Origin of the sequence: Thermomicrobium sp. CFH 73360, assembly GCF_023806465.1 — a bacterium.
In the GTDB taxonomy this organism is placed as follows: Bacteria; Chloroflexota; Chloroflexia; order Thermomicrobiales; family Thermomicrobiaceae; genus Thermomicrobium.
Genome location: NZ_JAMSLS010000006.1, coordinates 1 through 115,343, shown reverse-complemented (window position 1 = coordinate 115,343; position 115,343 = coordinate 1). Strand labels below are relative to the sequence as shown.

At 63.0% G+C, this 115,343-nt stretch carries 96 protein-coding genes and 1 riboswitch (1 of these 97 running past the window's edge); of the genes, 51 read left to right on the top strand and 45 right to left on the bottom strand.

Features of this window, described 5'->3' with window-relative positions; translation table 11 throughout:
* Together NET03_RS11075 and NET03_RS11070 are read left to right on the top strand one after the other, a co-directional pair.
* Positions 1 to 1,530, top strand: partial view of a thiamine pyrophosphate-requiring protein gene (locus tag NET03_RS11075; RefSeq protein WP_252128988.1) — the 3' portion only. 240 nt of this gene lie to the left of the window's left edge; 1,530 of the gene's 1,770 nt are visible here — the last part of the coding sequence; its start codon lies off the left edge, out of view; its stop codon occupies positions 1,528 to 1,530.
* 277 nt (positions 1,531 to 1,807) lie between these two features.
* Positions 1,808 to 3,079, top strand: coding sequence for an MFS transporter (locus NET03_RS11070; RefSeq protein WP_252128987.1), 1,272 nt, complete (start codon positions 1,808 to 1,810; stop codon positions 3,077 to 3,079).
* Positions 3,080 to 3,134: 55 nt separating this feature from the next.
* Here NET03_RS11070 and NET03_RS11065 read toward each other — a convergent pair whose 3' ends face one another.
* The gene (locus tag NET03_RS11065) at positions 3,135 to 4,523 is read right to left on the bottom strand and encodes a CUAEP/CCAEP-tail radical SAM (seleno)protein (RefSeq protein WP_286207426.1); all 1,389 of its coding nucleotides are present in this window, start codon (positions 4,521 to 4,523) and stop codon (positions 3,135 to 3,137) included.
* A gap of 309 nt (positions 4,524 to 4,832) precedes the next feature.
* On the opposite strand from NET03_RS11065, the gene NET03_RS11060 reads away from it, so the two are divergent.
* Positions 4,833 to 6,044: a pyridoxal phosphate-dependent aminotransferase gene (locus NET03_RS11060; protein WP_252128985.1), complete on the top strand. Its 1,212-nt coding sequence runs from the start codon at positions 4,833 to 4,835 to the stop codon at positions 6,042 to 6,044.
* Between the two features lie 25 nt (positions 6,045 to 6,069).
* Here NET03_RS11060 and NET03_RS11055 read toward each other — a convergent pair whose 3' ends face one another.
* The 3 genes from NET03_RS11055 to NET03_RS11045 are packed head-to-tail and all read right to left on the bottom strand — an operon-like array spanning position 6,070 to position 9,135.
* Positions 6,070 to 7,221 carry a DUF4388 domain-containing protein gene (locus NET03_RS11055; protein WP_252128984.1) on the bottom strand — a complete coding sequence of 384 codons (1,152 nt, stop codon included), beginning with the start codon at positions 7,219 to 7,221 and terminating at the stop codon, positions 6,070 to 6,072.
* Positions 7,214 to 8,233 carry a GDSL-type esterase/lipase family protein gene (locus tag NET03_RS11050; protein ID WP_252128983.1) on the bottom strand — a complete coding sequence of 340 codons (1,020 nt, stop codon included), beginning with the start codon at positions 8,231 to 8,233 and terminating at the stop codon, positions 7,214 to 7,216. The genes NET03_RS11055 and NET03_RS11050 overlap by 8 nt, the downstream gene beginning before the upstream one ends.
* Entirely contained in the window at positions 8,230 to 9,135 is a 906-nt protein-coding gene (locus NET03_RS11045; RefSeq protein WP_252128982.1) for an NUDIX domain-containing protein, read from the bottom strand. The genes NET03_RS11050 and NET03_RS11045 overlap by 4 nt, the downstream gene beginning before the upstream one ends.
* A gap of 867 nt (positions 9,136 to 10,002) precedes the next feature.
* On the opposite strand from NET03_RS11045, the gene NET03_RS11040 reads away from it, so the two are divergent.
* From NET03_RS11040 to NET03_RS11015, 6 genes are all read left to right on the top strand, one after another.
* Positions 10,003 to 11,535: an undecaprenyl-phosphate glucose phosphotransferase gene (locus NET03_RS11040; protein ID WP_252128981.1), complete on the top strand. Its 1,533-nt coding sequence runs from the start codon at positions 10,003 to 10,005 to the stop codon at positions 11,533 to 11,535.
* 5 nt (positions 11,536 to 11,540) lie between these two features.
* Positions 11,541 to 12,116, top strand: coding sequence for a GNAT family N-acetyltransferase (locus tag NET03_RS11035; protein ID WP_252128980.1), 576 nt, complete (start codon positions 11,541 to 11,543; stop codon positions 12,114 to 12,116).
* A gap of 361 nt (positions 12,117 to 12,477) precedes the next feature.
* Positions 12,478 to 12,660 carry a hypothetical protein gene (locus NET03_RS11030; RefSeq protein WP_252128979.1) on the top strand — a complete coding sequence of 61 codons (183 nt, stop codon included), beginning with the start codon at positions 12,478 to 12,480 and terminating at the stop codon, positions 12,658 to 12,660.
* Between the two features lie 75 nt (positions 12,661 to 12,735).
* Positions 12,736 to 13,872, top strand: a complete 1,137-nt coding sequence (locus tag NET03_RS11025; RefSeq protein WP_252128978.1) for a glycosyltransferase — start codon at positions 12,736 to 12,738, stop codon at positions 13,870 to 13,872.
* Positions 13,863 to 14,573, top strand: coding sequence for a YveK family protein (locus tag NET03_RS11020; RefSeq protein WP_252128977.1), 711 nt, complete (start codon positions 13,863 to 13,865; stop codon positions 14,571 to 14,573). Before NET03_RS11025 ends, NET03_RS11020 begins: the two co-directional genes overlap by 10 nt.
* On the top strand, positions 14,563 to 15,906 hold the full coding sequence (locus NET03_RS11015) for a tyrosine-protein kinase domain-containing protein (RefSeq protein ID WP_252128976.1): 1,344 nt from the start codon (positions 14,563 to 14,565) through the stop codon (positions 15,904 to 15,906). The genes NET03_RS11020 and NET03_RS11015 overlap by 11 nt, the downstream gene beginning before the upstream one ends.
* Positions 15,907 to 16,153: 247 nt before the next feature.
* Here the strand turns inward: NET03_RS11015 and NET03_RS11010 are convergent, their stop codons facing one another.
* From NET03_RS11010 to NET03_RS10975, 8 genes are all read right to left on the bottom strand, one after another.
* Positions 16,154 to 16,873 carry a DUF4388 domain-containing protein gene (locus tag NET03_RS11010; protein ID WP_252128975.1) on the bottom strand — a complete coding sequence of 240 codons (720 nt, stop codon included), beginning with the start codon at positions 16,871 to 16,873 and terminating at the stop codon, positions 16,154 to 16,156.
* Positions 16,857 to 17,291, bottom strand: a complete 435-nt coding sequence (locus NET03_RS11005) for a hypothetical protein (RefSeq protein WP_252128974.1) — start codon at positions 17,289 to 17,291, stop codon at positions 16,857 to 16,859. Before NET03_RS11005 ends, NET03_RS11010 begins: the two co-directional genes overlap by 17 nt.
* Positions 17,292 to 17,353: 62 nt before the next feature.
* On the bottom strand, positions 17,354 to 17,710 hold the full coding sequence (locus NET03_RS11000) for a hypothetical protein (RefSeq protein ID WP_252128973.1): 357 nt from the start codon (positions 17,708 to 17,710) through the stop codon (positions 17,354 to 17,356).
* Between the two features lie 39 nt (positions 17,711 to 17,749).
* Positions 17,750 to 18,013 carry a hypothetical protein gene (locus tag NET03_RS10995; protein WP_252128972.1) on the bottom strand — a complete coding sequence of 88 codons (264 nt, stop codon included), beginning with the start codon at positions 18,011 to 18,013 and terminating at the stop codon, positions 17,750 to 17,752.
* Between the two features lie 939 nt (positions 18,014 to 18,952).
* Positions 18,953 to 19,747, bottom strand: coding sequence for an enoyl-CoA hydratase (locus NET03_RS10990; RefSeq protein ID WP_252128971.1), 795 nt, complete (start codon positions 19,745 to 19,747; stop codon positions 18,953 to 18,955).
* A gap of 41 nt (positions 19,748 to 19,788) precedes the next feature.
* Complete coding sequence (locus tag NET03_RS10985) at positions 19,789 to 21,672, bottom strand: PLP-dependent aspartate aminotransferase family protein (RefSeq protein WP_252128970.1); 1,884 nt, start codon at positions 21,670 to 21,672, stop codon at positions 19,789 to 19,791.
* A 21-nt stretch (positions 21,673 to 21,693) separates the two neighbouring features.
* Positions 21,694 to 23,376, bottom strand: a complete 1,683-nt coding sequence (locus NET03_RS10980; protein WP_252128969.1) for an acyl--CoA ligase family protein — start codon at positions 23,374 to 23,376, stop codon at positions 21,694 to 21,696.
* Between the two features lie 93 nt (positions 23,377 to 23,469).
* Positions 23,470 to 24,819: an MFS transporter gene (locus NET03_RS10975; RefSeq protein WP_252128968.1), complete on the bottom strand. Its 1,350-nt coding sequence runs from the start codon at positions 24,817 to 24,819 to the stop codon at positions 23,470 to 23,472.
* A gap of 563 nt (positions 24,820 to 25,382) precedes the next feature.
* Here NET03_RS10975 and NET03_RS10970 point away from each other — a divergent pair.
* From NET03_RS10970 to NET03_RS10945, 6 genes are all read left to right on the top strand, one after another.
* The gene (locus tag NET03_RS10970; RefSeq protein ID WP_252128967.1) at positions 25,383 to 26,555 is read left to right on the top strand and encodes an aminomethyl transferase family protein; all 1,173 of its coding nucleotides are present in this window, start codon (positions 25,383 to 25,385) and stop codon (positions 26,553 to 26,555) included.
* A 723-nt stretch (positions 26,556 to 27,278) separates the two neighbouring features.
* Positions 27,279 to 27,632, top strand: a complete 354-nt coding sequence (locus NET03_RS10965; RefSeq protein WP_252128966.1) for an ArsR/SmtB family transcription factor — start codon at positions 27,279 to 27,281, stop codon at positions 27,630 to 27,632.
* A 5-nt stretch (positions 27,633 to 27,637) separates the two neighbouring features.
* Positions 27,638 to 27,835 (top strand): FmdB family zinc ribbon protein, encoded by a 198-nt coding sequence (locus tag NET03_RS10960; RefSeq protein WP_252128965.1) that lies wholly within the window; start codon positions 27,638 to 27,640, stop codon positions 27,833 to 27,835.
* Between the two features lie 85 nt (positions 27,836 to 27,920).
* Positions 27,921 to 28,322, top strand: a complete 402-nt coding sequence (locus NET03_RS10955; RefSeq protein ID WP_252128964.1) for a DUF302 domain-containing protein — start codon at positions 27,921 to 27,923, stop codon at positions 28,320 to 28,322.
* A gap of 11 nt (positions 28,323 to 28,333) precedes the next feature.
* A complete protein-coding gene (locus NET03_RS10950; RefSeq protein ID WP_252128963.1) occupies positions 28,334 to 29,728 on the top strand; it encodes an MBL fold metallo-hydrolase in 1,395 nt (464 codons plus the stop codon).
* Positions 29,729 to 29,850: 122 nt separating this feature from the next.
* Complete coding sequence (locus tag NET03_RS10945) at positions 29,851 to 30,189, top strand: rhodanese-like domain-containing protein (RefSeq protein WP_252128962.1); 339 nt, start codon at positions 29,851 to 29,853, stop codon at positions 30,187 to 30,189.
* Between the two features lie 21 nt (positions 30,190 to 30,210).
* Here NET03_RS10945 and NET03_RS10940 read toward each other — a convergent pair whose 3' ends face one another.
* A complete protein-coding gene (locus NET03_RS10940) occupies positions 30,211 to 31,425 on the bottom strand; it encodes an NAD(P)/FAD-dependent oxidoreductase (RefSeq protein ID WP_252128961.1) in 1,215 nt (404 codons plus the stop codon).
* Positions 31,426 to 31,813: 388 nt separating this feature from the next.
* Between NET03_RS10940 and NET03_RS10935 the strand changes: the two genes are divergently transcribed.
* Positions 31,814 to 33,424 carry a DUF2207 family protein gene (locus tag NET03_RS10935; protein WP_252128960.1) on the top strand — a complete coding sequence of 537 codons (1,611 nt, stop codon included), beginning with the start codon at positions 31,814 to 31,816 and terminating at the stop codon, positions 33,422 to 33,424.
* A gap of 217 nt (positions 33,425 to 33,641) precedes the next feature.
* Here NET03_RS10935 and NET03_RS10930 read toward each other — a convergent pair whose 3' ends face one another.
* On the bottom strand, positions 33,642 to 34,241 hold the full coding sequence (locus NET03_RS10930) for a CDGSH iron-sulfur domain-containing protein (RefSeq protein ID WP_252128959.1): 600 nt from the start codon (positions 34,239 to 34,241) through the stop codon (positions 33,642 to 33,644).
* A gap of 699 nt (positions 34,242 to 34,940) precedes the next feature.
* Between NET03_RS10930 and NET03_RS10925 the strand changes: the two genes are divergently transcribed.
* Positions 34,941 to 36,056: an NDMA-dependent alcohol dehydrogenase gene (locus tag NET03_RS10925; protein WP_252128958.1), complete on the top strand. Its 1,116-nt coding sequence runs from the start codon at positions 34,941 to 34,943 to the stop codon at positions 36,054 to 36,056.
* Between the two features lie 228 nt (positions 36,057 to 36,284).
* Here the strand turns inward: NET03_RS10925 and mftF are convergent, their stop codons facing one another.
* From mftF to mftA, 4 genes are all read right to left on the bottom strand, one after another.
* Positions 36,285 to 37,853, bottom strand: a complete 1,569-nt coding sequence (mftF, locus tag NET03_RS10920; protein ID WP_252128957.1) for a mycofactocin biosynthesis glycosyltransferase MftF — start codon at positions 37,851 to 37,853, stop codon at positions 36,285 to 36,287.
* A gap of 91 nt (positions 37,854 to 37,944) precedes the next feature.
* Positions 37,945 to 39,042: a mycofactocin radical SAM maturase gene (mftC, locus tag NET03_RS10915; protein WP_252128956.1), complete on the bottom strand. Its 1,098-nt coding sequence runs from the start codon at positions 39,040 to 39,042 to the stop codon at positions 37,945 to 37,947.
* Positions 39,032 to 39,322 (bottom strand): mycofactocin biosynthesis chaperone MftB, encoded by a 291-nt coding sequence (gene mftB, locus NET03_RS10910; RefSeq protein ID WP_252128955.1) that lies wholly within the window; start codon positions 39,320 to 39,322, stop codon positions 39,032 to 39,034. The genes mftC and mftB overlap by 11 nt, the downstream gene beginning before the upstream one ends.
* Complete coding sequence (mftA, locus tag NET03_RS10905; RefSeq protein ID WP_252128954.1) at positions 39,307 to 39,465, bottom strand: mycofactocin precursor MftA; 159 nt, start codon at positions 39,463 to 39,465, stop codon at positions 39,307 to 39,309. Before mftA ends, mftB begins: the two co-directional genes overlap by 16 nt.
* A gap of 278 nt (positions 39,466 to 39,743) precedes the next feature.
* On the opposite strand from mftA, the gene NET03_RS10900 reads away from it, so the two are divergent.
* From NET03_RS10900 to NET03_RS10890, 3 genes are all read left to right on the top strand, one after another.
* A complete protein-coding gene (locus NET03_RS10900; protein ID WP_252128953.1) occupies positions 39,744 to 40,859 on the top strand; it encodes an NDMA-dependent alcohol dehydrogenase in 1,116 nt (371 codons plus the stop codon).
* Positions 40,860 to 41,368: 509 nt separating this feature from the next.
* Positions 41,369 to 42,598, top strand: coding sequence for a pre-mycofactocin synthase MftD (gene mftD, locus NET03_RS10895; protein WP_252128952.1), 1,230 nt, complete (start codon positions 41,369 to 41,371; stop codon positions 42,596 to 42,598).
* Positions 42,599 to 43,221: 623 nt separating this feature from the next.
* The gene (locus tag NET03_RS10890; RefSeq protein WP_252128951.1) at positions 43,222 to 44,340 is read left to right on the top strand and encodes an NDMA-dependent alcohol dehydrogenase; all 1,119 of its coding nucleotides are present in this window, start codon (positions 43,222 to 43,224) and stop codon (positions 44,338 to 44,340) included.
* Positions 44,341 to 44,808: 468 nt separating this feature from the next.
* Here the strand turns inward: NET03_RS10890 and NET03_RS10885 are convergent, their stop codons facing one another.
* A complete protein-coding gene (locus NET03_RS10885; RefSeq protein ID WP_252128950.1) occupies positions 44,809 to 46,239 on the bottom strand; it encodes an aminomethyl transferase family protein in 1,431 nt (476 codons plus the stop codon).
* A gap of 542 nt (positions 46,240 to 46,781) precedes the next feature.
* Here NET03_RS10885 and NET03_RS10880 point away from each other — a divergent pair.
* The 3 genes from NET03_RS10880 (at position 46,782) to dcd (ending at position 48,890) form a co-directional block, all read left to right on the top strand.
* Positions 46,782 to 46,985, top strand: a complete 204-nt coding sequence (locus NET03_RS10880; RefSeq protein WP_252128949.1) for a hypothetical protein — start codon at positions 46,782 to 46,784, stop codon at positions 46,983 to 46,985.
* Positions 46,982 to 48,286, top strand: a complete 1,305-nt coding sequence (locus tag NET03_RS10875; protein ID WP_252128948.1) for an amidase — start codon at positions 46,982 to 46,984, stop codon at positions 48,284 to 48,286. Before NET03_RS10880 ends, NET03_RS10875 begins: the two co-directional genes overlap by 4 nt.
* 88 nt (positions 48,287 to 48,374) lie before the next feature.
* Entirely contained in the window at positions 48,375 to 48,890 is a 516-nt protein-coding gene (gene dcd / locus NET03_RS10870) for a dCTP deaminase (protein WP_252128947.1), read from the top strand.
* Positions 48,891 to 49,079: 189 nt separating this feature from the next.
* Here dcd and NET03_RS10865 read toward each other — a convergent pair whose 3' ends face one another.
* Positions 49,080 to 50,042 (bottom strand): PfkB family carbohydrate kinase, encoded by a 963-nt coding sequence (locus tag NET03_RS10865; protein ID WP_252128946.1) that lies wholly within the window; start codon positions 50,040 to 50,042, stop codon positions 49,080 to 49,082.
* 11 nt (positions 50,043 to 50,053) lie between these two features.
* Entirely contained in the window at positions 50,054 to 50,722 is a 669-nt protein-coding gene (locus NET03_RS10860) for a haloacid dehalogenase type II (protein WP_252128945.1), read from the bottom strand.
* Positions 50,723 to 51,239: 517 nt separating this feature from the next.
* On the opposite strand from NET03_RS10860, the gene NET03_RS10855 reads away from it, so the two are divergent.
* Positions 51,240 to 52,964, top strand: coding sequence for a PQQ-dependent sugar dehydrogenase family protein (locus NET03_RS10855; RefSeq protein ID WP_252128944.1), 1,725 nt, complete (start codon positions 51,240 to 51,242; stop codon positions 52,962 to 52,964).
* 3 nt (positions 52,965 to 52,967) lie between these two features.
* Here the strand turns inward: NET03_RS10855 and proC are convergent, their stop codons facing one another.
* Together proC and NET03_RS10845 are read right to left on the bottom strand one after the other, a co-directional pair.
* A complete protein-coding gene (gene proC / locus NET03_RS10850; protein WP_252128943.1) occupies positions 52,968 to 53,873 on the bottom strand; it encodes a pyrroline-5-carboxylate reductase in 906 nt (301 codons plus the stop codon).
* Positions 53,870 to 54,670 carry a creatininase family protein gene (locus tag NET03_RS10845; RefSeq protein ID WP_252128942.1) on the bottom strand — a complete coding sequence of 267 codons (801 nt, stop codon included), beginning with the start codon at positions 54,668 to 54,670 and terminating at the stop codon, positions 53,870 to 53,872. Before NET03_RS10845 ends, proC begins: the two co-directional genes overlap by 4 nt.
* 84 nt (positions 54,671 to 54,754) lie before the next feature.
* On the opposite strand from NET03_RS10845, the gene NET03_RS10840 reads away from it, so the two are divergent.
* Complete coding sequence (locus NET03_RS10840) at positions 54,755 to 56,587, top strand: glycoside hydrolase family 15 protein (protein ID WP_252128941.1); 1,833 nt, start codon at positions 54,755 to 54,757, stop codon at positions 56,585 to 56,587.
* 1 nt (position 56,588) lies between these two features.
* On the opposite strand, the gene NET03_RS10835 is transcribed toward NET03_RS10840, so the two are convergent.
* Positions 56,589 to 57,065 carry a hypothetical protein gene (locus NET03_RS10835; RefSeq protein WP_252128940.1) on the bottom strand — a complete coding sequence of 159 codons (477 nt, stop codon included), beginning with the start codon at positions 57,063 to 57,065 and terminating at the stop codon, positions 56,589 to 56,591.
* A gap of 70 nt (positions 57,066 to 57,135) precedes the next feature.
* Here NET03_RS10835 and NET03_RS10830 point away from each other — a divergent pair, with 70 nt between their 5' ends.
* Entirely contained in the window at positions 57,136 to 57,480 is a 345-nt protein-coding gene (locus NET03_RS10830) for a hypothetical protein (RefSeq protein ID WP_252128939.1), read from the top strand.
* A gap of 4 nt (positions 57,481 to 57,484) precedes the next feature.
* Here NET03_RS10830 and NET03_RS10825 read toward each other — a convergent pair whose 3' ends face one another.
* The 3 genes from NET03_RS10825 to NET03_RS10815 all read right to left on the bottom strand — a co-directional run bounded on the left by NET03_RS10825 (position 57,485) and on the right by NET03_RS10815 (position 61,129).
* Complete coding sequence (locus tag NET03_RS10825; RefSeq protein WP_252128938.1) at positions 57,485 to 58,465, bottom strand: glycosyltransferase family 2 protein; 981 nt, start codon at positions 58,463 to 58,465, stop codon at positions 57,485 to 57,487.
* On the bottom strand, positions 58,425 to 60,341 hold the full coding sequence (locus NET03_RS10820) for a TolB-like translocation protein (protein WP_252128937.1): 1,917 nt from the start codon (positions 60,339 to 60,341) through the stop codon (positions 58,425 to 58,427). The genes NET03_RS10825 and NET03_RS10820 overlap by 41 nt, the downstream gene beginning before the upstream one ends.
* Before the next feature lie 329 nt (positions 60,342 to 60,670).
* On the bottom strand, positions 60,671 to 61,129 hold the full coding sequence (locus tag NET03_RS10815; RefSeq protein WP_252128936.1) for a DUF6917 domain-containing protein: 459 nt from the start codon (positions 61,127 to 61,129) through the stop codon (positions 60,671 to 60,673).
* A 792-nt stretch (positions 61,130 to 61,921) separates the two neighbouring features.
* On the opposite strand from NET03_RS10815, the gene NET03_RS10810 reads away from it, so the two are divergent.
* Positions 61,922 to 62,965, top strand: a complete 1,044-nt coding sequence (locus tag NET03_RS10810) for a proline racemase family protein (protein ID WP_252128935.1) — start codon at positions 61,922 to 61,924, stop codon at positions 62,963 to 62,965.
* 163 nt (positions 62,966 to 63,128) lie between these two features.
* Here the strand turns inward: NET03_RS10810 and NET03_RS10805 are convergent, their stop codons facing one another.
* Positions 63,129 to 65,423: a response regulator gene (locus NET03_RS10805; RefSeq protein ID WP_252128934.1), complete on the bottom strand. Its 2,295-nt coding sequence runs from the start codon at positions 65,421 to 65,423 to the stop codon at positions 63,129 to 63,131.
* Between the two features lie 93 nt (positions 65,424 to 65,516).
* On the bottom strand, positions 65,517 to 66,779 hold the full coding sequence (alr, locus tag NET03_RS10800; RefSeq protein ID WP_252128933.1) for an alanine racemase: 1,263 nt from the start codon (positions 66,777 to 66,779) through the stop codon (positions 65,517 to 65,519).
* A gap of 751 nt (positions 66,780 to 67,530) precedes the next feature.
* Between alr and NET03_RS10795 the strand changes: the two genes are divergently transcribed.
* The gene (locus NET03_RS10795) at positions 67,531 to 68,319 is read left to right on the top strand and encodes a FadR/GntR family transcriptional regulator (protein WP_252128932.1); all 789 of its coding nucleotides are present in this window, start codon (positions 67,531 to 67,533) and stop codon (positions 68,317 to 68,319) included.
* A gap of 429 nt (positions 68,320 to 68,748) precedes the next feature.
* Here the strand turns inward: NET03_RS10795 and NET03_RS10790 are convergent, their stop codons facing one another.
* Genes NET03_RS10790 through NET03_RS10780 form a run of 3 tightly spaced genes read right to left on the bottom strand, consistent with a single transcriptional unit; the run spans position 68,749 to position 71,217 of the window.
* Positions 68,749 to 69,228 (bottom strand): DinB family protein, encoded by a 480-nt coding sequence (locus NET03_RS10790; RefSeq protein ID WP_252128931.1) that lies wholly within the window; start codon positions 69,226 to 69,228, stop codon positions 68,749 to 68,751.
* Positions 69,225 to 70,214, bottom strand: coding sequence for a ribosome small subunit-dependent GTPase A (gene rsgA, locus NET03_RS10785; RefSeq protein ID WP_252128930.1), 990 nt, complete (start codon positions 70,212 to 70,214; stop codon positions 69,225 to 69,227). Before rsgA ends, NET03_RS10790 begins: the two co-directional genes overlap by 4 nt.
* A gap of 19 nt (positions 70,215 to 70,233) precedes the next feature.
* The gene (locus tag NET03_RS10780) at positions 70,234 to 71,217 is read right to left on the bottom strand and encodes a COX15/CtaA family protein (protein ID WP_252128929.1); all 984 of its coding nucleotides are present in this window, start codon (positions 71,215 to 71,217) and stop codon (positions 70,234 to 70,236) included.
* Positions 71,218 to 72,052: 835 nt separating this feature from the next.
* Between NET03_RS10780 and merA the strand changes: the two genes are divergently transcribed.
* Complete coding sequence (gene merA, locus NET03_RS10775) at positions 72,053 to 73,705, top strand: mercury(II) reductase (protein ID WP_252128928.1); 1,653 nt, start codon at positions 72,053 to 72,055, stop codon at positions 73,703 to 73,705.
* Positions 73,706 to 73,867: 162 nt separating this feature from the next.
* On the opposite strand, the gene NET03_RS10770 is transcribed toward merA, so the two are convergent.
* Both NET03_RS10770 and NET03_RS10765 read right to left on the bottom strand, forming a co-directional pair.
* Positions 73,868 to 74,644: a hypothetical protein gene (locus tag NET03_RS10770; protein WP_252128927.1), complete on the bottom strand. Its 777-nt coding sequence runs from the start codon at positions 74,642 to 74,644 to the stop codon at positions 73,868 to 73,870.
* Positions 74,645 to 74,902: 258 nt separating this feature from the next.
* Positions 74,903 to 75,118, bottom strand: a complete 216-nt coding sequence (locus tag NET03_RS10765; protein ID WP_252128926.1) for a hypothetical protein — start codon at positions 75,116 to 75,118, stop codon at positions 74,903 to 74,905.
* 866 nt (positions 75,119 to 75,984) lie between these two features.
* On the opposite strand from NET03_RS10765, the gene NET03_RS10760 reads away from it, so the two are divergent.
* Entirely contained in the window at positions 75,985 to 77,655 is a 1,671-nt protein-coding gene (locus tag NET03_RS10760; RefSeq protein WP_252128925.1) for a hypothetical protein, read from the top strand.
* A gap of 769 nt (positions 77,656 to 78,424) precedes the next feature.
* On the opposite strand, the gene NET03_RS10755 is transcribed toward NET03_RS10760, so the two are convergent.
* Positions 78,425 to 79,384 carry a hypothetical protein gene (locus tag NET03_RS10755; protein ID WP_252128924.1) on the bottom strand — a complete coding sequence of 320 codons (960 nt, stop codon included), beginning with the start codon at positions 79,382 to 79,384 and terminating at the stop codon, positions 78,425 to 78,427.
* 341 nt (positions 79,385 to 79,725) lie between these two features.
* Between NET03_RS10755 and NET03_RS10750 the strand changes: the two genes are divergently transcribed.
* Positions 79,726 to 80,487: a DsbA family protein gene (locus NET03_RS10750; protein ID WP_252128923.1), complete on the top strand. Its 762-nt coding sequence runs from the start codon at positions 79,726 to 79,728 to the stop codon at positions 80,485 to 80,487.
* Positions 80,484 to 80,978: a vitamin K epoxide reductase family protein gene (locus NET03_RS10745; protein WP_252128922.1), complete on the top strand. Its 495-nt coding sequence runs from the start codon at positions 80,484 to 80,486 to the stop codon at positions 80,976 to 80,978. The genes NET03_RS10750 and NET03_RS10745 overlap by 4 nt, the downstream gene beginning before the upstream one ends.
* Here NET03_RS10745 and NET03_RS10740 read toward each other — a convergent pair.
* The 5 genes from NET03_RS10740 to NET03_RS10720 form a co-directional block, all read right to left on the bottom strand.
* On the bottom strand, positions 80,954 to 81,640 hold the full coding sequence (locus NET03_RS10740) for a YkoP family protein (RefSeq protein WP_252129013.1): 687 nt from the start codon (positions 81,638 to 81,640) through the stop codon (positions 80,954 to 80,956). The two genes, NET03_RS10745 and NET03_RS10740, sit on opposite strands and share 25 nt — an antisense overlap.
* Entirely contained in the window at positions 81,556 to 82,260 is a 705-nt protein-coding gene (locus NET03_RS10735) for a glycosyltransferase (RefSeq protein WP_252128921.1), read from the bottom strand. Before NET03_RS10735 ends, NET03_RS10740 begins: the two co-directional genes overlap by 85 nt.
* A 13-nt stretch (positions 82,261 to 82,273) precedes the next feature.
* Positions 82,274 to 82,987, bottom strand: coding sequence for a glycosyltransferase family 2 protein (locus NET03_RS10730; protein ID WP_252128920.1), 714 nt, complete (start codon positions 82,985 to 82,987; stop codon positions 82,274 to 82,276).
* Positions 82,962 to 83,699, bottom strand: a complete 738-nt coding sequence (locus tag NET03_RS10725; protein ID WP_252128919.1) for a polysaccharide deacetylase family protein — start codon at positions 83,697 to 83,699, stop codon at positions 82,962 to 82,964. The genes NET03_RS10730 and NET03_RS10725 overlap by 26 nt, the downstream gene beginning before the upstream one ends.
* 944 nt (positions 83,700 to 84,643) lie before the next feature.
* Entirely contained in the window at positions 84,644 to 86,038 is a 1,395-nt protein-coding gene (locus NET03_RS10720; protein WP_353655818.1) for a dipeptidase, read from the bottom strand.
* A 119-nt stretch (positions 86,039 to 86,157) separates the two neighbouring features.
* Here NET03_RS10720 and NET03_RS10715 point away from each other — a divergent pair, with 119 nt between their 5' ends.
* The 11 genes from NET03_RS10715 (at position 86,158) to NET03_RS10665 (ending at position 98,323) form a co-directional block, all read left to right on the top strand.
* On the top strand, positions 86,158 to 87,573 hold the full coding sequence (locus NET03_RS10715; protein WP_252128917.1) for a peptidase domain-containing protein: 1,416 nt from the start codon (positions 86,158 to 86,160) through the stop codon (positions 87,571 to 87,573).
* A 16-nt stretch (positions 87,574 to 87,589) separates the two neighbouring features.
* Positions 87,590 to 88,465: a DsbA family protein gene (locus NET03_RS10710; protein ID WP_252128916.1), complete on the top strand. Its 876-nt coding sequence runs from the start codon at positions 87,590 to 87,592 to the stop codon at positions 88,463 to 88,465.
* On the top strand, positions 88,462 to 88,671 hold the full coding sequence (locus tag NET03_RS10705) for a hypothetical protein (protein WP_252128915.1): 210 nt from the start codon (positions 88,462 to 88,464) through the stop codon (positions 88,669 to 88,671). The genes NET03_RS10710 and NET03_RS10705 overlap by 4 nt, the downstream gene beginning before the upstream one ends.
* Positions 88,668 to 89,849: a type III-B CRISPR module RAMP protein Cmr1 gene (gene cmr1, locus NET03_RS10700; protein WP_252128914.1), complete on the top strand. Its 1,182-nt coding sequence runs from the start codon at positions 88,668 to 88,670 to the stop codon at positions 89,847 to 89,849. The genes NET03_RS10705 and cmr1 overlap by 4 nt, the downstream gene beginning before the upstream one ends.
* Positions 89,842 to 91,653 (top strand): type III-B CRISPR-associated protein Cas10/Cmr2, encoded by a 1,812-nt coding sequence (gene cas10 / locus NET03_RS10695; RefSeq protein WP_252128913.1) that lies wholly within the window; start codon positions 89,842 to 89,844, stop codon positions 91,651 to 91,653. The genes cmr1 and cas10 overlap by 8 nt, the downstream gene beginning before the upstream one ends.
* Positions 91,650 to 92,720 carry a type III-B CRISPR module-associated Cmr3 family protein gene (locus NET03_RS10690; protein ID WP_252128912.1) on the top strand — a complete coding sequence of 357 codons (1,071 nt, stop codon included), beginning with the start codon at positions 91,650 to 91,652 and terminating at the stop codon, positions 92,718 to 92,720. The genes cas10 and NET03_RS10690 overlap by 4 nt, the downstream gene beginning before the upstream one ends.
* Before the next feature lies 1 nt (position 92,721).
* Entirely contained in the window at positions 92,722 to 93,645 is a 924-nt protein-coding gene (cmr4, locus tag NET03_RS10685; protein WP_252128911.1) for a type III-B CRISPR module RAMP protein Cmr4, read from the top strand.
* A 13-nt stretch (positions 93,646 to 93,658) separates the two neighbouring features.
* Positions 93,659 to 94,063 carry a type III-B CRISPR module-associated protein Cmr5 gene (gene cmr5 / locus NET03_RS10680; protein ID WP_252128910.1) on the top strand — a complete coding sequence of 135 codons (405 nt, stop codon included), beginning with the start codon at positions 93,659 to 93,661 and terminating at the stop codon, positions 94,061 to 94,063.
* 4 nt (positions 94,064 to 94,067) lie between these two features.
* Positions 94,068 to 95,012 (top strand): type III-B CRISPR module RAMP protein Cmr6, encoded by a 945-nt coding sequence (gene cmr6 / locus NET03_RS10675; RefSeq protein ID WP_252128909.1) that lies wholly within the window; start codon positions 94,068 to 94,070, stop codon positions 95,010 to 95,012.
* A 3-nt stretch (positions 95,013 to 95,015) separates the two neighbouring features.
* On the top strand, positions 95,016 to 96,350 hold the full coding sequence (locus tag NET03_RS10670; RefSeq protein WP_252128908.1) for a TIGR02710 family CRISPR-associated CARF protein: 1,335 nt from the start codon (positions 95,016 to 95,018) through the stop codon (positions 96,348 to 96,350).
* A gap of 629 nt (positions 96,351 to 96,979) precedes the next feature.
* Entirely contained in the window at positions 96,980 to 98,323 is a 1,344-nt protein-coding gene (locus tag NET03_RS10665; RefSeq protein ID WP_252128907.1) for a polysaccharide deacetylase family protein, read from the top strand.
* 130 nt (positions 98,324 to 98,453) lie between these two features.
* Here NET03_RS10665 and NET03_RS10660 read toward each other — a convergent pair whose 3' ends face one another.
* From NET03_RS10660 to NET03_RS10650, 3 genes are read right to left on the bottom strand one after another with little or no spacing between them, the layout of a single operon-like run.
* Complete coding sequence (locus NET03_RS10660) at positions 98,454 to 99,224, bottom strand: enoyl-CoA hydratase/isomerase family protein (protein WP_252128906.1); 771 nt, start codon at positions 99,222 to 99,224, stop codon at positions 98,454 to 98,456.
* 27 nt (positions 99,225 to 99,251) lie between these two features.
* Positions 99,252 to 101,465 carry a 3-hydroxyacyl-CoA dehydrogenase/enoyl-CoA hydratase family protein gene (locus NET03_RS10655; protein ID WP_252128905.1) on the bottom strand — a complete coding sequence of 738 codons (2,214 nt, stop codon included), beginning with the start codon at positions 101,463 to 101,465 and terminating at the stop codon, positions 99,252 to 99,254.
* Positions 101,462 to 103,057 (bottom strand): long-chain fatty acid--CoA ligase, encoded by a 1,596-nt coding sequence (locus NET03_RS10650; protein WP_252128904.1) that lies wholly within the window; start codon positions 103,055 to 103,057, stop codon positions 101,462 to 101,464. Before NET03_RS10650 ends, NET03_RS10655 begins: the two co-directional genes overlap by 4 nt.
* Positions 103,058 to 104,047: 990 nt before the next feature.
* Here NET03_RS10650 and NET03_RS10645 point away from each other — a divergent pair.
* The 6 genes from NET03_RS10645 (at position 104,048) to NET03_RS10620 (ending at position 110,662) form a co-directional block, all read left to right on the top strand.
* Positions 104,048 to 104,926, top strand: coding sequence for an amidohydrolase family protein (locus tag NET03_RS10645; RefSeq protein WP_252128903.1), 879 nt, complete (start codon positions 104,048 to 104,050; stop codon positions 104,924 to 104,926).
* Positions 104,927 to 105,480: 554 nt separating this feature from the next.
* Positions 105,481 to 105,560: riboswitch (Fluoride riboswitch) on the top strand.
* 43 nt (positions 105,561 to 105,603) lie between these two features.
* On the top strand, positions 105,604 to 106,626 hold the full coding sequence (locus tag NET03_RS10640; RefSeq protein ID WP_252128902.1) for a hypothetical protein: 1,023 nt from the start codon (positions 105,604 to 105,606) through the stop codon (positions 106,624 to 106,626).
* Positions 106,623 to 107,027, top strand: coding sequence for a HEAT repeat domain-containing protein (locus NET03_RS10635; protein WP_252128901.1), 405 nt, complete (start codon positions 106,623 to 106,625; stop codon positions 107,025 to 107,027). The genes NET03_RS10640 and NET03_RS10635 overlap by 4 nt, the downstream gene beginning before the upstream one ends.
* On the top strand, positions 107,024 to 108,028 hold the full coding sequence (locus tag NET03_RS10630) for an AAA family ATPase (protein WP_252128900.1): 1,005 nt from the start codon (positions 107,024 to 107,026) through the stop codon (positions 108,026 to 108,028). The genes NET03_RS10635 and NET03_RS10630 overlap by 4 nt, the downstream gene beginning before the upstream one ends.
* A gap of 2 nt (positions 108,029 to 108,030) precedes the next feature.
* On the top strand, positions 108,031 to 109,269 hold the full coding sequence (locus NET03_RS10625; RefSeq protein WP_252128899.1) for a DUF58 domain-containing protein: 1,239 nt from the start codon (positions 108,031 to 108,033) through the stop codon (positions 109,267 to 109,269).
* On the top strand, positions 109,253 to 110,662 hold the full coding sequence (locus tag NET03_RS10620; RefSeq protein ID WP_252128898.1) for a DUF4129 domain-containing protein: 1,410 nt from the start codon (positions 109,253 to 109,255) through the stop codon (positions 110,660 to 110,662). Before NET03_RS10625 ends, NET03_RS10620 begins: the two co-directional genes overlap by 17 nt.
* A gap of 4 nt (positions 110,663 to 110,666) precedes the next feature.
* On the opposite strand, the gene NET03_RS10615 is transcribed toward NET03_RS10620, so the two are convergent.
* A complete protein-coding gene (locus tag NET03_RS10615) occupies positions 110,667 to 111,866 on the bottom strand; it encodes a trans-sulfuration enzyme family protein (RefSeq protein WP_252128897.1) in 1,200 nt (399 codons plus the stop codon).
* A 103-nt stretch (positions 111,867 to 111,969) separates the two neighbouring features.
* Here NET03_RS10615 and NET03_RS10610 point away from each other — a divergent pair, with 103 nt between their 5' ends.
* Complete coding sequence (locus tag NET03_RS10610) at positions 111,970 to 113,025, top strand: TIGR03557 family F420-dependent LLM class oxidoreductase (RefSeq protein ID WP_252128896.1); 1,056 nt, start codon at positions 111,970 to 111,972, stop codon at positions 113,023 to 113,025.
* 1,035 nt (positions 113,026 to 114,060) lie between these two features.
* Here NET03_RS10610 and NET03_RS10605 read toward each other — a convergent pair.
* A complete protein-coding gene (locus tag NET03_RS10605; RefSeq protein WP_252128895.1) occupies positions 114,061 to 114,261 on the bottom strand; it encodes a hypothetical protein in 201 nt (66 codons plus the stop codon).
* Between the two features lie 499 nt (positions 114,262 to 114,760).
* Between NET03_RS10605 and NET03_RS10600 the strand changes: the two genes are divergently transcribed.
* Positions 114,761 to 115,343: MCP four helix bundle domain-containing protein (locus NET03_RS10600; RefSeq protein ID WP_252128894.1), on the top strand; the 583-nt coding region annotated here is incomplete at its 3' end.

Genomic DNA, 115,343 nt, shown 5'->3' with positions numbered 1-115,343 from the left:
TACTACGCGGTCTCTGGCCGGCCACAAGCCGTCCTGGTCCATGTTGATGTCGGGACACAAAACCTGGGAGCGATGGTGCATAACGCCCAGCGTGGCCGCGCCGCCGTCCTCCTCAGTGCTGGACGCGCCCCCTACACCACCGACCCCAGCGTTCGTGGAACCCGCGACGGCTACATCCACTGGTTGCAGGAGCAGCTCGATCAACACGGCATTGTCCGCAACTACGTGAAGTGGGACTATGAACTCCGCCGCCCTGACCAAGTCGCCGAGGTCGTTACCCGCGCCTACCAGATTGCGGAGAGCGATCCTCCTGGCCCGGTCTACCTCACCTTGCCACGCGAGGTGATCATGGAACGGGTCGAGCGTGTGCGCATCCCCGACCCCCGCCGCTTCCCGCCGGCTCGCCTTGGTGCTGGCGATCCTGACCTTCTCCGCCAGGCCGCCGAGCTCCTCGTCCGCGCCGAGCGTCCCCTGGTCCTCACCGCCGCAAGCGGCCGCTCCCGTGCTGGGTGGGACGGGCTTCTCGAACTCGCCGAACTCCTTGCCCTTCCGGTCGTCGAGTGGCGGACACGCGCCAACTTCCCAGCTGACCACCCCTTGCACCAGGGCTACAACTATGGACTTGAGCATGGCCTTGCTGAAGCCGACGTTGTCCTGATCCTTGACCACGATGTGCCATACATCCCAACGCGAACACCGCTCCCCGCGGATGCCACGGTCATCCAGATCGACCTGGATCCCGTCAAGGAGCGCATCCCGCTGTGGAGCTTCCCGGTTGATCTCCCAATCCGCGCCGATACCGGCGCAGCCCTGCCGGCTCTTGCCGCTGCCGCCCGCGATCTGCTGACCAAAGCAGACCGTCGGCGAATCGAAGAGCGCCGTCAGCGTCTCGCCGCCGCCTCGGCCGCCCGACGCGCCGAGTGGCGGCAACGCGCTGCTGCTCAGGCCACTACCCGCCCGATCACCGTCGAATGGCTTGGCTACTGCCTCGAGGAATTCCGGCGTGAAAACCCGGAACTCCTTGTCATCGACGAAGCGATCACGAGCCAGGTCCCGCTCTTCTGCCAGATCCAGTCCACAACCTACGGAAGCTGGTACCAGAGCGGGGGATCTGGTCTCGGCTGGGGGCTCGGCGCGGCAATCGGAGCCAAGCTGGCCGCTCCGGACCGCACCGTGCTCGGCTTGATCGGCGACGGCTCCTTCCTTTTCGGCGTCCCCGAGGCGAGTCTGTGGATCGCACGGCAGGCCAAGGCACCCATCCTCGTCGTAATTGTGAACAACGCCTGTTATAACGCCACCAAGCGCCCACTCGTCGCAGCATATCCGGAGGGATACTCCGTCAAGACCGGCGAGTTCGTCGGTATCGAACTCGCGCCCACCCCACGTTTTGATCTCCTCGCTCAGTCGGTCGATGCATACGGCGAGCGCGTTGAGGAACCGGATCAAATCCTCCCCGCGCTGCGGCGTGCACTCGCCCACGTCCGGGACGGCCAGTCAGCTGTGCTCGATGTCATCCTCGCCAGGCCCTAAGACAGTGGGAGCTCGGTGGTGACGTCCGCTGCGTTGCCACCGAGCTCGCCACTATCCATCCAGGCTGCAGACACGTCGTGGCCTCTGGTAGTACCGCGGGAAGCACTCGATCGCCCGTGAGCCGCTCCGTCCCTGCTCCTGAGACGTCTGCACCCCCTGGTTCTGCTCGAGTCGTCTTATCCGGGCCCGCCCTCTCCGTCGACGTTCCGCACCGCTCCTCCGGCTTGAGGATCGCCGAATGGTGGACTACTGTACGCTGGGATGAGGAGGAGGTTGCGTGCAGCTCCGCCCGACACGGCAGTCTCGCGTGCCCCCTGCTGACGACGAGCCGTCCAAACTCCAACCCCACCCCAATCACGTCCTCGCCGCCAGCTGGCTGGCCTATGCTGCCTTCTACTTTCCGCGCCTCGCCTTCGCCGCCAGTAAACTCGGACTCCTGGCCGACCCGACCCTCGGCCTCTCGCGTGTCTTTCTCGGCGTCGCCGACGCGCTCTTCCTCGCCGTCTACGCCGCCGGTCAGTTCGTGGCCGGCGCCCTCACCGACCGCGTGGGCCCGCGCAGACTAGTCACCCTCGGACTCCTGACCGCCTGCGCGGCATCACTGCTTCTCGCTGCGACGCCCACCGCCTGGCTGCTGCTGGCCGCGCTCCTCATCCAAGGTGCCGCACAAGCCACCGGCTGGGCCGCAGTCTGTAGTGATGTCGCACAACATACTCCGCCGCAGCGGCGTGGCGTCGCATTCGGGATCCTCAGCACGAGCTATGCCTTCGGGGCGCTTGCTGCTCCTGTCCTTCTCGGTTGGTTCGCGTACTCGGTCATCGGCCAGTGGCGCGCCGCACCGCTTGCGGGCGGGATGATCGCACTCTTCGTCGCCGTCGCCTACACACTGTGGCTGCGCGTCTGGTTCGCACCGGATCGGGCGAGCCAGCATCTGCGAGCCAGTGAGAGACAAGCTCTCGCGCTCCTCCGTAGTCGTTCACTCTGGTTCCTCAGCGGTGCCGATTTTCTCCTCAAGCCGGTTATTTATGCGACCGTCTTCTGGGCACCAGTGCTTGTCCGCGACGCCCTACCCTTCATCGCCGCCGGCGTCGCGACGGCGATCGCTGGACTGCTCGGGCTCGCCGGCCTGGCCGGCCCACTCCTCGCTGGCACGATCTCGGATCGACTCTTTGGGGGACACCGCGTCCGGCCTGCTGTCTTTGCCTTACTCGGCTGTACCGTGGCCCTTCTTCTCTTCCCTGTTGCGGCACGGACTCAACGTTGGTGGCTGATCGCGCTCGTCCTCCTCGCGCTCGGTATCACCCTCTATGCCGCGGAGTCGTTAATCGTTGGCGTCGCAGCCGCCGAAGCCGGTGGAGCACAGGCTGCAATCGCGGTGGGCATCGTCAACGGTGTTGGCTCGGTTGGCGGAATCCTCGGGGGACTCGTCCCTGGTCTCGTCACCGGCACTTCACTGTTTCTCGCTCTCGCGTTCACCGCGCTGATTGCATCGCTCCTGCTCATCCCACTGACCGACAAGGCGAGTGGGCACGATCATTCGCCTCGTTGACTTGCGACCCTCCTTAGGATTCTGCAGGACCCACCGGGTCCGCGAGCGGCTCCGCTCAGCAGAACCATGATTCGGTGAGCCGCGGTGGGGACGGTCGCTTCCGTCGACGTCGCGGCGGCTCACTGGGTGGCTGCTTTCCAGCAGTCTCCCAGGCCAGTGCGCGTATCGCCGCAAAGGTGGTATAGGGATCCCAGCCCTCCCGCGTCGCCCGCTCCGCAAGCTCGGCGACAGCCTGCTGGAGTTCGTCCATCCGCGGGTCTGGATGCCGCCAGGTATAAGTGAAGTTCGCCTCATCTAGCGGTCCCAAGTACGGCCGGAGTTCTGGGACCTCCAGCAGCGCCGAGCCTGGCGGGATGAGCAAGCGAATAGAAAGATGGACCGGATCAACGTGCTCGATCAGCTCCTCTTCCTCAATGAACTCCAGAAGCTCCAGGTAGTCCCCCAGGGTTGTCCAGGGAGTGAACAGCAAGAGCGAGGGTCGCAGCGCGATGCCCGCGTCGTCGCAGACGCGAAGCGCTTCAAGCACGTCGGCCCGCGAGTGACCCTTCCGGATCGCCTTGAGTGCCCGGTCGCTGAGAAGCTCGACCGCCGAGACGACGAAAACGCAGCCGAGCCGCCGAAACTCCGGCATCAGGTTCCGATGTTGGACGATGTGCTCGATCCGCGCTGTGAAATCAAAGGTCACGTCCGGGAACTCCTCGTGCAACGCACGGCAGATGCGCAGGCTATGGGTCGGCCCGTTCAAGAAGTCAGGATCACCAAAGGTGATGTGCCGGACACCGTTGGCCACCTGCTGCCGGATATCCGCGAGGACCACTTGGCGTGGGATGGCAAAAAACCGTCCACGGTAGATTGGCACGACGGGGCAATGTGCGCAGGTATGATGACACCCACGGGTTGCCTCTGTGTATCCTGCCGGCACGACCTGGCCATTGATGATCAGATGCGCGTAGTGGCGCGGTGGTGGCAGAACGTCGCGAGCTGGAACTGGAAAACCAACGCGGACGAGCGCTGGCGCAGACGATTGCTCCCGCGTCACAACCCCGGGCACTGTGACTGGCCCACCGCGCTCCAGCGCCTGAACCAGGCCTAAGAGGGGTACCTCGATCTCACCGCCGATCACACTATCGGCGAGTTCTCGGAGCAGATAGTCACGGTTTAACCAGGCATAGAGGCCGTAGTAGCAGAGGTGCACCCCAGGATTCACGGCCCGGATGCGCTCGCCAAGCCCCACACCCAAACGGAGGGCAGTGTGCATCGGGACGGAGATGGCCACGAGCCTTGCTCGCTTGATCGCCGCCGCGGGGAGCTCCTGTACCGCCGTGTCAATCGCCAGCGGGTGGTATCCCGCTACTCGCAGGTAGGCAAGCGGCATGGCGAGACTCAGCGGCTGGTGGCCGAGCTCGTAACAAGAGAGGAGAAGGATTGCACCAGGCTCGTGCAGGTCGCGCCCTGTCGTGTCCGCGACCTCCGCTCGAACACGCACCGGATCACCCTCCGCGGGAGCGTTTGCCATCCTTTGCAAGCGTAGCACGCGACGCGGCTCCGGTGATGCTCTCTGCCGACTCTCCCTGAACGGCAACCAGCCCCTGGTGCACCAGGGCTTGGCAGCAAGGCTTCTCTGCTTCCCCCTTCGTCATTCCCCGAGCCCCTTGCCTCCCGCCGTTCCGGTATCTCGAAAAGACGCTCGCACTGCGTCACACATGAGTGCTACACTGGTGGGCCGTACGTGTCGTTGGGTGGGGGAGGCACAATGGTCCAGCGAACAGTCGCACCGAACGTCTCGACCCGCGCGCAAGCGATTCCGCCATCTCCGATTCGTGGTCTTGTTCCCCTCGCCGATGCAGCCAAAGCGCGCGGTATCCGCGTGATTCATCTCAACATTGGCCAACCCGATCTCCCTCCCCCACCCGGCGTCAGTGCTGCAATCGCAGCGGCGGCCAGCCAGCGACCGACCTATACCCCGTCACGCGGGATTCCCGACCTCATTGCTGCCTGGGTGCGGTACTACCAACGGGTTGGCCTGTTGATCAACCCGGAGGAAGTCGTGGTGACCGGTGGGGCAAGCGAAGCGCTCTGGCTTGCTATCCTCGCCACCACGGATCCTGGCGACCAGGTGCTCGTGCCCGAGCCGTTCTATGCACCCTACCAGGGTATCCTGACTGCCGCCGGCGTCGAACTCGTGCCGGTACCCAGCCCTGACCGCTATGGTCCGATCTCTCCCGAAGCCGTCCGTCCACGCATTTCCCCGCGCACGCGAGGTATTCTCCTCTGTAGTCCCTCGAACCCCACTGGAACACTGTATGATCGTGCAGCCTTTCAGGCTCTCGCTGAGCTGGCGATCGCGTACAACCTGTTCTTTTACAGTGACGAGACGTACCGCGAGCTCGTCTTCAGCGGTACACGCGCGCCCAGCGCACTGGAAATGCCAGGGCTCGATGGCCATGCCATCGTCATCGACAGTATTTCCAAGCGCTTCAACGCGTGCGGACTTCGCATTGGTGCTCTGATTAGCCGAAACCGCGACGTCACCGCGGCGGCGGCATCGCTGGCCGAACTACGCCTCTCGCTTCCCCTCGTCGCACAACTCGCCGCCATGGCCGCGCTCGATGCGCCGGAGCGCTACATCGTCGAGGTCGTCACAACCTACCGACGGCGTCGTGACACGATGCTCGCCGCGTTGCGGCAGATCCCCGGCGTTCGCCCGATCCCGCCAGCGGGTGCGCTCTATCTCGTCGCTGAACTCCCGGTTGATGACGCGGAGCGTTTTGCCGCGTGGCTCCTCACCGACTTCGCGCTCGGTGGTGAAACGGTGATGGTTGCTCCCCTTCGCGGCTTCTATGCCACTCCTGGCTGTGGACAGCAAGCTATCCGCCTCGCCCTCGTTGAGTCCGAGGCTGTCCTCGAGCACGCCGCATCCCTGCTCGCTGCTGCGCTCGAGGTCTATCCAGGGCGGAGAGCGTGAAATCTCCTGTGCTTGTGGTGTGTTTTCACTGCTCGAGGCGCTGTTCGACCGGTCGCTGCACCCGGCGCGGGAAGAGGCCTTCAATCTGGTAGAACTCGTACATCCGGAGCATCTGCTGCAGTTCCGGATCAACGTGCCGGTAGAGCCCCTCCATCAACCCTCGTGCGATTGTCGGATCGAACAGTTTCTGAAACTTGTTGTTCTGGATCGCAATGAACAGCTTGTACAGGTCAATGAGCTCGGTTGAACTCAACCGCGTCTCACGATCGGTCTTAATCACGCGCCCGGCAGCCATGCGCACCCGCAACCCGTGCTGCCGCGCAAAGCGATTCAGCTGCTGCTCAAACTCCAGCGCAACCCGCGGATAGTCATAGAGGACAAGCTTGAGGTAGATCGATTCCACAGCCAGTGTGAAGAGTTCGATGATCTTGGCTCGGTTCGGCGGAACCGCCTCGACCATGCCCAGCTGGTGCAGCTGGTAGAGTGCTCGCGCAGTTTCGAACTGTGTCCATCCAGCTTCGCGTGCGATCGTCGCCACATCGCGTTGCCCGTCCACGAGCTCATACATCGTTGCTAACTCCACGGGCAATGGTCGCACCGGCCCACGCTTCCGGAAGATCATCGAGACAGAGGGAATCACCGGGCTGAGCTGGATCCACTCGTCGACACGGCGCGTTCCTTCCAGGACAAGCTGGAGGCTGTCGACCGTGATCGGAATACCGTCCTCGTACTGGCAGACATTCGCGCGGAATGCGAAACGGCAGTTCCGCCAAAGGAACAGCGTGTAGATCGCAATCTCGAGCTGCTGCTCCCGGCACCGCTGGATCTCTTCCGCCGTTATTTTCTCCTCGCGCACGAGCCGGGTCAGTAACCGCCCCTCGTCTGACTCTTCTGCGCTCAGCTCCTCGAGCTTCCTCGCCGGTAATCGGCCAGCACGCACCAAAAGCTCTGGTAATGTCGGGAGACGCGACCCTGCCGCCACATAGGTGATCCGCCCCTGCTCGAAAGTGATTGTCCGTGTGTTCCAGCCCTGGATCAGGGTGAGTGTGCCTGTCTTGTGCGTGTAGCCGAGCATCTGCAAGAGGTCGGAGAGCGTGAACGCTCCCAACCGCCCTTCCAAGTCCGGCGTGTCATCCACCGTGTGCTCTACGGTTGGATCGGGCCTCGTCTCACTCACTGAAACGCTCCAACCGGACCGCTGCCCGACCTTCGTTCCCCGCGCGATCCTTCGCTCGCACTTCCAGAGTGATCGGCGGCCCCGCCGTCGGCCATGGTGTCTCCCACAGTGTGATCCACTCATCGCGCTCGGACAATGGATCGAGCGTACCGACTTCCTGGCCGTCCACCCACACGCTCACACGTTCAACCCCACCCGCATCCGTCACGCGTACCCGGACGGTAAGGTACCGACGATCCACCTGCGCTCCATCCCGCGGTCGCTCGATCCGGATCTGCGGCGCCTCCTGATCCCGCCCGAGCGCTTTCCAGGCCGCTCGTGCAATCGCCTCATAGCCCTCGTTCGTCGGATGCACATCGACCGGCCACCAGGTCCACTCCGCGCTGTGTCCGCGGAACAGACTCTCCAGATCGACCACCGACGCCCCCACTGCGTTCGCCTGGGTACGGAGCTCGCTATTGAACTGTGCCACCCACCAGCTTTCGCTACGCTCGGCTCCCGGATCCCCCTCGGTCGGATCGTACAGTGTCAGTACCAAGAGCGGCACCTCACCAACGGTCCGACGGATCGCAGCGAGAGCTTCGCCAATGTTCGTCTGGAACTCCGCGAAGGCACGGTCTCGCTCACTCTCGTTCGCGTTCTGGAGAGCCAGAAGATCGTTCCCACCCAAGCTCACGAGGACAAAGCGGATTGTGCTGCCGCGCCGCTGTGCTGCTTCCACGGTTTCGCGCAGTCGGTCGAGCTGGCCTTCAGTGCGGAAGGAGTTGGTTCGCTCTCCAGGGACAGCGATACTCACCAGCTCTGTCCGCTCACCGAAGAACTCCCCGCTCCACTGGCAGAGAATCGCTGCCGCGCTGCGTTCCCGCGGCAGCGTACTGCCGATCCCGGCTGCCAGTGAATCCCCCACAGCAAGGCAGACCGCCGGCGGTACAGCGATGGAGCGGCTGAAGGGCACCCCAAGCACAAGGAGGACGGTCACCACCATAGTCGTCACCAGGGAACGCCGTCTCATGACCGCATTACCACCGGAATCCCGAACCGTTGCAGCGTCTTGATCACCAACCGACGCGTGTCCTCATGCGTTAACGCCTCAACTGCCTCACTCGGCTCGAACAGGAGCGTGTCATGACCCACATGCCGCTCGAAATCGGCACCTGGCCGCGCCTGCACGAGGAGATACGCCACGCGGCGCGGACGCCCCCCGGCAGCGAACTCCAAGACCCCGCCCCAGCCGATGACCTCCCCCACTAGCCCCTGCTCTTCTGCAACTTCGCGAAGCGCCGCTCGATACGCAGCCTCGCCCGGCTCAATGTGCCCTTTCGGCAGCACAATCGTGCCATCGGCCGCTCGCCGCAATGCCAGTTTCCCCTCGTCAGGTAGCCAGACGATTGCTCCCGCCTGCGGCACGACGCCCTCGGCACGCCCAAAGCTCGAAACCTCTAATTCCGCCCGCAGCTTGGCGTAGGTCACCGGGATGAGTTCTGGAATCACCATCGTGTTGGCAAGGATCGGCATGAAATTCGCATCACCTTGCCACCGCGGCACAATGTGCACATGCAGGTGATCGCTGATCCCGGCACCGGCAACGGCTCCCAGGTTCAGTCCCACGTTGAACCCATCGCAGCGTAGCGCCCGCCGCTGGGCGACCGTAAGCCACGTCACGAGCTCGAACAGTTCCGCCGTTGTCTCCCGGTCGAGCTCAGCAAGGTCTGCCACGTGCTGAAAGGGCACAGCCATCGCGTGACCGGTATTATACGGAAAAAGATTCATGATAAGGTAGGCCCGCGCTCCCCGGAGCAGAATCAGCTCGCGGACATCGTCACCAGCTGCAGGTTTCTCGCAGAAGATGCACCCGCGGTGCCGCACTTCCCCCTCGACGTACCGCAACCGCCACGGCGCCCAGAGTCGTTCCATCCTCCGCTCCTCGTTTCCTCGCCTGGTTCTGGCACGCTCCCGGTCAATCCTACACTGCTCCCCGTGCCCTCCTACGCCCTGCTGGTGACCGATTGTGACACGCCACCCGGTTTCCCATTAGACTGGACTACCTGCGCAACACCACTAGTTCGCTGCGGCAGCTCAATCTGTTCCTCGCAGCGTCTTTTGGGTGACCGGGTCTGTTCCGGTCCAAGCTCTCAGTGGCTTACTCCGCCCCTCAGCAGAGCAAGGTCCACAAGACGCCTGACGAGCGCTCCTTGACCAGGTGCACCCAACTCGCCATCCATTGCGCAACCCCACGGACACGTCGGCCAATGCCGGACAACTGCACCCCGGAGTGAGGGTTTTCGCATTCTCCAGTAGGATGGCCCACACTCTCCATCAAACTGGGCGCCGGCTGAAGCCGCTCTGGGACGTCTCACCCGGGCGCAAGCAGGCTCACCGTCGCAGCCTGCTCTCGTTCTGCTGGTCGACTGGCCCAAGTTCGCCATACGAGAGACCATCGACAGAACACGCAGAGCGCTCTGTTCGCACGGCATGGAGACGCGGGCGGAAAGGCCTGCCCTGCCACTCAACCAGGGAGGGCTCCTGCTCGGCCCCGTATGCCGTCTCCGTGGGAAAGATCCTGCCCCATACCCGAGAAGGGACGTGCGGAACGAGCAACGCCGTGATGTGGAGAAGACCCCTGCAACGTTGTTGCCGAGGTGACACAGCGTTCAAAGCCTCTCCGGACATCATGCCCGCTCGTGCGCATGACCGTCTCCAGGCGAAGCTCGCCAGCTGGTCCTAGCGAACCGGAGGCGTCGGTTATACTACGCCCGTGCAGCGCGTTGCCTGGGGGGCACGATGGACAACGACGCGGCGGCAGCGCACGGCGAAAGGGAAGCGGGATTGGGAGTTCAGACAAGCGAGGACACTCGCACCACGCGTCGACGTCGTTCTTGGCAGCGCACGTGGCTGCCTCGTCTCGTTCAAGCAGCGCTCGACGGCACACTGCTGGCACTCGCCTTTTGGTTTGCTTATGAGATCCGATATACGTGGGAACTTGGCGGGGACGTTCCGTCTGGTTTCATCCAACCATTCAGCGCCTTCGTCGGTCGGACGGCGCTCTTTGTTGTGCTGGCACTGCTCATCCTGACCGTCCGTGGTCTCTACCGGCTCCCCCGTTGGACCAGCTTCCTGGACGAGGCCTCGATCATCGCCAGCGGGGTGACAACGGCGATGGCACTCGTCATCCTGTATAGCTTCCTCTCTCGCTTCTCTCCCTCCCGTCTGATTTTCATCTACGCGTGGATCCTCGCGATTGGACTGCTGGTCACGCAACGGCTCGTCGGACGGTGGATTCGTGCCTGGCTCTGGGCCCATGAACGGGGAGTCGACCGGGTGGTGGTCATCGGCTCCGGGCCCGCCGCTCGCCGCATCATGCAGTATCTGTACAACCATCCACGCCTTGGTTACCGAGTCCTCGGCTATATTGATCTCGAGCCCCCCCTCGAGCCCCTCGCGCTCGGCACCGAGCGCGGCGTCATCCAGCCACCGTATCTTGGTACCTTGGACGAAGCGGTCGACCGCTTCCGCTCGACGCAGGTCGATGAGGTGATCGTTGCGCTCCCGCCCGCCCATCACGACCGGGTTTTAGAAGTCGTTGAGCAGTGTCGCGAGCTGGATATCGCGTTCTCCCTCGTCCCTGATCTTTTTGAACTCGCTCTTGACCGTGTCCAGATCAGTGAAGTTGCCGGCCTCCCACTCATCGGTATCAAGGAGAGTCGCCTCCGGGGCTGGAACTGGTGGATCAAGCGCTCAATGGACCTCGCCATTGCCACGATAGTCCTTGTCCTCGCTGCCCCCCTCATGCTGCTTATTGCTCTTGCTATTAAGCTCGACTCACCTGGCCCGGTCCTCTTCCGCCAGACTCGTATCGGTAAGGGTGGAAAACCGTTCACCCTTTACAAGTTCCGCTCCATGGTCGACGGAGCCGACCGGCAGCAGGAAGCGCTGCGACGTGCAACGGGGCGCAGCGCCCTGCTCTTCAAACTGCGTGATGATCCCCGCGTGACCCGCGTCGGTCGGTTTCTCCGCCGCACAAGTCTCGACGAGCTCCCGCAGTTCTTCAACGTCCTGAAGGGCGAAATGAGCGTCGTTGGTCCGCGCCCACCCGTCCCAGAAGAGGTGGCCGAATACCAGGACTGGCACCTGCAACGCCTGCTTGTCACTCCAGGGCTCACCGGCCTCTGGCAGGTCAACGGGCGCAGTGACCTCACCTTTGACGAGATGGTTCGCCTCGATCTCTATTACGTCGAAAACTGGTCCCCCTGGCTTGATCTCAAAGTCATCCTGCGAACTGTCCCAGTTGTCTTAACCGGTCGTGGTGCGTATTAGCCGGGATGCAGATTGTGATGGATCTTCATATTGTTCCTGTCACCCCTGAACGGTGGGACGACCTCGAGCGGCTGTTCGGGCCGAATGGCGCATTCAGCAATTGCTGGTGTACGTGGTACTGGCTGACCGGGCGAGAGTTTCAACAGCGCTCACCTGCCGAGCGCCGGACTCTCCTCCACCAGCGCGTCGTCGCTGGCCCACCCCCCGGTATTCTGGGATACCTGGACAACGAACCCGTTGCCTGGTGCGCACTCGGCCCGCGTCGTTTCTACCCCCGCCTGGCACGTTCGCGTCAACGTGCCGCGATCGATCAGACACCGGTGTGGTCCCTGGTCTGCCTCTACATTGCCCGCGCATACCGCGGTCGTGGACTCCTCCGTCCTCTCCTCCGTGGCGCCCTCGCCTACGCCCAGGCTGCCGGCGCACCAGCGGTTGAAGCCTACCCGATCGATCGTGAGGGGCACCTCCCGCCGACACAGCTCTGCCTTGGTCTCGCACGGGTCCTTCGGGAACTGGGATTCGTTGAAGTAGCGCGCCAGAGCCCAACACGCCCCATCATGCGCTACACGTTCGTGGAGTAGCAGCTCTCCCAACTTTGGACCACGGTTCCAATAGCCGTGCGCGTTATCTCGGCCGTCCTCTAGACCACACAGCCACCTCCAAACACGACCCCGCGACAGAGTTCCATCCAAGTCCGAGCACTGGCGTTGACCGCGACTACGGTGAGAGGAGAAACGGACTCCATGGCCAGCGCGCACCGCGCAGAGGAGTCCCACACGAACACATATTTATCGAGCGTGGAAGGTTGCGTTTCTCACACTGAGCAACGGAAGGCTCCAAAATAGTCACAACGTGAGCACATGACAAGTGACACACTTGTGCGAGTTGCGGAAGAGGAGCCTGGCTTGTCAAGGGGTGACGAGCTCGGCGGAAGGAGTTCCCATGACCCCGTGGATTGACGAACGACTCGCTGCCCTTCGAAGACGAGACTTTGAATCTGCCGCTGCTGCTCACCGACGAGCAGCTGCTCTCTCATCGTCCCCGCGCAATTGGCGTCTCCGATTCGGGAAGATCATTGTCCGTCTCGGCACCTGGGTCGCCGAGCAGCCCGATCCCCTCGCCTGACCTGGAGAGACTGCGCTCACCTCCGCCCCATGCTCCATGCGCTATCATGGGCTGGGGTTGGAGGTGGAGCGCATCGTGCGGGCTGCGATCGTTCACGACTACTTGAACCAATACGGTGGTGCCGAGCGTGTGCTCGAGATCCTCCACGAGCTCTTCCCGGATGCGCCCGTCTACACCTCGATGTATGCCCCGGAACAACTCCCGAGCTTCTATCGTTCCTGGAATATCCGCACGACATGGCTCCAGCACCTGCCCGGCATCCACCGTCGCCATCAGCGCTACCTTCCGCTCTATCCGCTCGCCTTCTCGCAACTCCGCCTGAACCAAGCCGATCTCGTCATCAGCTCCTCGAGTGCGTTTGCCAAGGCCGTGCGTGTCCCTGCTGGCACGCTCCACATCTGCTATTGTCACAGCCCGATGCGCTTTGCCTGGAACTTCCCAGAGTACGCGGCCCGCGAAGAACTCTCTCCCCTGCTCCAGCGCCTCCTTCCACCATTCATGGCCTGGCTTCGCCGGTGGGATCGGCGCACAGCACAACGGATTGATGCGATTGCGGTCAACTCCCGCACAGTCGCAGATCGTGTCCGGCGCTTCTGGGGACGCGACTCGACAGTCATCCATCCACCGGTCGCGGTTGACCGTGCGCACATCGTGCCGCCCGAAGAAGTCAGCGAGTATTTCCTCGTCGTCTCCCGGCTCGTGCACTATAAGCGTCTCGACCTTGTTATCGAGGCAGCGAACACCTTACGCCTACCCCTCAAGATCGTCGGTGACGGTCGCGCTCGCCTGGCCTTGGAGCGTCTTGCTGGACCGACCGTCCAGTTTCTGGGGAGCGTTTCTGACGACGAGAAGTTCGCCCTCTACGCCCGTTGCCGAGCAGCGATTTTCCCAGCTGAGGACGATTTCGGCATCGCTCAGGTCGAAGTGCAAGCGGCTGGTCGCCCCGCCATCGCTTTGGCCCGGGGTGGCGCCCTTGAGACGGTGATCGATGGCGTGACTGGCCTTCTTTTCCCCGAACAGACCGTCGATTCACTCCTTGCGGCGCTCCGCCGCTTCGACCACCTGCACTTTGATCCCGTGACCATCCGTACCCACGCTGAGCGCTTTCGCCCGGAACGCTTTCGGGCAGAGTTCATGGCCTTTGTGGAAACGCAACTCGCCGCCAAAGGCGTCACTCGCCGGAGAGAGGAGGTCTTCGCCCCGTGGAACTGAGAGCGTACCTCGCCGTCCTTTGGCGTCGCCGCTGGCTGGTGGCGCTCGTTCCCGGCCTCGCCTTCCTCGCCATTCTCGTCCAAGCGCTCCAGTATCGGCCGCACTACACCGCCACTGCCGCTGTCATCGTCACACGTCTGCCGCAGGAGGCACCCCGCGATGTGTACCGCTACGACGAGTACTATCTTTACTTGACAAACGAATATACTGTTGATGACTTCACGGAGGTTGTTCGCGGCAACGTCTTTGCCAGCGATGTTGCCCAGCGGGCGAGCGAACTTCTGGGCACCCCAGTCGAACCAGGCGAAGTACAGGGGAGTATCACGGTGACGCGACGCAACCGCGCCCTCCTCCTCACCGTGACCTCACCGGACGCCTCGCGAGCGGTGGCGATTGCCACCGCCGCAGTGGAGCGGCTGCGCGAGCGCGGCACGCAGTACTTCGGATTCTCCGATCCGCAACGCGAAGCGATCGTCCAAGTTATCGAGGCACCTCATGGTGCTGTCGCGGATATCACTCGCGCTCGCCTGATTTGGGCGATCCAGCTCGTGCTCGCGCTTGCGGTCGGAATCTTCCTTGCTTTCCTGGCTGATTACCTTGCCGATACCTTGCACTCCCCGGAAGACGTCCGGCACGCACTTGGTCTCCCCGTGCTCGCCGTTGTCCCGATGTCGCCGAGGAGGAAGCGCCGTGCGTCCTGAGGAATACCTGGCAATCGTCCTCCGACGCTGGTGGATCGTTCTGTTGGCCGGAGTGGCAGCAGCCCTGGTCGCTTATGGCTACAGTCGCACCCAGCCACCTACCTACCAAGTCAGCGTTCGGCTCATGGCTGTTGCTCAACCGCCTGACTACTGGCTCGACCTCTATGCCAAGAACCGGCTTGCGTCCTACCAAGACTTGATCCGCACCAGTGACTTTGTTGCCCGTGCATTGCGCCAAGCCGGCCTCAATGACGACCCTGGCCAGGTGCTTGGGAGCCTTGCCCTTGCCCGAAACCAGGACAGCAATGTAGTTCAGCTCGTGGTGACTGATACCGATCCTGAACGGGCCGCACGCGTGGCAAACGCCCTTGCCGATGCCTTTGTCGCCCAATCCATTGCCGAAAACCAGCGCATCCTCGAGCAGTTCCGTGACCCCCTCGGCCAGCGTATTCAAGGGACAGTCGCCGTTGTCAAACTCGACACCCCATCACCACCGAGCACCCCGATCGGCCCACGCACACGGTTGAACACGGCTGCGGGACTCGTGCTCGGCCTCGTTTTTGGTGTCCTTGTGACCTTCGGTATCGAATACTTCGAGGATGTCCTCCGCACGGCGCGCGAGACATCGCGTGCGCTGGGGCTCCCAGTTGTGGCTGAAGTTCCTGGATTTCGAAACCGGCGTTCATCACGCGTGGAGGAGAACATGGCAGACCTGATTGTTGTTGAGGCACCACTCTCGCCGGCGGCCGAGGCCTATCGCACCCTGCGGGCTGTCCTTCGTCGATCGAACGAATCACTCCCCCCGCGCACGATCCTCGTCTGCGGCGTTGGCCGGAGTTCTGCTGACTCTGCAAGCGTGGCCGCAAACCTCGCTGCCGCCTCGGCCGTCGCTGGCGAGCGTGTCCTCCTCGTCGATGCAGACCTCCGTCATCCCTCGCTGCAGACATTGGCAAGGGAGACTGTCTCGATCGGCTTAGCCGAATGGCTCGGAAACTCCGACCAGCGACCAGCGCCGGTGTATGGAACGTCACTTCCTACGCTAAGCCTCCTTCCTGCTGGTCACCTTCCAGCAGCAACCAACCCTGCCGACCTTTTGAGTCGCTCGCTAACCGGCGAACGCCTGACCCTTCTCCAGGAGCTGGGAGATCGCGTGATCTTCCATACCGCGCCGCTCCCGAGCTACGGTGAGGCACTTGCCCTCGCCGGTCTCGTCGAGGGGGTTCTGCTGGTCATCCGGAGCGGCGTGACACCGCGGACGGCCGCCCAGCAGGCGAAAGAGCAACTTGAGCGCGCTGGTGCACCCCTCCTCGGGGTCGTGCTCTTACGTGGATAGGAGACGGTCTCAGGCGAGAGACGCGTCTCACCGGAGCACTGGCTGACGGTCACGTGTCTCGCCGCTGCGCTCCCTTGTCACTGCGGGGAAAGGTGACTCTCTCGCCTCAGTCTCTCTTCCGACTGCGTCAGCACGATACGAATACAGTCGAACGTGACGGAGTTCCTCTCGCCATAGCCATCCCCAGAGAAACACGTTCACTGCCTTGGCAGCCCTCCAAGCTGCCAGAGCAGTGCGATCGGCCCGCTCAACGCACCAGCCCGAGCGTTCGCAGTCGTTCCACAATCTCCCGCACGCGGGAACAGCTGAGCCCGGTGGCCTGCACCACCTGCCGAACCGTCTGGCTCCCTTCCAAGAGTGCAATGAGCACCTCGCGCTCCTCGTGAGTGAGCCGATCCAGTGCCGAGCGATCGAGAACCTGGCTCACCAGCGCGATCGGTGCAAAGGGGACCCCAGACGACGATGTTCGCCTGGGGTGGAGAGCTGCCTCATCTGCCCGGCGAATTGCGTTCAGGATGAGCTTTGTCATTGGTGCATCGTCGAGCACTGTCTCGTCGCTGGGGAGGAGTACCGGCTCAGGAAGAAAGACGAATGTTGCGTCCGGCGCCGTCAACACGCGGACCAGCACCTCTTCGAACTGGTTCGCGAGGGCACGTTTCACTTGTTGGTGCGTCACGAATCCTAGCCGCATCAAGAGCTCCCCGAGCCGTCGTCCTGGTGCCACTGTCTGCAGCGCCAGCGCCTGCTCGAGCTGATCCTCACTGATCTCGCCCAACTGCAGAAGGATCTGTCCCATCCGCAGCTGTACATCGCTACTGGATACAGCCGCAACCCGCCCACGGTCGAACAGGAGTGTCACCTCTTCAGTATGCGTCCGGAGCACGAGCCGCCCCGTCTGGCCAGCACGCGTCAATGCCTGCAGGAGGAGGTGCAAGGGCAAATCGCTCAGATCACCGTAGATCGGCATCGTCCTGCGCCACTTTCCCGCGTGCGACGAGCTCGAACGGCGCAGGACAACCGCTCTCCGTCAGCCGTCGCTCGATGAGCGCACGCACGACCTCCCGCTCGAGCCCTGTCGTCATGAGTGCAACGTGTACCGAATGCCCATCGATCCATTCGATTCGGCAATTGAGAACCTCCGGGAACTCCAAGAGCCGCCTGCACATTGTCGCCAAGCCGCGCAGCCACTCCGGCTCCTTCACGATGACGAGCCAACGCTGAATCTTGTGCATCGTGCGGAGTGCGAGAAGCCGCGCCGGTACGGGAAACGTGCGACACGGGGCATGTTCAGAAAACGACTCCAACGCACGCCGCACCTGCAGCCGCAGCTGCTCAACTTCTGGATCGACCGACAAGCCCTGCGCCTGGTGTGCACGTTCGCTCAACCGCTCTCCACCTCTCTGCCCCCACGAGCATACAGGCAATGGGAGCTTGAGAGGCAAGCCAATCACGATGCCGTTGCGTACTCAGCATGTGGTCGTTCAGTATCCCCGAGCAGCCGGCCGGTGCTCACCAACCAGTGCAGAAACCGCAAGCGTGCCAGCTGCTGTGGCGCCAACTCAACGATCTCCTCCATCGGTCGTACCGTCACTGGTGTCGTCCGCCAGCCGATCGCATTGAGGAGCTCTGCAACCACCGTGCTTGGTGAGCCACCGAGCAGTCGCTCCAACGGTATTGCGATGTCCTGACCACCTGTCAGGAGGAAGTGCACTCGATCACGCTCAAGACACCACCCGGTCAACGGGAGGCCAGCGGAGCGCACTGCATTGAGAACGATCGCCACTGCTTCACGGTAATCACTCATGGCTCCACCCTCCTCGCGTGGCTGAGCAACTCAGCCTTCCTACCCCCCGTTCAGCGCTGCCAGGAGATTCGCTAAGGCCGCATCTGGGGTCTCTCCTTCCGCCACCGGCGGACAATGGAGTTGCTTCCGCCAGTACTGCAGCACCAAGCACGAGTTGGCTGCCTCCCGCGGAAGCTGCGTCGGCTCACACGCCACAGCCACCCAGCGCGGCCGCTCCCCTACACTGCACGGGTCGCGAAAAATTGTTATCGGCCATGTCCCAACGAGCCGCTCGCTGACCACCATGCCGCTCACTTCCACCATCCCACCGTCTTGCCGCCTACACTCTCATTCTCGGCGGGGACAAGAACAAGAACCGTAGGCCTTTTGTCCCAAAGCACTGCGCTGCACCGAAGTGTGAATGTACACCAGTACGTACGCGACCAGTCTAACCTCTCCGTGCCTCGCTGTCAACCCCTCAGGACCGACCGCCGCGCGATGTCATCCTCCAGCCGGTCACTCTCCGCGGAGCAACAGCGGCACCATCCCTCTGCACGACACGCTGCGCGGGTTCTCCGAGGACGGATGAGACGGCGGCTGTTCGTCACACGAGACTGTTCGCCCCCTGTCATTGGCATCCCCATTAGGCCCTCCACTGTCCGACATGAAAAGCGGAACGATGAGGTTCAGCCCACATGGTTCTCCCTCTCAGCACGGCGCGGAGGAGTACGCCGCCCTGCGTCTTCCGCAGCGCCGCGCAAGGCCGGCACCGCCCGCAACGCCACTCCGCGGAATTCAGACATCTTCGTCGGTGTGGCCCAAGGGACGAACACTCCGATCACGAAGACGCGCGAGGCGAAAGGCACGAAACACACGGAGCGCATGCCCCATCGCGTCCTGCCGCCCAGGAGGCACGGCGAACCTGGCTCTTTCAGCTGGTACCCACTCTGCCACCGCAGAGAGATACAGCAGCACACGTGTGCTGCTGCCCTCGCAGAATGTGCAACAGCTTCCCCGTCTCGAGGAATGACACAACCAAACGCCAGCGACGCCTTACTTCAGCGTTCCTCAAGGGATACCTAACACACTCACCAGTTCCGCCAGCGCGCCCTCGGCGAACTCTTGGCCAGCCTCTCCGAGCACTCCGGCCACCGCTGTGTTCAAAAAGGCGCCCCAGGTGACCACCCAGGGTCGCCTGGCGCGCAGTGGCGCATCTTACGGGCATTCAACGTGCCTTGACGCCTTGGCACGATGGCACGCTTTTCACGCGTTGCGCCACTCCGGCTGGCGCTTCTCCAGGAAGGCGCAGATCCCTTCCCGCGCATCCTCCGCCAGCGCGTTCAGCGTCATCACTTCCATCGCGTAGGCGTAGGCCAGGTGCTCCGGAAGCGCTAGTTGCCGGTAGAACGCCTGCTTGCCAATTCCCACCACATACCGGCTTGCCGACCGGATCTTCTCCGCCAGCTCCCAAGTCGCCTGCTCCAGCTCCTCCAGCGGCACCACCCGGTTCACCATCCCGAGCCGTTCCCCCTCCTCGGCAGTTATCGCATCACCGGTGAGGAGCAGCTCCAAGGTCTTCTTAGGCGGCAGCACGCGACTGACCGCCACCATCGGTGTCGAGCAGAAGAGCCCGATCTTGACACCCGGCGTCTGAAAGCGTGTACCAGCCGCTGCAACAATCAGGTCACAGGTCGCTGCCAGCTGAAACCCCGCCGCCGTTGCCACTCCGTGCACCTGGGCAATCACCGGCTGCGGAATCGACCGGATTGTCTCCATCAATGTCGTACACGTCTGGAAGATGTGGCGCGCCGTGCGGGCATCGCACGTCGCCAGCTCATTCAGGTCGTGTCCAGCACAGAAGACCGGCCCGGCACCGCGGAGGATTGCCACCGCGATGTCGCGCTCCTCACCAATCCGCCGGAAGGCTTCTGTCAGCTCCTCCATATGCTCCACCGAGAGGGCATTCCGTTTCTCCGGCCGGTTCATCGTCACGACCGCGATGCCATCCCGCACCTCGGACAGAACATGCCGATTTGTTCCGAGCTCTATCGCGGTCATTGGTCGCCTCCTTCCGCTGTCACGCGACCGATCAGCCGCGCTCAGTCGTCCGCCGGCTCGCTGCGCTGTCCATCCGACGTCGCACCAACCAACGCACGGTCAACGTCATCCGGACGGAATGTCTTCGCGTGTCCACGCCAGCGTTGGGCCTCCTTGTAGATGCAGCGGTTCATCACCACTGCCAGTCCGGCCTCAGTTGCGATCCGCGCCGCCTCCGGACTCACCACGCCTTCCTGCAGCCACAAGACGCGCGCGCCATGTGCTACCGCCTCGCGAGCGATACCTGGCGCGTGCTCGCTCGCGCGGAAGACCACGACCACATCCGCTCGCACCGGGAGTTCCGCCAGACTCCCATAGGCTCGTTCACCCAGGACCTCACGGACCAGCGGGTTGACGGGAACGATGCGATAGCCGAGCCGCTTTAGCTTTTGCGCGACGCGATAACTCGGCCGTGCTGGATCATCGGAAAGTCCCACGATTGCGAGCACCAGCGGCCGCCGTGTGCAATTCTCCTCGACGAACGCCTGTGTGCAGACCGACCGGATGACCTGCTCATCATTCAGGACTGGTCGTGCCGTCTCACTCACCCCGCGGCCGTCACCGACAGTAGGCACCACAGCGCTCTGGCCAGTCGCCACCCGCAACGCCCGATCGAGATCAGCCTTGAGATCGTCGATATGCTCGAGGCCCACGGCGAGCCGGATCAGATCGTCTCCTACCCCTGCCGCAACACGCTGTTCTGGCGTCAACTGCCGGTGCGTCGTACTGGCCGGATGGATAACCAGCGACTTCGCATCGCCAACGTTTGCCAGGTGCGACCACAGAGCCACCGAGTCTATCACCTTGATTCCGGCTTCCATCCCACCCTTGACGCCGAAGACCACGACGGCCCCGTAGTGCCCAGGCCGCAGGTACTTCCGCGCCAGGTGGTGCGACGGGTGGTCAGGCAAACCCGGATACGCGACCCAGGCCACTGCCGGATGCTCGGCCAGCCAGCGAGCGAGCTCCAGGGCATTCTCGCAGTGCCGCTCCATCCGCACGTGCAGCGTTTCCAGCCCCAGCAGGAGGAGGAAGGCGTTGAACGGGCTCATGCAGGCACCAACATCTCGCATCATGTGTGCCCGCAGCTTGGTCACGTATGCCAGGCTTCCGAAGTCCTTCCAGTACGAGATCCCATGATAGCCCGGATCTGGATCGACGAGCCGCGGGAACTTCCCATTTCCCCAGTTAAAGCGACCCGAGTCAACGACGATCCCGCCGATGGCCACGCCGTGTCCGCCGATCCACTTCGTCACTGAGTGCACGACGATGTCGGCACCCCACTCGATTGGCCGGCAGAGATACGGCGTCGCAAACGTGTTATCCACGATCAACGGGATCCCGTGCTCGTGCGCGATCCGGGCCACCGCCTCAATGTCAAGCACGTCCAGACGAGGATTCCCGATCGTCTCGGCGTAAATACACTTCGTCCGCTCCGTGATCGCTCGACGGAAGTTCTCCGGATTCGTCGGATCGACGAATCGCACCGTGATTCCCAGGTCGGAGAGCGTGTTGGCGAACAGTGCTACGGTTCCGCCGTACAAACTGCTGCTCGCAACCACCTCATCTCCGGCGCGTGCGATGTTCAGAATGGCGAGCATCGTCGCCGCCTGCCCGCTCGCTGTGGCGACCGCCGCAACGCCCCCTTCCAGATAGGCCACGCGCTTCTCGAACACTTCAACCGTCGGATTACTGATCCGTGTGTAAATGTGTCCCGGCTCATCCAGGTTGAAGAGCTGGGATGCGTGATCAGCATCGTGGAAGACAAAGGAGGTCGTCTGGTAGATCGGCACCGCCCGCGCCCCCGTCGCCGGGTCAGGCGCCTGCCCCGCGTGTACTGCCAGCGTCTCGAGATGGTACTCCCGGTACCGGTCGTGCTCGTTCATCAAGGTGACATCCTCCCCTGCTCAGTGGATCCGCTTCTCGTATCCGGCCCACTCCCGCTCGCGCAGGACAAATTTCTGGATCTTACCCGTTGAGGTCTTGGGCAGGCTGTCCACCAGCTCGACCCGCTTCGGGCACTTAAAGTGTGCCAGGCGCTCCCGACAAAAGGCGATCAGTTCCTCAGGCGTCACCTGCATGCCCGGCTTCAGCACCACGAATGCCTTGGGTACCTCACCCCACTTCTCATCCGGGATGCCAATAACGGCGCACTCAAGTACCGCCGGGTGCTGATACAGCGCACGTTCCACCTCAATGGTCGAGATGTTCTCCCCACCACTGATGATGATGTCCTTCTTCCGGTCACGCAGCTCGATGTACCCGTCTGGGTGCACAACTGCCAGGTCTCCTGAATGGAACCAGCCCCCCGCAAACGCCTTGGCGGTCGCTGCCTCGTCACGGTAGTAGCCCTTCATCACGTTGTTCCCGCGCATCACGACCTCGCCAAGCGTCTGCCCATCGGCCGGCACATCACGCATCTCCTCGTCCACCACACGGAGTTCCGGCGCGTGGATGTATCCCACGCCCTGTCGCGCCTTCAACCGTGCCCGCTCCTCGAGCGGGAGCTCGTCCCACTCACTGTGCCACTCACAGACGGTATGTGGGCCATAGGTCTCGGTCAACCCGTACACATGGACGATCTGTGCTCCCATTGCCTCCATCTGTGCGATCGTCGCTGGTGCCGGCGGTGCCGCCGCCGTCAACACAGTGAGCGGACGTGGGAACCGGTAGTCCGGGCTCGGTCGTCCTTGGAGGAGCATGATGAGCACGGTCGGTGCCCCGCAGAAGTGCGTCACCCCTTCCGACTCGATCAGCTGGAAAATCCGTGCCGGCTCCACCTTCGGGATCACCACATGCGTCGCTCCGACCCCTGTCACGGCGTAGGGGAAGTACCAGCCGTTGCAGTGGAACATCGGGAGCGTCCACAGATAGGCGCTCTCCGGCACCAGGCGCGCTTCGATGATCTCCCCCAACGCGTTGAGATAGGCTCCCCGATGGGTGACCATAACACCCTTTGGTCGACCCGTTGTACCGCTCGTGTAGTTGATACTGAGGACTTCTTCTTCATCCTGCAGCGGATACACTGATGGCTCCGGTGAGCCTTCGCGCAGCAGGTCCTCGTAGGTCACATCGGCAAACGCGGGCTGCTTCGGCGCTCCCTCACCATGCCGACTGTCGATGTCGGTCCAAATGATGAGGCGGAGTTCTGGCAACGCATCCCGGATCGGCTCGACCAGCCCGCTCAGCGCGCCATCCAGAATGAGCGCCCGGGCACCAGAGTGGTCGAGGATGTAGCGGATCTCCTCGCTCGTCAGCCGCACGTTGATCGGCACCAGAATGCCGCCCATCTGTGGCACAGCGAAGTGCGCCTCCAGCGCCTCGAGGCTATTGCGGCAGAGCACCGCCACCCGATCACCCACCTCGAGCCCGCGGCCGCGCAGTGCACTCGCCAGGCGATACACCCGCGCCCCGAACTCTCGATATGTCAACCGCCGATCACCGTCCACCACTCCCACCTTCTCTGGAAAGACGTGCAGCGTCCGCTCCAGCAGCATGAGCGGTGTGAGGAGCGACCGGTACGGTGGCAATCCTTCCCACTGTGGCCGTGACCAGAGTTGCTGGAAGAGGGGCTTGGTCTCAATCTGCATGCCTTTCCCCCTTTCTAGCTGGGACTGAAGAGGCAACACCGGTGAGGAGCTGTCTACGCTCCTCACCGGATGATACCGCGCGAGTATCCTGACTTATTCTCCGTCCCCGGCTGCCATCGCCGGTCCTGGCTGCTCCCACAGCCGGTGGCGTGCCGTCTCGGGCAAGAAGAGCAGTCCAATGATCAACCCGAGCAGTGGCAAGGCGATCGGGTAAACGAGTGCCCACATCAAGTTCCCTGTCGCGGTCTGAATCCAGGTCGTCACGTACGGCACCAGGCCGCCGCCCCACCCGTTCGCCGCGTTCTGCACCACACCAAGCGAGGTGTAGCGTACCCGCGTCGGGAAGTATTCCGCAAGCAGCGCCGGAAGCGGTCCCCAGACCATCGCGGGAATCAGCATCATCACAATCACCGTGAGAGCCGCCGGCCAGTACTGCACGTTGTCCTTCTGAGCAAACCGCCCGAGCAGAGTATAGAGTGGGTAGAACCCCACGATTGCCAGGGCAAAGCCGGTCAGCACGATCGGCTTGCGGCCGATTGAATCGGACAGCCAACCCATGAAGACGTGCAGCACCGGCGCGAGGATCAATCCGGGGAGCAGAATTTTGTAGGTGGTAATCAAGTCAAGCTTCTGTGCCGTCTGCAGGAAGAAGAGCGCCCAAAAGATCGCCGTGTACCAGGCAACTGCCTGTCCAAAGGACACTGCTGCGGCGATGAACACCCGCCGCAAGTTCTCACCGGTAAAGGTCACTTTGAGCGGGTTCTTCACTACTGCCCGACGGGCCTTGAGTTCTGCAAACATCGGGGTTTCCTGCAAACGCAGCCGCACATAGAGGGAGATCAGCACCAGCACGAGTGACAACAGGAAGGGGATCCGCCACCCCCAGGCCCGGAACGTCTCCTCACCAAGGGCCGTCCGCACGCTCAGGACCACGAGGAACGACATGAGCAGTCCGTAGATCGCCGCCGGGCTTAAGAGCCCTGTATAGAGACCGCGCTTGCCATCCGGCGCATGCTCCGCCACGTAGGTCAGCGCGCCGCCCCACTCACCGCCGACGCTGAGCCCCTGGATCACCCGCAGGAGGAAGACCAGAATCGGTGCCAGCACCCCGATGGTCGCATAGCTCGGTATCACGCCGATCAGTGCCGTGCCTAGTCCCATCCCGAGCAACGTGAGGATGAACACCCGCTTTCGTCCGATCTTGTCCCCATACCAGCCGAACACAATCGCCCCAAGCGGACGGAAGAGGAACCCGATTGTGAAGATCGCGATTGTATTCAGGAGCGCTGCGACTGGATGGTCCTTGGCGAAGAAATGTGTCGCCAGGATGGCCGCCAAACTTCCAAAGATATAAAAGTCGTACCACTCGATCGCCGAACCAACCGTCGAGGCACCGATCACGAACGCCAGGTATCCTCGGTTTCGCTCAATCGCTGTTGCCATCTCCCTTTCCCCTTCGGCAGAAAATACGCGATTCCCTCCAGTGTCCTCTGTCAGCCACCTGTTGGGCGGATCTTTCGATCACCCTACAGATCGAACGCTGTCTGGACAATGTGTGTTGCTCTCCGACATTGATCATGGCTTCCCCGCCATGCGACCTACCTCACATGGAACGCAAGTTCAGCCGCTGTCAAGCGGGGACTCAGTTGTTCAGCGGGAACACTCACAGATCCGCGGCCAAAGCGCAAAGACACCGTTCATTGTCGGGCACGGGGCAACCGGATAGGGCTGGTGGCGATTCACTCGTCGGCCTTCACGCATCACTGTCGGCATCAACCATGCACAAGACCGCCAACCGCTTCTGGCGACGCATATCGGTACCACATGTCGCCTTAGCCGTCAAGGTCTACCACGTGACGAACCCAAGATGAACCCCCTGCTCGCTCAACCACACCTTCCTCACGTCTGGTCGTGCGGTCAGCGACCTGCGACCGACCGGATCCTCTGCCACAATTGTTATGCTCTGTTCTCACCGTGGCTTCGTTGGTACCCAGAGGAGCTGGCTGATGGATGATCCTCTCCCAACACGTCCCGTTCTCCGCTCCCTCCGCACGGGGACCTCGCTCTACTTTCCTGCATCCTCCCGCTTCCAGCCCCGCGCCTATGCAGTCTTCCATCGTCGCCTCTTGCCGGCCCTCTATACTGATCCGCTCGACGAGTACTGGGCACTCGTCCACGGCGTCGTCCTCTGGGATATCGGCACCGAAATCCCGCTCGAGGTCAGTGGGCCCGACGCGTTCGCACTCCTCGATTGGGCAACGACCCGCGATCTGACCCGGTGTTCGGTCGGTGAATGCCGCTATGTCTTCGTCACCGACCAGCATGGGGGCATCGTCAACGATCCGGTCGTTGTTCGTCTCGCTGAGGACATGTTCTGGCTCATGCCCTCAGACAGCGACCTCCTGCTCTGGCTTCGCGCCCTCGCGGCAGCGACACAACTCGATGTCACCATTCGGCCAGTGGACACCGCCCCGCTGCAGATCCGTGGGCCACGCGCCCGCGAGGTCATCGCAGCTCTTGGCGGCCCATCCCTCGCGGAGCTTCCTTATTATCACGTCGCCCGCGCGAGAATTGGCGAGTTCGAGGTTGTGGTCACACGAACCGGCTTCTCCGGTGAACTCGGCTACGAGTTGATGCCGCTCGATGGAAGCCGCTCCGGGCCACGGTTCTGGGAGCACGTTGTGACTGTGGGAAAACCCTTCGGTCTCCGTGTCGCAGCGCCGAGCCACATCCGCCGCATTGAGGCCGGCATTTTCTCCTACGGCATTGATATGACGCTGGAAACGAATCCCTATGAACTGACCGGCTACGAGTGGATGGTCAATCTCCGGAAGCCGCGGTTCGTCGGACGCGAGGCACTGATACAGATCGCCAGCGAAGGACCTTCGTGCAAGGTGGTCGGTTTCATCCTCGACGGCGATCCACCAAACGACCTGCGGGACGGTCTGCTGCTTGAGCCGCTCCCTGTCCACCAGCCGGGCGGAGACGAGCCGCTTGGTCACGTCACATCAGCCTGCTGGTCTCCCCGGGTCGGCCAGGTTATTGGGTTCGCGCGCGTTCCCTCGTCACACGCACAATTGGGGAGCGAGCTTGAGGTACTGACGGCTGAGGGCTGGCGTGCCGCCCGGGTTGTCCCGATTCCCTTTGTCGATCCGGAGAAGCGGCGCGTGAAAGCCTAATGCGAGAAGCACCCGCGCCCACATGGGAGTCCATGTCCTGGCACTCTTCCAGCGAAGAAGCAGCAAACTTCGCGCTCGGGCACGCGGTGCTCGTTCGCCTCTGCACCGGCGCCACCACAGGTCCTTCGGCTCCTCAGGAGGGCACTGCCCAGCCACTTTCTCTACCCGTCCTCGAGCTCCCTACCGGAGAGGTTGCCCACCCCGTGCTCAAGAGCGTTCACGGTACTAGCAGGGTAGGTCCCCCTCGGGGCCCACAAGGGCCACCCCGTCCTCAACAGGTATGACCGTTCGTCCTTCAGGATGACCAGCCTGCGGGATGGACTGGATCATCCGCTACCGAGACGCGTGTATGGGTACCTCAGCGTCCTGGTATGCCTAATCGACACCAAAAGGTAGCTCCTCTGTGAGGTGAAGGGGCGTACCTCCTCGCTCTGCAATCACGTGCCACGACCCGATACAGCATGAGGATCTCTCGTCATTTGCAAGCCGCGATTCCATGCCAGACCCCCTCTGTCTCTCATCTGCAATCACCTCACGCTCCAGGTAACGCACGCATCGTCCTTCCTCCGATGGAACCACGATGACGCACAGCGCTCCGCAGCGCCTTTGTGCTCGATCAACGCGTCTCCCGCACGGAACTTGCATCCCCTTGCACAATGGCCCTCCAGGCATTAGAATATTCGCGCATTCGAATACAGGAAGCCTCGGAAGGAGGGTTACCCCTTGTATCTCGATGAACACGAGCGCCGGCGCGAGCTCTATCGCCTGCAGGCGATGCTCTGCCAAGTACTCGCCGATCCAACCCGTATCGAGCTGATCGAGCTTCTCGGAGAGGGGCCAAAGGCGGTCAAGGAACTTGCCCAAGCCACCGGGCAGCGACAGGCCAAGATCAGCCAGCATCTCGCGGTGTTGCGTCAGCGTGGTCTTGTCCATGCCCAGCGGGTCGGAACCGAGATGCACTACTCGCTGACTGATTCTCGCATCCTGGAGGCCTGTCACCTGACCCGCTCGCTCTTGCTCGATCAGCTGCTCCGCCAGGGAGAACTCGCCGAGTCAGTCCTCAGTGAACGGAGGTGAGATCGGTGCCAATCTATGAGTATCGTTGCCAACGGTGTGGCTATCGCTTCGAGAAGCTCATCCGGCTCTCGCAGGCCGCGCAGCCGATCGTCTGCCCCAACTGCGGTGCAGATGAGACGGAGCGCCTGCTCTCGGCCTTCGCCGCCCGCACGGCTGACGGCGTCAGTAGCAGCAGTGCCAGCTGCTCCACCGGCGGCGGCTGAGCAATCCGCTGGTAAAGCGAGCCGTTGGCTCGCTCCAAACTCGAACCGAGGTCGAGTCGAACAGAATGGGAAGGAGGCTGACAGGATGTTCACAGGTCGTTACGGCTTCGGGGTCGATCTCGAGAAGCCGTTCGACGAAGTGTTGACCAAGGTACAGGAGGTGCTCAAGAGCGAAGGGTTCGGCGTCCTGACCACGATCGACGTCAAAGAGACGCTGCGCCAGAAGCTTGGTCTCGACATGGAGCGCTACGTGATCCTCGGTGCCTGCAATCCACCCCTTGCCCATCGAGCGCTTGAGACTGAGCGAGAGGTTGGCCTACTCCTCCCCTGCAATGTCGTCGTCCGCGAAGTGGATGGTAAGACCCGCGTGGAAATTGCTGATCCCAAAGCCATGCTTGGCATTGTCGGCAATCCCGCGCTCGACGAGCTGGCTGCCGAAGCACGCACTCGGCTCCAGCGTGCCTTGCAGACACTTGAGGCCTCGTGAAGGAGGGAACGATGTTCTTCCAGCAGATCCTCCGCACCGACATCGGCTGTGCCGCCTACGTCGTCGGCTCCACCGATGCGGGGCTAGCCGCCGTCATCGACCCACGCATCGACATGGTCGAGGAGATCCTCGACCTCTTGGAGCGCGAGGGACTGACGCTCCGCTACATCGTCGAGACGCACAACCATGCCGACCACGTCTCCGGTCATCACCAGCTCGCCGCTGCCACCGGCGCGACGATCGCTGTCTCCGCACTGGCCGGCGTCGCCTACCCGCACCTGCCGCTCCGTGACGGTGACGAGCTCGAGCTTGGTGAGGTCGTGCTGCGTGCCATCCACACGCCGGGCCACCGTCCCGAGCATATCGTCATCGCCGTCATCGACCGCTCGCGGGCTCCGGAACCGTGGCTGGTCCTGACTGGTGATACCCTCTTCGTCGGCGATGTCGCTCGCCCCGACCTGGCCATCGACGGATTTGAAGGTGCAGCGGCGCTGTTCGATTCCCTTCACCAGCGTCTGCTCCAACTCCCACCCGGAACGCTCGTTTTTCCTGGTCATGTGGCTGGATCGCTCTGTGGCCGCGTGAACAATCGGATGACCGGTACCACAATCGGTTTTGAGCAGCGCCATAACCGCGCTTTACAGATTCGTGACCGCGCGGCATTCGTTCGCTTCATGAATGAGAACTTGCCGGAGCGCCCACCCAACCTGGCGCGAATTGTTGAGCTCAATCGTGGCGCGGAGCCTCCGCGGATCGGCTCGGCCACGCCACTGGCTCCAGCGCGAGTGCGCGAACTGCAGCAAGCTGGTGCGGTTCTCCTTGATATTCGCTCGCCAGCAGCATTTGCCGCCAGCCACATCCCAGCGGCCATTTCGGTTGCCCTGGATAGCGGCCAGTTCCAGAACCGTGTCGGCCTCGTTGTGCCACCCGATCGACCGCTTGTCCTGGTCGTCGACCGCGAGGAGGATGCACTCCGCGCCGTCCAGATGCTGGCCGTGATCGGCTATGACCAAGTCATCGGTTACCTGGCCGGAGGAATGCCCGCGTGGGAGCGTGCTGGCTACCCGTACCAAACGCTCGCACTGCTCACCGTTCAGAAGCTGGCCCAATGGCTGGAGAACGAGCCACTCCTCCAACTCGTTGATGTCCGCGAGTCATCCGAATGGGTCGAGGGACACATCGCTGGGGCACGGCACATCCCCTTCTATCGGCTACCGAACGAACTCGCCTCCTTGGATCCAACTCGTCCGGTTGTCTTTGTCTGTGGCGCTGGTGCGCGTAGTGTCCTGGCTGGAAGTCTGCTCCAGGCCCATGGATTCGAACACGTCTGGTCGGTGGAGGGTGGTATGGACGCCTGGCGTGGAGCTGGCCATCCGGTCACGCGCGGAGCTGCAGTCGCCGTGTAACGAGCCTTGACTGGATCGCCGTGGGGCAAGGTCAGGCCTGGGCCTTGCCCCAGCGGCGGCAATGCTCTGCCCAAGGTTCCTACGCTCGTGTCGCTTCGTGCGCCCTGTTTGGAAGGGAGAAGATGGTGCTGGGTCGTCTGCTTAGTCGGTTTCGTGTACCAGAAGTCACGCCAGCTGAAGCGCATGCTCGCCAGCAGTCAGGAGCCCTCATCATCGATGTGCGCGAGCCCCATGAATGGCGGGCCGGGCACATTCCCGGAGCGCGCCTCGTTCCGCTCGACGAGCTCCCTGCCCGTCTGAGCGAACTCGACCCGAATCGCGAACTTATTCTTGTCTGCCGGAGCGGCAACCGGAGCGCTTACGCCACTATGATCCTTCAACAGGCAGGCTTTACTCGTGTCGCCAATCTCGCCGGCGGCATGATTGCCTGGACACGTACCGGTCTACCGGTCACACGTTAGATTCGTCGACCTTCTCCAGCGTCAAGAAAGGAGCGTGCGCAGGTCGACCTCTGGATCACTCAGCACTGCTCGGTCGACCTGCGCCAACCGCTCAACGAGTCGGCGGGCCGGCCGCATATCTTTGGGCCGCCCCACGATTACTGCACCAAAAATCCGACCACTGGCCAAGTAGAAAGCCGTGAAGGCCGGCTCGTCGAGATCGCCTCGGACGATGATCTCATCCCATTCCACAGGATAACCGTAATATTGAATGGTCAGGTCGTATTGATCCGACCAGAACGATGGCACTGGAGCGTATGGCTCTGGCTGTCCTGCCACCGCCTTGGCAACGGCCGCTCCCATTGCCAGTGCGTTGTCGTAGTGTTCCACTCGAATGGCTCGCTGGATCGTTGGATGCCACCAACGTGCCACGTCTCCCGCCGCCCAGACACCTGGAGCGCTCGCGGCACAGGTCGCATCAACCACCACGCCGTTGTCGATCTCGAGGTCGCCGTCGATAGCCGGCAGGGCTGGCCGAACTCCAATTCCAACCACCACAAGATCACACGGGAGCACCGTTCCGTCGTCCAGAATGGCACGTTCCACCCGCGCCCGCCCTTCCAGCGCTTCGACCCGCCGGCCCAAGCGCAGGACAACACTGCGGCGCTCGTGCACACGGGCGATTGCACTCCCGATCTGCTCACCCAACGCTCGTCCAAGCAGCACTGGCATCGTCTCGACCAGCGTCACCTGTTTCCCCAACGTCCGGGCGCTTGCTGCGACCTCACAGCCAATGAACCCACCCCCAATCACGAATACCCGCTCAACGCGGTGGAGGTCGTCGCGTAACGCTCGCGCGTCAGCCATTGACCGGAGGACGCGCACGCCAGGGAGTTCAGCTCCTGGTATCGGTAACCGGATAGGATTTGCTCCCGTTGCCAGCACCAGCTGATCGAAATGGTAGGTCTTTCCACTCTCCGCCTGCGCTGAGCGCGCCTGAAGGTCGAGAGAGGCAATCCGTTCACCGAGCACAAGCGTGATCCCGCGTTCCTCGTAGAACGAGAGTGGTCGATAGATCAGATCATCCTCGTGCTTCTTCCCAAGGAGATACGCCTTTGACAGCGGAGGACGCTCATACGGGGGGGACTCTTCTGCCCCGACGATAATCAATCGTCCCTGGTATCCAGCATCACGAATCGCATTGGCAAAGCCGAACGCTGCAACTCCGGCACCGATGACCAAGCACGTCTCAGGCATGACACTACCCCTTGTTGTGGAGCACTACTGTGTTCCGCAGCACTTACCGCAGTTGTTTCCGGCGCTACCCCCCTGGACGAGGGTCCCCTTCTCCGAGGGACTCCGCAGCAGACGATGCCCACAGTATGCCCTAGCAGGGAGACTTGGGCGGTGGAGATCGTGCATCCTCCACGCCGGAAGAACATTGTCGCACGTTCCCAACCTTCTGGGTGACGCTCAACTGACGACCTGCGTTCTCCGTCAATGGAAGACGACGGTTAGGCGATGGAGACTACCCATGGTTTGCGGTAAGCAGCACTGTGGTTGTGAAGAAAGTGTTCCTTGTTGACTCAAGGAAGATCGCGGTTGATACTTCATTGGGTGTGTGCGGAGTCGCTTGAGGTGAGCAGTGCGTCGCTGGTTTCTTGGCCTGATCCTCCTCCTCGGAGTAGTGATCCCCTTCCCGTGGGTAGCGCGCGGAGCGAACGACTTCGGCTCTCCCCAACCTGGACGATACGTCTATGATCGGGCAGCTGTCTTGACACCAGCTGAGATAACCGATCTTGAGCGGCGCGCCGCGGCCATCAACCAGGTCGGTGCACCAATCGTCGTCTATCTGCGGCTCCATGATGCGTCCTTCGAGGAGACCGTGGCTGATGCCCGAGTACTCATGGATGCTTGGAGCATCCAGTCCGCACCGGGAGCGCGCGATGGCGTGGTGCTGCTCTTCAATCTTCAGCCAAACGATCCGCGGCACGGCCACTTTGCGATTGTCGCTGGCGAGGCACATGTGCGCAGCGGTGTTCTTCGCCAGCACGAGCTCGATCGGATTGCCGCAGAGATGCTCCCAGCACTGCGCGAGGGTCGGTTTGCGGCAGGTATTGCTGTGGGTCTCGATGCGATTCACCGGAACCTTACGGTCGGTCCCCCACCCCAGCAGCGGAATTGGTTCCAGCGCATGGCTGATACCCTCGCGCATCAGAACCTCAACCTGATCTGGTTCGTTGCCACTATCGTGGTTCTGGCTTGGGGAGCCGTGTTGTGGATGAGGATTCCACGACCCGCACGACGGTCTCCTCCTCTGACAACGACTGAGCCGCCAAGTGATCTCGCGCCAGCGCTCGCCGGAGCACTTGTCCGGGGACGAGTCATCTTTGACTTGATGATCGCGACATTCTTTGATCTCGCACGGCGTGGTGCGCTGAGCCTCCAGCCCGTTCCCAAGACACTACCGAGTCGCTCGCTAGCCTTGGTCCATCGAAAGTTCCCAGACGCTGCAGCCGAGCCGCTGGTCCATATTGCTCTTCGGGATCCACAGGTTGTCCAGTCAGACTATGAGCGTGTGGTCTGGGACAGCCTCAAGCCGCTTGCCGGACAGGTGCCTGTGGCCGTACAGGCTCTACGCTCCGCCCTTTGGGAAAACTGGCCTCGCGCTCAACAGGCGATCCGTGCCGAACTCATTCGCCGCGGTTGGTTCGATCCGAACATTCGCCGTCGACGCATCGCTTTCTTGATTCCCGGCGTGATCGGTCTACTGCTCGGCGTCCTTGCTCTGGCGGTCTTTTTGCTTGCAGAGACCCCGTCCGGTGGGATCGGTGTTCTTGCGCTTCTTCCGAGTGGCCTTCTGTGGCTTGTTGTCGCTGACTTGCTCCATGAGACGACGAGCCAGGGCAAGGAGGAAGCGATGCGCTGGCACGGATTCATAAGGGGAGTGAAGCAAGCGACACGCCAACGAGTCGCTACTCTGGATCTCGACCGGCTGCTTCCGTACGCGATCGCGCTCGGCATCCGCAAAGACCTTGACGTTCATCTCCGCGCAGCACATCTGCTCGGGTACGTGCCGATCTGGCTCGAGAAAGACCAGTCAGTATCGGATAACGAAGGTGATCTCCTGTTGTACGAATTCTGGAAGACTGTGGAGACGACCCTCCTGTCTGGTTCGTCCAGCCGAACAAGCGATACAAGTGGCGATGGCGGCGGCGCCTCAAGTGGTAGCGCAGCTTCGGGCGGGAGTTTCTAATCTGCCTTCGTTACGTCTTGCAGCGGGGAGCTTGTGATCACCTCTGGGCAGCAGGAGTTGGCAGGTCTCCAGCCACCTTCTAGGACAGCACGCCCAGCAAAGCCCCCTCACGCCGACCGAGGCAGAACAGGCTAAAAAGCAGCGGGCAGCAACTTGTTGCCTCGTTCCTTAAACCAGGCCGAGATGCGGGGCAACTTGGCTGCCACTGTGTCTTCGCTCATCCCCGTGGCCGCCGCGACACGTACACCATGCCGTCGCGGACTTGCACCTCGTACACCGGCAGCGGTTCTGTCGCTGGGAGTGAGACGACACGTCCGGTAGCGAGCTCGAACCCTGACCCATGCAATGGGCAATACACAATCCCGTCCTCGAGATCACCCTCGGCCAGTTCCGCTTCCTCGTGGGTACAGATTCCATACACGGCGTACAGCCGGTCGCCATAGCGCACGAGAATGCGGGGCTCACCGTCAACTTCAAAGCGGACGATCGTAGCCTCCGGCACCTCGGCCAGAGGCATGACGGCGACGAAATCTGTGTTCTCCTGACGCTCCCCCTGGGTCGTCGCCATGCTCGCCGCCGTGCCTTCGCCTGACACTTCACTTTTGCGCCGACGCACCTCCACCCCAAGGTCACCACGAAAGCCGATCCGCTTATGCGTCCCGTCACAGAACGGCTTCTTGGATGAGCCACCACAGCGACACAGCCAGAGTTCTTCACCTTCATAGGGAATCTCGTTTCCCTCGTGGTCAACCAGAATAACTCGGCCTTGGACGTAGTACGGGCCATTCTGCCGAACCGTGATCCGAACCTCGCTCACCGTCCCTCCTCCGGTCCTCTGCAACGTCATCCGCCAGCCTGATAGCAACTATAGCGTTGCGGAAGTGCCCGGGCGCAAGATGAGCGCCAAAGATTCTCCGGACAACGCTCTCATTCTGCGAGGAAACCACTGCATCATGCCAGAACCTCCTGCATTCCCTGCCACGAGGAGCTCATCCGATGTTCCTTCTCCTGTCGGGTAGGCAAGCACAGCGGCTCAGTCGAGCTGTGTTTCCTATGGCCCAAGAATCCCAGATCGCCACGCAGCTGCAACAGGAGACAGCCCAATCACCCTGCCTGCGGAGTGCACTCAGCGAGTTTCAAACCAAGCGGACATCCATGGAGGGTTCTTCTCCCTGTGTCCGGTACGCCATTGGTGCCGCGTCTCTGTGCGCTTCACCTTGCCAAGGAGGAGTACCCGTCGCCAAGGACTCCGCAGGCGTAACAGTTTGTGAGGCTGGAAAGACCACAGCCCCCGCATAACCATCAGCGGTCACACGGGCAAACCACACGCGAGGATACCCTCGCTGTGACGTCAATGGAGCATATACCAACTGTGGATATTCCAAGCTTTCCAGGCGATTTCTCCAAGGCATGATTGACAGCTTCGGTTTTTCGATGCTATAGTACTGAAGAAGTCTCCTTCGTCGGATCCATATCTCGAGCAGGTTGGTATGCGGCTATGGGCAAAGGGGGACACATGAAGACCCGTGCTGCTGTCTTGTATGGGCCCACTCGGCAGTTCCAGGTGGAAGAACTCGAACTTGACGAGCCGAAAGCCGGAGAGGTCCTGGTCAAGATGGTGGCAACCGGCATGTGCCACTCCGATTGGCACTTCGCCACCGGCGACTTCACAACCAACTATCCCATTGTGACAGGTCACGAGGGCGCCGGCATCGTTGAGAAGGTCGGCCCCGGTGTCACTGAAGTGCAGCCTGGTGACCATGTCATCTTGACATTTATTCCCTCATGCGGCAAGTGCCGGTGGTGCCTCACCGGTCTCCCTGTCCTCTGTGATCGTGGTGCGAACATCACCGGCGGTGCACTGCTCGACGGGACTTTTCGCTTGCATACTGTGGATGGACGGGACGTCGGACAGCTTGCTGGCATTGGGTGCTTTAGCGAGTATATTGTAGCTCCTGTGGAGACACTCATCCGCGTCGAGCCGGATATCCCCCTGGACAAGGCATGTCTTGTTGCCTGTTGTGTGCCGACAGGATTTGGTGCCGCCACAAAGCGTGCCGAAGTGCGTCCTGGTGAAGTGGTTGCCGTATTTGGCCTCGGCGGCGTGGGCATGAACGCCGTCCAGGGCGCCGCCCTCGCCGGCGCCTCCAAGGTCATCGCCGTCGACCTCGTCCCCTGGAAGCTCGAAGCCGCCCAGGAATTCGGCGCCACCCACACCATCAATGCCCAGTACGAGGACCCCGTCCAGCGCATCCTCGACCTCACCAACGGCGTCGGCGCCGATAAGACCATCGTCACCATCGGCCACGTCGAACCCGAGCACATCGGCCTCGCCTACCGCGCCACCCGCAAGTCGGGGCGCACAGTTGTGGTGGGGCTTACTCCGCAAAACACCGAGTGGATGAAAGTCCCACCAGCAGATCTCGTGCTCCTTGGGAAGGAGGTGGTCGGAACCCTCTACGGCCACGTCAATCCCCGCGTCGACTTCCCCTACCTCCTCCAGCTCTACCGCGCCGGCCGCCTCAAGCTCGATGAACTCGTCACCAAGACCTATCGCCTCGAGGAAATCAACCAGGGCTACGCCGACCTCCTGGAAGGACGGGTCATCCGCGGTGTCATCCTCTTCGACTAACCGACACTCCGGTGATGGGCAGTGGCGTTGCACCTCCCCCGCGGTCTCGCAGGCTGGCGCGACGCCACGGCACAATAGGGAGCGCACAGAGTAATCTGCCGCCCCCAGTCCTGACCGAGCAGAACCACGGGATGCTCGAAGTCGCATGACGAAGTCGGTTCCACACAAGCTTTGCGTGTTGGCCAGGACGCACCTGCGCCGACGGTCCGTGAACTCGGTACCCGCGACCTAGCGGCTCCGCTCCCGACGTGGCGCCCCACGTGGCCGGTAGAACGAAAGTGCGACAAGCATGGGACGCACTGTTCGGTAGCGTAGGCAGCCAGCCAGAAGCCCTGCGTTGTTCGCAAGATCGTCAAGTATGTGCGCGAGAACGAAGCGGACCAGATCAAGACGCGGTCGCTTGCGGACATAGTCGACCACTGCTGTTCCAGTCAGACTCATCACCACCAGGGCAAGCAGCCACTGGCCCACGCCCCTGCGCCGCGTGAGCGCTCCGGTGATCAGTGCTGCCCAGCTGTAGTATCGACTTACTGTTCTTCCCACCCAATAGACTGCTGCTGCCGTTCCCCGGAGTTCCCCTTGTAAGAGACGCCCAGTACCAATTGGTGCTCCCGCGTGCCGTACGCTTCTCATCGCACTCACCAGCTCCGCCAGTATTGGCAGCAGCGCGAACACCGGGAGCCATCGTCCACGACGCCAGCTCGCCAAAGCCCAACCGACGCTCATCAGCAGGGCAAGAGGGAGGGTGAGCACATGCCGGTAGGCAGGATGTCGCTCGACAAGCACAACTTCCGACGTCGCGTAGGCCACTCGACGACGCAAGAACGGCCAAAGACGGTCACGGTGGTCGTGGTAGACTACCCCATTCGGACGGTACAGCACCCGCCAGCCCTGCTCGCAGAGCCGCCAAATGAGATCCACATCCTCACCAGGATGGATACGTGCGAAGCCACCTAACTCGAGGAGGACTCGTCGCCGCATCAGCACGTTCGCTGTTGCCAGATACGGCACTGCACCGCGCGGCCGCACCCGGGCCGGTACTGGCCCATGTGTCAACGGCGATTGCACCGCTTCGTACCGATCAAGCCAGCTCTGCTCATCCGCCGGCAGAACGGCACCTCCCACCGCTGCTACGCTCGGGCGGACAAACTCCACAACGAGTGCTTGCAACCAGTACGGATGCGGTAGACAGTCGCTATCGGTGAAGGCGACGATCTCCCCTTGTGCCGCTGCAGCCCCTTGGTTGCGACACTCAGCCGCTCCCACGCGGACTGGCATACGGATCACGCGCAGGGGGAGCCGCCCGCACCATGCCGCAGCGCGCTCTGGTGTTTCGTCCGTCGAAGCGTCATCGACGACGAGAACCTCCAGCCGATCATGCGGATAATCCAGCCGCTCCAGCGCGGCCAGACATGCCTGGAGCTGCCGCGGCCGGTTGCGCACGGGAATCACGACGGTTACTGGTGGCAACACATCCTCCGAAACGCTCCACTCCAAGCGCACAAGTCCCTCATCGGCGAACCGCTCCAGGAGCTCCAGCGCCAGCTCGCGTCGCAGTCCTGGAACAGTCCGCAACGCATGCTCCACGTCCGGATTCATCCGGAGTGCTTCGAGCAGGCGGCCAACCTTGGGATGCACTCGCCATGCGCGGAGTGGTCGGTCGGCCACAATCCACACCGTCTCGCCTTGGGCGAGACAGCGCGCAGAAGGATCGATGTAACAACGGGCTGTGATCGTCACCGCACCGTCAGGATGCCACTGTGGAGCTTCTCCGTCATCTTGGCTGCGGACTCTCACGGATGACTTCGTGCCCCTCACCGCTCACCTGAGCCGACCAAGGTGGAAGGACCGTGAGCGTTCCGCTCCTCACCTTGGACGACTGCGGAGGTCACTGCGCTGCCGGCGTGACTGCGACCCGTCGTGGGCTCCGAACCGGACGCGGGTGCAAACGCAGCGGCAGAACGATATCGGTCGGTCCAGTCTCGGGCGCAAAGACACACTCGGGATCTGGTGCATCCAGCGGCGTTCCGGTGAAGTACTTCACCGCGAAGCACCCGCTCTGGCAGCGGGAATACGCGGAGCACGCTTGGCAGGTTGAGCCAGCCTCCCACTCACGTAATCGCTGGAAGAGCGGCGAATCACGCCAGATCTCGGTAAACGAGCGCTCACGGACATTCCCTGCCTTGAACTCCTCAGTCAGGACGAAGGGGCAGGCATAGACGTCACCGCGTGGATCGACACAACAGACGATCCGACCGGCTCCGCAGAGATTCAGCCCCTCCAGCGGCCGCCCCAGCGCCGAGAGATGGAAGAACGAGTCTCCTGTCAACACATCGGGATGATTGACGAGCCAACTGTACAGTTGGCGACTCTGGGCTCGGGTCAAGCGGAGTTCATGCCACACCTCGCGCCCGCGCCCCGATGGTCGTAGGCGTGTTACCCGGAGTTGTGCTCCATACGACTTGGCGAGCGCGTAGAAGTCCTCGAGTTGCTCGAAGTTCCGTCGCGTCAACACAACATTGATCTTAAAGGGGAACCGGCGTGCTGCCAGGAGCTCCATCGCTCGCCGTGCCAACGCATACGATCCTGCGCCTCGGATCGCATCATTCACCTCTGGAGTCACCCCATCGAGACTGATCTGGACGTCGAGATATGGTGTCCGCACGATCCAGTCTGCGACAGACTCGTCAATCAGGCTCCCATTGGTACTGAACTTCACGCCGATCCCGCGCGCGATTGCATACTCCATCAGCTCGAAGAAGTCAGGACGAACAAGCGGCTCTCCACCCCCAACGTTGATGTAGAAGACCCGCAATGCGGCCCACTCATCGATCAGCCGCTTGGCCTCCTCCGTCGTCAATTCATCGGGCGCGCGCTTGCCAGACGAGGACAAACAGTGCACGCAGTTGAAGTTGCAGGCGTAGGTAATTTCCCAGGTCAAGCAGATCGGCGCATTCAACCCACGACGCAGCACGTCAGTCCACATCGATGACCCCCCTGCGACGCAGCCCCTCCAGGAGCGGCAGGATCTTTTCTCCCGCGTCCTCTGGCAGGATGCCCGCTGCCCGCAGGCGCTGCGCCACCTCGGCGATTGTCTCATTCCCAGTACCCTCGACAAAGGGAACAAGCCAGGGCGGGATAAAGAATAATCGGCGCTCATGGTAGGTATAGGCCAGCGCCCCAAACGGCTCCGGCCGGAGCGCCGCGGTCCGGGCAAGCCTCGTGCGGTTCTCCCAGCGCACCGACTCGATCAGTACACCCCGCACATGCCGTCGATCGTGATCTCCGCGAGCAGCATCTCCACCAGCTGCTCGGCTGACTCCTCTGTCTCGGCCGAGAGCGTCGCAGCCGACTGCTCCTCAACCACCGTCTTCGGCTCCTCCACCAGCACCTCCACCATCGGCTCCATCTTTCCGCTCCCTTCTCCGCGCATTTCCCTAACCACCCAACATGTTCGGAATGTCAGCCGGAGTATATCCAGGCGTCTCGAAGGTGTCAACGCTCGTCTTCCGAGGAAAGTCTCTATTTACCCGGAACCTATGTCGGTGAATCCCCTTCTCGCCCGTGCACGGAAGGGTTGACAGCCATTCGATTATCTGCTATACTTTGAACAAAACTAGTTCTCTCTCACTCAACAATCAATGAGAGGATTCTGGTCAGTCGGAGATGTTGCGAAAGGGGGAGCCTATGAAGACGCGGGCAGCTGTGCTGCATGGTCCCACCAAGACGTTTAGTGTTGAAGAATTGGAACTGGATGAACCCAAGGCTGGAGAAGTCCTCGTCAAAATGGTTGCGACCGGCATCTGTCACTCTGACTGGCACTTCGCGACCGGCGATCACCCTGCCCGCTACCCCATTGTCCCCGGCCACGAGGGCGCCGGCATCGTTGAGAAGGTCGGCCCCGGTGTCACTGAAGTGCAGCCTGGCGACCATGTGCTCCTCACCTTTATCCCGCCCTGTGGCAAGTGCCGCTGGTGCCTCACCGGTCTCCCGGTCCTCTGCGACCGAGGCGCCGGTGCAACCATCGGTGCTCAGCTCGACGGCACCTTCCGCCTCCGCACGAAGGACGGCCAAGAAGTCGGCCAGTTCGCCATGATCGGCTGCTTCAGCGAGTACACAGTCGCCCCGGCCGACGCGATCGTGAAGATTGACTCCGATATTCCACTCGACCGCGCCTGTTTGGTCTCTTGTTGCGTGCCCACGGGTGTCGGTGCCGCCGCCAAGCGCGGTGAGGTCCGGGCCGGTGAAGTGGTTGCCGTATTTGGCCTCGGCGGCGTGGGCATGAACGCCGTCCAGGGCGCCGCCCTCGCCGGCGCCTCCAAGGTCATCGCCGTCGACCTCGTCCCCTGGAAGCTCGAAGCCGCCCAGGAATTCGGCGCCACCCACACCATCAACGCCCAGTACGAGGACCCCGTCCAGCGCATCCTCGACCTCACCAACGGCGTCGGCGCCGATAAGACCATCGTCACCATCGGCCACGTCGAACCCGAGCACATCGGCCTCGCCTACCGCGCCACCCGCAAAGCCGGTCGCTGTGTCGTGGTCGGTCTGGCGCCAATCGCGACCGACTCCATGAAGGTTCCGCCGGCTGACTTGGTGCTCCTTGGGAAGGAGGTGGTCGGAACCCTCTACGGCCACGTCAATCCCCGCGTCGACTTCCCCTACCTCCTCCAGCTCTACCGCGCCGGCCGCCTCAAGCTCGATGAACTCGTCACCAAGACCTATCGCCTCGAGGAAATCAACCAGGGCTACGCCGACCTCCTGGAAGGACGGGTCATCCGCGGTGTCATCCTCTTCGACTAAGCAACATCTCGTAGTTGGTTCATTCCTAATCCTCCTACCGAGCTCCACTGGGAGACTCCCCAGTGGAGCTCCCTGTTGTCGGGCAGGAGCCAGCTCGACTGACTACTCCGTCGGTCGTGCATCGCCCAGAGGTCGGGGGCGATCCATCTGCCAAGGTAGTCCGACCCACCCACTCCCGGATGTCGGCACCAGCCAGCGTGGTCACCATGGTTATGCGGCGAACGAGCTCACGGCACCCCTCTTGCTTGACCCCAGTCCGGTACCTCCTGGTACGCTCGCCACGCACCACACGGACGTCCTCACGAAACAATCACGCCACGGTTTGGGCTGCATCTGCGCCGCAGTCTTGCTGTCTTTCGATGGTCACCCTCAAGGCTGTCGCGCGCCATGGAGAACCATATGGCAACTTTTTCGCGCGGTGCCCGTGTGCTACCGCATTCAGCTGCCGGGGTAGCCGGTGTCGCTGCTGCGTCGGGATGACGAAGCATTTTGTCGATGCAGGAGGAGCAATGGCGAGCACTCGTGAATGGTTTGAGTCGGTTGCTGAGGCTCAACGTCGTGCGAAGAAGCGACTTCCCCCGTCAGTCTACGCAGCCATCCTCGCGGGGAGTGAGCGCGGTGTCACCCTGAGCGACAATGTTGCGGCCTTCGCCGAACTCGGCTTCATCCCGCGTGTTGCCGCCGCACCCACACAGCGTCATCTTGCGACGACGGTCCTCAGTTTCGAGATTTCCCTCCCGGTGCTCATCTCGCCGACCGGTGTGCAGGCGATTCACCCGGATGCCGAGGTCGCTGTCGCTCGTGCCGCAGCCGCAGCCGGTACAATCATGATCCTGAGTTCGTTTGCCAGTAAGCCGCTGGAAGAGGTCGTCGCTGCCAATCCGCATACCTTCTTCCAGATCTATTGGCTTGGGACACGCGAGCGCATCCGCGCCATCCTGGAACGCGCCAAGGCTGCCGGTGCCAAGGGGATTGTTGTCACGCTCGATTGGTCCTTTGCCACTCGCCGCGATTGGGGTAGCCCCTTCATTCCCGACCGCCTCACGCTCCGTAATATGCTCAAGCTCGCTCCCGAAGCCCTGTCCCGTCCCGGTTGGCTGTGGGAGTATCTCAAGCGCAGGAGGTTACCCGATCTCACCGTGCCGAACCTCGCGCTTCCGGGGCAGCGACCGCCTACTTTCTTCGAGGCGTATTTCGAATGGATGCAAACACCATCCCCAACCTGGTCCGACATCGCTTGGCTGCGCGAGCAGTGGGACGGTCCTTTCATCCTGAAAGGTATCCTGCATCCAGACGACGCTCGGCGCGCGGCTGAGATCGGCGCAGACGCCATTTCCGTGTCTAACCACGGTGGGAACAACCTCGACGGTGCACCGGCCTCGATTCGCGTCCTTCCCACGATCGTCGAGGCTGTTGGCGACCGCCTCGAGATTCTCCTGGATGGCGGCATCCGCCGCGGGAGCGATGTCGTCAAAGCGCTTGCTCTGGGTGCTCGTGCTGTCTTGATCGGTCGCGCCTATCTTTGGGGGCTCGCCGCCAACGGAGAAGCCGGTGTCCGCAACGTGCTGGAACTGCTCCGCAGTGGTATCGACGAGACCCTTCTCGGCATCGGCAAGTCTTCCATCCATGAACTCTGCCCAAGCGACCTTGTGATCCCACCCGGCTTCATCGCCGGCCCAGCACGTTCCGTCGCCCATTGGCGCTGCCGGGAGCCGAGCGCTCACCCGCTGCCGGTCTAATGAGCCCCGGTCCCCCACGTAGGGCCGGGGCTCACCCCCCTTCTCCACACAAGCACCCGCTTTCTCATCCCTCTCCTCTAACAGGGCACTGCTTCAGGCTCCAAACTCGTCCGAAGAACCGTGATCCGGAGCCCCCACCCTGTTGCAATGATTCTGCGATGGACAGAAACACTGCAGCACCTTGTCGGCCCGGTCATACCAGCACCGACTCGTCAGCTCCTTCCCCCACGATGACGACCTCGAAGGGAAAGAAGCCGAGGCTGTCTCCGCAGAAGAGAGTCTGGCAGAGGTTCTCCGTTGTGTCCCCCGACCTCAACAGGATGCAAGCGCAGAGCCAAGAACCAGACCAACGCGCGCGAACAACCAACCGAGCGCTCCGCCCCATCTTCAGCCCCAAACCGGGATGATTCGTCCACGCCGGTGCACACCCTCCGCGGGGCCAGCGCACATCGCGCCGCTGCAGTGGAAATCATGCAGAAAAATCCTCCACTGTTCTGTTATTATGAACACTTCCATTGACGACACTTCAGAACTGATGTTACCGTACGCCTAGTGCAGAACGCGATCGTGCTCACCTGCTGCGCCGAACCAGCCGCGCTCGTGTGGGCAGAAAGGGGACCTCGGTGAAGACCCGCGCAGCCGTTCTCTGGGGGCCGACACAACACTTCGAGATTGAGGAACTCGAACTCGACGAGCCCAAGCAAGGCGAACTCCTGATCAAGCTCGTCGCAACCGGTCTCTGCCACTCCGACTGGTACTTTGCAACCGGTGACAGCCCGGGTCGATACCCGATCGTTGCTGGCCATGAAGGAGCCGGTGTCGTCGAGAAGGTCGGCCCCGGTGTGACCGACTTTCAGCCGGGGGACCATGTCATCTTGACCTTCATCCCACCTTGCGGCAAGTGCCGGTGGTGCTTGAGCGGGATCCCCGTCCTCTGCGATCGCGGCGCGAACGTGACGCTTGGGGCGCAACTTGACGGCACCTTCCGTCTCCACACCAAGGACGGTCAGGATGTCGGCCAGTTCGCGATGATCGGTTGTTTCAGCGAGTGGACAGTCGCGCCGACCGACGCCGTCGTCAAGATCGACCCCGATATCCCGCTCGACAAGGCCTGCCTTGTCGCCTGCGCTGTCCCGACCGGAGCCGGTGCGGCGATGTTCCGCGGTGGCGTCCGCCCCGGTGATACGGTCGCTGTGATCGGGGTCGGTGGCGTGGGCATGAACGCGGTGCAGGGTGCAGTCCTTGCCGGCGCAGTTCGGGTGATTGCTGTTGACCGCGTCGCGTGGAAGCTGGAAAAGGCCAAGGAATTCGGCGCCACACACACCATTGATGCCACGCGCGAGGATATCTATCAGCGGATCATGGAGATCACCAACGGTGTCGGTTGCGACAAGGTGCTGCTCACCCTCGACCACGTGAAGCCGGAGCACGTCGGGCTCGCAACTCAAGTCACGCGCAAGGCCGGTCGCACCGTTATCGTTGGCGCCTCCGGCCGCGGTATGGACCACATCGATGTGACCCCTCGTGAGTTCATGCTCCTCGCCAAGGAGATCGTAGGAACCATCTACGGACATTCCAATCCAAAGGTCGATATCCCGCGCTTCCTCGAACTTTATCGGATGGGCAAACTTAAGCTCGACGAACTCGTCACGAAGACCTATACGCTCGAGCAGATCAACGAGGGATATCGTGACGTCGTCGAAGGACGCGTTATCCGCGGCGTACTGCTCTTCGATCACTAAGCACGCCGCCTGACACTGGCGGATCGCGTCGCAAGCTCCGCCAGCTTTCAACCATGCACACTCCTCGCGAGGTGACCCGGCCCTCGATCGGGGTGGCTCGGCTATCCGAGTTGCCCCGATCTTTCTTCTGCCATGAGAGAAACCGAAGAGATTGCTCCCAAGGCGCGCTCCGTCATCATCCACGCCATCCTTCGAACCGAGCTGACAATGGTCTTCTTGCAGCTCAGGAAGGCCTCGTCGAGGGCGCACTTGGGGTACTCGCTCCGGACGGCACCGACACGCCACTGCTGCTGACCGGGCTGGTCATGCCGACCGCCTTCGCCTTCGCTCCCGAGGGCTCTCTCATCGTTACCCAGAACAGCACCAGTGGGAACGACGCGCAGCTCGTCCGTGTATGTCGCTAAGCCCGTGAACGTGTGAGGGATCTGGCAGGGGACGGTGAAGCACCGTCCCCTGCCAAACCGCCTCTTAGCGACGCCCCTTTACCTGCGCCCAGTACTCCTGCGCCACGCGACTCAGCGGTACGGGAGCCACAGTCGCTCGTACTTCGAACGGCCGGTGCCGCTCGATCCACGGCTGGCTTCGCTCCCCACCGTCGCTTTCGCCCCATACCACGACCACCTCGGTCCCTGGTGTAGCATCTGCCTCTTGCACCAGGCCAAGCGAAACGACTCGCCGCTCGGTTGCGAGATATCCGGTCCACTGCGAGATCCCGATCGTTTCTCCTCGCACGTTTCGCACTTGGTCGTACTTCCACACTGCATATTGGGCCACTGGCAGGTCAAGGTATTTTGCTGGTGTACCGTCGTCAAAAAGTGCCGCACGCATCAGGGCCAACACGTCATCGGTATTCCAGACCAGCGTCACCTTTCGGCGTCGCGGTCGCTCGCGCAGTTGCTCGAGGGCTGGTCGGCCCACGAACTCGTGGTCGAACTTGATCATCCGCTCATACCCGAGTTCGTAAGGGGTGACATAGTAGTCCTCAATGTTCGGCGAATAGAAGCTCCCACCAAGCGCCCGGGTGGCTTCGGCCGAGGTCGCTGGCAGCCACTCCCGGTACGGCCGGAGCTCCTCGCCGGTATAGATAGCTGGCAAGGGAGCAGCGAACCACCCAGACTCCAACGCATTCGTGAAGTACGCAAGTGGCCCCAGTCGCCGCAGACCGAACCGCTTCCCAGCTTCCAAGAGGGCGTCGAGGACCGTCTCTCGGTCCTCCCACGGCCCGGAGAGTTCGAACCCCGGCGAACCGGTCATACTGTGCCGCATTACCCACACCGGACGACCAGCAATTGGGAGCTCAACGAAGTTGAAGAACTTGATCTCCGGGATCGGCCCACCGATCAGTGTTTCGAGCAAGGGTGTCGCGTTCGGCCCTTCGATCTCAAAGCGATACACTGTCCGTTGTCCAGACGGATTCAACGCAAAGAGCGGGTCTTCCTCGATCGCGACAGCAAAGCCACCTGTCACTGCGTTGTACTTAATCCAGTTCATTGTCATATCGGCACCAACAAGGAGCATGGTTTCTGGTTCGATACAGTACAGGATGGCGTCTCCAATAATGTGCCCACTTGGCGCACAGGCCACAAACTGCTTCGCTTTCCCTGGCCCAAACGTCTTGAAACTATTGACGCCAAGCGACTCCAGCAGCCGCACCGCGTCGCGCCCGCGCACCCAAAGGTTCACCATGTGGAACGACTGGTCGGAGAGCCCAACCGACTCCCACCAGGACCGCTGCTCATCCCGCCAATTGGTGAACTCGGGCAAGACCTGGGGTGATGGTTGGAGCAAGGTGAGAAAGGGGGTCAGCGCGCTTTTCTGGTTCCCACAGAGGTAATCCACGATATTCGGCACCGAGTCGATGAGATGCTGCAATGACCGGAGCTCCTGTGCAGCAGTCATCGCTTTCCCCCTCTTCGTACGTCAGGCCAAAGTGACTCTCGGTCGCCTGCCGATCTGGTGGTCCACGGGCTGCCATCGGGCGCTCATCCTCTGGGCCTGCGCGCCTTGGCCCGCTCTCCCCCACTATCACTCTCTCCTGTGTCCTACAGAGTCTTCAGGTTATAGCTTAATTCACGCTGGCGAACCGCACAACCGGTTTCCTTCTCTGCCCTTGCCTTGGCACGACATCAGCTCGCCCTGGGTGCCCCGCGCCGACACACGCGTTCCACCAGCTGCAGAGCACCAACTCCGAAGAGAGACCTCACCCAGCGAAGGGAGCCGTTGGGGGCTCCTTCGGGCCGCAAGACAGGCGCTGCGAAGAACACGTCCGAATGCGTCGGTCGAGGAGTTCGGCACGCTCCTTCGATGAGATGCATCCGGGCGAGCGGTTACACACAGAAAATCATCGGCAGCGAGCCGGCGAGAATCCCCCCACCCTTGACAATCACCCCGCTCTCCTCTCACACTCCCTGCGTTGTTGTGGAGTGGGAGGGAGTCCGACCATGGCCACCGAACGCATCAGCGACCAGTGGTTCACGATCCTCCGCACGAGCGCAGAACTCCGCTTCGGTTCTGAGCGCGCCGCTGTCCTCACGGACGAACTCCGTGCCATGGCCGAGGCCGTTGCTCGTGTACTCAGCGAGCCACTCAACTTTCAGGCTGAGTCACCGGTCGATTTCCCGATCGAAAGGGCTGACCGCTCATGACCGCACTGATCCAGCTTTCTGTTCGCGAGATCCCGCTCCGTATCCGCCAACGAGAACTGAGTGTCACCGAACTCGTCCAAGCGCTCCTCGAGTGGATCGATCGCACCGAACCCACGCTCCAGGCCTGGGCCGAGATCGATCGCGATGGCGCACTCCGCGAGGCCGAGCGGCTTGATCGACTCGCGACCCGCGGTACCGTCCTCCCGCTCCACGGTGTTCCCGTTGGCCTCAAGGATGTGATCGATGTCGCTGGCCTACCGACCCGTGCCGGCTTCGCACCCTTGGCTGATCGCCCCGCTCAGGCCGATGCGACAATCGTCGCGCGCCTCCGCGAACTTGGTGCAGTTGTCCTTGGCAAGACCCACACCACCCAGCTCGCGTTCGCTGATCCGGCACCGACACGCAACCCCTGGAACTCGGAACGCACCCCCGGTGGCTCCAGTTCCGGATCGGGCGCAGCTGTCGCTGCCCGCCAAGTCCCCCTTGCCGTCGGCACACAGACCGCCGGCTCTGTGCTTCGCCCCGCGGCCTACTGCGGGGTCGTCGGTTTCAAGCCGAGCCTCGGCTGGCTTCCTCTCGACGGCGTGATCCCCCTCGCCTGGACACTCGACCATCTCGGCCTCTTTATCCGCTCGGTGGAAGACGCAGCCTACGTCTACGTCGCCCTCTGCGCGCACCAACGTCTTGAGCTTCCGCTCTTGAGCGAGCCACCACGTCTCCTCCTCCTTGTCGATTTTCTCGAACTCGCTGAGCCGGAGGTGGCCGAGCACGTCCTAGATGTGGCTCGTCGTTTCCGCGAGGCCGGCGCTCGCGTTGAGGAGCGGCGTTTGCCGGTTGATGTGGGACTCCTCCTGGCTGTCCATCACGTCATCATGCTCGCCGAAATGGGTGCGCTCCACCAACAGATGCTTGAGCGCGATCCAGACGCCTACGGGCCGCGCCTGCGCTCGGCAGTCGAGGTAGGCCAGCTGATCCCGTCGGGCGCACTCCTGCATGCGCGACGCCTGCGCCGGCGCTTGGGAGCACTACTCGACACCTTCCTCGCCCAGGCCGACGCGGCCCTGCTTCCCACTGCCTCTGGTCCGGCGCCAGGCCGTGAAACAACCGGTGATCGCCGCTTCCAAGCTGTCTGGACACTCCTGGGAACGCCGGCAATCTCCGTCCCCAGCGGATTGACACGCGAGGGGCTCCCCCTCGCCATACAACTCGTCACTCGCTACGCTCATGACCGCCATCTCCTCCACGTCGCTGCCTGGTGCGAGCGTATCCTTCCCAGCCTTCCACCGCCACCACTCACCTAACCCAAATAGCTTGGGCAACCCTTGAGAGATTCGGCAAGATATCGCAGCGTTGTGGGACTCAGCTGACCGTCACGAACGGAGCCAGATAATGGGCGTCCTCACGCGACCAGAAATTCTTCGACTCATTGAGGCGGGTGAGATCGTCATTGAACCCTTCGACCCTTCACAGGTCGGTCCGGCCTCGATCGATCTCCACCTCGGTCGTGAGTTCCGCCTCTTCCGCCATGCCCGGGAAATTCTCCATGTGACCGAGGACACCGATCACCGTGAGGTCACCGAGCTCGTGACCGTTGACGACCACCTGCTCCTCCTCCCAGGCCAAGCAGTGCTCGGCATCACCGAAGAACGACTCACGTTGCCGGATTACATCTGTGGTTGGATCCAGGGACGCAGCCGGTTTGCCCGTGTCGGGCTCATGGTGCATGTGACCGCCAACTTCATCCAGCCGGGCATGGTCCGTACGCGCCAGGTGCTGGAGATGAACAACGCTGGCCCCATCCCGCTTGCCATTCGTCCGGGAATTCGCATCTGCCAGATCATCCTCGAAGAATGTGTCGGCCACGCCCGCTATACCGGACGCTTCCAGGGCCAGGAGCATCCTTGAGGTCTCACATAGCACCCTCAGGCCGAGAGCAGTGCCGTTCACCATTCTCCACGTTGCTCGTGGCGCGGCCCAGCGATGGCCTGTACCGTCGGTAGATCCCACATGCACGAGTGCAGCAAGAGGCTCTGCTGGTCAGCGTGCGATGAAGCGTTCCGCTGGTGAGAGCAATCCATTGCGCGGCAGGACTCCTCACCGCACGATGGTTCTTCGCACATCTCGGAGTGCTGCCTCGAGTTCCGCAGCCGTGACGAGGGCCAGATCCCCACGCACCGTGAGCTTCAAGGCGGCTAATGCCGTTCCGTAACGCATCGCCCGCTCAAGATCGCCGTCATCCACATAACCGTGGAGAAAACCGGCAGCAAACGCATCTCCTGCTCCTACCCGGTCGATAACCGTGGCAGGCAGTGCGCCGATCTTGACCAGGTTCCCATCGCGCGTCAGGGCGATGGCTCCACCATCGCCCAGTGTTACGACCGTCACTGCTGCACCAAACCGCTCGGTCAGACCAGCTACAATCTGCTCTGGTGCCCCATCGACACCCCACAGCGTTCGTGCGTCCCCCTCACCACACAAGAGGACCGTTGCCTGAGCACAGAACGGCGCGAGAGCCTGTGCCGCTTCCTCGCTACTCCACAGCCGACTCCGATAATTCACATCGAACGAGACGGGAACACCCAACGCTCGAGCCCGCAGGAGGAGCTTCCACGCAAGTTGCTGACATCCTTCACTTAAGGCCGGCGTGATCCCGGTCAGGTGGAGCCAGCGAGTTTCTGCGGTCCACTCGACGGGAAACGCCTCGGGATCAACAGCGGCTATTGCCGATCCGGCCCGGTCGTAGAGCACCATCGTTGGGCGCGGCGGTATTCCCGTGTCGAGGAAGTACACGCCCACGCGTCCCTGCTCGACCCACTGAACCAGTGACGTGTCCACCCCATGCCAGGCAAGTTCCCGCGCGATCCGCTCTCCCAAGGGATTGCGCGGCAATACGGATGCCCACGCCGTCCGACGACCAAGCCGGGCCAGTGCCACCAGCACGTTCGCTTCCGCACCGCCGATCCCTACGTCGAGGCGAGTCGTTGTCTCCAGTCGCTCTCCGACCGGCACAGCGAGGCGGATCATCGTCTCCCCAAAACTCGCCATGTCCCAGCGCACGTCCGCCCCTCTCACAGGTACTCCACGAGCTCCAGGAGAGAGTGCACCGTGAAGTGTGGCTGCTTCCCGAGCGCATCGAGCTTCGTATTGCCCCGGTTCACCCAGCAGACCTGAAAGCCGAAGCGGAGCGCACCCGCCACATCGAACCCATTGGCCGAGCAGAACAGGATTCGCTCCGGCGGTACCACGAGCGCCGCCGGCACAAGCGCGTAGACCGCGGGCGAGGGCTTGTAACGGCGCACCGCATCCGCACTCAAGACCACCTCGAAAAGCGCATCGAGTTCGGCGTGTTGGAGGAGCGACTCGAGCATCGCTGGACTCCCGTTCGAGAGAACAGCCAGGCGCAGCCCGCGCTCGCGTAAGAGTTCCAACGCCCCCGACACTTCTGGGAACGGGTCGAGTTCCAGCCACCCGTGCAACAGGTGCTCCCGTTCCTCCGGCATGAGTTCCAGCTCGAGCTGCGCACAGACGGCGTCGAGTGCTTCCTCTGTCACCGTCCAAAAGTCGACGTACTCTCCGAGGATTGTCCGGAGAAAGCTCTGTTCCAGTTGCTTCGTCCTCCAGTGGTCAAGGAGAGGCAGATCACCAACAATCGCCCGCGCCCGTTCCACCAGCCGCCCAAATCCGAACAGCGTCCCATACACGTCCAAGACGACTGCTTCAATCGCCCGCTCAGCCAAATGCCACCCTCCGCACCATGCATTGAGTCGAATCGTAGGCTCTTGTGCCGCTCAACGCAACTGTTCAGACAGGGAGCGCACTGTGTACACTCCTGGCCCACTGACTATCCGTCACACCTGGGCCGAGGATCCGTGAACGCGTCAGGAGGGGCAATGCACAGCCGTCACGGTCGAAGGCGCATAACACCAGTTCGCCGGCCCTGCCGCTCCACTGGCCATCACCACGCCAGTCCACCACCGACCTCATGCTTCCTGCGGTTGCACGTCTTCTTGCCTCGTCTCCATCTGATACACAGGACTCCACCCAGACCACGCCATACGTGACCGTGTATCCACTCCAGTGGAACACTGGCCATCGTCACTGACCCCCGCTCAGCACCACTTGCTCTCGTCGTCTACCCGGCCACAGGAAGTCGTGAGCAACCACCTCACCGTCACCCTCCTCGACACAAATCCGCACCTGCGTGCACCGCCTGCTCGTTGGTACTCTGGAGGAGTGATCACGGGAGGCTCGCCGGTGTGGAAGCAAGCCCTTGTCGTCCTTGCAGCAGTCACGGCGCTCGTTGCAGCCCTGCCGGTTCGGGAGGCCAGCACCCCACCCTTCGCCAGTCCTGCCTTTGAGCAACTGTGGCTCAAGCAGCAGAACGGGCAGCTTGACCTTTGGGGACAAACACCGCTTGCCTGGCGGATCGAGCCCTACACCGAGGCTCCCGCCGGCCGCCGCCTCGTCCAGTACTTCGACCGCGGTCGTATGGAACTCACTGCCCAGGCTGGATCCTCCCGCACCCTGGTCACGCAAGGTCGCCTCGCCTGGGAACTCACCACCGGCCAGATCGCGCTCGGCAGTGACCTCGTCGCTCGCCGACCTCCACCAGATCTCCCCATCGACGGCGGCTCACCCGACCCCCGCGTTCCCACCTATGCCGCGCTCGCGCGCCTTGTCGCAACGCCGGCAAGCGACCGCACGACGACCAACCGGCCACTTCAGGAGTGGCTCACCGCCGATGGCACACTCCACACTGACGCTGCACCGGCCCCAGTGCGCCCTGGCCGTTTCGTCTCAGCGACCGGCCACAACCTACCGGACGTGACCGTTGCGCTTTTCGATCGTTCCCCACTTGGACCAGACGCCTGGGTCGAAACGTTCGGATATCCCATCAGTGAACCGGTGTGGGCCTATTACCGGCGCGGCACAACAGCGCTCCCGTCCTTGATCCAAGTCTTCGAGCGCCGCATTCTTGTCTATACCCCCTCTCTCCCCACCGACCAGCGCTTCACCATCGCCAATACCGGTCGCCATTACTACCGCTGGCGCTATGGTGTCGATCCCTCCAAGCCTTGGCCGTCTCCGCTTCCGGGCGCCGAGTTGCCTCTCACTGTTCCCCAGGACTTCCGCGCCGGACTCTTCCTCGAGGGCGTGCGTGATCCCGTTGACCTCACGCTCGCTCCAGACGGCAACCTCCTCATCCTCACTGCCGGTGGCTCCCTTCTCCTTGTCACCGCCGAGGATGCTGAGGGACGCGCTGCACGCCTGACAACCTTCGCCTCCGGCTTCATCAACCCACGAGGACTCGCCACCACTGGCCCGTGGGTCTATGTCGCCGACGACCGCGGCCTCACCCGTCTCCGCGACGACGATGGCGATGGAATTGCCGACCGAACACAACTCCTCCCGCTCGACATCCACCCACTCCCCGGGGCCGCTGGAGCTCCTGTCGCGGATCACCGTGGTCGCATCTACCTGGCAGCGACCACCAGAGAGGCACCAACATCCGCAGTCGTGTTGGTCCTCCAGGACGACCAAGCTTTCCCCCTCGTTCCTGCTCCCCCCGGACTCGTTCGTCTCTTCACCTGGGGCGAGCTCCTCTTCGCTGTCGTCGACTCTGGCGACAACCACACTCGGGTGGAACGTCTCGACCTGACCACCGGTACCGCTCGCCGACGTCCGTTCCTCGAACTTCCAATCGGTTTCGATCCCCTCGGTGGCTTGGCCTATACCGCCCAACTCTGGGCTGACCCAATTCCCGGGACGCTCTTTTTCTGGGGCACTCGCGACACGGTCGGCGCCCTCCTGCGTGCCGTCCCTCGTGCCGATGGAGAAGGTGCCGACCTGTTCCCCTTTCTGAGTGGCCTCGTGCACCCTGTCTCGATGACCGCCGGTCTCGACGGAACACTTTACGTCGCCGATGCGGGCACCGGCCGCGTCGTCAAGCTCATCCCGAGTCTGCGCGCACCACAGTGACCCTCACGCCAGGTCACTCGGCCCACCGTTCGGTTTGCCTGCGCCCAGCTCTTTCGCCCGCCGGTAGGCCGCCCAGACTGCCCGCGCAATGACCGTCCGCAGTCCGCCCCGCTCCATCTCATAGAGCGCGGCCGCCGATGTCCCACCCGGTGTCGTCACCATGTTCCGGAGCTCCGCCGGGTGCTTCCCGGTCTCCCGCGCAAACAGGACCGAGCCCAAGATTGTCTGCTGCACGAGCTGCTCCGCCACGCTCCGCGAGAATCCCAAGTGAACACCCGCGTCGATCAGTGCCTCCATGATCAAAAAGACGTAGGCTGGCCCCGTCCCGCTCAACGCCGTCGCCATATCGACAAAGTCCTCGTTCTCGACTCGGATCGCCAGCCCCATCGCCTCCAAGACCGCCCGCACAAGCCGCTCGTCCTCTGCTGTCACCACCGGTGCGGGACACCACACGGTTGCCCCATAGCCGATCTGTGCCGGCGTGTTCGGCATGGAGCGCACGATCCGCTCGTGCTGCAACCCCTCCTGCAGTCGCTGGAGTGTCGCCCCCGCCACAATTGAGAGCACCACTTGCTCCGGCGCCAGTCGTCCAGCGAGATCGCGCATCGCCGCATCCAGCGTCTGCGGCTTCACCGAGAGCACAACCAGATCCGCCCCTGCGGCCGCCACCACGTTGTCCGTCGTCGTTTCCATCCCCAGCCGAGCTAAGAGCTCCTGCCGTCGTCGTGCGTTCGGTTCACCGCCCGTCAGCTGGTGCACACTCACCAGCCCAGCACGCAACAGCGCCGCTGCCATTGCCTCCGCCATCACCCCACAGCCGATAAAGGCAATTCGCTTCCCGCGCAGAGGCGACTGCTGCAGCCCAGCCGGCCGACCTGGCACCTCTGCTCGCCCTCCACTCGCCCTCACTCCTCTTCTTCCTCCTCGAGCTCAAGTTCCTCGTAGGGACTCTCCTCGATGAACGCCTCAACAAACTCCACCAGCCGGTTGAGCGCCGTCTCGACGATCGCTTCGCCGAACTCGACCGATGCCGCGCGCGCATCCCCGAGCGCCCCGTTTGCCGTAATCTCGTCGAACGAGGACGCCACGTGCACCGGCCCCCACCACGAGGCATGCGGATAGGCCTGCTCGAGCAGCTCACCCGCCGCCAGCGCCTCCTCCCGTACTGCCCACGGCGCCAAGTACAAGAGCTGGCTTGTCTCACTCTCGCAGGCGTGTCCGATCACCTCTGAGACTTTCCCACGTTGTACGACGTCGTTCGCTAGCTCGGTGATTGAGACCCATGCCGCCAGCACGTCCAACTCTCGCCGTAGCCGCTGCACGAGGAGCTCCAGCGCCGGACGATTCCCACCATGACCATTGACGAACAAGAACCGCTCGAAGCCGTGCTCGGCCAGGCTCTCTACTACTTCGTAGAGCACCTGCATGAATGTCTCACCTGACAGCGTGATCGTCCCAGGGAAAGTCATGTGGTGAGGCGAAACCCCAAACGGCATCACCGGTACCACCAGGACTTCCGGATACAGCCGCTCCGCCAACCGCAGACTGAACTCGTACGCTCGTACCGCGTCTGTGGCGAAGGTTGCGTGCGGCCCGTGTTGCTCCGTCGCTCCGACCGGAATCACGACCAGCCGGATCTCAGCCATCGCCGCCTCAAGCTCCGGCCAGGTCATCTCCCACAGTACATACCGTTCCTGCGCTTCCATCGATCCCGTATCCTTCCTCTGCCGCCCGTTCGGGCGGCGCACAACCAACCGCATCGCATCGTAGCACACGGGGGATCAGGCGCTATGTTCTCGTCTCCCTCTTATGTTCCCATCGCTGACTACGCGCTCATCGGCGACGGACGCACCGCCGCCCTCGTCTCCCGCCAGGGCTCTATCGACTGGCTCTGCCTCCCCCGCTTTGATTCCGATCCGGTTTTCTCCCGGCTCCTCGATGCGAACCTCGGTGGCTCCTGGGTTATTACGCCACAGGACATCCAGGCCATCCATCGCGCCTACCGCCCCCACACCAATGTGCTCGTGACAGAGTTCACCACTGCAACTGGCCAGCTTCGCCTGATCGACTTCTTCCCTGCGCTCACCGAGCAACAGAAACGTCACTACCCCGTCTCGCAAACCCTTCTGCTCCGCCGGCTCCGCTGCACTGCGGGACGCGTCTCGGTCAACGTGACCATCCGCCTCCGTCCCGGCTTCGGCCGTTGGACGCCCGAGCTCCGGTGCTTCGCCGAGCACTGGTACCAGTACGGCTGGGGACACAGTGCAGCTGTGCTGTACGCGAGTGTCCCCCTGGAACAATACGGGAGTGTTCTCCGCAATACTTTTGTCCTCGAATCTGGTCAGTCCGCTGACTTCGCCCTCGCGTATGCCGATGAGGCACCAGTTGAGCTCCCGGTCCCTGTCCTCTTCGATACCTTTGAACGACTGACTGTCGACTACTGGGTTAGCTGGGCAACCCGCTGTGCCTACACCGGCCCCTACCGTGCTGCAGTCGAACGAAGTGCCCTTGTCCTCAAACTCCTCACCTTTGCTCCTTCTGGCGCGATCGTTGCGGCTCCGACCACCTCACTTCCCGAGTGGCCAGGCGGTCCACGGAACTGGGACTACCGCTATTGCTGGCTCCGCGATGCCGCCTTCACCATCCGTTCCTTACTCAGCTTGGGCTACCACGAGGAAGCCGACGCGTTTCTCGACTGGATCCTCTACGCCACGCGTCTCACGCAACCAGAGCTCCGCGTCGTCTATACCCTCTACGGCGATCCGCACATCCCGGAATACGACCTTGTTGACCTCGACGGCTATCGCAGCAGTCGTCCCGTCCGCCGAGGGAACGCTGCGTCTCGGCAATTCCAGCTCGACGTCTATGGCGAAGTAATTGATGCCTTCGCTCGCTATCGCCTCTTTGGCCGCCAACTCGACCGCGACGACTACCGGTTCCTCCGCGGCCTCGCTGGAGTCATCCTTCGTCGCTGGCACGAACCGGATGACGGCATCTGGGAAGTCCGCTCTGGCCGCACCCATCACGTTCACTCAAAGATCATGGCGCTCGTCGGGCTCCGCCATCTCGAGCGTCTCGCCGCCCTCGACCGCCTCCGATTCCCGCTCGACCGCTACCGCCGCGCCGCGGCCGAACTCGAGCACTGGCTGATCACGTACGGCGTCGACCCAGCCCGCAACGCTTTTGTCGCCGTGCCGGGCGGCGGGCCTGATGCCGCACTACTCTGGGTGGCACTCCAGGACGCCTTTCTCACCCCTGACCACCCGTGGGTCATCGGCACAGTTGAGACGATTGTTCGCGAACTGGCACATGGCGACCTCCTCTACCGCTACCGTCGCCCGGATGGCCTTACCAGTCCAGAAGGAGCGTTCGTCATCTGTTCCTTCTGGCTCGTTGAGGCCTTGGCCCGCATTGGTCGCCTTGACGAGGCACACCGACGCTTCGAACAGTTGCTGGCCCGCGCCAACGATGTCGGCCTCTATGCTGAGGAGATTGACCCTGAAACCGGCGAGCACCTTGGGAACTTCCCCCAGGCCTTCAGCCATATTGGCCTCGTCAGCGCTGCACTCGCCCTCGAGGAAGCTGCCCAATGCTCGTCAGCGCCCCGCCTCGCCGCGAGCTGATTCACCGACTGAGCAGAAATCCAAGCACCGCGCCGTAGAAGACGTGCCCAAGAAGCGTCGCCGCTGCTGTTCGCCGCCCGTAGTTCAGCCCCGCGAGGCCGGGAGGCTGCAAGTGTCGCGTCGGATCCGGCCCCGTCCGCTCACTCGCCATGCGAGGGTGCACCCCCGGTAGGCCAGGCAAGACCACCAGGAGAACAAAGAGCGCATGCCAGAGCCCCAAGACTGCGCCCAACCACCACCGAGCTCCGCCCAACAGCCAGAACAGGCCCGCATAGATGAACGCGAGTGGCCAACCAATAAGAAGATGCAGGAGCACGCCAAGGAGTTTGGCCCGTTCGCGGTCACCAGTGAGCCATAGTCCCAGGATGAGTGGTAAGTCCATCCGCGTCAGCCCGGCAAGTTGGCTGCCCCGCAACACCACTGTCAACACGATGGTGCCGACCAACCCTGCAAGGAGAATCCGTGCGAACTCCTGCATCGCCACCTCCACTGCTCCTGCGTGCTATCCTCACCTTTCGCGCACGAAGGCTGCGCGGAGGAGTGCCGCTATGCCCTTCGTCATGGAGCTCCAGCCTGGAGGATTTGTGCCCGCGGTCCGCTGCGACCACTGCGGTAACAGCGTGTCCGCCGAAACCGGCCTTATCTTGTGGAGTATTGACTCCCCTCGCGCCATCGGCAGTGCACCGGTCTTTGTCGTCTGCGACCAGGACTGCGCCGACGCCCTTGCCGCCCGCTCTCCGCAGTCCCAGTTAGCCGCCATCGCCCTCGATGCCTACCTGGTGACCCTTGTCGAGGACTCCTTGGCAATCGACGCCGACGCTGTCCGCGAGCGCGAGGAACTTGCCTGGGCAATCGAGCGCACCCGTGATGAAGTCGACCAAGCGCTCGACTAACGCTCTACCGCCGCACCATGCGTCGGACAGCGAGCGCCGCTAGCGCCACGAGGAACCGTACACCGATCCCGGCATAGACCAGTGCTCGTACCGGCCAGGGCTGCCGCGGCGCGTAGTGCCGCCGGTAGAAGAGCGCCATCGCCCGGTAGAACTCCCAGAGGACACGCGGATCTCTCCGTCCCCACGATCCTCCTTTCAGGTGCAGCGCCTTGGCCGCTGGCTCGTACCGTACCCGCCATCCCCGCGCCTTGATGCGGTAGGCCCAGTCCAGATCCTCGCCATACATAAAATACGCCTCGTCCAAAAGCCCAGCCTCGGCAATCGCCGAGAGCCGCACCAGCATGCAGGCCCCACTGACTGCATCGACGTCTGCCGGTGTATCTGGGTCAAGAAACGTTAAGTTGTACCGCCCAAGCCAGCGACTCCGCGGAAACAAGCTCGCAAGCCCGGTCAGCTTCCAAAAGGCCGATCCTGGAGACGGGAAACTTCTCCGACATGCCAAGTCCAATCGACCATCCTGTAAGACGAGTTTTGGTCCGGCAACCGCGACGCCGGGCTCCGAGTCCAATACCGCGACTAACCGCTGAACGGTATGCGGCTCGACAAAGCAATCCGAATTCAACAACAGCACTGCGTGTCCGCCACGATCGTGCTCCGGGACCAGTGCCAGCACACGTCGCAACGCCAGATTGTTCGCCCGAGCAAAACCGATGTTGCGCCCTACTTGGAGCAACAGCACCTCGGGAAACCGCTCCCGCACGAGCTCCACTGACCCGTCACGCGACCCATTGTCCACCACGATGACCGTACAGGGGCGATCAAGGCTGCTCGCTCGCAGTGCCTCAAGACACCGCTCCAGCAGCCCCGCGGTGTTGTAGTTGACCACCACGACCCAGACACCGCGTGGTGCGTCCGCCGTCACACTGGCTGGCTGAAAGACCCGTTCACCAGTGATCACGCCAGGCGAGGTAGTGCAGTCCCACATTCCCCATCTCCACCTGCCAACCAGGCGCATTGCTCGGCGTGTAGGTCAGACAACGCCGCTCGAAGCATTGTACGAGCACGTCCTGGAACACACCTCCCACTTTCACTGTTGCCCAGTATGGCTCGGTGATCGGAAAGCCTGTCGCAAAGAAGGTCGGCTCGAAGAGTCGCCCCTCCGTCACTTGGTCATCCCCCCAGACCAGCCCCTCACTCTGAAGGAATGCCCAGAACACATCAGCCACCGTGTGGTTCGTCTCTGGGATCAGCACTGCCGCAAATACCCCACCCGGGCCGTCTTCCGTCACTCTTCCATCCCGATGCATCCTCCAGCGGATCTCAACTCCCACCGGCAGTGGTGGCGCTGTTAGGAAGTCGTGGAATGTCGCGTACGTGGGGCCGGACGGATCGTCCAGGTCACCAGCCACCGCAATCATTGCCGGTTCCCGCTCCTCAAACACCGCGTCCCCAATCTGCACCTGCCCAGTAATCAGTTCCTTTGCTAAAAGCCCATTCGTCACATACCAGCGCGTCTCGCGGCTCCCAGAGAGCGCTGTCACCTCCATCCGCGCTTTGTCCCAGTACAGCACTGCCCGGCGCCCACCCGGTGCATCGCGGTACTCCTCGATGGTCACCCGCAGTGGCTGCGGTCCCCACGTCCAACTCCGTGCCGCCAGCCCTCCCGCTACCGGCCGGTCTTCCCGCTCCCACGTCCGTTGCCATGCACTGAACACGACCGGTTGGTAGGCCGCCGGCTCCCACGCTACCCAGCCGAGCCCCTCCACGGTTTCCACGTGCCCGGTCGCTGGCTCGATGATGACCAGCACGGGCAACTTTCCTGGCGAGTTCCGGACAAAGGCAAGACGCTCCCCCTCTGGACCCACTGCAACCAGAACCCCCGGATCCGCCGCCGCGACCGTTCGCACCCCTGTGACCAGATCCACGCGCGTCACGACCGTCGGGAAACTCCTGCTCGCGTAGAGAAAGCGCGCCAGCGGGTCCAGCCAGAGATACACCCGCGGTAGCTGGATGCTCGGGTATCCGACCGGAAGGTCGTCCAACCGCCGCGTTCCTCCTGTCACCAGATTCAGCAGAACAACGTCGTCTCCGCCACCAGCGGCGTCCAGAAAGGCGAGCCACTGCCCGTCCGCTGAGGTGAGCAGCGGCCCGCGGCACGTCTCAGCATAACCGTCCCAGAGCACACCACTCGTTCCACTCGTCGGATCGGCCCACCGGAGCCGCGCGTCGCTCGCGCCCGTATACACCAGCTGCGGCTGCTCAGCGTCTCCTCGCCGGGCGATCCACGCCACGTCCCCGATGCCCCGGCCAAGCATCGTCACCGCTCCGGTCGCACGTGCAATCCATCCTACCTCGACCACCGGGCAGGACGAATAGTCCGGCTCACCCGTCAGCTTGGTGAAGGCCAACCAGCGACCATCCAACGACCAAACGAGCCTGTTCGCTCCCACTGCAACCCGCTGCACCCGCTCACCCTCGCGGGTCGCAATCACCACCTCGTCCCCATCGAGCCAGGCGAGCCATCGCCCATCCGTCGACCACGCGGGATCCCTCCCGGGAGCAATCACCCACGCGCGTGGTGACGCACCGGTTGTCGCAATCCCCACCACTGGCACTCCGTTCTGGAGTCCCGTGAAGGCGAGTCGACCGCCTTCTGGTGACCACACCACTTCGGTCACGGGCATTCCCTGTACGAGCGCGGTGCGCACTCTCCCATCCCCGTTGACCAGCACCAGCGCCCGGTCGCGGTCGATCCCGGCGAGCGACCACCACGCCGGTGTCGCCTCTTGTGCGGAGACACCGAACGGTACCATCACAGTGAGGACGAGAAACATCAGCAGCGCGCTCCGCGCACCCCGCATGCTCTTCCCCTTCCCAGGAGCAGCGCACCCGCCGCTCGCATCGTATCCTAGCCGCTCGCATTGCCTTCCGAGCACACCGGTCGTGGTTCGGCTGTTTTACCGTCCCTTATCTGTCGCAGCATCCCCAAGTCACCCTGCTAGACAGAGGAAAAGCTCCGTAGTCACTCTATCTACACAAGGCACGCCTCGTTCCTTGGAAGGCTTGCATAGAAGAAAAATCACCAGGGCAGCAAGGAGGTCAGCCTTGTTCACCCTGGTCGTACGAAACTTGACGAAGATGAGACAGCTCTGGCGAATCAGCGGCCACACCTCCAACAACCGCTCCACCCCTACCCTAACGAAGATTCCGCATGCAACCGGTAAACAAACCGGATCCGCTCGTTGAGGTGGATTCCCCGCTCCGCGCCATTGGCGAAGCGCGATCCCCGCACCACAATGTTCCAGTGGTTCGGTGCGTGTGCCCCGTCGAACCCCACCACCTCACCGACCATCTCCCCCTCCATCTGGCACTCCATCCCAACCGCAATCACCCCACCCCGCGCAAACCGCACGAATCCAAGGTATGCAGCCCGTGCCACCCGCTTCCCTGGTGCCGCTGCCGATTCGTCCGTCACGCACACCTCGGCAATCGATCCGTCCGGAAAAGCCCGCGAGCCATACGGCTCCAACGCCAGATCCCGGTTGGGAAAGCTCACCCCCAGCACCGCAACGAATTCTCCCTCTATTTCCTCAACCGCCACGAATGGCCGCTCCGGTACCAGTCCGCGTGCGTACGGCTCTCGACTCATCGCTTTACCCTCCTCACACTCTCCTATCACTCTGCAGCCGGTGTCTCTCCTACCGCGCCTCTTCGAGCCCGGTGCCCGCGCCTCTCGGCAGACATCCGATGCAGGCAGCATACCAGCACCACTTCCGCAGTCTTCGAGGCTGCCGATCTGCTCTGTCCCCACCAGCGCCGAGCCAGCGAAAAACACTTTCCGCCAACGGCACCGACAAGGTGCCTCGTTCCCGCCCTCCCCTCACCAGGTCGAGCCCCCCGCGTCAGGGGTGCAACGTCAAGCGCGCTTCTTACGCTACCCGTTCTGCCACATCCACCCTCGACACGAGCGGTATCACCGCTTGTCTTGTTCTGCAGCAGTGATCCCCCCTGCAGCACCGCTTTCGCTTGGACCAAACGCGCGAATCCTACTCCTCACGGCCACATCCGCCTCGTCCGTGCCGGAGATCGCCAAGTGCTCAGGTGAGTGCGATCGATTGATCTCACGGCCGACCAACGAGCAGGCCCAATGAATCACACCCCTTTTCGGTCTCCCTGCTGCCTCCTGAGACGTTCTCCCGTCGTATCATGGGTGGGGTGTGCGCTGCTCTCTGGCACGCGACAACACCGACCATGCCCCTTCTCTCCGCCTTGCCGCAGTGCCCGAGAGGACACGCGAAAAGCCCCAAGTCCACGGCACAGCGCCGCAACCGGTCGGTGGAGATCAGCCACAATCATCTCCTGCAGCGGTAGGGAGGCGCTGCGACCGCGGGACACTGGGGGAGATGCGCCGGTCATCCACGTGGGAAGGAAGAGACCCACCATGTTCGGCAATGCACGTCACGTACTCCATGTCTGGGATTACCATCACGGCCAGGCCACCCGCATTGTCGTTGCCGGATGTCCACCACTTCACGGTCGCACCATGCGCGAGAAGCAAAACGACCTCTCCGCCCGCTACGACCATCTGCGTGCGCTGATTTGCCGAGAACCTCGCGGGCATCGCAATCTTCTCGGAGCCTTCCTCACCGAGCCGGAACATCCCACCAGCCATGCCGGCGTCATCTTCGTCCATCCCGACGGCTACTTCGATGCCTGCGGTGACTCCACTTTCAGCGTCGCTATCGCTCTCGTCGAGAGCGGCTTGGTACCGCGTACGGTCGATGACGGCGAGCAGGAACTCTTGCTCGACACTGTGCTCGGGACTGTCCCAGTACGCATTCGCCTTCGGCAGGGGCGCGTCGTCGCCGCCACCATGGCCAGTGGCCCCTCCTATGCCCTTGGTGACGCCATGCTGGAAACACACGAACTCGGCCCTGTTCCCGTCACGCTTGCCTGGGGTGGGCTCCTCTACGCCTTTGTCGACGCTCCTGCGCTCGGTCTCGAGTTAGGGCCTGAGCTCTCACCGAATGCGCGCGAGCGCGTCCTTGAGGTTGGCACCCTCCTGTGGCAGGCAGCTCGTGCTCAGCTTCGCACCGATGTCCCCGGTGTCACCTCCGGTCGCCCTGTCGATCTTGTCACCCTCGTCCAGGAACTCGATGCCAACGGCTCGCCACTCCCAGCCGGATCAAGCAGGCAACCGGCTGGCGCACGCGTCGCCAACTTCTACGCGCCGCGTACCATGGGTCGCACTCCGTCTGGCACCGGCACCGCAGCCCGCGTCGCGGCGCTCGTCGCCAGCAACCGTCTCCCGCTCGGTGCGAGCTATTACCACGAAAGCCCAGTCGGCCTCCGCTTCACAGCGCGTCCGCTGCGCCGCGAAGGGGATGCAATCCACAGCGAGATCAGTACCATGTCGTACTGCATGGGGATCGCCACACTCATCCTGCGGGATGATGACCCCTTCCCTACCGGCTTCGCGCTCTAGGATACTGTCCCTTCTCCTTAATAGGCTCGGGAGACGCTCCCGTCGGCACTACGCAACGGACAGAGCCGGAAAGGTATTGCTCAGGAAATTGCAGGCCGCTGCGGAGACGCCGTCGTAGACTGGAGCAATCGTCGCCCCAACCGGCAAGAATTCCGTGGGCGAGTCACCGCCACGGACTACCACCGAGCGCATGAGCAAGCGCAACGGCGAGTGCAAGCCAACTCACAACAAGCGCGGCATCCGGAAGCACCGCTGGGAGGGCATAGGCGACGACGAGTAAAGCGGTAGCAATCGCAGCCCAGCGCCAGCGCCGGCCGAGCACCCGGCCAGCAGCGAGTGCTGCCGCAACGAGGATGGTCGCCGCAACGATCGGCTCGCTTGTCGCAGGAACCGCTGGCTGGAGCGAAAGTCCAAGACGGGCTGGCGAGAGTGGGCCAGTGAGTGCCGCCAGAAGAGCAGCGACGCCGAGTCCCGCGGCCGGAAGCCAGCGCCAACTCGCGACCATTGGGGAAACGCGAGCAAGCAAAAGCGCCGCAAGGGCGAGTCCGCTCAGTGCACCGATCTCGCCCACTCCTTCGAATTGCCAGGTCGCAGCGAGGCCGAGCATGAGTGCGCCGGCAGCAAGCCAGGTGAGTTGGAGCCGTGGTCTGGTCACCACAAAAGGGACACTCGCCGTCGTGAACCCCACAGCCGCAACAACCGAGGCAACCCGTATCGTGTCGTCTGAACGGAGCACAACCGAGAGAGCAGCAAGCCCTCCAGCGAGGAAGAGTGCGAAGGCTGCCCATTGTCGGAACATCCGCCTCCGCTCTGAGACGGCCACAAGCACGGCAAGCGCGCACCAGGCAACCGGTGCGACAACTGGCTCCGGATGGCGAGCTGTACCGACAGCCAGGGTGAGCACGGCCAGGCCTGCGGTTGTCTCCCAGGGTGCGGGGACAAGCGGTTCCCGCTGTGCCGCCTTCCACAGCAGGAGCGCAAGGAGCGCAAGACCACCCGCGACGCCCGTGAGCGCGGCCGCTTGCGTTGCAGGGACCGCGCTACGTAGGAGCCAGCCCCCGGTGCCGAGGAGAAGTCCGACGGCAACGAGCAGCACAACAGTGACGGATCGGCGACCGGCACGAGTTGCTTGCCAGAGGAGTGGGACAAGTACCAGCCAAGGTACGGCGAGCAGCGATGTTTCCATACCGTGCGCACGCTCTGCCCAGCCCAGGAGCAAGGGAAGTCCGGCAAACAGCGGGGCGAGCGGCAGCCACTCCCACGCGACCGGGACATCGCGGGTGCGCAGCTGCACCCAGGCAAGCACCGTTGCGATCCCAACCGATCCACTGATCCAGGGAAGCACCAGGGAGGCTGGAAGCATCTTCAACAGGAACGGTGTCAGAGCGACCATGGCAAGAGCAAGCGCAGCGGCGAGGAGGAAGCCTCGCCACCAGGACAACCCGAGGGCCGATATTCCGAGGAGGACAAGGCCAGCAAAAGCGGTGGTGCGGAGGAAGACGTTCGCCTGCCAGGTCGTGAGGATGCTCCAGAAAACAGCACTCGCCAGCAGAAGCAGTAAGACGAGATGGGCAAGGCCTGGTCGTTCGCGCTCAGTTGCTGCCAGCGTGAGGAGGAGAACGCTGGCTGCGAGTCCACTACTCAGTGCAACCCAGGTTGTGGGAAGAGGGAGAGACAACGGTGCAAGAAGTGCGACCAACGCTACCGCCTGAGCTGCGAGTGTCCCTGCACCGAAGATCAGTAGGCGCCGCATGGGTGCAGGAGCTGGAGTGGAGCGTGGAATCCTCGTCGGACGGGCTCCTCCGACTGGAGCCGCAACAGGAGCAGCGGATGTGGGTGGTGGGGACGGAGGAACAGGCGGCGCCTCTTCTTCCGTGACTGGTGCGGCCGGAACACTTCGAGCAGCTCGAGCTGCTCCGTTCGGCTCCGCTGGTGGGGTCGCAGCCTGACGCGCAGCGAGTTCGGCCAGTTGCGACTCGAGCCAGCGCAACCGACGTTCCAGGTGGGCGAGCCGGTCGTCGTCAGAGAACTTCCTACCGACGGTCGGACGCGGATGGGGGTTTCCGTTTGGCGGAGGACTGGCACCGTTCGCAGCAGCCCGGATAGCGTGGAACAGTTCCTCGGGGCGGCTACTCTTGACCACATAGGCACTCGCACCAGCAGCGCGCGCTGCCGCTCCATGCGTTGCAGCGTCATACATGGTAAGCATGACAATGCGGATCCCCGGGTAACGCTGGCGCAGGATTTCGGTCGTGGCGATGCCATCGAGATCCGGCATCGCGATGTCCATGAGCACAACATCCGGTGCAAGTCGGGTGACAAGCTCCACGGCCTCGCGACCTGAGGCCGCCTCACCGACGACAAGAAGATCGTCGGTCGTCGCCAGGAGCTGACGCAGGCCTTGTCGGAAGAGCTCGTGGTCGTCAACGAGGAGAATGCGAATTGGTCGATCGGACATTGTCTGCCGTCCTGCCAGCTGCCGAGTGGATCTATCTCATCGGCAGCATCGTGTTGCAGGACAATCTTCCCATGTTCGGCCAAGCCAATGCTACTACGTGTCGGGACGCCAGGCGAGTCCGGAGACATCAGCGAGAGCAACGATCTGGCCACCACGCTGGTAGAGACGTGGGATGCGCGCGGCCAGACTGGTGAGGATCTCGTAGGCGATTGTGCCACTGAGTTCCGCAGCATCCCACGCAGTCATCGCGCCATCATCCCCACGACCGAGGAGAACGACCGGGTCGCCGGGCTTTGCCGCAGGGAGCTCCTCCAGGGAGATGATCGTCTGGTCCATGCAGACACGCCCAAGGATACGGCACGGAACGCCACTCACGGCAAACCAACCGCGGTTGGACAGTGCGCGCGGAAGCCCATCAGCGTAGCCGATCGGGACAAGTCCACAGCGGAACGGGCGGTCAGCGATGAAGGTGTGACCGTAGGAGATCCCCTCGCCAGGCGCAACGGTGAAGCAGCGCACCAGTCGAGCGCGAAGCTCCAGCGCCGGGCGGATACCGGCTGGCAAAGCGAGTCCCGGCGCCGGCGGAAGGCCGTAGTAAGCGATACCAGCGCGGACAACCCGCCGGCCGGGAAGATCGGGATCGCCGATCGCGCCGCGAAGTGCCGCAGCACTGTTGGCCTGGTGAACAACCGGTGGGTGAAGTCCTTCGTCACGCAGTCGCTCGCGGACCGCACGGAAGCGTGTCTGCTGGAGATGGAGCGCGCGACAATCCGGTGCATCGGCAGTGGCAAAGTGAGTATAGACAGCCTCAAACTCAAGAAGCGGATCCGTGGCAAGAGCACGCGCAAGTGCAACGGCTTCCTGCGGCTCGCAGCCAAAGCGGTGCATGCCGGTATCAACCTCGAGGTGAAGCCGGGCCCGCCGATTCAGCTGTGCCGCGGCAGCTCGTACCGCAGCCACATCAGCAGCCGAGCCCACGGCGAGAGCAATATCGGCAGCGAGCGCCTCGCGGAGACGCGCGTGGTTTGGTGGGCCGAGGACGACAATCGGTGCGGTGATACCACCGCGGCGGAGGATGAGTCCCTCCTCGATGCGGGCAACGCCGAGCCAGCGCGCACCACCGGCCAGCGCTGCCTGCGCCACGGGAACGAGTCCATGACCGTAGGCATTCGCCTTGAGAACAGCAAGGAGTTCCGCATCAGGCGGAAGCGTCCGCAGGAGCGCACGAGCGTTGGCCATAAGCTGGTCGAGGTCGATGACCGCATGGAGCGCAGCCTGCGCGGCGTGGAGGCGAATATTCCAGCAGGTTGCGCAGTGGTACGAAACCCCAGAGCTGGGGTCGTGTGTCGTCCCCATCCCTTCCCCCGGAGTGTCCTGGCACGAGTATATCCAACCCAAAGACGCAGGGCGTCCACGTCAGTGGCGGATCCAAACGATCGTCGACCCCTTGCAGGGCTCACTCGACGTACCTCGCAGCACATCAGGGCCTTTCGCCTCCCATCTCTCGACCCTTGTTCCTGCTTGCCCTTACCCTACAGGCAGACGCTTCCCGTGCCGATTGCGGCTGTCTCCAAACACAGGGTTAAGGATGGTGTCTCCCTGGGGAAACGATGCAGCACGTCTTGCCTTCGCACGGCAGCTTCCATGCCTCTCCAGCCAGACGAGAAGAAGCCAAACCATGACCTGCAAGGCATGGTGCACCGCTCTTCCCCAACGGGAACCGCTGCGAAGTGCCCCCTGGGAGACAACATGTGAGGTGAGACGAACGACCCCTCCCCTCGGCATCCCGCGCCGCCGACTGCGTCGAGCAACCACAGACAGAAGACACTGCTGCACAGGGGTACGCCTGTTCCCGAAGGCGTTCCAGGAGATCCGAAGAACTCCTTCCTGCCCTTCTCTCCAGCGTCATTTTCCCGCAACATAGTGTTAGGACAGCTCGTCACGCTGCACTGCACTGATCAGGAGTTTCCCGGCACCACGCACAACACGATATTGGCAAACTGTTCACAGTGACGAGTCGCTCTCACGCATTCGTCACACCGTGAGCTGTACACTTTAGGCAAGAAACGTTGACCTCGTCGTACACGGAGGTATAGGAGAGAGCATTATGACGAGAACAGCACGGGTAACCGGGAAGCCCATCACCCACGAGCGACTCCACCAGCGCGTCGTCGAGGAACTTCTCAAGCAAATCGTCAGCGGTGCCATCCCATCTGGTACTGCACTCCCCTCTGAGCCGGAACTTGCTCGTCAGTTCGGAGTGAGTCGCATCGTGATCCGCGAAGCAATCCGCATCTTGGTTGAGAAGGGGCTGGTCGCTGTCCGGCATGGAAGCGGCATGTGGGTCCAACCGCCCGAACAGTGGAACCATCTCGATCCGATGGTGCTGTTCGAGCGGCTGCGCTCCAACCGCGATCCAAGCTGGTTGGAAGAAATTTTGGAGCTCCGGAAAATTCTCGAGCTTGCCGCGGCCGAACTCGCGGCGGTGCGCCGCACACCGGAACACCTGGCTCGGCTCAACGATCTCCTCGGACGCATGCGTGCCGCAGTTGCCGATGCCGACGCCGCGACCTATGTCAGCCTCGATGTGACCTTCCATGAGGTGATCATGGAGGCCACCGGGAATCGCCTGCTCCGCGAAGCACGTCGGCCGCTCAGCGATGTTCTCTTTAGTGGCTGGCTTCTGACCACCCGAACACCGGAGCGGCTCACGCGCTCACTCCGTGGGCACGAGGAGATCTACACGGCAATCGCCGCCGGCGATCCACTCGCAGCCCGCGAGGCGATGCAGCGACACGTCGAATACTTCGAGAACAGTATCCGCGGTGATCTCGAACTACCGACCCGCGAAGCTGTTGCGACTGTCTCTGGGGATGGACATCACTTTGCGAACTGACACAACTCCACAGATCGGTCTTGCTGCGCGGGGTGCTGGGACACTGGCACCCCGCCCTTCCGCACCGTTCCCAAGAGGCCTCAGCGTACCGTTCTGGGATGACTGCCCTGTCGACGCCACTCGGGGCCAGGTCCGTCATTGGCACATCGGGGCGATCGCTCGTCTTCTAATCATGGAGAACGCGGAGCACTGAAGTCCCTGATCGTCGCCCTTCGCAGCCTGCCGAGAAGCTCCTACGAGACGACGCCCCTTGGAGTCAACAACCCTTCCACCCGTTCACCGCGATTTCGTGAGGGCATCGTCTCTTGCTTCAGAGCAACCCTGCCTTGGCAAAGGCGAGTAGGAACACGCCGGCGACGATACCCAGCGCGAGTACCACACCCAACAGGCGCAGGAACCACAGCGGCATGGGGTCCCCTACAGATCCTCTTAGCCGATGCCACGCTGCTCGGCAAGCTGCCGCGTCAACGACGCATGCCCAAGATGTTCGCGGTTGTGCCCGATGGCATGGAGAAGCCAGCGCATGCCGGTGAACCGCCGCCCCAGCCGATCGTTCGGCGGCGTCCACTCACGCAGCAACGTGTCCGCCGTCAACCGCTCGAGGCGTGCGAGACTCTCCCCTTCAGTGTGGTCAATCAACTCAAGCAAAGCTGTGTCACTCGGCGCCTCGTAGCGAAACCACCGCTCACGGTCACGCTCGACCGCTTCATGCACTGCCGCAGCCACAAGATAACGCTCTGCATCCAGGAGATGCCCGACCAACACGGCGAGGGAATTCATCTCCGGTCCCGGTGACCAGTTGAGGACCGCCGGGCTGAGTCCACGGACGAGTTCTCGCAACACCTGGTGCTGCTCACGCAAGGTCGCTGCCACCGCTTCCCGCACCGCCGTCACCAACTCGCCGCTCACCGCGTCCTCCTTTCGCGGCGCAACCGCTCCACTTCCCACCGGCCCTGCCGCTCCGCCTCTTCCTCAAGATCTTGGTAGATCGCCCGATAGCGCTCGTACCGTCCAGCATCGATCTCGCCGGCTTCGACCGCAGCTCGAACGGCACATCCAGGCTCGTCAAGATGCCGACAATCACGGTAGGCACATGAGCCGAGATACCGCCGAAATTCCCGGTAATACTGTCCCAGTTCCTCCGGCAGCACTGCCCACAGATGCAACACCCCGATCCCCGGAGTATCGACGAGAAATGTCCGCTCGTCGAGTTGGATCAGCTCGCTCGCCGTCGTCGTGTGCCTGCCACGACCAGTCGCCTCACTCACCGCACCGATCCGGAGCTCCAGCTCCGGTCGGAACGCTTTCACGAGGCTCGTCTTCCCCACTCCCGACGGCCCAGCGAGCGCGGAGAGCTTCCCCTCGAGCATCCGCCAGAGCTCTTCCAGCCCGATCCTCGTCACGACACTCGTCTCGACCACCGGATAGCCGATCGCTCGGTACGGTGCGAGTGCCGCCCGTGCGCGTCCCTCCGGATCCAGGTCAACTTTATTCAAACAGATCACCGTCGGGAGTTCTTGCGATTCAGCAACCACAAGGAAGCGATCCAACATTCCAAAGCTGAGTTCTGGCTGCGCCGCCGCGAAGACCGCCACGAACTGATCGAGATTGGCCACAATCACCTGTGCCACCTCGCGGTCGCGCGCTCGCCGCATCAGCGCTCGCCGTCGCGGCGCAACCGCCTCGATCACCCCTTCTCCTGGCCCGACAATCCGCACCTCCACGCGGTCACCGACGACAACTAAGTCTTCCCGCCGCCGCTCCCGCTTGAGTGCTCCGCGCACGACACAGCGGATGACACCCTGCGCTGTCCAGACGTCGTAAAACGGCCCACGTACTCGAACGACGACATTCTCTGGCCACGACTCCTTCGTGTGCTCCACCTCTTCCGCCACCAGTTCCCCCTCGAGATTCTCACGAGCGCGACGTCTGGAGCTGTTCGCTCAGTACCACCGGCGCGACCTGCCGTCCATCGCCTCGCACCGGCAACGACTGCACCGCGAGAATTGCCAGGACACCAAAGAGCATCGTCACCACAGCGGCATGGCCCAGAATACTCATCAGGCTCATGCGACTGAACACCACCCACGCCCCGGTTGCCGACTGCACCAGGAGGAGTCCAAGTGCGAGCATGCCACTGGACACGAGATCCCCACGTCGACGCCGGAGTTCCGAGTCACTGCTAAGCCGCACCACGAGCACGAGGAGACCGAGCGTAAGGATGAGCGCACTCAGCCGATGCAGGAAGACGATCCCGGTGGCTCCACTGAGCTCCGGTATCAACTGCCCTTGGCAAAGCGGCCAATCCAGACAGGCCAGGCTCGCGTTCGAGTGCCGGACGTAGGCACCGAGATACACCACTGCGTACGTGCCAACGAGCAACGCCCAGGCCCCCCGCGTCACTGTCTGAGGTGCCCCGGAGGCCCGCCGACGGCGCAAGGCCTCACCCCGCGTCAGCACCAACGCCAGCACTAGCGCACTCGCGAACACTGTCAGCGACACTCCGAAGTGCACCGCCATCACTAACGGGTGCCGCGGCGCGAGAACCGCTGCCGCACCAAGCGCCGACTGCAGAAGGAGCGTCCCAACCAACAATCCGGCCACGATCCGCGCCTCCCACCGGGCAAATACTTGCCGCCGCTCGATCGCCACAAGCACGAGCAAAACGACCAAGAGAAGCCCGCTCGCTAGTGTCGTTACCCGGTGGCTATACTCGATGATCCCCTCCATCGTTAGCGGCGGGAGGAAACGACCGTGGCAAAGCGGCCACGACTCCCCGCACCCAAACCCTGACCCGGTCGCGGTCACTGTCGCACCGAGGAGAACCACCAGACCCATCGCAATGGCATTCGCCCAGGCCAGTCGCCCAATCCATCGGTCTCGTCGTGGCGTCTTCATCGGAGTACTCCCTAACGTTCCTCTCGCGTCTCCCGCCTTCTCGGGAAGGATAACCGACCGCTTTTCGCGGTGCATCGCTCTCAGGACCATCCTGGCTCCCTTTCTTGGGCACAAAGACTTCGCCTTCGCCCGGAGGACTGAGCGCCACCGCATGGTCCACTGGACACCCCTCGTGACTCATTGCATACGGAAAATCGTATATATTAAACTCCACTGCGTAGGCCAGACATCCCGCTTGGACGAAGCGTTCACCTGACCATGACCGCAGTCATTCTGAACCCATGACCACACGAGAGAGGACGGCAAATGCAACACGACCGGGATATCCCCACTGGTGACTCTTCACCCCAAAGAGTCACTCGTCGCACGAGAGCCATTTCGCTGCTAGAAAGCAGCACTAACACCGCGGTCGCGCACCCTGGCCTCGGCGAATGCACATCGTATTGCGGGACCACGGTGCAGCAGCCGGATCAGCTCTTCCCCACTCCGGGTGGAAATACCCTTACCACGTTCCCTGGTTACCTCAACGCGAAGCACGCCCATCAAGCTTGTGGCTCTCTTCGGTCCACCCGGTGGCATTACCCGCAACCTGCTCGTCCCGCTCCTCATCGGAGACGGCAGGTGATCGTACGACCCCTGGCGACTCTCTTCGAACTCCGGCGAGCTGTGCTGCAACGCCCTTTGAACAGTGGCCTGATCCCTGGGCTCTGCTGCTTCGTCGGCGCAGTGACCCCGCTCAAGCTTGGAGGTTGGGTACAGCACCACGTTGCGCTGCCCAAACGGAGCAACACCGTCATCTCGTGCAGGAGGCAGACACTGCAAAAGGAAGGCCGCGATGACTGATGAGCCAGCGCTCCACGACGGCCGAGATGCGCTTTGCCCCACCTGTCACGACAAATCACTTCCCCACTCCCAGACGCACAATTCCCCTGCTGATCAGCCACGTGATGGTACGCGACCTCATAGCCGGCTTCTCCGTCCGTCTCAGGAGTTCCAGCAAGCAAGGGACGTTCCAACGACCACTGTCGACCCTCCGGAGACAACCCGCAGCGACTTCCACCGGCAACGCGTGCTACTCGTCAACGCCTCTCACACCTTCGATACAGATCTCCTGATCATCGGTGGCGGTAGCGCCGGCTTCGCTGCAGCGATCGAGGCTCGACAACTGGGCGCCCGGGTCATCATGGTCGAACAGAGTACGCTCGGCGGCACCTGCGTGAATGCTGGCTGTGTTCCAAGCAAGTTCTTTCTCCGCGCTGCGGAACTCGCTCATCTTGCCGCGACCCACCCCTACCGTGGCATCGAGACCAGCCTCGACGCAGTCGATCTGGCCGCACTGCGTCGCCAGCAGCATACGCTGATCGCCGCACTCCGCGCCGAGAAGTACGAGGCGCTTGTCGATTACTACGGCTGGGAGCTCATCCGTGGCACGGCCTCTTTCCTCGATCCCGAAACAGTGGTTGTTCGCCAACGACGCATCCGACCCCGTGCCACCCTCCTCGCCACCGGCGCTCGTCCAGCCATTCCTCCACTTCCAGGGCTCCTCGACGTCCCCTTTCTGACCAGCACCAGCGCGCTCGATCTCGAGCGTCTGCCCCGTTCTCTCGTCATCCTTGGTGCTGGCTTCGTCGCGCTTGAACTTGGCCAAGCGTTCCAACGCCTTGGTGCCGCAGTAACGCTTGTCCAGCGACGCCCTCGGCTTCTCCCCGAGGTCGAGCCAGAAATCGCCGAAGCGCTCCAGCAGGCCCTCGCCAGCGAAGGCCTCCAGTTTCTGCTCGGCACGCAGGTCCAGCGCATCGACCGCACACCCTCGGGCATACGCCTCCTCATCACCCGAGGAGAACGCGAAGAGACACTCGATGCCGACGCCGTGCTCGTGGCCAGTGGACGCCTCCCGAATACCGAAGCGCTCAATCTTCCTCCTGCTCAGATCGCTGTCGACAACCGCGGTGCGCCGATCATCGATGCCACGCTGCGCACAACGAATCCGCGCGTCTACGCCGCGGGCGACGTTGTGCTCACCCCTCAGTTCGTCTCCGTTGCCGCGGCAGCCGGCCGAATTGCCACACGAAACGCACTCCTCGGGGAGAACCGGCCGTTCAATCTCGCTGCTGTCCCGGCCGTGCTCTTTACCGACCCGCAACTCGCCACGGTCGGACTCACACGAGCCCAGGCCATAGCTGCTGGATACGATCTCCGCACTGGCTTCGCTCCCGCGGCGGTGATCGCTCGGGAACGCGTCAACTTTCAGCCCTACGGCGGTGTCCTTGTCCTGGCTGACAGCGAAAGTGGGCACCTGCTCAGCGTCCAAGCCGTCGCCAGTGCGGCTGGCGAGCTCATCGATGCTGCAGCGCTGGCCATTGCTCACCGCTTGACCCTCAATGACCTACGCGAGCACCTCGCCCCTTACTTGACCTGTGCCGAGGGTCTGCGCCTCGCGGCTCTTGCCGCCAGTCAGGATATTGCGCACCTCTCGTGTTGCGCCTGATCAGCTGGTACGCGAGGATGAGCGATCGCCGCAACGAAGAGAAGAAAGGGACCGGTCAAGGAAGCAGTACGGCAACCAGGCGATCAGATGTACCGGCAGCATCCCGCACGATGCCGCTCTCGGAGCGGCACCGTGCGCAGACAACTTCTTGCTATCCCTCGTTTACCGTGACAGCCGCACGCCCTCGGGCACCAGCCCCAGAAGGCGCAAGAACGCCTCAATCTTTTCGAGTTCCCACATCGTGAGATCGACGGTCACTGTCATAGTCACCGTGACCGGCACGCGACCGGCCGCTTCACTTGTCCCCTCCCCGGCGAGGCGTCGTGACATCTCCGACTGGACCTCCGCGTGTTCGGTCTGTTCCTCGCCTGCCTCTTCTGAAACATCCCGCAACGGTTCCGCTCGCGCCAGTAACGGGCGGAGTACTCGAACCTGCTCTTCGAGAGCCGGTGCAAGGACCAGCCGCGACGGCTGGCCCCGCACACCACGGCGGAAGACGCCCAGCCCAGCCTCCTCAGCAAGCTTGAAGAAGAACGTGCGCGCCTCCTCGACTCGGTTGCGCGGCTGTCCGAGGCGCAGCTCTACCTGCCAGACCCGCTCGACCCACGGCCCATCCATGACACTGAGTCCCTCGCGGAGTGCTCGTTCGATCGCGCCCCCGTAGGGTGGATAGCTCAGGACGACCCGCGCGAGCTCCCGTCGGCGCTCCGCCGCATCTGTGGCGTAGGCAAGTCGCCGTCCAATCTCGGTCAAGCGCACCTCGGCGTCATCCCGCTCGATCAACCCCAACTGCTCCAGCGCATTCAACGTCTCACGCAGCGGCTCTCCACCTCCCAAGCGGGCCTCCAAAACACTGCGATCAACTCCACGTCCCTTGGCGTACTCGAGCACTTGGAACAACAAGCGCGGATCGGTACGATAGGGCAAGAGAATGGCCATCTCCACTCCTCCCGTACATCCTCACGCGACTATACTAGCACCTTTCCAGTGGCTGCGCAAGTGATAGTTCCATGCGTTCTTCCAGTAACGAGTCACGCGCACGACGGTTGCCTTTCCGCTGTGCGCACTTCGGACCAAGATCGTCTTTGGAACCTCGAGGTGTCCACAGCCCACAGCCTGTTCGTGTTTGTGGTCCTGCTCTGCTGCCTGCATCTGGCCGTTCCAGGGATTGCCACCCGAGCGAGACATCCACTTACTTCAAGCGACGAGGACGCGCCATCGACCGCTGACGCGAGTTGTCCGCGAGACAGCGACTGGATAGGCACGCGAACGTTCCTCGCGCAGGGCAACGCCCCTTTTGCACTTCACCACTCGCTCAGCACCGCAACACAGCACGCTCTGCTGCGCTCCGAACCACAACCCATCGATCACACCACAATTCCGAAATTCTGCGTGCTGGATCCACGGGAGCATGAGTGTGCTCCCGCCGTCGGCCTGTGTTCTCCACCTCTTGGACGATTCTTGGCTCTGCCTTCCAATATTTCACAGCAAACTCCATTCTGTGATGGTTCCTGGAACGCCCCAATCGCCTGCGTAACAACTTGGTCGGCACGCCAGCGTGCACGAAGCGATCCGGCACGGTACGTCAAACTCGTATCCGCGATACGCATCGACCATGTCATACTCATCACGCGAGAGGCAAGGGAGACGACGGTAGCAGCCTCATCAGAGGCGGCAATCCGGCCCGGCTCCAAAGTGCGCCAGCCTGGGCGATTTTCTCACCTGCACAGGATCGACTGCTCCAGTGATTCCTCCACAGTCGACTTTGTCCGCTTTCCGCCCACAAAAACAGTGTTTCTTCTTGGGGAGCAGAACTGCGCAGCGGCGAGCAGCGTGCGGGCTTGGGAATCGTACGTCGGGGGTGCTCGCCCAGCTCGCTTCGTCCACCATTCGCACCGATCGCTGCAAAAGAGGCAACACAGCCGCAATCCCGCAGCTAGCACTCTTACCCAGGGAACGAGCCTTCCTCACAGCATCCGCGCCATCTTCCGCAAAAACATCCTCACAGGACGCAGCTCCTCCGGCACTTTCCATCGTCTCGGCCACACGCACCGCCGATGCGATCCCCTCCACCTCCGAATGGCGATCGCCGCGTCATGGCTTTCCTGGCAGAGGACTGGTATTGGAGAGCACACCCCCACCACAGAGAGCGCCCACTGAACGAGGTGGAGCAAAGGAGGTACTGCGTGAAGAATGTGATGAAAGGGACTGCTGCCTTGATTCAAGTAGCGCGTGCCTCTATGCTAGAGAACGAGCGGAGTGCGGGAAGGGGCCAGAGGATGTCCGATCGCCCGGTGGCCCCAGCCGACCAACAGGAGCGAAGCGGCGAGGACAGTCGCCGACGCGGCTGGTTCTGGCACTGGAACACCATCATCACCCAGTTCGCACCCCTGATCGGGCTCAAAGGTGTGGGGTTGCTCAACTCCTACACTGTCTGGACCGATCGTCGCGAGCATTCGCCCTATCGCGGCTACGCCTTCCCCTCCCAGCAGGCCGAGGCTGCCTTCTACGGTGAGGATCGTGCCGAACTCATCACCATCAACAAAATCCTCGTCGCGCTCGATCTCATTGAGATCCGGAAGGAAATGGTCACACGCACCGACGAGGCCGGTCGCCGCTGGCGGGTACCGCATAATTTCTATCGAGTCAAAGATCGCCCCGAAGGGTTTGTGCTCAGCGCTGAGGCCGTCCTGCGCGTCGTGGAACTCGCCACGCGCGACGAAGCAGTGTATCGCTACATCCGCCACATCTTTTCGCCCCGCTTCGCCCCGATCGACCGCGAGAATGTCTGGCACCAAATCCTTCCCATCGTCCGCCGCAACCCACTCTGGCAGCAACTTGCTGCCCGTGCCGCAGCCGAAGATGCCCGCTTCTCCGCTCGCACTCGCGCTGGTCATGCCCGACGGAAGGCCGCGCAGGTGTCCACTGAGACACCATCCACGGTTGCACAGAGCAACGATGGTTCCTCAACCAGTGTTGATGACAGCAACAACGGTTCGCCAGCCGTTGTTGCTCCCTCCAACCATGCTCTGCCTCGAGAAAGCCAAACCACAGTTGGCCCGTCCAACAGAGAGGAGGCAAGCAGTGTTGCTCCAGCCGACAGAACGTATAACCAAGCTTTGGCAACGACTACGACGAGCGTTTCTCCTGCCCCGGATTTCCCACCCGCCGATGCCGCCGGTCCACTGCTCGAACCGTCGCCGGAGGTTGTCACCTGCTTTGAGGCAGCCAATGCCCGCCCTGCCTCCCCGCTCGAGCGCACCCTCCTCGCAGAGCTCGAGCGGGAATTTCTCCCACTTGCGACAAGTCGGGGCCAAAGCGCAGCCGAGCTCCTCGTTGCAGCCATTCGCGAGGCAGTGGCCAGCGGCTCGCGCTATGTCGCACCGAAGCGGATCCGAGAGATCCTCTCGCGCTGGTCGCGTCATTCCCTTCGGGCGAGCGACACAGCTTCCCACGCAGTGAACCACGGCGGGAGCGGACGGTCATCGGACGCTCTTTCCACTCTCAATGCACTGTCGCTCCAGAACTTGCTGACCTCACCGACCCTCGATCTTCTTGTTGCACGGCTGGAGGAAGCGATTGCGCAGCGTCTTGCCCTACCTCACCTAGCCCAGCATGCTGGTGTTGCCCCGGATTCCCGGACCCCGGAGCGGGCTACGCCTCTCCCCGAGTCATCTCCTGCTCTTGCAGCCATTTGGTCACTCGCTCAGGAGCACTTGAGTGAACGCCTTCCGCCGTCTGCCTTTGCGGAGTGCATTCGGCCGGCACGACTCCTGGCTGCTCCTTCATCAGACGAGCTGGTCCTGGGGGTTCCGAGTGACGCGGTACGGCGCCAATTGGAGCGTCGTTGGCTCGTCGAGGTCCGTGAGATCCTCTCCGCTCTGATGGAACGGCCGGTGACAGTACGGGTCATCCCCTTCGCCGAATGGGATAAGGTCGGATCACGATGAAGCGACGTGAGGTATCCATACGGCTGAAACTGGCACATCGACATCTCGCAGCTCCGGCCTCGTACTGCAGTCAGCCGCGCGCAGCTCTTGTGTCCGAGAATCTTCCCGGTTCGACGCAGTGCATTTCTCGTCGTGTGATTGCAGGCCGCTCACACGATGCCGTCGCGTCCATCCCCCTTCGACGATGGAAGACGCTCTTTCGGAACGCAGCGAGACACCGTCCGATCTCCCTGGGAGGAGTGGGGGCCTGGAAAGATTGGCGAGCCACAGGACGCAAAGCGCGTCGAGGGGCTCACTGTTGAGGATCGTCGAGAAGGAGAGGGCTCTCTGACCGTGATGCCAACCCCACGTGTGCTGATGGGCATTTTGCATCACGCTCACGATCAGCTTCCTCTTCTGCAGCCTGGCAGGTTGCTCTTGTCTCTCAGGACCGCAGGAATGCCCCTCACTGATCCACGTGCTCGGCATCACTCACTGCTCTGCTTCCGGAACGCTGCAACCGAGCCTGGTGGGAGTTTGCCGGCTGACTCTTGCGCTACTCGCTTGGGGTGATCTCTTCCCCAACTGCCACGTGACGGATCCTCTGCTCACTGTGCTATCGATCACGGCTTTACCCCCGACGCGAAACATCCTCGCCAGCGAGCGAGTGCTTCCCCAGCCTGCGCGTGACTACGGCTGCACAGCATCTCCCCACCGACTCGGCGTCACAGCAGAGAATGAGCATCTCTTCCCTGCAGGCAGCCTGTGCCAATGTTCCTGCCCAGTGACCTTATACCAGGGGCAGTGGCATCCCTGGGCGAGCACCACCGGCAGCTGGCGAGCCACGCTGTGGGTGGAGCAGCCATGCTCCAATTGTCTGTACCGATGCATGAGGACTCTTCAGCGCCGCTTGAGCGGGGAGGGGGTGCCGGTGCTGTGTCCAGAGAAGTTCGGCAGCGACTTCCGCTAGCTCTCGGGCCGGATGTTGGATGCAGGCAGCGAGAATTGGTGCGAATTCCGATGTCGAGAGGATTTGCCCCAGTGCCCAAAGGGCATCGGCTCGCACTGGCGCTCGTGCTCCCTCCTCAGTCAGAAGCTCTTGCGCAGCCGGCACGGCGTGGCTCCGTCGTCTGAGGACAACAGCCCACGTCGCACGCCGCACGCGTTGGCATGGATCTCGCACCCATGTGCGCCAGGCAGAAAGCAGAAGTTCTGGTAGCTGGGTGGCTGCCGTCTCAGCTGCCAGTCCCCGTACCACGTCATCTGGATCTGCCAGCGCGACCATGAGGAGCGCTCGTTCGGCCCAGTGCGGGAGTGCGACCTCCCGTGTAGGGTCGGCGACCAGTAGTGTGAGCACGGTTTCCCGCGCCTGTGGTGTTCCGCGGCGGAGGACACGCAGTGCCACGGTGACGAGTACGCTCAGTCCCTCCGTGGCCAACCGCTCCCACAGGGCGAGTGCCGCGTTGCTCCCTGCCAGCCATTCGGCGTGTTCCAGAAGCGTTGGACGCGCAAGACGTTGGACGACCAGCCCAGTGGAGCGGTCTCGTCGGAGGGGGGAAAAATCTTCGCGGAAAGCCAGCAGCTGTTCTGCGAGTGGAGCGGCAGCCTTCGGAGAAAGCTGGGGAAGCACCGTGAGCCGCAGCCAGCGCCGGCCGCTGGATGTTGCAACTGCTGCCGAAATGCCACCCGCCGGGTATGGCAGCTCACAGGTTGTCCACGGTGGCTCGTCGCGAAATGGTCCCTGCTCCATACAGTACCCCTCGCTGCACCAGTCTACGCTCTCGACAACACTCCGTGCGGGTAGCGCTCCTCAGTCTCTGTCCACAGACACTCGTGCCTGCTTGCAGGAACCGAACCCACTGGCTTTGTTCACCCGGGTGGGATCTTCGAAGTTCCATGGTGCCATACCGAACAGGCGACTCAGCCAGGGATTGCCGCAACACGGGATCAAGGTGAACGTGCTTCCAGAGACGACACTCGTGATCTCACCAGACCGGAACGTCTCCTGTTCCGGCGTGCCGCGTTTCGGTGTTGTCCTCTGGTACCATTCCGGCCGATGGAAACGGAATAGAACGACGGAAGGCTTGGACTATGTCGACGTCTCGTGAACTTCCGCCGAGAGCCGGGTCACGTGCAGAGCAGGAGCGGTTGTCGCGGCGTGCTCAGCGCAAGCGTGAGGCCGAGCGTCGTGCTCGCCAACGCCGCCTCCTCCTGGTAATCGTCCCGATCGTCATTGCGCTGGTGGCGGTTGGAATCGGCATCTGGTGGAGCCAGCGCAGCGCTCAGGAGGTCGCGGCTGTCCAGATGCCAGACGTCTCCAAGTACACCAGTGTCCCTCATGATGGCCGCTTCCTGGGTGATCCGAACGCGCCTGTCCACGTCATTGAGTGGGGTGACTACCAGTGTCCAGCCTGCAAGAGCTTCGAGCAACGTTTCTTCCCCACGATCGTTGAACAGTACATCGCAACCGGAAAGGTGCGGTGGGAGTTCCGTGACTTCGCCTTTATCGGGGCGGAATCCACGCGCGCTGCTGAGGCGGCCTACTGTGCACTTGACCAAGGGAAGTTCTGGGAGTTTCACGCGGCACTCTATGCCAACCAGACGGGTGAGAACGTGGGTGCCTTCAGTGACCGTCGTCTTGAGGAGATCGCTCGCGTCGTTGGGCTTGATGTTGGGCAATTTCGTAGCTGCCTACGCGACGGGACGCATAAGGAAGAAGTCCAGCAAATGATCCGGGAGGCGCAGTCGCTCGGCGTCCGCGCTACCCCGTCGTTCAGTGTCAATGGCAGCGCTCCCTTCACCATCCGGAGCTTGGGTGATCTGACACAGCGGATTGAGGAAGCATTACCATGAACCGTTTGCCACGTTGGTCGCTTACCTCCGCCGTGCTTGCCCTAGCCGGGATTGGGGTCGCTGGTTATCTGACTGTCGTTGCCTACGACCAATCTCTGCTGGTCTGTGGCCTCGGGGATTGTTCCACGGTGCAGAACAGTCCGTACGCCAAGATCGCCGGGGTCCCGATTGCTCTCCTTGGTCTTCTCATGTATCTCGCCCTCTTTGCTGTGTCGTTGGCTCGCTGGCGCTGGTGGCGACAGGCAGACGTGCTTACGAGTGCCAATGCCGGGATTGCGCTTGCCGGAACGCTCTACTCGGGCTACCTCACGTACCTGGAACTCTTTGTCATCAACGCAATTTGTCAGTGGTGCGTGGCGAGCGCTGTTCTCGTGACCGCACTTTTCCTTGTCGAGTCCTGGGGATTACGCCAGGTATTGCGTGAGGAGCCGGTGTCCGACCGCGGAGTTGGATCGCCCCCGCGTGCTCATCGTCGGCAGTCAGTCCTGTAGCGAAGGACGAGCGTCTTTCTGCTCATCCAGGCCTCACCCGGCCAGGCTCGCTCACGGTAGCGCTCGGCCATCCGCCAGCCGAGCGGGTGATAGACGGCAACCAGCCCCACAAAAAAGAAGCGTTGTAAGCGCGTGTACCAGGTCGGTGGTAGCGGGTGTACCTCAAATCCGAGTCGTCGCCCCGCTCGCGCAAACAGGGTGATTCCGACGAGTGCCTTCACCTCGTCGAGTTCTCCTCGGGCGATGCGACAGGCCAGTTCGGCCAAGTCCTCCCGAGCCAGCTTTAAGAGTTCCCACGGCAGTTGTGCGCCCGTGAGGGAAAGGGCGAGCAGGCGCCGATTGTCGAAGTGGAGCTCCACCACCCGGTCGCCTGGCTCGATGCGCGTTCCGTCTGCGAGCGTCTTCGCTGGCCCGCGATAGTGGACGATTCGATAGCGGAAGAACCCTCCTGACCGGACGTGCTGTGGCCGCCAGACGAACTCAGTCAACCGTTCCCAACCCAGCCAGACTGCCAACACGCCGATTGCCCGCCCTCCACCGGCGCGCCCCAGCTGGATCAGCCACCAGGGGAACTCCTTCAGTAGCGCCAGCGCCGACCGATGCCGAGTTCGGCGAGGAGCCAGCGGAGGAAGGTGGCCACCAGCCCCAGGCGGAGTGGCCACCGGCGCAGCCGGCGTGGCGACGTCGCGATCCAGCTCGTCGTCAAGTGACAAACTGGGATACCCCTTCCCTGCAACCGCTGCAAGAATTCGCGATCTTCCGCGATCTCGAGCGATTCGTCGAATCCCCCAACACGCTCGAACCAAGCGCGGCTACAGTACAACATCTGGGCGCGGATGCCAAAGTAGGTCTTGCCGACCTCCATCAGATCGAAGAACCAACGGTCGAAGAAGTCGACTGTGTCTGCAATAACGCGGATACTCCCCGCCGGATAGCCTCCATGCTGGTGGGCTACCAGTTCGGCGACCAATGTCGGAGCCATGGCGGAATCGGCATCGAGAAAAAGGAGGAACTCGCCGCGTGCTTCCGCTGCACCACGGTTTTTGGCGCGACTCCGGCCCGGTCGTGGCTCCTGCACCAGGAGAACTCGCAGTGGCTCCAGTGACGGAGCGAGTGTTTCCACTATGCGTGCTGTCCCGTCGTCCGAGCCGTTGTCAACGACGATCGCCTCCAGCCGCTCGAGTGGCCAGGCTTGCAACGCGACCGATCGGAGAGCACGTCCAATGTATGCCTCCTCATTTCGGGCTGGAATCACCACCGAGACATCGACGGCCCTGCTCACCTGCACTTCCGCCTCAATATGGCCAGTCGCGGCCGATTCCGACGAGGGCGAGCAGCCAGTGCAGCGTTGTGACGAGGAGTCCGAGCCGCAGCGGCCAACGGTGCAGTCGTCGCGTCGATGTCCAGACGGCGCTTTCCGTGACGAATCCGACGGGATATCCCGCAGTTTGGATCCGACGCAAGAGGTCGTAGTCCTCGGCCACGCGTAACCCCTCGTTGAACCCCCCGACTGCCCAGAAGACGTCACGGCGCACCGCGCACAGTTGTGTCGGAACGCGCACACGCTCCTTAAGCCACGTCGCGGCGAAGAAAAAGGCGCGGTCGAGGGGGTCGGTCGAGTCAGCCACGACGCGTAAACTCACAGCTGACTCGCCACGGTGGATATGCGCAAGGACGCTCGCGACCATCGTCGGTGCCAGCCGTGAGTCGGCGTCCAAAAAGAGCAGTACACGCCCACGTGCAGATCGAGCTCCACGGTTGCGTGCCCGGCTCACCCCCAGGCGTGGTTCGTGGACGAGGTGGATAAGACGTTCTGGATGGAGGCGGGCGAACCGTTGCACGGCGGTCGCTGTCGGATCAGAGGAACCGTTATCGACGACGATCACCTCCAGCCGCTCTAGTGGCCATGCTTGAGCAAGCACCGAGTGGAGTGCCCGTTCGATGGTCGCCGCTTCGTTACGCGCTGGGATGACGATACTCACGTCAGGTTGTCTCAATCGCTGCGGCATACGTCAAGAGTTCTCCTCCCCGCTCCAGTTCTCGGGCCAACTGGCGCAAGACGCGTCGGCAGACGGATGAGCGTGGGGCTCCCTGGGGGTGGAAAAAGACCGAAATGCGCGGCGCGACCACACGCCAAGGGCCGAGCAGCCGCGCCCCCAGCTGGGCGAGTTCCTCATGCAGCCAGCCGGTACCCATGAAGCCCATCCAGGGAGTGGCGAGTCGACGCTCGTCGCGGACATCAACGAGAAACAGCATCTCAACAAGATAGGCGAAGCTGAGTTCTGCAAGGAGTGCAGGAAGTTCCGGCGTGTGCAGCCAGCCTGGCGGGCAAAACCCCACGGTCTCAAAGCCGAGGTTGGCAAGGAGCTCTCGGCCAGCGAGCAGGCGTGCCCGTTGTTCCTGCCATTCCAAGCTCACGAACTCGGCTACTTCCTGCGCGAACACTGCGGCCCGGGTGACCGTAAGTGGATCACCCCGCCAACGCCCGGCTCGCGCGTGCGTGTATCCATGGAGGACGAGTTCGGAGCCTTTGGCGACTTCCTCTTCAAGCAGCGCAACGAGTTTCGGGTGCCGCCGCACGTCGTCTTGCCCCCGATGGCAGGGGATGACGAGCAGACTCCGTGGCCGTGCGCCGATCGCGTCTAGCTCAGCGAGTAGCCAGCGTAGTTCATCGAGGTACGCCGGTGCCACGTCGTGCACGGAGACGAGTAACTGGCGCACCGCAACCCTCCCCCTCTCACGCCTAATGTTACGCTGTCCCTCACGATTCAGTAATCACTGGGGAGAAAGCGCGGAGAGCACACCAGGCAAGCGTAAGTACCCCTTGGTGGCTGTATGGAACGGTCGCGCTCCTTCCGGTGACAAGAGGCGCGGGACAGCCAATACCACGATGTGCAACCACGAGTTGATGCTCGAGTGTCTTCACCTCCGGAAAAGGGTCGAAGAGGGAGGTCGATGTCTCTGCATTGGATGTAGATATCGTTCGTTTGCCAACAGGGCAGCGAAGACGCTATGGCCTCGCACCGAGGCGAGAGACAGGCCGCCATCGCTCCGCCATACCAGGGCGTGACTCAGTAGGATATCTGCGTGCCCCAGATGATCCATGGCAACAAACCTCCTCCCACGCCATCTTTGGCCACCAATACAGCGAAGCTTACGCCGTGGCGCGAGCTTCGCCTGGAGTAATGGTGCTGTCCCACATGACCATCCGAGTGCCGCAGCGTGAGTCTGCCAAGGCCTCTCGCCGCGCAGCAGCCAAAATGGTCTCCTCCGTTGGCGACCAGCTCGACAGTTCATGGCATCCTCTTGTGTGGGAAACGCTGGCGCTATCCCACAGCGGAGGACGTCTGAACGGTGCGATGAACGAACAACGGCTCCCTTGGAGTGGCATCCACAGTGCTCCAGCATGGACTGCTCGAAGAGCCGCTCAGAGTTATCGAGGCGTCAGCAGTACGGACACGAAGCGCGGCTGTGCTGGGTCGGTGGCTCACAGGAAACGGCTAGGATCGGCTCCACTGAGCACCGTGAGTGTTCCAACCGCACAAAGCGTCGCATCGCTCCGACCTGACGCCCGTCGCCTACTGCAGGGTGGGTAGAGGCGAGTGTCAACGTTACTGCACTGGGGCCGTGACCGGGAGCAAGGTCGCGGCCCCAGTGTGGGTCGGTTACTGCCCTGTGGTGCTTTCGGTCAGTCGCAACAAGAGCCGGACATACGCGCGCGCCATCGTCCGGAAGTCCTCGATCCGATAAGACTCGTTCGGTGCGTGGACGCGGTTGTCGGGCATCCCCCAGGCGAAGAAGAGCATGTCGGCGCCCAGTTCACGCTGGAAGAGCTCAGCGACTGGAATGGTTCCACCAACACGAGTCATCAGTGGTTCCTTACCGTAGAGCTCTCGCAGCACTGCACGAGCGGCTGTCAGCGCCGGATGATCGCGCCGAATGGCGAAGGGGCGGGCGGAGCCCGGGAGGCGAGTGACCTGCACGTCGGCCCACGGGGGGCAGTGTGCCTGGACGTGCTGCTCGATCAAGCTGAGGATCTCGTCGGGATCTTGGTCGGGAACGAGGCGACAGGTGATCTTGAGGTGTGCCTCGCAGGGGGTCACCGTCTTGATTCCCTCGCCCTGGAACCCACCCCAGAAGCCGTTGATGTCAAGTGTTGGCCGAGCCCAGGCGCGCTCGAGCGGCGTGTATCCCGGCTCCCCCCAGAAGGTCTTGGCGCCGATAGTGGCCAAGTAGGCCTCCGGATCAAACGGAACGGCCGCGATCTCCGCCCGCTCTTCTGGCGAGAGTTCGCGCACTGTGTCGTAAAAGCCGGCCACTGCCACACGCCCCTCCGGGGTATGGAACGTTGCTGCCAATTGCACGAGGGTCTGGACGGCGTTGGCGATGACTGCCCCGTATTGCCCAGAATGCATGTCCGTCGCGGCAGTGCGCAAGTCAACTTGGCAGGCGCAGATTCCCTTTGAGGAGAGCGTCAGAGAGGGCTGGTCGTGCCCGTACATCCCGCCATCGGCCGAGACGACCACGTCGCAGGCCAAGAGTTCCCGATACTGCCGCACTGCTCCAGGCATGCTGGGCGAGCCGATCTCTTCCTCGCCCTCGAAGAAGAACTTGAGGTTGACTGGCGGGTACCCGATAATCCGGATGAGTGCCTCGATCCCGCAGAGTGCGGCGAACATGTTGCCTTTGTCGTCTGATGCGCCACGGGCGTAGAGGCGACCGTCGCGCAGTGTCGGCTCGAAGGGCGGTGTCTCCCAGAGATCGAGCGGGTCCGGTGGTTGAACGTCATAGTGTCCGTAGACAAGCACTGTGGGAAGGGTGGGATCGACTATCCACTGGCCGTAGACAATCGGGTTGCGCTCCGTCGGCAAGAGCCGCACGTCCGGGATCCCGAGTGTCCGAAGGCGCTGGGCCACCCACTCGGCGGCGCGCTGGACATCGGTTTGGTGCTGTGGGAGCGCACTGACACTGGGAATGCGGAGGAAATCGCGGAGTGCCTCCAAGTGTTCTGTCTCGTACTGGACCAGAGAGGACTCGCACCGTCGGACGAGCTCTTCCATCATCGGCCTCCTTTCCGGGGCGGAGTATCGCAGACCGTGTCGGATTGTGCAGTACGGGAAGACCTGTATTCCCGTACGACTGGAAAACTTGATCAATGGGCGTACCTAAGGGGGAATCTATGCTCAGGTCACGGCGACTCGCAGTCACATCGATCATGGTCATTATCGCGGCGCTTCTCTTGCCGGTGCTTCCGGTAGGAGCAAGTCAACAGCCGGGGCTCAGTGTCGCTTTCTGGCGGACATGGGCCCGAACGGATCGGCCAGTGGCGGAAGGACGGGCGGCTCGCACCTGGATGTGGGGACCAGCACCGATTAGCAATGTCCTCTTTGAGGAATACGACGAGGCCACAGACCTCTCTGGAGACGTGGTCGGAGTCCGCTGGGTGCAATACTTTGACAAGACCCGCATGGAGGTCACCGACGATGGGGCCGATCCGGTCAACTCCTGGTACGTGACGAACGGTCTCCTCGCCAAAGAACTCATCACCGGGCAGCTCCAACTCGGACACAACCGGTTCTTTCAAGGTCCACCGGCCCAAGTACCGGTTGCTGGCGACCTGAACGACCCGAATGCGCCGACCTATGCCACCTTTGCTCCGCTAATGGGCTACCAACCACTGCCGGTCGGCATGACCATTATCCAGACGGTCGACCGTAACGGCACAGTCGGAGCTGACCAGGCGCTGGCGCGCTTTGGCGTGACCGCTGCTGTGAACGTGCGAGAGACAAACCACACGGTGGCTAGTGTCTTCTGGGACTTCATGAATGCCCGTGGTACGGTCTATGTCGACGGCACCTTCCGTGAGGACCGTCTCTTCGAGAATCCCTTCTACGCGACGGGCCTACCCTTGACCGAGGCCTACTGGACGACGGTGCTGGTCGGCGGTGCCCCAAAGCGAGTACTCGTCCAGGTCTTCGAGCGGCGGGTGCTGACGTATACCCCGGACAATCCGCCTGGCTGGCGGGTTGAGGCGGGCAATGTGGGGCTGCACTATTACCAGTGGCGGTATGGACAGCTCGCGCAGCAGCCGGTGACCTGGGACACGGGTCGGCCGGAGGATCTCCCCTATCTTGATGCCGTGGCACCAACGATTGTCCAATTGGCAGCAGGCCTTGGGCCGTTGGATGCGCTCTTGGTCCGCCCTGCCCCAGAGAACCCCTCGTGGCGCTCTGAAGTGGAGCGTCGGCTGATCTTTTTGCAGGATTGCGCACGAGCCATGCGCGAGGCAACGCCGTCACCGATGCTATCGGGATGGCACGCGCAACTGATGGTCGGCCTCGAACTCCTGGAAGTTGGGGCGAGTAAGGTGCGTCGCGGCCTCGACCAGCGCAATGTCAGCCTTATTCTGGAAGGCTATCAACAAATGGACGAGGGACGCGCTGCGATCCTCGACGCGCTCCGTGTCTTTCCCACACTGCTCGCTGCCGGAACATCCAGCGATCCCCATGGAGCCGCAGTGTCAGGGGAGTCAGGCGTGACTCGGACACTGCCCCTCCGAGCAGGGGCATGGTATGCCGACCCAGTCCAGGCCTGACAGGACGGAGGGGACAATGGAAGAGAGGCCACGGCTTTCCGGCACGAACCAGGCACCAATGACGCCGTCGGAGGAAGGCAGTCGTTGGTTCCTGCCGCTTGCGACGCTGCAAGCCATCTTGCTGCTTGCGCTGGTGGTGGGTACGGCCCTTTTCGTCGCCGAGCTCCGTCGCCTCAGTAACCGAGCAGAGGCCCTTGCGCACGAGGTCACGCTCCTCCAGCAACGTGCTGATGCAGCGGAGCGACGGCTCTCCGACCTTGAAGAGCAGAACGCACAGCTCGCCGCTCAGGTAGCGGGTCGAACGAGTACTACAGCGACACCACAGCCGCCGCCTCCCGTCCGTGCACCGGATCTGACGAAATTGGCAGGAGTTCCGCGTGAGGGACGCGTGCTTGGTGATCCGACGGCACCGGTGCATGTCGTGGTCTGGGGAGACTACCAGTGTCCGGCCTGTGCAGCTTTTGAGCAGCAGCTCTTTCCGCAAGTCCTCGAGCGCTATGTGGCGACCGGTCGCGTCCGCTGGGAGTTCCGTGACCTCGCCTTCATCGGGCGTGAATCGTTGCGTGCTGCTGAGGCGGCCTCCTGCGCGGAGGAGCAGGGGAAGTTCTGGGAGTACCATGTGGGGCTTTACGCCAACTTCGTTGGGGCCAACCGCGGTGGGTATAGCGACGCTCGTCTGAAGGAACTAGCGTCGCTCCTTGGGCTCGATGCGGCAGCGTTTGAGACCTGTCTGGCCGGCGGGCGCCATACGGTACGTGTCCAAGAAGCGGTGCAGCAAGCCCTTGATGCAGGTGTGCAAGCAACGCCGTCCTTTAGTGTCAATGGAAGCCCACCGTTCACGATCAGCCGACTCGACGACTTGGTGGCACGGATCGAGGAGGCCAGCGGATGACTTCCAGGTATCTCCAGACCATGATCATCCGCAAACCTGGAGTCATCAGTGGGCCGCTGCTGGACGGGCAGAAAGCGGTCGTCGGGAGCATCGTTGGAGTCATCCCGTGGGCAGGACATGTCCCGGCTCAAGAGCTGAACGTCACCGTCGTCGTCCAGGGTGCGCAGGTGGCCAGAGGCCCCAGAACGAAAGGACACGGTGTATGAGTGCTCCGCAGACGATACAAACGGTGCGCCTCGCTCTTGTCACCCTGACTCCCCTTTTCCTCGGCGGGGCTGACCCGCGTGGCCAGCCGGAACTCCGGGCCAGTTCAGTGCGCGGTGCGCTCCGCTTCTGGCTGCGCGCTTTGCTCGGAGGATGCTATGGGACGGATGGTGCCGCGCTGACTGAGGTCCGTCGGCTCGAAGCGGAGACCTTCGGGGAAGCCAGCGGTCGTGACAGTGCGGGTGCATCGAGAGTTCTCGTGCGCGTTCTGCCTGCCTCAAGAGCACGATCCGGCTCCGGACAAGCTGCATCCTTTATCCACCCGTGGGATACACCCCGTCATTATCCGCGGAGCTACCTTTTCTTCTCGATGGCCTCCTCAAAAGTTCGTGGACAAGAGATCCCTGCTCGTTCCTTTATCGATCCCCACTTTGAATTCGATCTGGAACTTGCTTCACGACCAGGCGTCCCGGAGCAAGAGGCACGTAAGGCACTCTATACCGCCGTCCGTGCTGCGTGGCTCCTCCTGCACCTTGGCGGCCTCGGTGCTCGCGCGCGCCGTCTGGGTGGTGCACTTGCCCATCGCCCTGTTCCACGCCGCGATGCCGAGGGCCAGGTGGAGATGGCGGTGCCCCGCCATCTGAAGCTTCCTTTTGCGCTCGATCCATCACCAAAGCAGGCGGCTCAGGAGCTGGGGGAAGCCTTAACGGCTCTACGCAAAGGCTTTGATGGCAGTCCTCACGCCAACTCTGCGCGCCCAGCATGGGAGGTGCTCGACCCTCGCTGGTGCCGAATCTGGGTCTTCGGCGAGCGAGACTGGACGAGCGGAGAACGTGGCTGGCCAGCAGTGGCCGATGCGATCGGTACGTGGCTGCGTGATACCCGCCGGCAGCTGCCGACCGCTCAGCGCCTGGTTTTTGGCGCTCCGTTGGTCATTCCACAAAGGCGCGAATCCGTGCCTCCACCTCCAGGGTACGAGCAGGCTGATCGGCGTCCATCCCCACTGTGGCTGACTGTGACGCGTGCCAGGAACGGTAACCTGCTTGGCATTGCCACCCTTTTCCAGTGTCAATTTTTGCCCCGCCACTCCACGAGCCCGGAACAACTGGAACAGCTTTATACCTCGATTGCCCAGGCAGTAAACACGCTCCCCAACGTTGCGGAGGTGCACTATGAGTGAAGCCCTCCTCCGCTTCACCTTCGGCCCCATCCAGGGCTTTATCGCTGAGGCCCGTCGGACAGCTGACCTCTACGCTGGGAGTCGCATCCTCGCGGAACTTGCTCGTGCCGTTGCCCAGTCGCTCCAGCAGGGTGGCGCTCAGCTGGTCTACCCTGCCGACCTAACTTGTGATCCGCCCAATGTGATCGTCGCCCGCGTTCCCTGGGAGCGGGCCGAGGAGCTCGCCCAGCAGGCCGCTGTCGCGCTGCATGCACGCTGGCGAGACATCGCTGACCAAGCACTCGGCGAACTCGCGCGTCTCGTGGTCCTCGATGAAGCGCTGCATCAGCAGTGGCAGCAGCAGACTTCTGATCGCTGGGAACTCTACTGGGCCGCTGTCCCCATCGAGAACGGCGACTATGCCACCGCCTTCCGGCGGGCTGCTGCCGGCGTTGCCGCTCTCAAGAAGACGCGCACCTTCAGCCAGCGGCTGGAGGCCGGTGCGAAGGATGTCCTGAGCGGTCACCGTGCCGCACTCGCCCGTGCTGCTGAAGCGCCGCAGGCTTTCTGGCGTGCCGTCCGCCGACGACCGGACGGCGCACGGCTTGTCGGCGAGCATGAGGTCCTGGACGCGGTTGGTGCCGTGAAGCGCTTCTTCCAACTCGATGCGATCTTCCCCTCTCTCCCCACTATTGCAGCCCGTCCGTTCGCTCGAGCAGCTGCCACGCGGGCGCGGCCTTCGCTTGAGGCCTACCGGGACGCGTTCGAACTACTTGTGACGTCGCTCGGCGAGCGTCCAGACCGGTACCGGCGCAGCGGACTTGGTGTTGACACGTTTCCCTATGACGGAGCCTTCCTTTACGAGGCGACGCTCGAGTGGCCAGCGTTGCTGGAGGAACTTGGGCTCGATCCGGAGACCAACGATCCGCCCCGTACCCAGGTCGAAAAGATCCATCGCGCAGCCCGCTCTGCTCTTACGGAACTCTATCGAGTGGTCGGCCAGCGACCGTCACGGTATGTTGCGGTCCTCGTGCTTGATGGTGACTCGATGGGTGAATGGCTGTCTCGCGCCCTTGCTGAGGGAGGTGAGGCAGCGCACCACGAGATCAGTCACAAGTTAGCCAGCTTCGCACAGGCGGCCCAGCAAGTGTTCACTGGCTCCTTCTCGAACGCCGTACCGATCTACCTTGGGGGCGATGACGTGCTGGCGCTAGCCCCGGCTGAAGAGGCTGTTCCGCTAGCCCTTGCGCTTGCTGAGCGGTTCCACACGGTCACTGGTGGCCGCACGGTTTCAGCCGGCATTGCTCTCGCCCACTGGCTCGAGCCGCTCGGTGATCTCCTGCACGCGGCCCGCGACGCAGAAAAACGCGCCAAGCGGCTGCCGGGTAAAGACGCCATTGCGGTAGAGCTCCAGCCACGCGGCGGGGAGATCGTGCGCGTCGTTGCCAAACGCACCGCGCTCACGGAGCTCCAGCTCGGCGATCTCGTTGACCGTTTTCGACGCGAGGGCCCTGGCAGTCTCTCTGGTCGTCTGCCGACCGACCTGCGGGTTGCCGCCCGTGCCTTGTCAACGGCGGACGAAAGCTTCCGCGCAGTGCTGGTCCGGTCAGTCAAACGGCAAGGGGAATGGCCGGACGGCGCCATAGCGGAGCGTGATCAACTTGTCACGCGGCTACATGCGTTCGCACGAAGCTATGACGACCTCTGCCGTGAGTCGGAAGAGTCGAGCTCCACGGCTATTCCTCGCACCGTGCCCGAGGGTCCGGCCCAGCTGGCCGAATGGCTGGCCGTGGCCCGCTTCCTGGCGAGAGGAGGTGGCGAGTGACCACCCTGTTCCTTGAACCGCTTGATGTCTGGCTGTTCCGTGACGGGCGTCCCTTCACTGCCGGGCAGCAGTTCCGTGCTGCCAGCCGCTTTCCGCCCAGTCCGCTGGTCTTGCAGGGTGCGCTCCGGGCCTACCACCTCATGGTGCACAGCCGCGTCTCTCCGTGGGACGCTCGGGCGGTCGCCGAAGTAGTGGGCGGCCCCGATGACTGGGGGCCGCTGCGGATGATTGGTCCGCTCCTTGCCCGTCGGTTCGAGACCGGCTCGCTCGAGCTGCTTCTCCCGCCTCCCGCCGATGCGCTCGCACGTGGCAACCGCTTGCAGCGACTGCCTGCCCCACAGGAGCCTCCGTCATGGCTCCGCGTTGCCGCACCGACGTCAGCGCTCTTTCCCCTGTGGGAACTTGGAGATACGGTCACCGAGAAGGCCGGTCAGCGGCTCTGGTTGCCGCTCACTGACTTCCCGGCCTATGCCCGCGGCGAGGCCGTTGCTGGGGTGCCGCAGGACGAGCTCTGGGACGAAGAGGTTCGGGTCGGAATCGCTCAGGACTCAGTACGCCGCACGACGCGTGAGGGGCTCTACTACGAGGCTCGCTATGTCCGGCTGGCCCCCGGGGTGGGGCTCCTCATCTCCTTCGCCGGACTTGACTGGCACGAGACTGAGGGAATACTGGCGCTGGGTGGTGAGCGCCGCTCCGCTCGCTTTGTCGTTGTGCCGGAGTTCGCGCTGCCTACACCACCGGATCCTCTCCCCGAGCGCTTCTTCCTTTTCTTCTTGACCCCAGCAGTCTTTGAAGACGGCTGGTTGCCAACTGACTGGAGTGCCTTCTTCGAGGGATCAGTGGAGCTCGTTGCTGCTGCCCTCGAGCGTGCCGAGGTCGTCGGCGGCTTCGATGTGGCGCGGGGGAAGGAGCGCCCGGCATACCGCGCCATTCCCGCTGGGAGCGTCTACTACTTCCGTGCCCATGGAACGGCGCGGCTGCGAAGAGAAACCGGGCTTCCTTGGGTCACCGTCAGCGACTGGGGGCGCGAGGTTGGCTTCGGAACGGTACTGATTGGAGGTTGGTGAGATGGCTGAGGCGAGTGCCTTGCTCTTCGCGTACTGCGAAACACCACTCCACGCGGGGACGGGTCGTGCAGTCGGAACAGTTGATCTCCCCATCCAGCGGGAGCGCATCACCGGGTTCCCCATTGTTCAAGCATCGAGCGTGAAGGGTGTGCTCCGCGACGTCACCCGTGCCAACGGTAGTGAGGCAGAGCGCCATCGCGCCGTCTTTGGTCCTGAGCGGCCTGAAGAGGCTTCCAGTCACGCGGGGGCGCTCCAAGTCACCGACCTTCAAGTTGTCCTCTTCCCGGTTCGCTCACTCGCCGGCGTTTTCGCCTGGACGACCTGCCCTGCTGTGCTTGCTCGCCTCGGGCGCTTCGCCACGCTGGTTGGGATCGAAGGGCCGGTCGATCCGACCCGCTTCACCACACTGGGCCAAGGGCAGTGCGCGGTAGCGAATGAGAGTGCGTTACTCGCGCAGGCTGGCCAGCAGCTCGGCGTCATCCTTGAGGAGTACAGCTTCACCCTTGCCGGAGAACTCGCCGGCCTCGTGTCTGCACTCGCCGAGTGGCTGAGTGCCCACGCCCTGCCCCAGGGGCCGGAGTACGCCTGGTGGCGCGAGAACCTTGCCAAACACCTCTGTGTCCTCGCCGATGACGACTTTCGTGATTTCGTCCTGTACGGCACCGAGGTCGAGGCCCACGTCCGTCTGGAGGATGAGAAGAAGACGGTTGAGACCGGCGCGCTCTGGACGACGGAGACGTTGCCGGCGGAAACGCTCTTGGTTGGTCTCCTGGCCACCACCCGCTCCCGCTACCACAAGGTTGCCGAGGATGGCCGAACGCTCCTCACCTGGCTAACACAGAAGGTCGACGGCAAACGGATTCGCTTGGGCGGCGATGAGACGACTGGCCGGGGTGCAGTCGTTCTGCGGGTTGCTCGCGTCTGAGGGAGGTGGGACGATGAATCAGTCGCAGACCCGAGCGCAGAGCCATCAGCGCACGCTTGAGCAACGACGGGCCGCAGAGGCGTGGCAGTGCGTGGACGCGGTTCGCAAGACCCCGTACGCCGACGAGTACGGTCAGCTGGCTCGTGAGGCAGCGTCGCTCGTCCAGATGCACGGGCTGGGGCAGACGCTCGCCTTCCTCAAGGCCAAAGCCAAGGAGAAGGAGAATGAGCACCAGCACCTCGCCCGCGACCTCTCGCGCTGGGTGAGCCGACAACTGCTCGGCGAGGCTCGCGACGACCTCCGCGAGTGGATCGTGAACCAGGCCACTGTCGCTGAATACCGTCGGGCGACGTTGGAAGCACTTGCCTTCCTGACCTGGCTGAAGCGCTTCGCCGAGGCTGAGTTGGTGAAGGAGTGAGCCGATGCGTGAACGACCACGATTCGGCCAACCCCGTCGCGATGACCGACCGCCCCAGCGTGATAGCGGCTCACCACCGCGCCGCGACGGTGGAACTCGGCCACGCCATGAGTCCGCCGGTGGACGCAGCAGCGATGCGCGTGGGCGCTTGCACCCGCTCCTGCCTCGCCCGACTCGCACGCTTTGGGAAGCCGCACGGCGCAACACCGCGAACCCTGGCCTCCTGTTCGACCGCTTCGCGCCGGAGGCAGCAGTCTTCGGCGATGCGACCGACGAGACGCCGCGCCGCGACTTCCTCCGTGCAGTCATTGAGGCTGGCGAGCGGCTCGCCCGGAGTGAGCTGTCCCGGCAGCTCCTCGCTCGCTGGGAGGCCAGTGTCCGCGCTGCTGGCGCCGAGCCGTTCACAGTAGAACTGCAGAGTCGCCTCGTCACCGGGCTTGGCGCTCATGGGCCGCTCGAGATCGGCTTTCGCTTCGACCGCTTTGGTTTCCCCGTTCTTCCTGGGAGTGGGCTCAAAGGTGTCGCACGGGCCTACGCGCACCTCGTCGAGCGGCGCGACGAGATGGACCCAGACTTCCTCGCCATCTTCGGCCGAGCACCAAAACCTGGCGAGGAGCATAAGGTCGGTCAAGCCGGCGCCCTGGTCTTCTTCGATGCCTATCCGGAACCCGGCTGGCGTCTCGAGCTTGATGTCATGACGCCACACTACCCGGACTATTATGCCGGCAAGGCGCCGCCGACGCCCTGGCAGAACCCCAACCCGATCACCTTCCTGACGGTCGCCAGCGGGACGCGCTACCGCGTCGCGATTGGCCTCCGCCAGGGTATCAGTGATCCAGACGGACGCTTGCGTGGGCGAGCACGGGAGTGGCTTCTGCGTGGGCTGGCCCAGCTCGGCTTCGGTGCTAAGACAACCAGTGGGTATGGGGTGTTCCGTGAAGGAGGCTGAACAGTGACCGCTCCGATCCGCCGTATCCTCGTCCTGAACGTCGGCAAGCCAGTGAATGGCGACGTCGCCCAGCGCCCAGAGGCGGTCGCGCTCCGCGAGGCACGACCCGAGTACGTGGTTTTTGTCTGCTCCGCATCGGCCGACGACCACGACGGGAGCCTCGACTTCGTCGCCGACTACGCGGCGCTGGTCGGCCTTCCCGCCGACCGCTACGAGGTGCTGCCGCTTTCCGACCCCGACGACCTCGTCCTCTGCTATCAGGCCCTCGTCGCGCGCTTCGCGGAGCTCCATCAGCGCTTCCCCACAGCGGAGGTCCACGCTGACTACACCGCTGGTACCAAGTCCATGAGCGCTGCTCTGGTACTCGCGGCGCTGGACAGCGAGGGTGAGCCGGAGGTCAAGTTGCGGCTCGTCCGTGGGGTACGTGGGCGTCAGGCGACCGTGATCCCGGGCACCGAAGACTATGTCGCGGTCTCTGGCGTCCACGACGTCCGCGCTCGACGGGCAGTGGCGCTCGCCCGGGCAGCACTGGAGCGCTTCGACTACGCCGAGGCGGAGCAGCTCCTCGGCGCGGCACTCCAGCGCGAGGTCTCCCGAGTCCTTCGCGAGCAGCTCCAACGGGCACGAGCCCTCTGCCGGGCCTTCGACGCCTGGGATCGCTACGAGTTGGAGCTGGCGCAGCGGTTGCTCGAGCCGTACCGGCGCGACTGGCATCCGAGACTCAGTGTCCTCGGCGAGCTCCGGGGAGTCGTGAGTGCCTTCACGAGCACGCCCGGTCAATCCAGCGACCAGCAGCGGCTCGCGGAGTTGGAGCGCCTGCGCGATCCCTATGTTGCGGTCGAGGATCTTCTGCTCAACGCCGAGCGACGGGCAGCGCAGGGGCGCTACGACGACGCGATGGCGCGCGTCTATCGGGCACTCGAACTCTTCGTCCAGCTCCGCCTCTGGCTCGGCCACCGGATCGATACAGGTGACGTCGATCTGACACGTCTCCCAGAAGACCTTCGTTCGCAGTATGCCACTCGTCTCGAACGAGGGCGTCCACTGACGCTCGCGCTCCTCCAGGCCTGGGATGTGTTGGCTGCCTTCCCTGGTGAACCACTTGCCGACTGGCTACGTGCCGAGCGCGGCCGACTCCTGGACTGGACGCGGCACCGCAACCACTCGCTCCTTGCACACGGATTCACGCCAGTCACGCATACTGTCTGGCGGGAGTATGGCTGTCGCGGGATCGAACTCTGCCGTGCAGGACTTGCAGTGCTCGCGGAGAAGAAGATGCGCCGGCCGCTCAAGCACTGCCAGTTTCCACAGGCAGATCTCCTGTCCCAAGTGAGCTAAGAAGAGGCAACGAACGCATTCCGATCGGTCGAACAGCCTCCTGCACGTTCCCGATGAGGTCCTTCCTCCCGTTCGCGGCTGCACTGCGCTGCACCGCTGGTTGCTGACTGCGTTCCTCACGCGATGTCCGCTCGTTCTCATCGCCCCAAATGAACTGGAAAACTGTCCGTCACGAGTGGTTCTCATCTCCTGTTGAGAAACAGACCAAGAGGGATAGGTGGCGCGAGTCGTGACGCTGCCAGAAACGACTGCGCTGTACCTGTACAGGGGTCGTAGCCCATCTCGCGGTGGTGAGCAGATATGATGCTGCTCGCCGCGGAGAAGGACGTGGGATTCCGTGTGCCTGCCGTCCGTGGTGCTTCATTCGTCGTTGTGGTGGCACAATCTCAGTGTCTAACAAGGTACCTGTCCACCGCAAGCCAGCACCCTCTTCTCCTCGAACAAGGCGCTCATGTCCCCGTGTGGCTCTGGCAAGCGCGCACCCACCAGTGCGTACACGACACAGCAGGGTACCGTTTGGTAGTCCGCGCCTTCACGATCCTGTAACGGTTGATTGAGTTGGTCGTTCATCTTTATGGTGGGGCCGTCATACAGCCTCTCCGAACTCGTGGGAAGGGATGAGGAAGGGGATGGGGCGACTCGGTCTCCTGCTCGCGTTGGCTTTTGCTGTTCTCGGTACGGTCCCGGCCACGCAGCCTGCGCGGGCCAGCAGCGGCCCGCCGGTCGTCTATTTCTCCGCGACCGGTCACCACCTCGCCGAACCGTTCCTTTCCTTCTGGCGCGGCCACGGTGGACTCCGTATCTTTGGTTATCCGATCAGCGAGGCGCACGAGCGCGAGGGGATGCTCGTGCAGTACTTCGAACGGGCGCGCATGGAGGCACCCCGCACCTGCGCTGCTGTCACCGATTGCCCAGTGCAGCTCACCCGGGTTGGTGCACTCCTTTCTGCCGAACGCCGTGAACCCGCCTTTGCACCACTCGTGCTCGATCCTTCTCCGCCGGACACCCCGCTTCGCCGGTATTTCCCTGAGACTGGCCACACACTGGCCTACGGCTTCCTCCGCTATTGGCTCCGAAACGGTGCACTCACAGTCTTCGGGTATCCAATCTCTGAGGAGTTTCGCGAGATCGATCCCGAGACCGGCTACACCTTCACCGTGCAGTACTTCGAGCGGGCGCGCTTCGAGTGGCATCCGGAAGCGCTTGGCACGCTCTGGGAGGTGCAGCTCGGCCGGCTCGGGGCTGCGCTCGCCACGCGCGATGGCGTGGACACCGCACCGGTGCCGCGCCAGCACGGCGTACCGGACTATGATCCCTCGCTCTTTCCGCGTGCCTTCCGCCTCCCTGTTCTGATGTACCACGACGTCGGTGAGCCAGCCGGGCGCTACCGTATTCCTCTGTGGAGGCTCGAACAGCAGCTAGATTGGCTCTTCGCCAAGGGCTACGTGACGGTGTCACTCGAGCAGGCCTATGAAGCACTGCTGGCCGATGGTCCGTTGCCCGAACGGGCCGTGGTGATCACCTTCGATGATGGATCACGAAGTCAGCTGGCCGCCGCACGGGCGCTTGCAACGCGCAATATGACCGCGACGTTCTTTGTCGTCCCAGGCCGTAGCGCTCTCGGCCCAGCAGAGCTGCGCGAACTCCGCTCCATGGGACACGAGATCGGCTCGCATTCCATGACGCACCGGATGATGACCCGCCTTGCCGACCGGGACGTACACTGGGAGGCTGAGGCGAGCCGCCGCGTCCTGCAGGAGTGGCTCGGCGAACCGATCCGCTTCTTCGCCTACCCCGGCGGCGACTGGAACGGCCGAGTCGCGGTAATTGTCAGCACGACTGGCTATCAGGGAGGGTTGGCTGCCTGGGGCGGGGCGCGTTGGACACGCGAGAGACGCTGGGCTGAGCCGCGCATCGAGATCGGCGGCACGATCTCGCTCGACCGCTTTGCCTGGTACGTTGAGCGCTTCTGAGCAGTGCCACCACTTCTCGTCCTCTAACTGCAGGCAGGGGGCCGAGTCGAAGAGATGTTCGCCTGGGATGGAGAGACGGCCCGAAATCGGTATGCCAGGCCGTCTCTCCCGTGCTCACTGAGAGCAGTTCTCAGCCACTTTGTTGCTTCGCGCGTCGCCGCTCGAGGAAACTGCGGATTGCCTCTTGGGCTTCCGGTGTGGTGAAGACGCGCAGGAACAGCTCCCGTTCAAAGCGGAGTGCCGGATCGAGCGGCATTTCAAGTCCCTGCACAATTGCAGCCTTGGCAGCTCGTACCGCTGCTGGCGAATGCTGTGCAATCTGCCGTGCCAGCTCGAGTGCACGTGTCAAGTACTCTTCGGGAGTCGTTACCACATTGACGAGTCCCCACCGTTCGGCCTCCTCGGCCGAAAACTCCCGACCCGTGAGGACGAGCTCCATCGCACGGTACTTCCCGAAGCGTCGTGCAAGGAGCTGTGTTCCGCCCGCGCCTGGAATGAGACCGATGCGAATCTCCGGTGCAGCAAAGCGCGCGGTCTGCGATGCAACGACAAGATCGCAGGCCAACGTCAACTCGAGTCCACCACCGAAGACGTAGCCAGAAACGGCTGCGATCAATGGCTTCGGAAAGCGCCGGATCGTGTCCCACAACGGGAAATCGGAACGGCTGGTCGCCAATTCCTCGACCGTCACCTGAGCAAACCCATCAATGTCCGCACCGGCTGAAAACGCTCGCTCGTTCCCCGTCAGGACAACGACGCGGACTCCGTCATCCACGCGTGCCTCGTCCAGGGCTGTGCACAGTTCGCGCAGCATCTGTTCGTCGATCGCGTTGAGCTTGTCCGGCCGGTTCAGCCGGAGCAACAGCACACCATCTTGTACTTCGCGGAGTATCCGCTCCATCCCACTTCTCCCATTCCCCAACATGCCTCACCGTCGTGGTGCACTCAAGGCTTGCAATGTCGCGGCTGCCTTCTCCCGAAGTGCCGTCTGGCTGAGCAGCTCAACGACCGCTGCCCGCTCAGCCCGCAGGAGTTCCTCCAACGTGCCGGCACTTCGCAACGCACGCGCCAATGTCTCAACCACACTCCGTGCAGTCGGATCCAACTCAGCGAGCGAAGGACCGGCAGTGGTCATCTGCCCAGCCTCGGCGAACGTCTCATGCCAGGCGAGCGGCCGGACTGGCACGCCGTGCGCCAGCGCCCGTGCCAGGTCGGCTGCCGTCTCCAAGAGTCCGTCCCGGTCAACCGTTACCAGCCAGCGGTCTCCGAGGAGGCCAAGTGTTCCAGCCAGGTGGGCCGAATCGACCCGTTCCGCAGCCAGGAGAGTCGTCAGCGCGCTTGCTGCTCCCAATTCTGCACGCAGGAGGGCAGCAAGCGTGGAGGCCCGGGCCTCACTGCGCACGCGCAGAGCCACCAGTGCGCCGAGCGGTACCAGTCCGGCCAAAGCGCCCGGATAACCAAGCGGCGTAGTGAGGTAAGATACCGTCGCATCGCTCCAAAGAGCCAGCGTTGTCCCTGCACCCCGCGCCTCACCGTCGAGTGCCGCGACGACCGGGATTGGGACGCGGGTCAGTGCGTGTAACGCTGCTTGCAGCACGCGGAGCCGCTCCTCAAGTCCGGTCTGATCACCCGATTCAGCCAGCTGGAGGAGTTCACTGTATGGATAACCAAAGCTATCGAGTGCAGGAACGAGCACAAGCGCACTTGGCCATCGTGCCAGAGCTTCCTCGAGCGATCGCGGTAATGCCTCAAGCGACCGTATGCGGAGTGCGAGCACACCGTCTCCAAGGTCGCGCACTCCCTCGCGCTCGAGTGCCTCCCGCGTGCGAATCTGCCGCGTGCGGCGTGTCGAAGGGAGGCGTTCCTCGGGGACGAGTTCACCGCTCGCCGGCTCCAGTACCTGACCGTCCAGGAAGAAGCCGCCGCGTCGCTCGGCCAGCGTGAGGAGCTCTCCAGCTGGCACTCCCGCCTCCGCCAGCAGTGCGCGCACGCGCTGTGGACCGAGGAAGTCCATCTGGGCATATGGGCCGGCTGCCCAGCCAAAGCCCCACTCCAGTGCTCGGTCGACACTAGCGATGTCGCGCGCTGCGTCGGTGGTCCGCTGGAGCACATACCCAAAGGTGCGGCCGAGCAACTGCCGCACGTAGTCACCGTATGGAGAAGGCAACTCAAGCGCGCCAAGCAGACGCTGTGGGAACGGCTGACGCAGAAGGTCCTCGAGTCCCGGAATGGTCGCTGGGCGAGAGAGGCGATCAGCTCGTTGCACCGGGTCGTAGGTCAGCTGCTGCTCCCCTTCGCGGCGGAAGATTCCCCCGCCGGTCTTATCGCCGAGTCGTCCTGCCTGGTACAAGTCAAGAATCCAATCCGGTACTGCGTAATCGTCCCCGGTCGACTCCTGCAGGCTGCGTGTCCCCAGCACCAGGATGTCCAGGCCAGTCAGATCGATGGTCCGGAAGGTTGCCGACCGGGGTCGACCCAAGAGTGGACCGGTGAGCACATCGACGTCTTCAGGAGCAAGCCCGATTTCGCTGGTGAGTCGGACGGCATGGACGAGGGCATAAATGCCAAAGCGGTTCGCGACGAACCCAGGAGTGTCGCGCACCAGGAGGACGCGTCGCCCCAGTCGTTGTTCCAAGAAGCGGACGAAGGTTGCAAAGCGCGTGGTCTCTCCCTCCGGGAACGCGGTGACTTCACAGAGCAGGAGCGCACGCGGTGGATTAAAGAAGTGCGTGACAAAGAACCGCTCACGCCATGCGCCCAGTTCTGCCGGCAAGAGCTGTGCTAGTGTGAAGGTCGAGGTGTTCGTCGTCACGATCGTCTGAGGAGAAAGGACAGCGTCCAACCGGCGGAACAGATCACGCTTCGCATCGCGGTTCTCAATAATCGCCTCCAGCACCCAGTCGCACTCGGTGAGCCATGCGAGATCGTCCTCGACGTTGCCGACTCGTACCCGATCGATCGCGCTGGGATTGAGAAAGGCACGCTGCTGTACGACGCGCTGCAGACCGCGGCGTGCTGGGCCAGCGGCGTCGTCTTGTCCCTTGACATCAAGCAGGACCACGTCGAGTCCGGCCGAAGCGGCGAGCGCCGCGACCGCTGCTCCCATCGACCCAGCACCGACGACACCGATCCGCCTAATCACTCGCTCCCCTCCCACTTCCAATCACAGAATCGCTCGCGGAGCACCGCTTTCGCCAGCTTCCCGGTCGAAGTCTTGGGCAATTCGTCGACGAAGACGAATGCATCTGGTACCCACCAGCGCACAAAGCGCTCGCGCAGGTACTCGCGAAGCTCCTCTGGTGTGACTGTCTTCCCCTCACGGAGCACAACGACTGCCAACGGGCGCTCCTGCCAGCGCTCATGCGGGACACCGATCACTGCGGCCTCTTCGATCGCCGGGTGACTCATCAGCGCGTTCTCCAGCTCGATCGTGCTGATCCACTCACCGCCGGACTTGATCACGTCCTTCAAGCGATCGACGAGCTTCACGTATCCTTCGGAGTCGATGATCCCAACGTCGCCCGTGCGCAGCCAATCGTCAACAAACGAGTCGGGGCTTTCACCACGATAGTAGGAATCCGCAATCCAGGCGCCGCGTACAAGGAGTTCGCCCATCGTCTGTCCGTCCCAGGGCGCCTCCTTCCCGTCAAAGGTAAGGATTTTCGCCTCAACGAAGGGTGCTGGCATCCCCTGCTTGAGGAGGAGTTCATAGTGTCGCTCTGGTGGGAAGTCGCTCAGCTTCACATGGGCCTGTAGGCCGAGCAGCACCTCGCTCATTCCCCAGCCATGAATCACTGTCACGCCAAACGACTCCCAGCGTCGGATCAACGCCTCCGGCGCCGCGCTTCCACCCAAAATCAGGCGAAGCCGCGGCGAGAACGTCCAGCGCCCAGGATACCGCTCCACAAGATTTGCCGCATCATGCCAAACTGTCGGCACACCTGCAACGAATGTTCCCTGCTCATCCGAGAGGAGATTCAAGAGGTCAGCTGGTTGTGGGTGCGGACCCGGCAGCACCATCTTGGCTCCGACGATCAGCCCCGCGTAGGGGAGTGCCCAGCTCGCCACATGGAACATCGGGACCGAAAGCAGGATCGAGTCGTCCTTGCTGACGTAGTAGGTGATGGTCGAGGTTAAGGCAAGCGCCGCAAGTGCCAGTTGCGCGTGCACGTAGAGCACGCCTTTCGGCCGTCCCGTCGTCCCTGACGTGTACAAGAGGAAAGCGGGCGTGTTCCAGTGCACCTCGGCCAAGCACCGCTCATCCGGCTCGTACTGTTGGATCAGTTCCTGATAGGACAGTGCGCCCGGCACCTTGGATGCATCACCAACAACGATCACATGCTCAAAGGGGGCCCGATCGCGAAAGCCCTCATACAGCGGGAGTAACGACTCTTCAACAATCAGTACACGATCTTCGGCATGCTCGGCGATGTATGCCAGATCGTTCGGATGCAGGCGCAGGTTGAGCGTGTGGATCACCGCACCGATGTTCGGTATCGCGAGGTAGGCCACAAGGTGCGGCCAGGTGTTCCAAAGGAGCGTCGCGACCCGGTCGCCTTCCCGAACGCCAAGGCTTTTCAGCGCATTTGCCAGACGCAGCGATTCCTCGGCGAGCTGAGCATACCGGTAGCGGCAGACGCGTCCCTCACCGACTCGTTCCACGATTTCGGAGCGCGGGAAATAGCGTTGGGTTCGGAGGAGGACGTGTCGGATGGTGAGCGTGTCCAAGTTCATAAGACCTGTCCCTCCCGCTTGGCGTACTCACGCAGCGCTCGGATTTCTTCCCACGATGTGCCTGATCTCTCCTCGTGGCGGGAAAGCATTCCTGCCGATGACCAGACGATCGCACTTTGTTCACGCATAAAATAGCGGGGTGCCACACCGACGTCAACCCTTTGCGTTCACGAACGACGAAGAGATGCTCTGGCATGGGCTGCCTTTCCTTGTCCTCTGGGAGAAGCACAGCCTGCTGTCCGGCCAGCGCTCTTCTCTTGGCCCCCTTGCCACCGTGCCTCAGCAGCACAAGGTCGAGCTTTGGCGCATGCCATGAGGTCTCGGTGAGAGACTGCAATGCGCCCACCCATGACCGGAGTTGTCCGGTCCAAAGGGGCCAGGGCATCTACAACATGCCTCCTGCAAGCGAGCAGCATACCTGCCATGGGTCACCTCCCATCTCCACTCTCCACGCTTTGCTTGTGCGGTTCTTAGCTTCGTGCTAAAGTGACGAGGAGCACTACGGGTATGCTCTCGCGGTGAGCGTGGTTCTGGTCGAACGACTGAGGCTGGATATTGTGGACCGTACCGCATGCAACGTGTTCTGTCGCTCTTGTGACCGACGGCTGAGCCGGGTGAGGTTCCGTCGTCGAGTCCTCTTCCCGTTGGAGCGATGCGGTACTCGTCTGCCTCGTGGGTGTTCTGCCAGACACCAGGCCGTCCGAGGCTGGCCAGACGAGAACCGGTCCCCGCTGTCTCGATTGTCGCAGCGCTCTTGCTGGATCCCTGCCGCGCGTCATCCTCGTCCTGGCTGCGGCGCATGCGGCAAGGTTGTTGTCTTTTACTGGCCCTGTGCCGTTGGACTGGCGCTTCGGGGCTATGATCAAGCGCCTCGCATTGGCGGGCCCCGACGTGCTTGATGTTGTGACGATCGCTCCAATGCGGTGACAGTGAGATGCCGACCGATGAGAGAGTCAGGTAAGTCCGCGGAGAACGAGGAGGGTCAGAAAGGTGACGACGCGACGTGTGGAAGTTATCGACATCCACGTCCACGTACGTACCGGTGAACATGCCAAGGTATGGGAGCGTGATCGCTACGTCCCCGCCAATCCGGAGGGCTTCAGTGATCATCCGGACGCCATGGCGGACATGTACCGTGAGCTGAATGCGATGGCTGTCATTTTCGACATTGACGACGAAACACGGACCGGCCTCGCGGCCTCGAACGAAGAAATCGCGCAGTGGGTCGAGAAGCACCCGGATGTCTATATCGGTTTCGGTTCAGTGGATCCTTGGAAAGGTAAGAAAGCGATCCTGGAAGCAGAAAAGTGCGCGGCTCTTGGCCTCAAAGGTCTCAAGTTCCATCCCGCTGTTCAGGACTTTGCACCAAATGACCCCCGGTTCTTTCCTCTTTGGGAAGTGTGTGCTCGGCTCGGTCTCGCTGTCCTCTTCCATAGCGGCACGACAATGGCTGGCGCTGGACAGCCAGGTGGCGCTGGTATCCGCTTGGAATACGGACGTCCAATTCCCTACATCGACGACATCGCGGCGCGTTTCCCGGAGCTTCGCATCATCATGGCGCATCCCGCCTGGCCGTGGCACGAGGAGCAACTGGCCATCCTGCGCCACAAACCGAACGTCTACATGGATCTCTCGGGCTGGGCTCCCAAGTACATCCCAGAGAGTGTGATCCGCTACGCGAACTCCCTGGTCCAGGACAAGGTCTTCTTCGGCTCTGACTTCCCGATGCTTTCGCCACACCGCTGGCTCCGCGAGTTCGCCGAGCTCCCAATCAAGGACACGGTGCGTCCGAAGATCCTCCGCGACAACGCGGCGCGATTCCTGGGGCTCACCGATCTCCTGGAGGAACAGCCGGAAAGCGGCTCGTGATGGCTGCTTCGGGAATCCTTCGGGAATCTTGGAGAGCGATGGTATGTTGTCCTTCCGTTCAAGCAGAGGGAGGGGACAACGCTCTGCTGCGCTGCCGAGCGCATCCACAGCTCGCCGTGGCGAACGGCTCTCATCCCCGATCGTCCGGATAGCGTGGGGACAAACAAGTGATCTGGTTCCTGCAGCTGGTCGTGAGGGAGGCATGGAGAGCGCGTGCCCCTGAAATCTGGCCCCATCGGGAATGCGGCGGGAGAAGGCTTGCCTTGTTTCCGGCAGGGGGCAGTGTCCCCGCCGTTTTTTCGGGGCGGGATACACCTGGCCGGCACCGACTCGCGTGAGCGGATGGCCGGAGGACCCGGTGGTTCTGCAGGTGGCGGAGATGAGCGGGTGCGTCCTGTGGCGCGGCGGGCGATGGTGTGAGGGGTGATGCGCTCTCCGCCCTGCCGGGACGTCGCTCTTCAGGCGGCACGCGCTCCCGTTGCGGTGAGAACGATCCCCCTGCGCTCCCCCTCCTTCTCCTCTCTCTTTACAAGGAGGTTTCTCATGCTATACTGCAATTGTACGGCGATGAGGCTCGCCGGGTGGCAACGAGCCGCCGAACTGCCGGATTGTGGCTGATAGCCTCTGTCGGACCAGTTATCTGGCCGGCAGAGGCTTTTGCCGTCTGGAGGTGCACCATGGTGCGGACACCCGAACACCGCCCGTTCGTCGAGCGGTTCCGCGAGTTCCTTCCCCGTAGTCAGCGGGTCTCGCTCGATCGCTACCTTGCGGCGACTGTCCGCGAGACGTTCGCGGAGCCCGGCTGTCCGCTCTGCCGCCTGCTCTCCCAAAAGGAGCGCCGCAGTTTGGAGTCCCTCCTCTGGGAGCAGGTCAACGATCCAATGACCGCTGACCGGCTGGCGGCTGCCCGCGGCTTTTGCTGGGAGCATACCTGGGCGCTCGTTCCGGCTGGTGCGGCGGTGCATAGCCACTTCGGTGTTGCGATTCTGCTCGAGCGGATTCTCCGTGATGCGTATCGGAGCGGCACCAGCTCCCAGGCGCTCGAGCGTTGGCTCGCACCTGAGGAGCCCTGCCCGGTCTGCGAATGGCTTGCGGCCGCTGAGGAGACGCTCCTTTGGGCCACGGCCGAGCTCGCGCGGCATGACCCCGGGCTGCTGCTCCAACAGCCAGGCATCCTCTGCCAGCCGCATGCCGCTGCCCTCGCTCGCCTCGCTCCCGCTCTCCCCTGGGCCGAGTGGGAAATGCGGGTTGCGCGCGAGCGCCCGCGCTGGTCGCACCTTGAGCGGCTGACCCACGAAGCTGGCCGTCGTCCCTGGCATCTTCCCCAGCCAGCGACCCTTCCAGAGTGCTGTCCCCATTGCCTGGATGCCCCGCCGCGACGTGACCGCTGCTGGGACTGGTTCATGCATCAGCGGGAAGCCCACGCGGAGGGCGCTGCACTCGAGCCCTGCTTGGGCCATGGCCTGGAGTCCGACTTCCTTCGCAGCCGCGCTGCGCTCGCGGAGCTCCTGGACGATCTCGCAGCGTTCATCGCCGCCGCAGATTATCGGTTTCGTGGAGAACTGACCCCCGGTCAGCGCTCAAGCTGGCTCCGCGCGATCGCCCGATTAGCTGGAACCGTGCCTGCCGCAGGGGCGCACGAGCGGAACCGACCGTCATCAGTGGTAGGATCAGCTCACGCACCGGAGGGCCAGCCATGAGTCTGACCATTGACCACGACTACGACACGGCTCTCATCGAAGGGCTGCGTCACCCGCGACCGGACATCGCCGAGACTTGTGCCTGGGTGCTCGGTCAGCGGCGCACGCGCTGTGCCGTCCCCGCCTTGATCGCCGTCTTGCACGAGCGGCCGAACGAGGTCGATGTCCAAGCAGCAGCTGTCATCGCCCTTGGCCGCATCGGTGACCCAGGTGCCTTTCCGGCCCTCGTCGAGGCTGCCCAGTCCGGACCGGTTCGCGTGCGTCGCGCGGCGCTCCGGGCGCTCACTGACCTGGACCCAGCGCGCGCCCGTCCCATTCTCCACACGATCGCCGAGTTCGATCCATCCTCGGGGGTCCGCGAGGAGGCGCGACGGCTTCTGGGAGGGGAGGACACCCAATGATCAGTTTGAACGATGCGCCGCGTGAGCGCCTCTCCTCTGACCGCGTCGATGCCCTGCAGGAGCTGCTCCTCCGCGTCCGCAATGCCGTCGAGCGGGTGATCGTCGGCAAGCGCGATGTCATCGAGCTCCTCCTGGTGGCCGTCCTCTCCGGAGGCCATGTCCTCGTCGAGGACGTTCCCGGGATTGGCAAGACCAAATTGGGGAAATCCTTCTGTCAAGCCATTGGGGGCACCTTCCGTCGTATCCAGTTCACTCCTGACCTTCTGCCAGCCGATGTGACCGGCTCGCTCGTTTATGAGCCGGGGCGTGGAAGCTTCGTCTTCCATCCCGGTCCGATCTTCGCCAATGTCGTCCTTGCCGATGAGGTAAACCGCGGGACACCGCGCACCCAATCTGCGCTGCTGGAGGCAATGGAGGAACGCCAGGTTACCGTTGAACGGGAGACCTATCGGCTCCCTGAGCCGTTCCTCGTCCTCGCCACCCAAAACCCGATCGAGCTCGAGGGGACCTTCCCCTTGCCCGAGGCGCAGCTTGACCGCTTTGCGATGCGTCTGAGTGTCGGCTATCCAGCAGCCGAGGATGAGGTTGCCATGGTCCGCCGCTTTCTCGGAGGCGATCCGCTCGTGGAGCTTGAGCCGGTCACACGCCCGGAGGAACTCGCCGCGGCGATCGCCGAGACAAAACGGGTCTTCCTTGGTCAGGCAACGCTCGACTATCTCGTGTCGCTCGTCCGGCGGACGCGCGAGCACGAAGAGGTGCAGCTCGGCGCTAGCCCTCGCGCGACCCTCGCCCTGGCACGGGCTGCCCAGGCTGCGGCGCTGCTGTCCGGCCGACCCTTCGTCATTCCGGATGACGTCCGACGGGTGGCCATCCCAGTGTTGGCGCATCGCTTGCGCCTCGTGCCTCGTGCCGAGCTTCATGGCCTCACAGCCGAGGCACTGATTCGTGCCATCCTCGACGAGGTCCCAGTGCCGGTCGAGGAAGTCGCCGAAGGGGTCTAAGCATGGACGACGCACCGGTCGTTGTCCCTCTCGAACGGGAGGAAGTCCTGCCGAGCGGGCTCGTCGCCGCGCTGGTGCTCGGGCTCGCGGCGGTCGCGCTCGGTCGGCCGGTGCTTGCACTTGTCTCCTTCGCCGTGGCGGTCGTGCTGGCACTGTCGCTCCTCTACCTACGCTTCGGCTTTGCGCGAGTGCGGTACTGGCGGACGATCGAGCCGACGCACGCGTTTCCTGGAGAGACGGTGACTCTCATGCTCGCACTAGAGAACGCCAAGCCGCTCCCGCTTCCCTGGGTGGAGGTGGTGGAGGAACTCCCGGCTGCGCTGGAGGTCGCCGGCGTTGCACTCGAGCCCTCGCCGAAGCCGGAGCGGAAAGTGCTCCGGACGCTACTCACCGTTGGCGCAGCTGAGCGCGTGTACCGGCGTTACCAGGCACGACCGATCCGCCGCGGATACTACCGCTTTGGTCCGGCGCGCTTAACCACTGGCGACCCCTTTGGACTAGCCCGCGCCCGACTGGAGGTGGCTCCCGCTGGGACGCTCATCGTCTATCCGGAGGTCCGTCCGGTGGAGTCATTCGGCCTCCCGGCAGAGCGCCCGCTGGGCGATGCTACGCCGCTTCACCCGCTTCTCGAAGACCCGCTTCGGATCCAAGGCGTCCGCCCCTACCAACCCGGGGACTCACCACGCCAGATTCACTGGCGGGCCAGTGCTCGGCTCGGTGAGCTGCAGACCCGCCTGCTGGAACGGACGGCCACGCCAGCGCTTGCTCTCTTCCTCGACGTCAATACCTTCGAGCACTTTTGGGAAGGGATCCGTCCTGGCGAGCTGGAGTGGGCCATCTCGCTCACCGCCTCCCTTGCCGCTTGGGGCATCGATCAGGGCTATCAGGTCGGCCTCTGGGTCAACGCACCGCTCATTGGGGGTGAGCGATTCATCCGTCTTTTGCCAGGCCGCCATCCCAGGCAGCTGCAGCGGATCCTCGAAGCACTGGCGATGCTCGTCCCGCATACTGGTCACCGCATCGAGACGCTGCTAGGGGCTGAGACCCGGTCACTCACCGGTGGGTTGACGGTGGTCGTGGTCACGGCGTTGGTGACCGATGCTCTGCGGCGGACGCTGCTCGCCCTCTGGCGACAGGGCTACGGTGTGGTGCTCATCGCCGTTGACTGTGCAGCGGGCCTCCACTCGCGGCGTGGCCTTGAGGTGTACGAGCTGGAGGTGAGCCGTGCCGCGGCGGCCTGACTGGCTTGCTCTCGCTCTTGCGGTGAGTGCCGGCGCGGCCGAAATGCTACCGCTCACCGCCTGGATCTCTTGGGCGGTGACGCTGTTCGGCGGTGAGCCCTCGCGCGCACCGGGATGGCAAGCGCTCGCGGCGACCTGGCTTGTGGCCTTCGCACTGGCGCGCTCCGTCCTGGCTGCAACCCGCGATCCGGTGTGGATGCGTGCCCTCGCGGTGCTGAGCTGGCTTGCCTGGACGCTCGGCTGGTGGACAGGTCGTGCCGGCGAGCTTGCCGCGGCTGGTGCCTTCCTCCCCGCACTTGTCCAACTCGAGGCGGGCGCACTCGGCCTGCTGCTCCTCAGTGCGCTCGTCTGGTGGCGTGCCTTGGCTCTTGCCAGTGAACCCTGGCCCTTCCAGGGAGACTATCTCCGCTGGGCGGTGGCACGGGACGTTGTCCTCCTCATTGGGGTGACGCTTGCTGCGTTGGCCAGTGGTGGTCCAGCCGCGCAGGCGGTCTGGGCTGTGCTCTCCTGGGGTGCTCCGCTGCTCGTCCTCCTCCGACTGCTCACGGCCGCGCTTGTCCAAGCCCAAGCAGTACGCCGTGCCTATGCCGGTGCCGTCGCTGCTGGTCCCTGGGTGCTCCGCTCCCTTGCCGTCGCTGCTGGCGCACTCGCGGTCGGCGCGCTGTTGAGTCTCCTCGCCGGCCAAGCGGTCTGGCCGCATATCGCGCGTCCCGTAGAATGGCTTCTGACATTGGTCGTGTCGGTGTTGGTGACAGTGACCGTCGCCTTCGCTGTCATCGTCTGGACGGTACTCCGCTTCGTCGTCTGGGCCTTGCGGGCGATCGCTGGCGGCGGTGAGCCTGGCCCACCCCCGAGTCCACCAACCTTGCCCGAGCTGACGCGACCCGAAGAGGCGGCGCGCCTCCTCCCGATTCCCCCCTGGGTCATCGATGCGCTCGCTGGCCTGGTTGGGATCGCGCTCCTCGCCATCTTGATTCTCTCTCTTGCCCGCGCCTTCCGACGCTACCGTGCTCTGGCTGAGGAAACTGCTGCTACGGAGCGTCGGGAGCGCGTCTCGCTTGGCGCCGTCCGCGATCTTCTACCACGCCTGCGCTGGCCCACCCGCCCGGCCATGCGTGTGCGCACGTTCCTCCGTCCGACCGACGTCCGTAGCGCCTACCGTGCCGCACTCATGCTCCTTGCCCGCCAAGGGGTTGTCCGAGGTCCGAGTGAGACCCCAAGTGAACTCGCCCAACGGGTGGTGTCCGCGTACCCGGCGATCGCCTCACCGTGGATCGACCTCACAGCACGCTATCTTTGGAGCCGGTACGGCGAACGGGAGAGCCAGGACGACCGCCAAGCGGCGCTGGCTGATTGGCAGGAACTGGAGCGGACGCTCTCTGATCAGCACTGAGAAGCTAATGGATGCTTGCCGCGAGTGCCTGTTCCAGGTCGGCCCAGAGGTCTTCGACCTCTTCGAGCCCTACTGAGAGCCGGAGCAGTCCATCGCTAATCCCGAGCGCAGTTCGTTCTGTTGGCGCCAGCGCACGGTGCGACGTCGTGGCCGGATGGACGATCGTCGTGATCGCCCCGCCAAGCGTCTCCGCGAACCGGACGAGCCGCAAGGCACGCAGGAACCGGCGTACAGCCGGTTCCCCTCCAGCAAGCTCGAAGGTGACAACGGCCCCGTAGCCGCCAGTGAAGAGCCGCTCGGCAAGTTGGTGCTCTGGATGGCCCGGGAGCCCCGGATAGGAGACCCATCGTACTGTCGGGTGTGCTGCCAGCCGTTGTGCGAGTGTGAGCGCCGAGGCGCTGCTCTGGGCCACGCGCAATGGGAGTGTCACCAGCCCGCGTTGGATCAGCCAGGCATCAAAAGCCCCACCACGACCTCCAAAGCGCACCACCTGCTGCCGGATCACCTCGATCAGCTCGGCCGGACCAGCAACTACACCCCCACTCGCATCGTGGTGTCCGCCGAGCATCTTGGTCGTGGAGTGGACGACGAGTGTTGCACCCCAGGCGAGTGGCCGGCAGTGGATCGGCGTGGCGAAGGTGTTGTCCACCACAAGGAGAGCTCCGGCCGCCCGCGCGAGTGCTGCCAGCCGCGGCAGGTTGCGGATCCGCAGCGTCGGGTTGGTCAGTGTGTCCACCCAGAGCAGTCGCGCAGGCTCCCTGAGCCCCTGTTGGACCGCCGCGAGGTCGCCGCAGTCGATGAAGTCGACCCGGACACCGAAGCGGGCAAGGTCCTGCTCCAGCAAGAGACGTGTTCCTCGGTAGACGTGCGTATCGGCGAGGACGCGTTGTCCGGGACGCGTAAGTCCAAAGAGCGTTGCCGCGATCGCGCTCATGCCACTTGCCGTGACGACCGCTGTCTCGGCCCCTTCGAGTTCCGCCAGCGCTCGCTCGAGCTGGTGATGGTTCGGGAGTCCGTAGCGGGCATAGATGAAGCCGGGCAGTTCTCCTACCAGTATCCCCTCCATCGTCTCGAGGTCGGGATAAGTGAAGGCCGCTGTTTGCCAGATTGGTGGCGCGAGTGGGAACGTCGCACTCGGCGTGGGGAGGAGACCGGCCTGGACACATGTGGTTGTAGTCGTCGGTTTGGCTCGCTGGTCAGGCATCATGGAGCTCCTTCGTCGCACTCGCTCAGCTCGTCGCATCGGAGCATACTCAGACGAAGGTCGGAAGGGCTGGCGCGCGGTGGACGAAACAGGAGGTGACGTCATGAGCCGGCTCGGCTATTCCGCGAGCTTCGAGCAATTCCACCCGAACGATCTCCTCCGCTGGTGCCAACTTGCGGAGCAAGAGGGCTTTGACAGCGTCCTTGCAGCGGATCACTTCCATCCCTGGACTCCTGAGCAAGGGCAGAGCGCATTCGTCTGGGCCTGGCTCGGCGCGCTCGGCGTGACGACACGACTGCGCTTCGGCACTGGTGTCACGCCGCCGATCGGTTACCGCTACCACCCAGCCATCGTGGCGCAGGCAGCCGCAACACTCGAAGCGATGTTTCCTGGCCGGTTCTGGCTTGGCCTCGGCGCGGGCGAGGCACTCAATGAGCATATCGTCGGTCGCTACTGGCCGGAGCCGGCCGAACGGATCCGCATGCTGATCGAGGCAATCGAGGTTATCCAGAAGCTCTTCACCGGCAAGGTTATCCGACACGAGGGAACGTACTTTAAGGTGGAGAGTGCGAAGCTCTATACCCTGCCGGAGGTTCCGCCCCCTATTATTGTCGGTACGGCCGGCCCGTACATGGCCAAAAAGACCGGCGAGCTCTGCGATGGCATCCTGACGCCCGGCGCAAGCGATGAGAAGCTGCGCATGCTACTCGACCGCTTTGCTCGTGGGGCCCGCGAGGCTGGCAAGGATCCGGAGCGGATGCCACGCCTTCTCCAAGTCCATGTCTCCTGGGCCCAGACCGACGAGCAGGCGCTTGAGAATGCACTGCGTGAGTGGCCGAACGGCGGCATGGCCTTCCCCAAGGGCGATATCCGCAATCCTGAGGACTTCCAGGCAATGGCTCGCTTGGTGCGTCCCGAACACTTCCAAGGCCGGGTGCTGATCTCAGCCGACCTCGACCGCCACGGCGAGTACTTGCAGCATCTCATTGACCTTGGTTTTACCGAGATCTACGTCCACAACGTCGGTCGGAATCAGGAGGAGTTCATCCGCGCTTACGGGCGACATGTTATTCCACACCTCCGCTGGCCGGCCGATGCACCATTGGCTCATGCGCCACGAGTGGCGGTTGGCCGACTAGCAAGCGATGCGGGAGAATGATGGTTGGGAGCGGCGAGACCTGACAGCCCACCGGCGTGGAACAGGCTAGACCATCTGTGGTGATCTTCCCAGGAACCAGAGGATCGGGGTGTTCGTGGGATCCCGATCCGGTGTCTCGCCCTCGCCTGCGCCGGCAGAATCGTCTACCCCCCTGAGGGATCCTCCCTGGCATGCCGGGGTCCAGTCAGCGTACTCGTCCTGCGGGCGTCCAGACGGTGCTGCCGGTATCATGGAGGCTCAGCCTTTTCACGTACTCGCCACACCGTCGTTGCCTTCCCCTCTCGTTCCTAGCGGATGGCTCGCTGGATTCTGCCAGAGCCTTCAGCTCCGAGGCCTTCCCCGCCTGCGTGCCTGCCGTCCCTTCCACGCTGGATCGAGCCTCCACCCGTGAGGCAGTCACGAATCGCGCTCACGGGGACCCGCACCGAAGGGGAAAAATCCCTCGCACCCGTAGGGGCTGCATCGCGTTCCTTCGCTTTCCGGGCACCTTGCACCGTGACGCTACTCGAAGGCCGGTTTGGTTCACAGCGTCCACGTCAGTGGCCGGGTCCGGATGAGCTGCGCTTGGTTCTCATCCCGGAAGTCCGGTCGATTGACCCCATGGTTTCAGCGTTGGCGGCTCCTTCACCGGGCTGCGGGTGAAGATGTTCCGCGCATGGCACGCCCTCCAGACGATTCCCATCCTTCCCCGGTTCACCGGGGGCACGTGGCGGGTGGATGGCAGATTCCGGCAGCGTGATGCCCTGCGGTCCCCAACGCATTGGTCGGTGGTCTGGTTTCGTCGGTTGGCAGCAGAGGCGCCTTTGGACACACTGAGGCAGACGATGCAGTGGTCCCACAGGGCCATCAGTGTGACCGTCCCTCCACTTGCAGGGCAATGACGCTGGTTCCAAACCCGAGTGTGTCCAGCTCGCCAGTCCGTGGAGACGGGAATGTCCTTTATCTCCCCGAATCCTGCCGGCATCAGCAAGGAACGACCCCCGCCGGGTCGTTCTCCCGCGGGGGTCGACGCTGCGTTGATCGTTCAGCGTGTGCTTACTCGCCGCTCGGCTCGCGGCGCTCACGAGCGCGGATGCGCTCGGTCTGGCGGAGTTCCTCGGTTACCGCGCGCTGCTCCGTCGGCACCGTCTGGTGCAGCGGTGCAACACGTGCCGTCGCCGGGTAGACGACGCGAACGGCGCGGATAACCGGCTGGCCATCCTGGTTGAGGATGGTGTAGCGAATTACAGTGCGCATCGGCTCACCCCCTTTCCGTCAGGTTTGGTGCATCTCCTGACCGGTCACCCCCGGACCGACCGGGGGTGCGGAGGTGCCGTGCGCGCGGGGACTTACACGACGAGCTGCTCCGACCCGGCCGGCCCGTGGGAGCCGGTACTGCGTTCTGGAGGTTGACTACGTTCCACTCGCTGTACCCTCCACATCGGACCGACTCGGACGCACGACCCCGAAGGGCCAACACGCCCAACCTTCCATAGTATACGGACCAATCCTCTCTCGGTCAAGGGATGGCGAAGCACTCATAGTCCGCAGCGCTTCCTGCCTCTCGACGCGGGAAACGCCACAGAATCTCTCTGGTGTAAGACGTGCTCACTGCGTTCCTCTTGCCCAACAAGCCTGATCTCCCCCTGCCCCTCCTCACCTGCTCGACCATGACTCGAAAGGGGTCACGTCCGCTGGCGCGGACACCGATGGTGTGACTGAGTCGGTATGGTGGCAACACGTGAGGAGGCCATCCATGACACTCAGTTTTCGGGCAAAGGTCTTGGGCATTCTTGCGTCTCTCGCGACGGTCTTGCTGGGCATTACCCTTGTTGGGTGGTTCTGGATCGATGGAATCCTCGATACTGTCGATGAGTCGCGGCAGTCCAGCCAGTTCTTAGTCCAACTCGCGAAGACAACACGTGACATGACGGAGCTGCGAGCGCAGACGCTCGCTGCCCTCAGTGTTTCAAGTGATACAACAGTTCGACAGCGCATCGAGGATCGGATCGCAGAACTTGACACCGCAATCACTGATGGGTTGCAGGCCCTCGAACGGCTAGCGCCCAGTGGCCAGGTCAGTGACGTTGCTGCTCTTCGATCGGACTGGCAGACGTATCGCTCTGCAGCGGAACTCACTCTTCAGGCACTTCAGCGAGGGGATGCTCTAGGAGCCCAGCAGAATGTTACCGCCAACTCGACACCGAAGTTCACACAACTCGTCCAGACTATCGCGAGGCTGGAGAACGGTGTCGATCAGCAGGTGAGCGCGAGCAGCCAGATAGCCGTGAGCGAGCTGACGAACTTCCGCTACGCGATGGTAGGGGCGGCGGGGCTGG

Coding starts and splice junctions, on each gene's coding strand:
- NET03_RS10990 (WP_252128971.1), bottom strand. CDS start 19,747: ATGACCGCGATAGAGCTCGGAACAAATCGGCATGTTCTGTCCGAGGTG.
- NET03_RS10940 (WP_252128961.1), bottom strand. CDS start 31,425: ATGCCTGAGACGTGCTTGGTCATCGGTGCCGGAGTTGCAGCGTTCGGC.
- NET03_RS11060 (WP_252128985.1), top strand. CDS start 4,833: ATGGTCCAGCGAACAGTCGCACCGAACGTCTCGACCCGCGCGCAAGCG.
- NET03_RS11030 (WP_252128979.1), top strand. CDS start 12,478: ATGACCCCGTGGATTGACGAACGACTCGCTGCCCTTCGAAGACGAGAC.
- NET03_RS10730 (WP_252128920.1), bottom strand. CDS start 82,987: ATGCCGCAGCGATTGAGACAACCTGACGTGAGTATCGTCATCCCAGCG.
- NET03_RS10900 (WP_252128953.1), top strand. CDS start 39,744: ATGAAGACGCGGGCAGCTGTGCTGCATGGTCCCACCAAGACGTTTAGT.
- NET03_RS11010 (WP_252128975.1), bottom strand. CDS start 16,873: ATGCCGATCTACGGTGATCTGAGCGATTTGCCCTTGCACCTCCTCCTG.
- NET03_RS10650 (WP_252128904.1), bottom strand. CDS start 103,057: ATGAACTTGGACACGCTCACCATCCGACACGTCCTCCTCCGAACCCAA.
- NET03_RS10660 (WP_252128906.1), bottom strand. CDS start 99,224: ATGGAGCGGATACTCCGCGAAGTACAAGATGGTGTGCTGTTGCTCCGG.
- NET03_RS10705 (WP_252128915.1), top strand. CDS start 88,462: ATGACTTCCAGGTATCTCCAGACCATGATCATCCGCAAACCTGGAGTC.
- NET03_RS10975 (WP_252128968.1), bottom strand. CDS start 24,819: ATGGCAACAGCGATTGAGCGAAACCGAGGATACCTGGCGTTCGTGATC.
- NET03_RS10995 (WP_252128972.1), bottom strand. CDS start 18,013: ATGGTGGAAGTGAGCGGCATGGTGGTCAGCGAGCGGCTCGTTGGGACA.
- NET03_RS10605 (WP_252128895.1), bottom strand. CDS start 114,261: ATGCGCACTGTAATTCGCTACACCATCCTCAACCAGGATGGCCAGCCG.
- NET03_RS10615 (WP_252128897.1), bottom strand. CDS start 111,866: ATGCCTGACCAGCGAGCCAAACCGACGACTACAACCACATGTGTCCAG.
- NET03_RS10985 (WP_252128970.1), bottom strand. CDS start 21,672: ATGAACGAGCACGACCGGTACCGGGAGTACCATCTCGAGACGCTGGCA.
- cas10 (WP_252128913.1), top strand. CDS start 89,842: ATGAGTGAAGCCCTCCTCCGCTTCACCTTCGGCCCCATCCAGGGCTTT.
- NET03_RS11050 (WP_252128983.1), bottom strand. CDS start 8,233: ATGAGACGGCGTTCCCTGGTGACGACTATGGTGGTGACCGTCCTCCTT.
- NET03_RS11000 (WP_252128973.1), bottom strand. CDS start 17,710: ATGAGTGATTACCGTGAAGCAGTGGCGATCGTTCTCAATGCAGTGCGC.
- NET03_RS10885 (WP_252128950.1), bottom strand. CDS start 46,239: ATGACTGCTGCACAGGAGCTCCGGTCATTGCAGCATCTCATCGACTCG.
- NET03_RS10805 (WP_252128934.1), bottom strand. CDS start 65,423: ATGTCCGATCGACCAATTCGCATTCTCCTCGTTGACGACCACGAGCTC.
- NET03_RS10795 (WP_252128932.1), top strand. CDS start 67,531: ATGACGAGAACAGCACGGGTAACCGGGAAGCCCATCACCCACGAGCGA.
- NET03_RS10840 (WP_252128941.1), top strand. CDS start 54,755: ATGTTCTCGTCTCCCTCTTATGTTCCCATCGCTGACTACGCGCTCATC.
- NET03_RS10845 (WP_252128942.1), bottom strand. CDS start 54,670: ATGGAAGCGCAGGAACGGTATGTACTGTGGGAGATGACCTGGCCGGAG.
- NET03_RS10710 (WP_252128916.1), top strand. CDS start 87,590: ATGGAAGAGAGGCCACGGCTTTCCGGCACGAACCAGGCACCAATGACG.
- NET03_RS10745 (WP_252128922.1), top strand. CDS start 80,484: ATGAACCGTTTGCCACGTTGGTCGCTTACCTCCGCCGTGCTTGCCCTA.
- mftA (WP_252128954.1), bottom strand. CDS start 39,465: ATGGAGCCGATGGTGGAGGTGCTGGTGGAGGAGCCGAAGACGGTGGTT.
- NET03_RS10815 (WP_252128936.1), bottom strand. CDS start 61,129: ATGAGTCGAGAGCCGTACGCACGCGGACTGGTACCGGAGCGGCCATTC.
- NET03_RS10760 (WP_252128925.1), top strand. CDS start 75,985: ATGTCCGATCGCCCGGTGGCCCCAGCCGACCAACAGGAGCGAAGCGGC.
- NET03_RS11040 (WP_252128981.1), top strand. CDS start 10,003: ATGGACAACGACGCGGCGGCAGCGCACGGCGAAAGGGAAGCGGGATTG.
- NET03_RS10820 (WP_252128937.1), bottom strand. CDS start 60,341: ATGCGGGGTGCGCGGAGCGCGCTGCTGATGTTTCTCGTCCTCACTGTG.
- NET03_RS10640 (WP_252128902.1), top strand. CDS start 105,604: ATGGTGCGGACACCCGAACACCGCCCGTTCGTCGAGCGGTTCCGCGAG.
- NET03_RS10950 (WP_252128963.1), top strand. CDS start 28,334: ATGTTCTTCCAGCAGATCCTCCGCACCGACATCGGCTGTGCCGCCTAC.
- NET03_RS10630 (WP_252128900.1), top strand. CDS start 107,024: ATGATCAGTTTGAACGATGCGCCGCGTGAGCGCCTCTCCTCTGACCGC.
- NET03_RS11035 (WP_252128980.1), top strand. CDS start 11,541: ATGCAGATTGTGATGGATCTTCATATTGTTCCTGTCACCCCTGAACGG.
- NET03_RS10750 (WP_252128923.1), top strand. CDS start 79,726: ATGTCGACGTCTCGTGAACTTCCGCCGAGAGCCGGGTCACGTGCAGAG.
- NET03_RS10880 (WP_252128949.1), top strand. CDS start 46,782: ATGGCCACCGAACGCATCAGCGACCAGTGGTTCACGATCCTCCGCACG.
- NET03_RS10970 (WP_252128967.1), top strand. CDS start 25,383: ATGGATGATCCTCTCCCAACACGTCCCGTTCTCCGCTCCCTCCGCACG.
- NET03_RS10980 (WP_252128969.1), bottom strand. CDS start 23,376: ATGCAGATTGAGACCAAGCCCCTCTTCCAGCAACTCTGGTCACGGCCA.
- NET03_RS10945 (WP_252128962.1), top strand. CDS start 29,851: ATGGTGCTGGGTCGTCTGCTTAGTCGGTTTCGTGTACCAGAAGTCACG.
- NET03_RS11045 (WP_252128982.1), bottom strand. CDS start 9,135: ATGGAACGACTCTGGGCGCCGTGGCGGTTGCGGTACGTCGAGGGGGAA.
- NET03_RS10720 (WP_353655818.1), bottom strand. CDS start 86,038: ATGGAAGAGCTCGTCCGACGGTGCGAGTCCTCTCTGGTCCAGTACGAG.
- mftC (WP_252128956.1), bottom strand. CDS start 39,042: ATGTGGACTGACGTGCTGCGTCGTGGGTTGAATGCGCCGATCTGCTTG.
- NET03_RS10780 (WP_252128929.1), bottom strand. CDS start 71,217: ATGAAGACGCCACGACGAGACCGATGGATTGGGCGACTGGCCTGGGCG.
- merA (WP_252128928.1), top strand. CDS start 72,053: ATGACTGATGAGCCAGCGCTCCACGACGGCCGAGATGCGCTTTGCCCC.
- NET03_RS10755 (WP_252128924.1), bottom strand. CDS start 79,384: ATGGAGCAGGGACCATTTCGCGACGAGCCACCGTGGACAACCTGTGAG.
- NET03_RS10635 (WP_252128901.1), top strand. CDS start 106,623: ATGAGTCTGACCATTGACCACGACTACGACACGGCTCTCATCGAAGGG.
- NET03_RS10925 (WP_252128958.1), top strand. CDS start 34,941: ATGAAGACCCGTGCTGCTGTCTTGTATGGGCCCACTCGGCAGTTCCAG.
- NET03_RS10610 (WP_252128896.1), top strand. CDS start 111,970: ATGAGCCGGCTCGGCTATTCCGCGAGCTTCGAGCAATTCCACCCGAAC.
- NET03_RS10955 (WP_252128964.1), top strand. CDS start 27,921: ATGTTCACAGGTCGTTACGGCTTCGGGGTCGATCTCGAGAAGCCGTTC.
- cmr1 (WP_252128914.1), top strand. CDS start 88,668: ATGAGTGCTCCGCAGACGATACAAACGGTGCGCCTCGCTCTTGTCACC.
- NET03_RS10810 (WP_252128935.1), top strand. CDS start 61,922: ATGTTCGGCAATGCACGTCACGTACTCCATGTCTGGGATTACCATCAC.
- NET03_RS10835 (WP_252128940.1), bottom strand. CDS start 57,065: ATGCAGGAGTTCGCACGGATTCTCCTTGCAGGGTTGGTCGGCACCATC.
- alr (WP_252128933.1), bottom strand. CDS start 66,779: ATGGGGACGACACACGACCCCAGCTCTGGGGTTTCGTACCACTGCGCA.
- cmr6 (WP_252128909.1), top strand. CDS start 94,068: ATGCGTGAACGACCACGATTCGGCCAACCCCGTCGCGATGACCGACCG.
- NET03_RS10770 (WP_252128927.1), bottom strand. CDS start 74,644: ATGGCCATTCTCTTGCCCTATCGTACCGATCCGCGCTTGTTGTTCCAA.
- dcd (WP_252128947.1), top strand. CDS start 48,375: ATGGGCGTCCTCACGCGACCAGAAATTCTTCGACTCATTGAGGCGGGT.
- NET03_RS10875 (WP_252128948.1), top strand. CDS start 46,982: ATGACCGCACTGATCCAGCTTTCTGTTCGCGAGATCCCGCTCCGTATC.
- cmr5 (WP_252128910.1), top strand. CDS start 93,659: ATGAATCAGTCGCAGACCCGAGCGCAGAGCCATCAGCGCACGCTTGAG.
- mftD (WP_252128952.1), top strand. CDS start 41,369: ATGGCGAGCACTCGTGAATGGTTTGAGTCGGTTGCTGAGGCTCAACGT.
- NET03_RS10665 (WP_252128907.1), top strand. CDS start 96,980: ATGGGGCGACTCGGTCTCCTGCTCGCGTTGGCTTTTGCTGTTCTCGGT.
- NET03_RS10625 (WP_252128899.1), top strand. CDS start 108,031: ATGGACGACGCACCGGTCGTTGTCCCTCTCGAACGGGAGGAAGTCCTG.
- cmr4 (WP_252128911.1), top strand. CDS start 92,722: ATGGCTGAGGCGAGTGCCTTGCTCTTCGCGTACTGCGAAACACCACTC.
- NET03_RS10830 (WP_252128939.1), top strand. CDS start 57,136: ATGCCCTTCGTCATGGAGCTCCAGCCTGGAGGATTTGTGCCCGCGGTC.
- NET03_RS10825 (WP_252128938.1), bottom strand. CDS start 58,465: ATGTGGGACTGCACTACCTCGCCTGGCGTGATCACTGGTGAACGGGTC.
- NET03_RS10715 (WP_252128917.1), top strand. CDS start 86,158: ATGCTCAGGTCACGGCGACTCGCAGTCACATCGATCATGGTCATTATC.
- NET03_RS10765 (WP_252128926.1), bottom strand. CDS start 75,118: ATGCTCCCGTGGATCCAGCACGCAGAATTTCGGAATTGTGGTGTGATC.